The following is a 115343-nucleotide window of genomic DNA, read 5'->3' on the forward strand; positions in this document are numbered from 1 at the left end:
CGACTCTTCCTTGCCTGCCCGGTAAAAGGTAACTTTCAGCTCATCGCCAATCTTCTTGTTATCGTACAGGTAGCGACGCAAATCAAGCGTAGAGTTAATCGGTTCGCCATCAAACGCTGTAATGACATCGTTCAGCTTCAAGCCGCCCTCCTTGGCAGGACCATGGGCCTCCAGAACAACGGCCCCATCTTTCACGCTGTCAGGCAGCTTGAGTTCCTTGCGCTGAGTTTCATCCAGCGGTGCATATTCATTATTAAGATCCACCGTGTACACCCCCAGATAAGGGCGGGTGATCTTGCCGTCCTCAACCAGTTCATTCACCGTCTTCATTACTTCATTGGCGGGAATGGCAAAGCCCAATCCTTCCACACCTGTATCGGCGATTTTCATCGTATTGATGCCAATCACCCGTCCGTCCAGATCGACCAGCGCTCCGCCGCTGTTTCCTTCATTAATCGCTGCATCGGTCTGAATCACATGCTGTTCCCAGTCATATACACCATCCTGATTGATGGAAATCGGAATAATTCGATTCGTATAGCTCACAATGCCAGAGGTCAGCGTGTCTCCCAATCCGAGTGGATTTCCAATCGCAATGACCGTCTCGCCCAGACGAAGTTTGCTGGAGTCCCCGATATCCGCTACTGTGCTAATGCCTTTATCATCAACGGCCAGTACAGCGATATCACTAATGCGATCCTTTCCGACCAGCTTCGCTTCTTTTCTGACACCGTCTACGGTTACAATATCCAGATCATCCGATCCCTCAATGACATGGTTGTTCGTCATAATAAAGGCTTTGCCTGAGCTCACGCGGAAAATGACGCCCGATCCAAGCGCTGATTGTTCCGTACTGTTACCGTCTTCCCCTTTCAGGTTTACGATGCTGACGACAGCTGGGCGTATCTTAGCTGCCGCTTGCACAATCCGGTCATACGGATCGCCCGCTGCTTGCCGCAAGGGATAATGACTTGCTCCGGTTACTGCTGTAGTGGAGGGAAGACCTGTAATAAAGCTGAACAGCAGCACGGCAACCACTGCACTAACCGCACCGCTGATGACAGCAGCCTGCACCGGACTTACCCGGCGATTCCTGTGCGGCCAACGTCCCCGTCCTCCGCGACGTGCTTTAAATGCTGTTTTTTTAGCCGCACGTGTGGACACCTTCGTTGAATAAAAATCATCTTCAAACAAGCCCATGCTAATCCTCTCCCCTTCGTTGTCATGCACCGACACTCACTAAAAAATTAGGGCTATTCGGGCTTGCGCCAACCTATGCTACAGAGAACCTGCTCCGTTGAACATCACAAATGGATTGAATATCCCCCACCATCGGAATTCAGCAACTAATCGTTTTGGTCTACTTATTAATCACCACAAATAGCACTTTCCTAAGCAACCAAATCTCATAAATTAGCATACACGCCAAATTTGACCCCGAATAGAGGGAAAAAGAGGAATGATTTCCAAACCAATGGACTACAATAGTAACAAGTCTTCTATTCTATTACAAAATGATCGTCTCATAGAGACGTTCTGGCTTGTTCCCGTCCGCTTAAAGCAGCCTATACTTTCGATGAGAGCCTTCCTTCAGAAAGCTTTCTGCTGTTAGCTTTATTGTATCACAGCACCGGGCAAAACCACAGGCAGAACCAAGCTTATTGCACGCCATTTTAAAAATATTTTTACAGGAGGAATATAAGATGAATTCCCATCGTTCCGCTATGGATGAAGTTCGCATGGCTGCCAAGCTTGCGGATTTGAAAGACGAGCACTACCGGAATACACTGGCACTAAGTACATTGATTGAACTACTGATAGACAAAGGCATAGTGACCCGTGAAGAGGTCGAGCGCAAAGCCGCCGAGCTGGACAGCTTTATGGCTCACTTACCTTATCCCAAGGTGTAGGACGATCATAATACGTATCACACAATCGAAACTCACTATCCTTGTAAAAACAGCCGCGGTCTTCCATCGCATCGCGTACAGTCATCTTCGCAAGTTCCATCATATTGTGGTCGCGGCTCAAGTGTGCCAGATACGTTCGCTTTGTCCGTCCGGTCAACAGCTCGCTAAGAATCGCTCCTGCCATCTCATTGGATAAATGGCCGATATCACTGAGAATACGGCGCTTGATGTTCCAAGGATAACGGCCCATACGCAGCATTTCTACATCATGATTAGCCTCCAGCACCAATACATCTGCATCTGATATCGCTTGTTTTACCTTATCACTGACATAGCCGAGATCGGTTGCTACGCTAAGCTTCTCTGCCCCATCATAAAAGCTGTACCCTACAGGCTCAGCCGCATCATGGGAGATGCCAAAAGACTCTACACGCAATGACTCAAATTCCCGTGTCGCGCCTGTCTCCAATATTCTGCGGTTATCGTCCGCAATTTGCCCAACAGCGTTGCTGATGGCAAACCATGTCTTCTCGTTAGCATATATAGGTAAATTATATTTACGCGCCATGGCGCCTAGTCCTTTAACATGATCGGAATGCTCATGTGTGACCAAAATACCATCCAACTCTTCTCCGCTCAGATCGCGTTCTTTCAGCAATTCGTCAATACGCTTTGCGCTGAGACCTGCATCGATGAGCAATGTCGTGTCTTCGTTCCGCACAACGGTAGCGTTGCCGGTCGAACCGCTCGACAGCACGGTAAAAGAAATCCCCATATCTGTTCAAGACCCTTCTGTATGTTCTGTCTTTGGACTAATGACATCTCCGTTCATCTGTACATAATACACACCTTTTCCGTTGTCCAGCATAAACCGCCACACCGGGGCAGCCACCTGGCTATCGGAGTTAAAGGTCTGCCCATAATATCCGAGCCGGATATCCTTCACTACGGAGTCACGCGGCAAATAGCCGTCGATCAACCTCGCCAAGGCTTTGGACGCAGGCAGCATTTTCTTTGCCTCATCCGAGGGCTGGAGCTCCACCTGAATTTTGCGATACCCTGTAATCTTCTGATTGCTGTAAAACAGAGCCAGCTTCACATTAAAGAGCGGCCACTTGCCCTGTACCAATGGATGCAGCACAAAAGCATCTGCCTGTCCGGATACGAGCTCCTCCTGAACATCCAGCGGATCATACTGATAGCTATCGATATCCTTGATTTGCGGTTCCAGTGCCTCCACTAGCGCATCATGAGTAAATACCAGCTTGCTGTCCACCGGTCTCAGCAGCTGCACAAGTTCATCTTTCTCTCCACTATGGACATAGGTGTAAGACAGCTTGGGCAGCTGCGGGGTATCTCCGGGAATCGGAGCCAACACCTGAATGCTTTTCTCTTCCATTAAACGCTGCGTGTTTTCATCCAGTGAAGTAAAATCCAGATTCGGCCCGGCCGTTTCCTGCGCATCATGCCACAGTTGATAACCCAATACCACATTGAGCAGCAAAAATGTACAGATCAGTACGTTTTTAGCGCGGCTCCAATCCATTCCCGTTCCCCCTTCCTATCATCGCTTTGTCTCTTGGTCTGATTTCGTTGGTGTTGTATTGGATGCTGTCGTTACAGGAACAGCATGAATCTCTGCCGCAAAACCATCGCTGAACGTAACACGCCACTCAGGGACAAGCTTCAACCCGTCATTGATCAGCTCCGGCTGATATACAGGAGTCAGATCCCTAATCGACTTGCCATCGCCTACCACTTGCAGTTGCTTCTCCAAGGCTTCACCACCTGGCAGCAACACCTTTTTCGAGGATTGCTCCCCGCCCTTGAGATACAGCAACGAACGATCATAGACAGATGCAGTCTCCTGCTGGATTTGCAATGAAATCGTACCAAAGCGGAACGATGGCGTGTCCAGCACCGGGTAAGCACCATAATACTGCTGGAACATCACACTTGTGCGATTTTCATCGCTGCTCCTCAATTTCATCTGATATGAAGCATCCCAACCGCCATGCTGATTTACAAAATCAACTGCGGCCAATACGTCCCTAATCGGACTGCTTCCATCTGCCCCTGGTGCACTGGGATCGGTATAGCTCATCCAACGTTGATCCTGCTTGATCTGTAGACTACGCTTGCTATCTGTATAAATTTGGGAACCATCTTTTTCCTGAATATTGCGCGTAATGCCTGGATCGAAAAATAAATTTCGCTGCATCTGTTCCGTCGTAAACAACCCGGCATATACCACAGGCTGTACAGTCTCCAGGTCATTCACGGGAATGTAGTACTGATTATTCACCAGCTTGTACAACGGAGCATTTTTCCCAAAATTCACATGCTGCCGAATGTCTTCTACCGTCATATCGAACTGGTTCGCCTCATACACCACATCGCCTCTGGCACTAAAAAAAAGCGCGTGCGGCTTGGCATTCTTTTCGTCGATATAGATCCAGATGCGGTTAATCGTCTCTCCCTGAAACACCGAATCCGGCGTCAGACGCATAACCCGTTCCAGTAATGAAACCGGAACTCCGCCTGAAAATGATAGTTCGATCCCCTCATTCTCACTGCGGATCCGTGCCCAGTCCGCTGATTGGATACTCCGACGTTGGAAATTGTTAAAACTTCGACTTTCCAGCCGTGTATAAATTAAATCGTAAAAAGTAACCCCCGGATAAAAAACGGTATGTTTCTTCTCACCTTGATGAATTAGCATCCTATCAGGGAATACAAGATTTTCAATCTTTTTCTCCTGCCCCATGCTTTCGGTTTTGACATAGTTCGTTTCTGAGGTGATTACAGAATCACTACCCGGAAGACGGTAGATCAAAAAATAAGTCTGAACTAGGCTGGAAGCCACCAGCAAAACAAGCGTCCAGGACTTCAAACGTTCCTTCACTGTGCTTCCCTCCCTTCACCCGACATAGGCAGCGTAAAAGTCGTACAAGTTCCCTGACCATATTCGGACTCCAGGAAAATCTGGCCTCCATGGGCCTTTACAATTTCCCGGGCAATCGACAGCCCCAGTCCCGTGCCACCCATATTGCGCGATCTCGCCTTGTCCACACGATAAAACCGTTCAAAAATCCGGTCCAGATCTTTTTTTGGAATACCAATTCCAGTATCCTGCACCGAAATAGCCAGCATGCCCTCATTGTTGCGGCGAGCCTCGATCCGAATACTTCCACCTTCTGGCGTATATTTCAATGCATTGGACATCAGATTGTCCAGCACCTGATCAATCTGATCGCGGTCGATTACGACCTTGCCAATCCCCTGCTCTACGAACATGCCTGAGCGAATGTGATTTTCCTTCATCTGAAAAGAAAACCGATCCGCGACCTCGTCCAGCATCTCCATCACATCGGCAGGCTGCATCCGCAAAGGCGCTTCATTGGAATCGAGCCGCGATAGATGCAGCAAATCTGTAACCAACCGGATCATACGCTCCGTCTCATTGCGTATAACACCCACAAAACGCTCTGCGAGCTGCGGCTCAGCCATCGCGCCGTCATCCAGCGCTTCAGCGTAGCTGCGGATCGTCGTCAGCGGTGTGCGCAGCTCATGGGATACATTAGCGACAAATTCACGCCGCGTCGTCTCCATCTCCTCCTGCTCTGTCACGTCTTGGAGCACGGCAATCGTACCCGTAATGCCAAATTCACGCCGATGAATCGGCGTAAAGGTCACACGGATGACGATGGGTTCATCCTGACCGGCTGGCTCCAGCTGCAAGAGCGTAGAAGCGGACGAGCCGCTGTACAGAGCCTCAGTTTCCTCGGGGTCGATCCCCAGTAGTACCGCAATATGTCTGCCAGTCATTTCATTCTCGTTCACGCCCAGCATGGCGCTGGCCCGGCGATTGACCAGAATGACCCGGCCATGATCGTCAGTAGCGACCACACCGTCGCTCATATTGGTCAAGATGGAGGAGAGCTTTTCCTTCTCCTCCTCATTCTGCGACAATGCCTCACGCAGACGTCCTGTCATATAGTTAAAGGCCACGCTCAGCCTACCGATTTCATCTTCGCCAAACACCGGCATCTGCTGGTCAAATTTGCCCTCAGCGACCTCTGTTGCATGACGTGTCATCACTTTGATCGGATGCGTAATCGTGTGGGCCAATACCACGCCCAGCACAGCCGTTAATGCGAGCGCAATCAGCATACCTGAGAGAAACACATTGTTAATGCGTTTCATCGTATCGTACAGCTCAGCCATGGAAGCAGCGATGTACACTGCGCCGACGATTTTGCCTTGGCTGATGACAGGCTTGGCGACGACTTTCTTGCGGACGTTATCCTCGTCCACCATATATTCCTCGTTATCACGGATTCCTTGAAGTGCGCGGCTAACCACTGTCTGCGTATTTTTACGTCCGACATAGTCAGCGTGGGAGCCTTGAGAAGTAATCAGTACTTTGCCGCTGGCATCCAGCACCTGAATTTCCGCGCCGCTGAAATCAAACAAGTTATTTACGCGTGCACGCAGACTTTCGACGCTATCTTCTTCCATTTTGCCATCACTGCCGCTCAGATCCTGCTCCGCCAGCACGGACAGCATCTCCGCCCGTGCTTGCAAATCCTGCGTAAAATTACTCGTCAAAGAGTTCTTCATCGAGCTGACAAAATAGACTCCAATCAACTGCATGGCCACCAAAATAAGTAGTACATAGATAATAATCAACTTGGCATGAATGGTGCGAAAGAAAGACAGCCATCTCATGCCCGCAGGCCACCTTTGCCCCCGCTAACGATATATCCGAGGCCACGGCGTGTCAGGATGGTCTCCGGCTTGCTCGGGTTTTCCTCAATCTTCTCGCGTAGCCGCCGGATCGTCACGTCTACCGTCCGCACATCCCCGTAGTATTCAAATCCCCATACCGCTTGAAGCAAATGCTCGCGAGTCATGACCTTGCCTGCATTTTTCGCCATATAATATAGAAGTTCATACTCGCGATGCGTCAGGTCAAGTGGAGTTCCGTTTTTATAGGCTGTATACATATCCGCATCAAAAAAGAGATCGCCTACGCGCAGCCCCTGCTTATCCTCCTGTGGGCGGCTTTCCGGCGTGCCCGCCACGCCGCGTTGCTGTCTACGCATCTGTGCCTTCACCCGTGCCAGCAATTCCCGTGTGCTGAACGGCTTCGTCACATAATCGTCCGCGCCCAGCTCCAGCCCTAGCACTTTGTCGATTTCCCCATCCTTCGCAGTCAGCATAATAATTGGCGTCTGAAGCTGATGTCCACGCACCTCGCGGCATACGTCCATACCATCCATGCCCGGCAGCATCAGGTCCAGTAAAATCAGGTCTGGCTGTTGCTTAACCGCAATATCCACTGCACTGATTCCATCGAAGGCGCAAATGACCTCGTAGCCCTCTTTTTCCAAATTAAATTTCAAAATATCAGCGATAGGTTGTTCATCATCCACTACTAGAATCGTCCCCTGCATACAGCGTTCACCTCTTCTCACGGATCATCATCTATCATTAACTTTTCGTTTGTTAGCGCCCATAAGATGCTTATTCTATTCTATCATACCCGTACGCTATTCCATTACTTTTCCAGCCCCTTTTCTTTACGCAGAAAAAAACCATGCCTGCACCTGCTGTTAAGCATGCAGAAAAACATGGCCTTTCTCCTTGTTCTTCGTCAATCATGTAGCTAACGATATAAGCATCAAATCTATCTTAAATACGTCATGGGATTGCGTGCCGTATTATCCTTGCGAATTTCAAAATGCAGATGCGTTCCTGTTGAGCGTCCTGTGCTCCCCATAACTCCGATCGACTCGCCTTGTTGAACAACCTGTCCTACATGAACGCCAATGCTGCTCAAATGCCCGTACACCGTCTGGTAGCCGTTGCCATGATCGATCATAATGACATTGCCGTATCCATTCTGCTGACCTGCAAATGACACCACACCTTCATCAGATGCGTGAATGTCAGGACTGCCGACTAAGTCGACCCCCTCGTGCATACGTCCCCAACGTGCGCCAAAGCTGCTCGACATCGTAGCACCGGACACTGGCCAAGCGAACTGTCCAGAGCCCTCTCCCATAACCTTCGTTCCTCTAAGAACCACCTCAGTTACAGACGGTTGCAGTACCTTTTGGCCGAGCCATTCCTCTTGTATAACTTCACCGTTCTCTTTGGTCAAACGATAGTCCATCTCTTTAAGACCTGCTTGTCCCGGTCTAACGACTTTCGTAACCCCTGCCTTCAATTCATCGCTCTGGCGAATCTCCACCTCAGGCTCAATAGCAATCTGCTCAACGACCTTTTCTACCGTTCGTACCGTGACAGGTACCTTTGGAGCCGTGACCTTTAACTCGTCCCCAATTTGCAAATACAACTCACGCAGACCGGGATTGTTCTGCTTAATCTCCCAAGCCGTCGTATTGAACTTGGTGGCAATCGACGACAATGAATCGCCTTCCTGCACCGTATAGGTTGTAGGAGCTTCACGCCCTTCGGTCAACACTTTAACCGCTTCTTCCTCCGTCAGCACCTTGTTGGGATCTGCTTTTACTGGCTCATACGCAATTTTTTCTCGGATACTGGCAGACTCCAGCCATGCCTTAGGCGTTTTAGTGCTTGCGCTAGCATGACTACTACCCACAGATGCTTTGCGAACCAGCCCCTTGATGCCTGTCGCCGTACCTTCACCTGCAGGTATGTATTTCTTCTGCACTTGCTTTAAAGCCGCTTGTGCAGTCGCTTTATCCTTTACAATGCCAACCATCTGTCCATTGACCTTCACTTTTACTCCTTTGGCATAGGCAGTCAGCATGCCGTCCAGCTTCTTCAGCGTGGCTGCGCTATCGATATCCGCCTTATATGCCTTTTCCGTGCTCGTCGTTACCGCGCTCGTATTGAGCACCATTTCCACGTCAGGATATTTGTCTTTATACTGTTTGCTCTTCGTTGTGTACAGCTGCTTAAGCTGTTGTTCATTCAGGATACTGCCGACCTCAACGCCTTTAACATATACTTTATAATAAGGAACTGTATTGGCTCCAACGTACTGATTGCTAGCAAAAATCAGACCGCCAACAATCACAATGCCGCCTGCCGTCCAACTCAACCATCTTTTCCGTCCGCTCCACCATGTTGCTATTTTCCCTGCTTTATCAGCAGAATTGCCCTCAACACTTGAATTTCCACTCCTGTGGTCTGGTGATAACTTCCCCTTAGAAACCTCCATGGTTCTCTCCTTTTCAGCATATCCTATCTCTATTAAATGCGTTCATTATTGTTTTTTTACATGATAAAAGTAGCCCTTTTACAAGCTTATCTATGATAATAGTCGCTATCTAGCATTGCATAGTTACGTAAAAGGTTTCAAAAAATTAACCTTTTCACAACACAGTTTACTTTAACATAGCTTTTACAAAGAATTCAACTACACCCCAATTACTTCCTTGAACGCAAAAAAATCCGCGCCTGGCGCGGATTCTACAGTCCTGTTTTGAGCATTAACATTCCCCATACATTTATGCTTTTTATTTATGCATTATTTAAGCATACCCATCAACTTGTTATATTCCTCTTTGGTCAAATACTTCGCAAGCACCTGCTGAATATCTTGCAGCTCCTGCTCGGTGAGACCGCCTTCCATCGCGGCTGATATTTTCTGCATCTCCTCCGGCGGTAGTTTATTCATGAGAATCGTAAAAATCTCCTGCTTCTGAGCCGCCGGTAAATTGTTCTTTTTCTCTGTCAGATGGTCGGGCGTAATGACCAAATCATGACCTTCGATACTCGTTTCGGGTGTAGCTGTACCTTCTGCCTGCTGACGCGACTCGCTGCCTGGTGTTCCCACCGATGTGGCCCCTTCCTGAGATTCCTTTCCATTGGATGAGCCACCAGCTTCATGTCCTCTTTCTTCTAAGCCCTGTCCCATGACAGGCAAAGCATTATCAGGCGGTGTTACACCTCCAGAGTCGCTCCCTGTCGTCTTGCTCTTCCCTGTGCCTGTACTTTGGTCAGTACCAGCGCTGCCTTTTAGCCAACTCCATCCCCATATCGGCTGGTGATCAAGCTGAATGTTAAACTGCCGCAGCAGTGATTGAACATAGGCATTCACGACCACACCGGTCACTGCCAGTGTCAGCGCGCTGACCAGCACCACCGTCATTCCTTTTTTAAGCAGCCATCCAAGCCACCTCATATCCCTTTACCTCCTTATACGCATCTTGCCATGTGTACATCATGAAGTGCATATAGACCAGTATTGACGAGATATGACGATTTTTAACCCTTGGAATATGTAAAACTAGCACAAACACAACTACACAGAAAAAAGGAGAGAAAGGAATTAACCACCTCTCTCTCCTAATCGTGCAGGAATAGCTATATTTTAGAACAGGCATGACGCCTTCATAGAATCCTATAGATGTCTTACAAATAAATTGGAAGCACTTGGTTCGTTTGATCGCGGTTACGACCAACCGAGAAAATAGCGATTGGAATGCCTGTCAGCTCGGATACGCGTTGTACGTATTTGCGTGTATTTTCAGGCAGTTCCTCCAACGTTTTTACGCCAGTAATATCTTCGCTCCAACCTGGCAATTCCTCATATACCGCTTCGCATTCCGCCAGCATTTTCAAGCTAGCTGGATAATGCGTGATGATCTCACCGCGATATTTGTAGCCTGTACAGATTTTAACTGTTTTTAGGCCTGTCAAAACGTCCAGCGAGTTCAGGGAAAGACCCGTTAATCCACTGACACGACGGGCATGACGGACAACGACGCTGTCAAACCAGCCAACACGACGAGCACGTCCTGTAACCGTACCGTACTCATGACCTGTTTCACGAATGTAATCGCCGACTTCATCGTTCAACTCCGTTGGGAAAGGTCCATCACCTACACGAGTTGTGTATGATTTAGCTACACCGATCACTTGTTGAATTTTGGACGGGCCTACACCGGAACCGATACATACGCCGCCAGCCGACGGGTTAGAGGACGTAACATATGGATACGTACCTTGGTCGATATCGAGCATAACGCCTTGCGCACCTTCAAACAACACCTTACGATTAGCGTCGATTGCATCGTTCAGCACAACAGACGTGTCCGCTACATAAGGACGGATAAACTCAGCATATTCCAGGTACTGTTTCAATATTTCTTCAACATCCAGCGGCTCGCCGCCGTATACTTGCTCAATCACTTGATTCTTTTCCTTCGTTAGATGGCGCAGTTTCTTTTCGAATTCCTCTGCATCCAGCAAATCAGCAATACGAATACCGTTACGTGCAGCTTTATCCATATAAGCAGGACCGATCCCTTTACGGGTAGTACCAATTTTGTTAGGACCTTTGCGGTCTTCTTCCAGCACATCCAACGTCATATGGTAAGGCATAATGACATGTGCGCGGTCACTAATGACCAAATTTTTTGTGGAAAATCCATTATCATGAATATAAGTAATTTCTTCAATAAGAGCGGCTGGATTCACTACCATGCCGTTGCCAATAACACACTTTTTATCTTCATAAAAAACGCCGGATGGAATCAGGCTCAGCTTATACTTTTTACCGTCAATGAGAATCGTATGACCAGCATTGTTTCCGCCTTGGTAACGGGCCACCACTTCAGCGCTTTCCGCCAGATAGTCCGTGATTTTACCTTTGCCTTCGTCTCCCCATTGTGTTCCCACAACGACTACAGTTGACATGTTTCATTCCTCCGTGGAGTGCCCACAGACACTCTGATTTTGAGCTGACGCGCTAACACATATCTGGCTTCAGCCGCCTCAGCGGGCAGATATGAAGCGTTCTCGGACAGCAGGAAAAAACGTCCGTCGCAGACATTCCACAAGTTCGGAAAGCCCCGGGCGTAATGATCTCCCGCTACGTTGAAGCAGCACTATAAGTGTACCAGTACCATTTTTCAAAGTCAAATAAAAAGCGAACATTATATTACATGAAAATAGTATTGTTCGTAATTGAGAGTTTCAATCGTTCTATGAAAATATATGAATTCTATAAAAAAGACTCTCTCGAAATCGCGATACCCGCGTCGAAAGAGCCTTTTCTAAACATACTAATATATTAACCGGCGAACGCATCCGAATGGGCACGCTCGTAATTAGCGAATTTATTATAATTTTTAAGAAATACCAACTCTACCGTACCGACCGGGCCGTTACGCTGCTTGGCAATGATAATTTCAATAATATTTTTCTTTTCTGTTTCCTGATTATAGTAATCATCCCGGTACAGAAACGCAACGATGTCAGCATCCTGCTCGATGGAACCTGATTCCCGCAAGTCACTCATCATTGGCCGCTTATCTTGACGCTGCTCTACACCCCGACTCAGCTGGGAAAGGGCGATTACAGGCACTTCAAGTTCACGGGCGATTTGTTTCAATGTCCGTGAAATTTCGGATACCTCCTGCTGCCGGTTCTCGCCCGCTTTGCCGCGTCCGTGAATGAGCTGCAAGTAGTCAATAACGATCATACCCAGTCCCTTTTCCGCCTTGAGACGGCGGCATTTGGCTCGGATATCAGCCACAGTGATGCCGGGCGTATCATCGATATAAATTTCCGCCTCTGACAAGGCTGCAATGCCCATCGTCAGCTTCGCCCAATCGTCATCGCCCTTAAATTCACCTGTCCGCATGACGTTCGCGTCCAAGTTAGCCTCGGCACAGATCATCCGCTGCACGAGCTGAGCCGCCGACATTTCCAGACTGAAGATGGCAACCGTCTCTTTTGCCCGTACTGCAACGTTTTGTGCAATATTCAGGGCAAATGCCGTTTTACCTACAGATGGACGAGCAGCCACAATGATCAGGTCATTGCGCTGGAAACCCGCTGTCATCTTATCCAAATCAACAAAGCCGGACGGAATTCCGGTCGTGTTGCCCTTGTTCTGATGCAGCAATTCAACGCGGTCAAACACTTCCATCACGACATCGCGGATGGCAATAAAGCCACTGCCTGAGCGCCCGTTGGAGATTTCCATAATCTTGCGCTCAGCATCGCTCAGCATGCCGGCGACATCCTCGCCACTGCTATAGCCTTCGCTCACAATCTGTGTAGCTGCACGAATCAAGCGACGAAGCATCGCTTTTTCTTCAATGATCTGGGCATAGTAATCCACGTTAGCCGCTGTTGGCACCCCGTGAGCCAACTTCGCCAGATAACTGACACCACCGATATCCTCTAGCTGTCCCTTGTCTTGAATTTTCGAGGTCAGCGTAACCAAGTCAATCGGCTGTCCGGATTCACCCAGCTCAATCATTGCTTCGTAAATCATCTGATGAGCTTTATCGTAAAAGTCCTCGGTCTGCACCCGCTCCATTGCGGTAATCAGTGCTTCGGACTGAAGTAAAATAGACCCGATAACCGCCTGTTCAGCCTCCAGATTTTGCGGAGGAATCCGATCAAAAAATTCGCCGCCCATAATTATTCTTCAGTCACCTGTACTTTCAGCGTAGCTTTGACCTCAGGATGAAGCTTGACGGTCATTTGAGTCACGCCCAACGTACGAATCGGTTCTTCCAGCTCGATTTTGCGTTTGTCCAGCTTGATGCCTGTTTTAGCAACAGCCTCTGCGATTTGCTTGCTTGTAATTGCGCCGAACAGACGTCCACCTTCTCCAGCCTTTGCTTTGAGCTGAATTGTAGTCTCTTCCAGCTTTTTGCCGAGTACTTGTGCCTCTTCCTTTTCCTCTTGCTTGCGTTTTTCCTCAGCAGCGTTTTGGTTTTCCAGCGTCTTCATATTTCCTTCCGTTGCTGGGCGGGCAATCCCACGTGGCAACAGGAAATTCGCTGCATAACCGTCCGACACTTCCTTAATCTGCCCCTTCTTACCTTGGCCCTTCATATCTTTAATGAATATTACTTTCATTCAAATAACCCCTCTTCCCCATCAATTTCGGCCAGAACGTCGACCACTCTGCGCTTAGCTTCCTCCAGCGAGCAATCCAGCTGAACCGCTGCGTTTGTCAGATGTCCTCCGCCGCCTAGCCGTTCCATGACGACCTGTACGTTCATGCGTCCGAGTGAACGGGCGCTGATCCCCACCAGGCCGTCAGGACGTTCACTGACCACAAAGGAGGCCAGTACATCCGTCATATTGAGCAATGAATCCGCCACCTGAGCAATCAGGAGCTGCGGTATTTTTTGTCCGGGCTCGGTCACCGCAATTGCGATATGCCCATATATCATTTTAGCATGCTTAATAATTTCCGCCTTAGCAATATATTCATCCAGGTCCTCTTTTAACATGCGCTGGATCATGACTGTATCTGCTCCACTACGTCTTAAGAAGCCAGCAGCCTCAAACGTACGTGAGCCTGTATGCAGGGAAAAATGCTTGGTATCCACCGTAATCCCCGCCAGCAGTGATGTTGCCTCCAGCGGTGTCAGCTGGACCTTCTCATGGATATATTGCAGCAGCTCGGTCACCAGTTCACAGGCCGATGACGCGTATGGCTCCAAATAGATTAGAACAGAATCATTAATAAATTCCTCGCCCCGACGGTGATGATCCACAACCACCACCCGGCTGGCCGTCTGCACCAGACGAGGCTCAATCGTCATTGAAGCCTTGTGCGTATCCACCACAACCAGCAGGCTGTGCTCGGTCATCACCTGAAGCGACTGCTCCGGTGTCATGAGCGCTTGCGACAGCTTCTCATCCTTGTTTACCTGCTCCATCATTCGGTCAATAGACGGATTGGATTTGTCCAGTACGATATGGGCCTCTACATTGTAAAGTGCCGCGGCCTTCCATACACCGATAGCTGCTCCTATTGCATCCATGTCCGGTATTTTGTGTCCCATAATCAGCACGCGGTCGCTCTCCTGCATCAGATCACGCAGCGCATGTGCAATGACTCGGGCTCGCACCCTGGTACGCTTCTCGACAGCATTGGACTTGCCTCCATAAAAGGACAGGCGCTGTCCCGCTTTCACTGCTGCCTGATCCCCCCCGCGTCCAAGCGCCATATCTAGACTGGACTGGGCCAACTCGCCCAGCTCCTTGATACTCTCTGCGCCGAAAGACAAGCCAATGCTCAATGTCATCGGTACTTTCAAATCCGCCGTCATTTCCCTCACGGTATCCAAAATGACGAATCGGCTCTGCTCTAGCTCTTGGAGTGCTTTATGATTCAGCATAATCAGATAACGCTCAGATGACAACCGGCGCAAATAAATATTGTACTGATTGGCCCAGGACGTAATCTCGCTGGAAACCTTCGCAATAAGCGCGGTGCGCTGCTGATCGTCCATTCCCTGAGCAGCCTCGTCCATATTATCAAGCATGACGATACCAAGCGCCAACCGCTCGTTCTCATACTGCTTGCGCAGTACCGCGAGCTCCGTCACTTCATACAAATATATCAGACGCTCATCAGGCACGATTAGAAACTGATAATGACGCTCATCATGCTGTAATTCCACCTTTAGTTCACGAGCAGGTTCTTTCGTTTCTTTTTTAGTGCTTAGAGCATTTGCGAGTTGAGGAAACAAATCTTGAAGAGGCTCTCCAATCAATGATTGCTCCTCGAACATCTCACTGGCAAAGCGATTGTGCCATTCTACGGTTCGATTTTCACTGTATAAAATGATACCGAACGGCAGTGTACTGATCGCTTCTCCCTCCACCCGCTTAATCCGGAAGGAAAGACCACTGATATATTGATTCAGTTCCCGACGAAAATCCAGCTCCGTCTTCAGCATCAGTCCGCCGAGCAAGAATGATAGCAGCAGTCCTATCACACCCAGTTCCCAGTTGTACATGGAAATACATATGACAAGCACCAGCAGCAGTAAAAACGCCCAGACCGTCTGATAGCCGTGCCAGCGTTTTTGTAGAAATTTAGGCATGACTGTTCACCCTATTTCTTTGATCTTGTAATAGCTTCACGCAGCGGAAAGGCCAAATCAATAATACCTATAATGCGGAGCGGCTGGAACACCAGAACGACGAGCGACAGCAGCAACGCAATCACCGGGCTCTTTTTACGGCTATGCGTCCAGAAGTATACAAAACCAATTGTCTGGATAATAAAACATGCATGGATCAGCGGTAGCATACTAATGGAGACCGTTTGAATCCAGCTGCTATCGGAAGAATCCGCTATCCATCCAATTACAATTGCCAGCAGATAGTACCAGATCAGCGTACGCGGTAGCATCCACTGGCGGGCAGGCTTCATTTTACGTACCGGCACATCGAGACTACTCAACGCTGGACGTGCCAAAGCATGTGTGATCACTGCCAGTATGAACGAGCTGACAATCATCACATATGGAACTTTACCAATCAGCATTGTACCGAGTTTCTGCGTATCTTCAGCTGTCCAGCTCATATTCGCAAACATCGGATTCGCACTCAAAATCTGCTGTACAATACTGGCCGACATCTCAGCCTGATCACGAAGGGACTGTGAAAGATCAAACCCGAAGGAATACGTAGCGATAAACAGTACAAACAACAATTCGGCTAAAATAATGCCCGTTCCGGTCATCAACGCCTGAAAGGCAGATCCTCCCTTTTTATATACCCGTCCCATCAATATAGAAGGAATCAGAAAGTAAATCGCAGGAAGCAGCGAATACACATCGAGTAGCGCTATAATTAAAAGCACCGGTATGACGTGAACCAGAAAACCTTTGAAAGGCAGCGATGAAAACAATACAGCGCCAGGCACAATCAGAAAAAATACGGTAATAATTCTAAATGGTGTCAATAGAGTCAGCAGCAGAAGCAAATAAATAACGCTCCATGCTACAGTGGCCAAGCGGAATTTCAACGTTTTCACCTCTTACGCATATGTTCTTCCAGTGCGGAAATGTCCTGATACCAATCCTCCAACTGGTGTCCTTCTTTTCTGTGCTTTCTTAGCTTGTCGATGAGTAGATCATCCAATTCACGGTAAGACACCCCAAGACGCCTCCCCAGAATATAACTGCTCATCACCAGGCTGGCCAAACAATCACCAATACGGACTGTACTGCCTTCCCACATCGCCTTAAACAGACGGGAGACTTGGTCAAGCACCTCTGTTTTAAGCCATTCAATAACCTTGGCTCGTTTAACTACATCCATTTCTTTAGGCATATGATGAAGAGTCACACCCCTCTGAAAAAGCTTTATTCTCCATTATAGCATATCCTATTTTGAAAATAACTGTTACCCCATAGGGTAAATCGTTATTTCATAGCAGCTCTGCTGCTTATTTTAGCTTGAAGTATTAAGCGATTCCTTAGACACAAATTTCTCACAATACTCAATAATTTGGCTGCGGCGCACGATACCGATAAACCGCTCCATATCATCCACGACGGGCACAAAGTTTTGTACCTTCGCCAAATTAATCAGATCCTCCATATTGGCATCAATGGATACAGGTTTCATCGAAACCCGCAGCGGAACGTCCTTGAGCATAAACTTAGAAGCGTTTTCAAAGGTGATTTTCCCCTCAGACTCTTTCATATGCCACAATAGGTCGCCCTCTGTAACCGTACCCGTATATCTACCTTCCTTATCCAAAATAGGAACCGCTGTGAACCGGTGATATTCCATTCGTTCCAATGTTTGCCGTAGAGTAGCATCCGCCGTTACACAAGCGACCTCTTGTTTGGGAAGCAAGAAAAAAGCGATATTCATGAGAAACGAATCCCCCTCAAAATCAAATATAAATCAATTGATTACTCACTGAATGTCCTGCTTGTCGGGAAGCCTCAGCGTCTGCGGGGTTGTATCAGAGTCTAGCCAGTTCGCAATCATAAGTCTGGCATATTCAAGCTCCTGTTCATTAGCCCGGTCATAGTACAGACCCTTTTTCTTGAACCCTTCCCCCGTAATCGTAAAACTTGAAATTTGTGGATTCCCCTGTGAAATAGCTTGCTTGCCAAGCCCAGTAATAAAGGCAGGTTCCATATCCGTTGTGAAATTGGCCCCCATAATATCGAGCAACTCCGGGATCTTGGTGATTCCATCGATATTCAGCAGCCTATCGGCCATAGCGTTCAAAAAAATTTGCTGACGTTTTGTACGGTTGAAGTCGCTATCTTCCCGATACCTAACATAATACATGGCTTCTTCACCATTATAAAGCGGCTTGCCCGCCTCAATACGGAACTTGATATGCAGCGGGTTTTTATTCTCGATGGGCTGATCGATAGGAAGCACAACTCCACCCACTGCATTCACGGCATCCTGAATACCCTGGAAATTAATCGTAGCATAATAATCGACCTTATGCTCCATCAGCTTCTCTACGGTGGCCATGGACATATCCTCGCCTCCGAACGCATAAGCATGCCCTAACTTATCAAAATCATCCTCGCCATCTCGATTGGAATCATGTCCGGCAATCTGTACATACGTATCCCTTGGAATGGAGACCAAGAGCACACGCGATTCTGCGGGCCGAACAGCAGCATATATCACCGTATCTGAGCGACCACGTGCCTTTTCGTTTGGCCTTTGATCCGTTCCCAGTAGCAACACCGAAAAAGGCTCCTTTTGGTAAGCCACCTTCTCTTGCGGCTGCTGTTCCGCGGATTGACGAGGCTGGTAGGATTTCTCCAGTTTGCTTTCCAGCGTCGGTGACACAAACCAGTCGAAAGCCACGAGCGTCAACTGTTTGCGGAATAGATAGCCCCCTACTGCAACTAAAAGCAAGACAATACATGAAATATATAGAGCGGTAAACCTCTTTTTCTTTTTGGGCTTTCCACGGGTCCTTCTCTTATGTCTTCTCTCCATCATGGCTTCCTTCCTTCTTTCGTCCACAAATCCCATCTCTTCATTAAACCGGATGGGTCCCTCATGAAGCGGAAACTTCCCCTCAAAGCATAAAAGGTCAGCTACCTTGTTGTCAAAAGTGCCATGGCGTGGTCAGTTCCTCAAATTCATGACGAAAAAGGCTTCGCCCTTACGGTCAAAGCCCTCAGTAATGTATATATAAGTATTCTATGTAGCCTTCAAAGTTATCTTTTATTTTTAATGCGGAGCCAATTTCACCAAATTTTGCAAACGCACAGGAAAAGAGGTGGACAGAGAAAAACCATAATCGAACAACTTCCGTGTCTGCTCGAAACGCTCCTCCTTGCTCGGTGCACCCAGTACTACAGCAACTAACCGTTTGCCATGCTGCTCAGCTGTACCCGTGAAACAATATCCAGCATCGCTTGTGTATCCTGCTTTCAATCCGTCCGTGCCCGCATAAGAGTACGGTCCAGCCAAGGAAGGCAGCATCCAGTTCGTATTGCTGATGTAAATGCCCTTATCCTTCAATTCCATCTGTGTACGGCTGGACGTTCTGAGAATCTCAGGATGTGATGTAATCAAGTAAGAGGCCAACTTTGCAGTGTCGCTTGCCGTCATCTTCGTTTCTCCGCGAATGTCCTTAGGATGGTTCGGCCCTAATTCACTCTGACCTGCCCCAGAGGCATTACTAAAGCGACTATCGGGCGACAACCCAATTTGGGCAGCTTTTTCATTCATGCGCTTTACAAAAGCGTACTCATTCCCTGATGAACGTTCCGCCAGTGCCACAGCTGCGTCATTCGCTGAATACACTACCATACTTTGAAACAATTCAGATACGGTCATTCTTTCTCCATACCGGAGGGATAGATTCACACCACCCACCGTACTGGCATAACGACTAATGCGCACCTCATCATTCCAGCCTAACCGTCCGGTCCGAATATCCTCCAGTACCAGTAGCTCGGTCATGAGCTTGGACATATTTGCGGAGGGCATAGGCTTATCGCCATTCACATCCATTAGTAATTCCCCGGTATGCATGTCCATTAGCACTGCAGCGTCTGCATCCACATTCGGCTTTCCGATCAACAAGCGGGGTCCAAGTGTAATAAAAATCAATATAATAAGTACCGGGACGACAATAGCCCAACGTAACCAATGTTTTTTCATCATCGTAATAACCTCCATACCTTATTAGACGATGAAAAATCCATTTTGTCTGCAATTTTTCGAAAAAAAGATACAATTTTTTTACCTTTTTTTATTTCACAACAAAATACCCGCCAACCCCTGTTACAGGAAGGCGGATATTTTGCTTCTTCAGTATGACGTATTAAGCAAAATGACAGGCTACAAAATGCTGGTCGCCCGCATCTCGATATACCGGAGCCTCTGTTTTACAGCGTGCTTCTGCCATAGGACAGCGTGTATGAAACTTGCATCCTGACGGCGGATTAGCCGGAGATGGGATGTCCCCTTTTAACACAATCCGCTGTCTTTTGATCGTCGGATCTGGAATCGGTACTGCTGATAGCAAAGCCTTGGTGTACGGGTGAAGCGGATTGCTGAACAGCTCCTCCTTGGAGGCCAACTCTACCATTGAGCCCAGATACATCACACCAATCCGGCTACACAGATGCTCGACCACACTCAGATCATGCGAGATGAACAGGTACGTCAGTTGGCGTTCCTGCTGCAAATCGCTTAACAAGTTAATGATCTGGGCCTGAATCGATACATCCAGGGCAGATACCGGCTCGTCAGCCACAATAAAATCAGGATTCAAAATCAAGGCCCGTGCAATCCCGATCCGCTGCCGCTGACCGCCAGAGAACTCATGCGGATAACGATCATAGTGATACGAGGATAGACCGCAAATATTCAGCGTTTCGTTGACCTTTTGCCGCAGCTCATTACGATCAATCAACCCGTGATCCAGCAAAGCCTCTCCGATCGCCTCACCAACCTTAATTCTCGGGTTCAGTGAGCTAAAGGGGTCCTGAAAGACGATTTGCAGCTTTGGACGAAGCGCACGAATCTGCTCCTTGTTTAACGCGTGCAAGTCTTCGCCCTTGTACCGTACTGATCCCTCCGTCTTATCCATTAATCTGAGAATCGTGCGCCCAATCGTACTTTTACCGCAGCCAGATTCTCCTACCAGACCAAAGGACTCACCCTTATGTATGTGAAAGGATACATCATCGACCGCCTTTACATGTCCGACCGTACGCTGAAACACCCCGCCTGTGATCGGGAAATACTTTTTCAGCCCTTCCACTTGAATCAAAGGCTCGCTCATACCCGTTGCCCCCCTTCTTTCTCATATAGCCAGCAGGCAACCTTATGACCATTTTCCTTTTCATTCAAGGGAGGAGCCTGATCCTTGCATATTTGCATGCAATGTGCGCAGCGATCATGAAAATGGCAATTTTCACCCAGCTCAATGGGGTTTGGAACCTGTCCTGGGATGGAATACAGCCGATCCATTTTCTGATTAATGACAGGTTTAGCCTTTAATAGCCCTTGAGTATACGGATGCTGCGGATTTTTGAACAGCTCAATGACAGGAGCCTCTTCAATAACGTTCCCGGCATACATAACGACCACATAATCGGCCATTTCTGCCACGACACCCAAGTCGTGCGTAATCAGCATAATGGACGTTTTAAGCTTATCCTTCAAATCCCGCATTAAATCAAGAATCTGCGCCTGAATTGTTACATCCAGTGCCGTTGTCGGTTCATCCGCAATCAACAGCTTCGGATTGCAGCTTAAAGCAATAGCAATCATAATCCGCTGGCGCATACCGCCACTCAATTCATGAGGATAGGAATGGAATATTTCCTCCGATCGCGAAATGCCCACCAAATTAATCAGTTCAATTGCCCGGGCGCGTGCTTCTTTTTTACTCATTAATGTATGCATCAGCAACGGCTCCGTAATCTGTTCTCCAATCGTAAGCACTGGATTCAGCGAAGACATCGGTTCCTGAAAAATAATCGAAATGTCATTGCCGCGAATTTGCTGCATTTGACCTTTATTGAGTTTTAGGAGGTCTTTGCCCTCAAACCAGATTTGTCCGTCGGAGGTGTGGGGAGAATCAATCAACCGCATCATCGTCATCGCAGTTACACTCTTACCACAACCAGATTCTCCTACCACACAGAGCGTTTCACCCTCACGAATTTTAAAACTGACGTCATTGACCGCTTTGACAGTTCCGTTAGAGGTATGAAAGTGGGTTTTCAGGTTACGAAATTCAATCAAAGCATTTTCCATAAACGTTCGTCTCCTACTTCTTCATTTTAGGGTCCAGCGCGTCCCGCAAACCGTCGCCAATCAGATTAATCGCTACAACAGTAATTAGAATACACATTCCCGGTGGTACCCATATCCAGGGCCGTTTGCGGAAGTCAATCAGGTTATTCGCAGCCGATATCATGTTCCCCCACGAAGGTGTGGGCGGCACAACGCCAATCCCCAAGTAACTGAGCGCAGATTCTGTAATAATCGCACCAGCCACTCCAAGCGTAGCCGTAACAATAATAGTAGGAATCGTGTTCGGCAGCAGATGTCGGAATATTTTACGGCGGTCTCTCAACCCCAGTGCTTCCGTCGCCTGCATGAACTCCTGTTCACGCAGCGTAAGAATCTGCCCTCTGACCAGACGGGACAAGCTCGTCCAGCTCAGGATTCCGATAATAAGCATCAGAAAATAAATACGGTTCGACGGATCAACCTTCAAATCCGACAGAACAGCACCTAAAATAATAAGCAGCGGCAATGTAGGCAGCGCCATGAAAATATCGGCAATCCGCATAATAACCGTATCCACGCCTTTACGATAAAACCCTGCCAGCGCACCCAACGTCGCCCCGATCATGACCGAAATAAACGTGGCGACCAGCCCCACTGTCAAAGAAATACGGCCGGCCAGCATCGTACGCAGTAAAATATCTCTACCAAACTTATCCGTACCAAGCCAGTACTTCGCATTAGGGGATAAATTTTTGTCAGATAGCTTGTAATCATCTAAATGATAAGGTGAAATCATGGGGCCAAATACACAAATGATAACCATGAGAATTAATATAACGAGACCTGCCAAAGCCAGGCGGTTTTGGTTAAAACGACGAATGGCGATTCTCCATGGAGACGCTTCAGGACGGATCGCCGCCTTTTGATTCGTTTCAATCGTGACTGTTTCTGCGGACAATAGTATCCCTCCTACTTCAAGCGAATTCTTGGATCTGCCATGCCATACAATACATCAGACAGTAGATTGCCAATGAGCGTGAGAACAGCCAGAAAAATGGTGAAGCCCAGCATAAACGGATAATCCCGCATACTAATCGACTCCAGATAAACCTGCCCCACACCTGGCCATACAAATACCTTTTCCAGGATCATCGCCCCACCAAATAAGGCTGGAAGCTCGAACCCGAGCAGTGTGATTGCTGGAATCAGGGCATTGCGCAGTGCATGTTTGAAAATAACCGTCCGTTCCTTTAAACCCTTGGCGCGTGCGGTACGGATATAATCCTGACGGATGACCTCCAACATGCCTGTACGGAAATAACGAGTCAGGCTTCCTGTACTCAGCATCGTAAGTACGAGTGTCGGCAGGAACATATGCTTGAGGACATCCACCATATACGCCCACGAACCTGCTTCCATCCCTGCTGTAGTCATACCCCCAACCGGGAGAATTCCCCATTCAAGGGCAAATATTTTGATGACCAATAGACCAATAAAAAATGAAGGCAGCGACATACATAAGAAAATGAATAACGTAACGAACTTATCGAATAACGAATATTGAAACTTAGCTGAAAATACCCCTGCAACAACTGCAATTAGCCAGCTAAAAATAAGACTAAAAAAAGCGATAATAAAAGAGTTCCATACATAATTGCCAATGACCTTCGTTACTGGCTGCTTATGCTGCAATGAATCCCCCATATTTCCCTTTAACATATTACCGGCCCATATAAAATAACGTTGGTATTCCGGTTTATCCAGCCCGTAGATATGTCGTAGCTGCTGCGCCTTCTCGGCGGTCATATTCGGGTTCTGCTTGGCTGTAATATAATCACCCGGCACCATGGCTGAAATCGCAAAAACGATAATGGATATGCCAATAAGTGTGGGGATGAGTTGCAGCAGTCTTCGAATAATGTACTGCTTCATATTCATTCCTCCAGACGAATAAAGTGATATGCCCAGCTCGTGAGAGCTGAGCATACAATTGGCAACCCTTATTGAGCGATTTGAGCGTTATGCAGAGTGAACTCAAAATCTTTGTATGGTGTAATTTCTAAGCCGGATACACGTCCATTCACTGGCCACATATCTCTGCGTTGGTACAAAAAGATAGTTGGCAGATCTTTGTTCAGCTCTTGATAGAGCTGTTTGTAAATCTGTTTGCGTTTTTCTTGATCCAGTTCATGCTTACCAGCAAGTGTTAATTCATCAACCTTTTTATTGGAATAGCCGATATCATTTTGTGCACCATTCGTAATAAAAGTCGTTGTGTCCGGGTCTGGAGTTAAGCCCCAAGCCGCAAAGAACATATCAAACTTGCCCGTATCCTTTTTATCCATAATGGCGTTAAAATCTAAAGTTTCAGAAGTTAGCTTGATGCCGAGCTCCTTATAGTTATTGGACATGATCGGTAGCAAGGCCTCTACTACTGGATTATCAGCAGTTGCGGAGAAGTTAATGGTCAGCTTTTCTCCGTCCTTTTCGCGAATTCCGTCAGCCCCAACCTTCCAGCCTGCCTCATCCAGCAAAGCCTTCGCCTTCGCTGTATCAAACTCATATTTATTGATACCTTCATCCGTGTAAGACCAAGATTCTGTAGACTGTGGAATATTAATGACATTCGCATATGGCCCATACACGCCCTGCACAATCTCTTTACGGTTTAAACCAATAGTTAAAGCTTGACGTACTTTAGGGTCTTGAAATTTCTTTTCCTTGTGATTAAACGCAATATATCCATAGCCATTTGTCGGCATAATATTCACGTCCAAGAAGCCTAGAGCCTTTAATTCCTCTACATTGTCTTCCGTAACTGTGATATTGTCCATGTCCGTTTCGCCTGTTTGCAGCATAGACAGGTTTGTTTCTTCTGTTGTCGTTTTGAAAATAACTGATTTCACCTTTGGTGCACCTTTGAAGTAGTTTGGATTCGCTTCAAGTACGACTTGTTGACCTGGGGAAAAGCTCTTTAGCACATACTGCCCGGAGCCGATTGGTTTATTATTAAGCGCCTTGATGCTGTCCAGATTACCCTTCTTGAACCCTTTTCCGTAATAAGCTTCTGGCATAAAATAAACCTCTGCGCCTAGAAAATCCCTCGTATAAGCTGTTGCTTCTGTAACGGTTACCTCTACTGTGTTATCATCAATGACCTTGATCCCCGAGATATCATTCGCTTTGCCATCGTGATATTCCTTACCACCTTTAATCTTAAAAGATAATACATCGGTTTCTCCATCATAATTCGGATCATGCAGCACTTTGAGAACAAAAGCATAATCCTTTACGGTTACTGGAGTGCCGTCACTATACTTCACACCTGGTTTCAGATGGAATGTGTATTTTAGACCATCCGGCGATACATCAACCTTTTCAGCCAAACTATTTTCATATGTACCATCTGCCTTCACCTGTAAGAAGGAATCAAATACTGTTCTGACTACATATAAATCGTAAGTTGTTTGCCAGAATAGCGGGTTAAATACCCCTTTAGGTGACGTCATACCTACTACAATGTTATCTTTCCGATTCGTTGCTCCTGGAGGATTTTGCGACAAATCCGTCGCTTTAATAACACCCTCTGTAACTGGTGCGCTTGCTTCATTTCCCTCTGTTTTATTATCCGCATTGCCTTGCTGCGGCTGTGCCTCATTAGCACCTCCACTACATCCTGCAAACAGAACACCAACGATCGTAAGCACCATAAGCAAAGAAACCCATTTCTTCGTTTGCACCATCCTGTTAATCCCCCTTAGTCGGTTCTTTATTTAACAGCCTGTCTCATTCCTGCGGTGATTCGTTAAAGCTCGAGGTTCAAAAATGAAGTTTTGCACATCCTCCTTACTGTTCCTAATGATAGTGTAGAACACATGTTTTAGACCCTTGGTCAATTTTGTGCACTGACAACCATTACATTTTTATTAAGGTTTATCTTAAGTGTAAAATAATATCACGTCAATATCTTTTTTTATGTAATATGCAATTGCAAAACATCTATTTTTGTAAAGTTTATGAAATTTACTTGTGGAAAATGACAGAAAATTGAGTGTTATGTAATATAAAATAACATTTCGAATGACCGAAATGTGTACTCTGGCGAGTTGGGGAGCTTGTAATTTCTTAAGCCACTAAAAGGTGATTTATACTTAATGGGTAAACATGGATTGTATTATTAGTAAGTTACAATAGATGGCACTTGTTGTCAATAAAAAAAATCATAAAAAAGGATGTCCCCAGAATTGGGGACATCCTTTCTTTCCACCCACTACTATTCAGTAGTGTAAGGAAGCAATGCGATTTGACGGGAACGTTTAACAGCGATTGTCAACATACGTTGATATTTCGCGCTTGTTCCAGTCACACGACGAGGAAGAATTTTTCCACGTTCGCTGATGAATTTTTTAAGCAGGTCTGTATCTTTATAGTCAATGTGAGTAATTTTGTTCACAGTGAAGAAACATACTTTACGACGTTTGTTGCGACCACCACGACGAGCTGGTCTTTTGTTATCGTCTCCGCCTTCTCTTTGTCTGAAGCCCATTCTTTGTCAGTCCTTTCCCAATTAAAATGGTAGATCATCATCCGAAATATCGATCGGTTTTCCGTCATCGGAAAAAGGATCCTGATTGTTTCGCGAGTTATTATTCCCGCGCCCACTATTGCTGTTACCGCCTCCGAAAGGAGACTCCTCACGCATACCTCCACCGCTATTGCCGCCACCGTTGCCGCTATCGCGGTTAGATTCCAAGAAACGTACATTATCAGCAACAATTTCAGTCACGTATACACGTTTTCCTTCATTGTTCTCATAATTACGCACTTGTACACGGCCTTCAACAGCCGTCAAACGACCTTTACGAAGATAGTTAGCGCATGTTTCAGCAAGCTGACGCCAGGTTACGATCGGCAAGAAATCCGCTTCCCGTTCGCCGCCTTGACTTGTAAACGGACGGTCTACAGCCAGGGTGAACTGGGTTACTGCTACACCAGACGGTGTATAGCGCAGCTCTGGATCTTTGGTCAAACGACCGATCAGAATGACACGGTTCAACAATCCAATCCCCTCCTTTGAGCGTTGTTCATTACATAATCACGTACAATAATTAAGCTACGTCGTTCGTAATGAGATAACGAATTACTTCGTCAGAAATTTTCATGATACGCTCAAGCTCAGTAACAACAGCAGGTTCTGCTGTGAAGTTTACCAGAACGAAAGAACCATCACGGAATTTCTTGATCTCATACGCAAGACGGCGTTTAGTTACATCGTGATTCGTAATTTCGCCACCGCCGTTAGAGATGATACCTTGGAATTTGTCGACTGTCGCTTGAACAGCTTCTTGTTCAATGTCAGGACGAATAATGTACATCACTTCATATTTGCGCATTCTTTACACCTCCTTATGGACATAAGGCCCTCAATCTCAGTTGAGAGCAAGGAACGAGCCTAAACTCGCACTAAAACAGTTTACCAAATCGAGCACCTGAATGCAACCTGCAATTTCGAGCATAAGGCTAAAAACTGCTCACACACATCATATCACTGGTTTTATACAATTTTATATCACACCAAAAATTTTGCATATATAAAGGAAATAATTTTTGATTAACTACTATCTGTATGCCCTAACTTCGCATGTTTCTGTTTAAGACAGCGCACAATAACCGTTGCAGTCCAAATTCATTATCTAAGGAGGCACAACCGTATGGGTGAAAAGACTGAGTTCGTACCCGGGGATAAGGTCCCAAACGACGGCGTATATATGGAGGTTGGAGAAAAAAGCTTTCATACTGAAATCCAAAACCCGCAGCAAATAACGTTGGAAAGAGGCGATTCTTTTCCGAAGACCACCAATCATAATCGCAAGTGGAAGAAAAAAACGAAAGCTCGCGTCCACTAATGTATATTTCTTCGGAATCCTGGCCATATTATGATTAGGCGATACAACAGAGAGGTGTGGTTCCGTTGGACAACGTAGCCTTACAAACTGTTAGGAGATCCATTCCGGGCATTAGAAGCGTTAGGTTTGTGTAAAAGGACACTGTCTTTTCAACACGGTATTGCTAGTCAGTACACCGAGTTTCATGATGTGATTGGACAGATCGTATCCTGTTAAAAATGTATCGCCTACGATGGAGGACCTTTGTGGTCCTCCTTTGTTGCATTATCGGACTTTTTGCATATACTGGTAAAATGCAGATTAATTCAGCTCCTTCTGCTAGAATATATCCAAGTACAAAGACCTACTATTTACGGAGGTTTAAAGATGAGCTATTCTCGTATATTAAAGTGGATATCAGGTATATTCGAATTGGTGCTGGCTGTACCGATTGTGGGAGGAGCTATTGTCATGGGGACTGGCTACTCAGCTTTAGGGTTTATGCTTGTCCTGCATGCAGTAACACTTATCCTGTCGTTACGCAATCAGGAAGCGATCTACGGTTCTGTCTGGGGAGTAATCACTTCCTTGCTAGCCTGGATTCCTTTTGTAGGCTGGGCACTCCATTTGATTGCAGCCATCCTTCTGATGATCTCTGGCTCAAAGAGAACCAAACGCTATCATTACCCGCCTAATCAGCTATAACAAAAGAAAGCTCCTGACAGCAATTATTTCAAATGCTGTTAGGAGCTTTCTTTTGCTCTAACGCCTTATTCATTCACCAAAAGATTCTTAATCATTTTTTCGATATCGTTACATTCATTTTTAGTAATCTGATTTATTTATTGCCATAAAACAAAAAATCCCCTACGTCAGCAGACGTAAGAGATTGATTTAGTTCATAAAGTTAGTGGCGGAAAGAGTGGGATTCGAACCCACGCACGCCTTGCGACGCCTAACTGATTTCGAGTCAGCCCCCTTGGACCTCTTGGGTACCTTTCCGCAGCAAGGATAATTATATCATCATTGCTTTCATGACGCAAGCTGATTTCTTGTTCACCATGATCCACTTTCTCTGCTCAAATGGTTTCCGAATTCTGCTCGTCACCACTGGACTTTGAGCGCAGCACTTTTTTCATATTCTTTTCGAACTTGGCACGCGGAATCAGCACACTATGCTGGCATCCGACACATTTGATTCGAATATCCATCCCCATCCGGATGATTTCCATCTCGTTCGTTCCACACGGATGAGGCTTCTTCATCTGCACAATATCCCCTAGTTCAAACGACTTACGCTCCACCCTTCTCTCCCCCTTTTCTTCCTGGCTCATCTTCTTTTTCAAGGGTGATCGCCGTTTCCAGTGCGGCCTGACGATGTTCCTCGTCCTCCAGAGCCCTCTTGATATTATTCTGAATATCACGCTCTACCAAGGCCCCTGTGTTCGGCATACATTCCGCCACAACACGTACGATATACTCTGATGTAGTCATGGACTGAACGCCTAACACATCCGGCATATTAAGTATCTGCGCATTGGACTCTTCAATGCCTTGGATCGCCTGTTTTACCAAGCTGACGGCTTCCTCCAGACTACGCTCCGCCTTCATTGGCACATCTACCACCGCCAACGCGTTGGACATGGAGAAGTTCGTTACTGTCGTAATGGAGCCGTTCGGTAAAATGTACACCTCACCTTTCCAGCTCACCAGCCTGGTTGTACGCAGCCCAATCATTTCTACCGTCCCCTTGAAAGTTCCCGTCTGAATGACGTCTCCTACGGCAAATTGATCCTCAAATATAATAAAGAATCCGGTAATTACATCCTTAACCAAGCTCTGTGCCCCAAAACCTACAGCCAACCCAAGCACTCCAGCTCCAGCAATCAGAGGGCCTAGATTTATACCCATTTGCGATAGCACCAGCATAATTAAGATGAAATTGAATACAATATTTGTTACATTTTTTAGCAGTTCCCCAACAGTCGTTAACCGTCTGGTATTCAATCGGAATCTGCCGTTATCTCCCTTTTGCTCCATCGACTTATCTATAATTTTATTAATAACTCGAATAAAGATACGTGTAATGATGAAAATAATTACAATTTTCAAAATCACAAACAAAAAGGTCGACCACATCGCACTATCTGTAAGCCATTTCCATACAGCATCCTTCCAATGAATCGCACCTTGCACTACGTCATCCGTGTCTAAATTACCGGCCAACCAATGTATAAAGGTCATGCTGTACTCCTCCTCAAACCAGGGAACTACTCTTTCTATTTCCCACATTCTATTTCCTATCTATATAAGCATATCTCCCGACTTCAAACAAATGGCTATGAATAATCTACTTTTCCCAAGTATAAAAGCACAAGTTTATCCATATACTAGCTACTATCTTGAGAATAATTGTTACCCGCAGGCCAAGTATATTCTTAAAGGTAGGCGAGCATAACCTGCACACTCCATTACAGGACGAAAGGAAGATTCCATGACTTATCCATCTGACTTCATTCCGGGGCAAGAACCCCTAAGCTTAAAAATATCACACACCGATCCCGGGATCCAATCAGCCATCATCCATCGTTTGCTGTTCCATCTGCATCAGGCGCGGAGTCTACAAAATATCGTCATCATTTGCATCGGCACCGACCGTTCTACTGGAGATTGCCTTGGCCCGCTTGTGGGTACCCATTTGTCCCGCTACAAAAGCCCCCTATTTAATCTGTATGGAACATTAGATGAGCCTGTACATGCTATGAACCTGCAAACGACGCTGAACGGCATACATGACCGATACGAACAGCCTTATATCATTGGCATAGACGCATGTCTTGGACAAACCTCCAGTGTTGGATGCATTCAGGTTGCAGAGGGTCCTCTCAAGCCTGGAGCAGGTGTAAATAAAGAATTACCGCCGGTCGGCGATATCCATTTGACTGGTATCGTTAACGTCGGCGGCTTCATGGAATACTTCGTGTTACAAAATACGAGACTAAATTTGGTCATGAAATTATCAGATATCATAGCTAGTAGCTTATACTCCGCAATTAGGGAGTGGCATTACCGGTCTGTCCTACTTGCTGCGCAAGAGTAATAGCTTCTTTCTCTTCAGGTGATAAGGAATAAGCGGATTGTCCCGCTTCCAGAGGCTTGGCATACACATATGAGCCATCCCGGTTATAAATACCGGTCAATACTATTCCGTCCTGATTATCGTCTACAATAGCCAGAGAAAAGCTTAAATCGCTCCCTCTCTCACCAAAGGCATTATAGCGTTTGATGCCTATATGTCCCTTCAAGCCAGTCAGTTTGCTGCGTAGTGATTTCATACTTGCACGGTGGGCTTCCTGCTCGTCTTCAATCGTATCCATCTGTACCTTTAAATCAATCAGCAGCGTTTCCAAATTCTCAACCCCGCTGCCTGCCATCATGGTTTCATACTTTCGCCGCATCTTCTTCAGCTTTGATCCCTGTACAATAATAACAATCAACAGGATAAGCAAAATAAGCACGATCCCTGCAACAATTCCAGCAAGCTGCTCCATGATTAGTCCATTCAATTCAGCCATATGTTTGTTTCTACCCCTCTACCTCAAAAATCATGTTACTGCTTTGCTTACCTTTTATTTTAAACGTTTGAGAACAGCGAGACAAATAACACAAGGCTATTAGTTTATCCATCAAAACCATTCTGATTCCTGCAATTCCAGACAAAGCAAAGACATATCTCACTTTCCATTTCACTCAAGGAGACATGTCCATATTTTTACGGACTACTGTAATAGCTCCAGTAATCTTTCCAAATCCTGCTGGCTGTAATAATTCAATTCGATTTTGCCTTTATCTTTATTGTGCTTGATCTTCACAGTTGTTTTAAAACGCTCGCGTAGGGACTCTTCCATATGGTCAATATAGGGGTCCTTTTTTCGTACCTTTGCTTTAGCTTTTGTTTCTCCAGGCTTATGATCCAACTGCTGTACGGCTTCCTCGAGTTCACGAACACTCCACTGTTGCTCAATGCATTGCGAGGCTAGTTGTTTCACCATGTCTGGATCTTTGAGCCCAACAATTGCTCTAGCATGCCCCATAGACAATGTTCCACGTGAAACATGATCTTTAACCTCCTCAGGCAATGCGAGCAAGCGAAGGAAATTGGCAATGTGTGAACGTGATTTTCCCACTTTCATGGACAACTCTTCCTGAGTTAAGGAGAATTGATCCATTAACCCCTGATAAGCTACTGCTACTTCCATTGCATTTAAGTTTTCACGCTGCAAATTCTCAATCAAGGCAATCTCCATTACCTGCTGATCTGTAAAATTGCGAACAACCACAGGTATGGTCGGATTCCCACAAAATTGAGATGCCCGAAACCGCCTTTCCCCGGCTATAATCTCATATCCTCTCAAGACACTACGCGCAATAATGGGTTGGATAACACCGTGCTGACGAATGGATTCCGCTAATTCCTTAATAGACTCCTCATCAAACGTTTTCCGAGGCTGGTATGGGTTCGCCCGCAACTGGCTGAGCGGAATGTCAACAACCTTATCCTCTTCACTGACTGTAAGGGAGGGAATAAGTGCATCCAGTCCCTTTCCCAACCGTTTACTCATAAGATACCACTTCCTTTGCCAACTCAATATATACCTCTGCCCCACGAGAACGGGGATCATACGTAATAATGGACTGGCCATGTGATGGTGCTTCGCTGAGTCTCACGTTGCGTGGAATAATCGTCTGATAAACTTTGCTTTGAAAGTACTTTTTCACTTCTTCAATGACCTGAATGCCCAAGTTTGTGCGAGCGTCAAACATGGTTAGCAACACACCCTCAATTTGCAAAGAGGTATTTAAATGTTTTTGTACTAATCGCACGGTATTCAACAATTGGCTTAATCCTTCCAGAGCGTAATATTCACACTGGATCGGAATAATGACTGAATCGGAAGCCGTCAAGGAATTGAGCGTCAAAATACCCAGCGATGGAGGGCAATCTATTAATATATAATCATAATTATGCTTGACGAGCTGAAGTGATCTTTTTAATCTCAATTCGCGAGAAATAGTTGGTACCAGTTCGATTTCAGCACCTGCTAATTGAATGGTTGCCGGGATAATATCCAATCCCTCGACCTGTGTACTGATAATCGCCTCGCTAGGGTCAACCTCGTTAATGAGTACATCATAAATACAATTTGCCACATCCGCCTTATTGATACCCACACCGCTGGTTGTATTACCTTGCGGGTCGATATCCACGAGCAATACCCTTTTGCCGAGGGAAGCAAGTCCGGCGCCCAAATTCACGGAAGTAGTCGTTTTGCCTACTCCGCCCTTTTGATTGGCTACGGCTATTATTTTTGACACTTCATTCACCTCATAATTTAATCGGAATCCTGCTACGTTCCATGATTGCAAAAGCTCTATGAAGACGTTACTTAGTCCTTAACTTACGGATAACGGCAATTTTCAAAATAGAATACGAGTATGCTGCGGTTTTATGTTGGCGTTAGACAGAAAAAGCGGCAATTGCTGCCGCTGTACGCTTCATCCCTTACTTACGTTTGGGAATTTGAATGACAATCTCATAGTGATCCTCATGATCAGATTCCTTTGTTTTGATATCCAACCCTGAGCCAGACACCATATCAATGGATTGACGAATCGTATTCAGCGCAAGCCGGACATCCTTAGTAAAGGAAATCCGCTTTGATTTCTTAATCGTGGATACTTGTTTATAAAAGGCAACTCGTGCCTCTGTCTGCTTCACATTGAGTTCCTTAGCAATTACTTCATCTAAAACCTTGTACTGTAATTCTTCGGTCTCTAACGACAATAATGCACGGGCGTGACGCTCGGACACCTTCCGTTCCATTAGGGCCTCTTTCACTCTCTCCGGCAAATGAAGCAGCCGTATTTTATTAGCAATAGTGGATTGGCTTTTGCCAAGTCGCTGAGCGAGGCTTTCCTGGGTAAGTTGATGCAGGTCAATCAGCTTTTGATAAGCTACAGCCTCTTCAATCGCAGTTAGACCCTCACGCTGAAGATTCTCAATCAACGCGATGGATGCAGCTTGTGAATCATTAAACTCACGAACAATGGCTGGAATCGTCTCCATACCCAGCTTGGTGACAGCTCTCCAACGACGTTCCCCTGCTATAATTTCATATTGTCCATTACGGAAACGAACGACAATCGGTTGAATTACACCATGCGTCTTAATAGTCTGGCATAGCTCATCAATCTTCTCGTCGTCAAATATGGTGCGGGGCTGATAAGGACTGCTGACAATATCCCGAACTGGAATTTGTTTTATTTCGTCCCCATTGGATCGCTCCGTCAAACCAAATAGCTTGGAAAATTGTTCTTTCATTCCGTATAATACCACCTAATTTCATAATAGCACCATACAAACAGCGCTTCGTGAAAAACAGTTCCTTACGGGGATTGTAGACCCTTCTATATGAAACAGCGCCGTAAGCGGGTACACTCCACGTACTCCCCTGACATTTGTTGTCCCACTCCCCTATATGTATATCTGAAATCATGAGTACGGGAAGCAGCCAACTTACACTAAAACGATTATCTCTATTCTATCACTTTTCCAGTCATAATCCTATCGTCTCTACCAGCTTTTCGAAAGGATAAAAGAATAAAATTATGTAGAGGGTATTACGCAAGGAGTCTTCTTAAGCAAAGATCTATAAACCATAAAAAAAGTGAATGTTTCACGTGAAACATTCACTTTCTTTCAAACATTTACACTAACGGAGCCTTCAAAGGAGTACCTGGCTTACGCGGGTATTTCCGTGGTGTAGCTGCTCTTTTTTCAATAATAATCATATGTCTAGCTGCATCCTCAACAGGTAGCTGGAAGGCCTGAACATGCTTAATTCTCCCCTTCAGCTCTTTCAAACTGTAGGAAGCTTCCTTGATTTCTTCGGTTGGATCGCTACCCTTCATCGCTGCAAAGTGCCCTCCTTCACGGACAAAAGGCAGACAAAATTCATTTAGTACCGCGAGACGGGCAACGGCTCGGGCTGTGACCAGATCATAGCTATCACGATATCCTGCTTTGCGCCCCAATTCCTCTGCCCTGCTGTGAATCAGTTCGACATTTTCCAGTCCCAACTGCTCTACAACATGCGCTAAGAATTGTATGCGTTTGTTCAATGAGTCTACAATGGTCAATTGAATATGTGGAAAACATATTTTCAAAGGGATACCAGGAAAACCTGCGCCTGACCCAATGTCAGCCAGGCTCTCCACATCATTTAACGGAACATAAAAGGCAAGTGAAACAGAATCGTAAAAATGCTTGGTGTACACCGCTTCTCGCTCAGTAATACCCGTCAGGTTCATTTTTTCATTCCATTCAACCAGCACACGGTAATATGTTTCAAACTGCTCTAACTGACTGTCATTAATCACAATGCTATGCTCTGCCAGCCGCTGCTTGAACTGCTGTTGTATCGCGTCCATTAAGATCCCCTCGCTGCCGTTACACGGTTATAGTGCTCCAAATAAACCAGCAAAATGGAAATATCCGCAGGAGTTACACCGGAGATACGGGATGCCTGACCAATGGACATCGGACGAATCTTCTCAAGTTTCTGCTTGGCTTCAATGGCCAAGCCTTGAACTTCATTGTATGCGATATCCTCTGGAAGCTTCTTCTTCTCCATCTTTTGCAGGCGTTCTACATGCATCAACTGCTTTTCAATGTAGCCCGCATACTTAATTTGGATCTCCACCTGTTCTTGCTCTTCCTCAGTAAGGGCTACAGGTGAAGGTGAAATTTGTGCCACTTGTGCATAGCTAATCTCAGGTCGACGCAGTACCGTTAACAAATTACTGCCGTCCTGTATCGGTGCAGATCCACCTTGCTCCAGCATCTCATTTACATCAACTGGACGAACTTTAGCTAAACGCAAACGCTCAATTTCTTGCTCTACCTTTTGTTTTTTATCCAAAAAGCGCTCGTATCGTTCATCTGTAATCAGGCCAATATCATGCCCGATCGGAGTCAATCGCAGATCCGCGTTATCATGCCGCAGCAACAGACGGTATTCTGCACGGGAGGTCAGCAAGCGATATGGCTCATTTGTACCCTTCGTCACTAGATCGTCGATCAGAACCCCAATATAACCTTGAGAACGATCCAGGACGACGGGCTCTTTGCCCTGCACCTTGCGAGCTGCATTAATCCCAGCCATAATTCCTTGACCCGCAGCTTCTTCATAACCGGATGTCCCGTTAATCTGACCTGCTGTGAACAAGCCAGGTACTTTTTTCGTTTCCAAAGTAGGCCACAACTGAGTAGGTACCATCGCATCATATTCAATAGCGTAACCATTACGCATCATTTCTACCTTTTCCATCCCTGGAATGGTACGCAGTACTGCTAATTGCACATCTTCTGGCAAGCTTGTCGACAAGCCTTGAACATAGTATTCAGATGTGTTTTTACCCTCAGGCTCCAAAAAGATTTGGTGCTTCGGCTTATCACTGAAACGCACCACTTTATCTTCAATAGATGGGCAATAACGTGGTCCCGTTCCTTCAATCAGACCCGAGAACATCGGTGCACGATGCAAATTATCATTAATAATCTGATGTGTTTCCACTGAAGTATACGTCAGCCAGCAAGGAAGCTGCTCATTATCCGAGGACTTCGTTTCATAGGAGAAGAACTTCGGCTGATCATCGCCTGGCTGTATTTCTGTTTTACTAAAATCAATTGTATCCTTATGCACACGTGGTGGTGTTCCTGTCTTAAACCGAACTAGATCAAAACCAAGCTCTCTCAAATGTTCAGAAAGTCTCAACGAAGGCTGCTGATTGTTCGGACCACTCTCATACATCAGCTCACCCATAATGATTTTCCCGCGCAGATAGGTGCCAGTAGTCAGGACAACTGCTTTACTACGATACTCTGTGCCCGTCTTCGTAATTACACCTACGCATTTACCGTCTTCTATAATCAGTTCTTCAACCATACCTTGGCGTAAGGTCAGATTCGGTTCCTTCTCCATCGTTTCCTTCATCGCATGCTGATAAGAAAACTTGTCTGCTTGCGCACGCAAGGCATGCACGGCAGGACCCTTACCAGTATTTAACATTCTCATTTGGATAAATGTCTTGTCGATATTCCGACCCATTTCGCCGCCCAATGCATCAATTTCCCGTACTACATGACCCTTTGCGGGACCACCAATAGACGGGTTGCAGGGCATGAATGCGACCATATCCAGGTTAATTGTGATCATCAATGTACGACAGCCCATCCGTGCTGCTGCCAAGGCGGATTCTACGCCCGCATGGCCCGCACCGACGATAATCACATCATAGTCGCCTCCTTGATATCCCATACCTCTCTTACCTCCTTATACATTCGAGTCTTCACCCAATATGTTCTTGTGTATCTATAACGATAGCAGGCTTAAAACAGCCATGCTTGAATGTTCTACTTACCCAGACAGAATTGTGAAAATATTTGATCTATTAACGCATCATGCGCAGTATCGCCTACAATCTCACCCAACTGCTCCCATGCCAGCCTTACATCAATCTGGATCATATCAATCGGAACTAATTGATCAGCGGCTTCATAGGCATCTACCAATGATTGGCGCGCTTTCTTCAGCAAAGCAATATGCCGTACATTGCTGACATACGTCATATCCGCTGATTCCAGCTTGCCGCTAAAGAATAAATTCGATATAGCCTGCTCCAGCCGATCTGCTCCCTCATTTTCCTTCACAGACATCGGCACAATAAGCTCTTCAGGAACATAGCGCAGCAACAAATCCCGGTCTATTTGGGCCGGTAAGTCCATTTTATTCATAATAACAATCGCTTGTCTACCGCGGATTTGTTCCATTAATGCCATTTCATCCTCGTGCAGTGGTTCGTTGGCATTAATGACGATGAGCAACAGATCCGCTTCACTCACTGCCGTTCTCGAACGCTCTACCCCGATCCGTTCCACGACGTCCATCGTTTCGCGGATTCCAGCTGTATCCAGCAACTTGAGCGGAATATTATTAATCGTCACATACTCCTCAATAACGTCACGGGTCGTACCCGGAATATCGGTCACAATCGCTCGTTCGCCCTGAGCCAATGTGTTTAGCAGTGACGATTTGCCTACATTCGGCCTTCCGACAATCGCTGTAGTCAGCCCTTCACGCAAAATTTTCCCCTGCTCCGCTGTATGCAACAGCCGATCAATTTCCGCCATGACCTGGCTGCTTTTATCCTTGATTAACTCAGACGTAAAGGATTCTACATCATGCTCAGGGTAATCAATATTTACTTCGATATGAGCAAGTGTCTCGACCAAAACATGACGCAAACGACGAATATTCTGGGACAGTTGCCCATCCACCTGCTTCAAAGCCATCGAAAAGGCTTTATCCGATTTGGAGCGAATTAAGTCAATGACGCCCTCCGCTTGACTCAGATCAATACGACCATTCAAAAAAGCACGTTTCGTAAATTCACCTGGCTCAGCCAGTCGTATATTTTGCAGCAGTAACAAATCCATCACTCGTTTAACGGCTACCACCCCGCCATGAGTGCTGATCTCTACCACATCTTCTGTTGTAAAAGAGCGTGGTGCCCGCATCACTGTAACTAAAACTTCCTCCACCTTCTCTTGGCTTTGAGGATCTATAATATGTCCATAGTGTACCGTGTGCGTCGGAACCTTACTTAAGGGCGTTTTACTACGGAACAAAGCCTCCACTTCCGTGACCGCTTCTGGACCGCTGACCCGCACAACTGCAATGCCGCCCTCGCCGACAGCCGTTGCAATGGCAGCTATGGTATCGCTCAGCATATCGTTTCTACCTCCTATCAAGTATAAACGGCATTGCCGCCCTTCATTAAGGACGGCACCCGTTCAGTGTGAAATATAAGAAAAAAAGCAATGGCTTCTGCAGCTTGCAGAGAGCCATTGCGTCGGATTATTTCTTGGCAATGACAACGCGCCGATTAGGCTCGTCCCCCTTGCTGTATGTTCTAACCAGCGCATGCTGCTGGAGCTTGGCGTGAATCAGCTTCCGCTCCTGGGACGGCATTGGCTCCAGTACCACTTCCTTGCCATAGCGAACAGCTTGGTTCGCTAATCGTTCCGCCAAATCCTCCAGCGTTTTCCGCCGACGTGCACGAAATTGCTCGGCATCCAGCACAATTCGGATAAATTTATCAGAATGACGGTTAGCAACAATATTCGTCAGGTACTGCAAGGCATCTAATGTCTGTCCTCTGCGGCCAATTAGCATACCGAGCGATGGACCGGAGATATCCAGAGTACTTTCATCCTTGCGATGACGGACATCGACTTCGACGTCCAGTCCCATGCCTGCAGCAGTTTCACGGATGAAACGCACCGCCTCTTCATAAGGATCTATATGTCCCCTGGATGCTTCCATGTTCCTCTGCGCTTCCTGCGCAACAGACCCAGCTTGTGATACAGCCTGTCCCACGTCAGAAGGTGCTTCAGCCGATACATGAGGTTCAGCCGTGTGTGTGGTTTCAGGAGACGGCTCAGAAAGCAGCGTAAGCTCCACCTTCGCCTTTTTGACCCCTAGCCACCCCAGGAATCCTTTTGACGGCTGTTCCAACACGTTTACGGTTACCCGTTCACGGCTTACTCCCAGCTGGGAGAGTCCTTGTCTTACAGCATCTTCAACGGTTTTTCCTGATGTCACGACTTTGGTCATCTCGACTTTTTAGCCCCCTTCGTGTTTTTACCACTTTTTTTCTTACCATTAGAGGAACCTGTTTTCGTGAGACTGGCTGTTTTCACATTAGCCAATGCTGCGTCCTTATCATTATTCCGATAAAGGAAATAGTTTTGAACAATCGTGTAAATATTACTGAAGAACCAGTACAACGGCAAAGCAGACGGGAAGTTATACGACATGAATAGAATCAGCACCGGATAGACATACAGCAAAAATTGCATTGGTCCTTGCTGCGGTGTCGGATTCATTTTCATCATCATCCAAGTTTGGATAAAAGTCGTAATCGCTGCTAGAATCGGCAGGATAAAGAAGTGATCCGGTTTACCTAACTGGAGCCACAAAAAGTCATGATCCCGCAATGCCGAGTTATAATAAATGGCATTATAAAGCGCGATAAAAATGGGCATCTGTACTAACAAAGGCAGACAGCCCGCCATTGGGTTAACCTTGTTTTCTTGAAACAATTTCATCGTTTCTTGCTGGACTCGCTCAGGTGTATCCTTGTATTTCGCTTGAATTTCTTTTAATTGCGGCTGAATAGCCTGCATTGCTCTGGAACTGCGTACTTGCTTGAGTGTAAGCGGCAAAATAATAGTACGCACGATGATCACCAGAATCAGTACGGCCAGGCCATATTCTCCAGAGAACCATTGGGCAAATGTATCCAGCGCATACGAAAACCAGTAAACGACATATCTTTGCCACCAAGATCCATTGGCCAAGTCTGCCGTCGTGTAAGAATTGTGAGCCGCCTGGGTACATCCAGACAGCACAGCAACAAGTGCCAATAAGGCAATCAGGAGGAACCATTTTCCCCGTTGAGTCTTCAAACGCGACACTTCATAACCCCTTTCTTAACCAATCCATTCCAACGTAAATCATACCATATCCTGTAGGACAAAGATACTGATTATCGGCGCGTAGACTTGAGCAGCGAGGCTTTGCGCAAAACGTGCAGCACGCTTTTCTCCAGCTCTTGATACGACTTTGTAACCGCACCCTTACGAACGATAAAAATCAGGTCAATCTGCTCCACCAATTCCTGCTCATGATGGCGCACGATTTCCTTAACGATCCTGCGCATCCGGTTGCGGACAACTGCATTGCCGATCTTCTTGCTAGCCGAAATTCCGACGCGGAACTGCTCTACCTCTCTGCGGCGGAACCAGTACACCACAAACTGATGGTTGGCAAAAGATTTGCCATGGCGGTATACGCGCCCAAAGTCCGCCCGGTTTCGTAGACGCAATTTTTTTTGCACGGCGCTTCTCCTTGCTCATCTCTTTTACACATATCGGTAAGCAACCCTTACCTCTTATATAGTAAGAAGTATGGACAATATTCCAACATGGTAATCTCGCTTATTTTATATCCGTTTTCAAAAACTTCATCTAATATAGAGCAGGATGCAGGACTTATCCCTCTTTTTACACTACATTTCTACAATTAGAAGAAGCAATCCGATCCATAAATACTTCAATTATGAAAAAAAAGACCACCGTAGTGGTCTTTATGCACGCATTACGCACTCAATACTTTTCTACCTTTTTGGCGACGAGCTGCCAAAACTTTACGGCCATTCTTCGTGCTCATTCTTTTACGGAAGCCGTGAACTTTTTTACGTTTGCTGACATTCGGTCTGAAAGTCGGTCTCATTGTGCTGCACCTCCTTACAAGGAATACGTTTTATATGGAATATACCTAACATAGCAATCTCCACAAAAAACACCTTTGTACATTTAACCACAAATAGCGGCCAAAGTCAATGTACTTCTGAATTCTCTCCCTCTTTTTCACATTCAAAAACCCTCTCCGTCTTTCCCCATCATTCACTCTACTCTTTTCTTCCCCTTTATTCCTGATTTTTCGCTTCTTCTCCATGATCAAGATTCATCAACATTTTACTGTGAATTTCGTCCCTCACATATACTGCTCTTTTAACTGCTTTTTTTTCATTTATTTATTTCCGCATTTGAACCCACGTCGTTTCAGATCCCCACCATCTGATTTACCAAAAATAATGTCGGAAACGTTACCGGAAATTTTCAACACAAAAACAAGCCGCTGTAACCAAAAGGCAACAGGTGTTATACACAGATCCACAAAAAGAATGGAATTGTGATTTAAATGGTCATAACCTGTGCATAACATTTTAGAGTGAAAAAGAGTTATTGTCGAAAACTGAACAAATTATAAACAATATCTTGTGTTGTGAATAAAAATTGTACACAACAGATTGAATTTGTGGATAAATAACCACGAGTCATTGAAATACAAGGCTTCTTTTGCTATGATGATATTACTTTTGAATGTGAATATGTTGTTTTACCCTCCATATTATCAACACCCTGTGGATAAAGTTGTGAACAAGTTCAATTTATCCATCTTTTTATTTTTGTGCGGATTCGGGATTCTGGGGATATATTCTACATTTTTCATTTGATTTCGACATATTGCTGTCCCGTTTTGGCCTGCGGGATCAAGAGAACGGATCGTGCCGCACATTCCCTCCTGAGAAATATCGCCCTTCTTCTGCTGATCAGCAGTGGAATTTTCCATTACTATTTTTCAGGGCATTTTGTGCTGCGTTCTCTCACTACACTGCCGCATGATTTAGGCGGCGGTATGTCTTTTTATGGCCTTCAAACAATATTTTTGTGATTTTAGGCGTTTTGCCGAAGCGCCGAGAGCAGCTCTCTGCAGCTTAATTCGGTAAAATGTCAGGATTTAAAAGGAGTGACGTCTGTGGACAGCCATACCTCTGAACTATGGCAGCAAATTCTATCCATTATACAAACCAAGCTGAGTAAGCCGAGTTACGATACTTGGTTTAAGGCTACCAAGGCAGCGAAACTAAATGACCACTCCATTGTGATTTCTGCACCGACAACTTTTGCCGTGGAATGGCTTGAAAGCCGCTATACCAAGTTAGTCGGAGCAACGGTTTATGAGATTTTGGGCAAGCATTTAGAGGTCAAGTTCGTTATTGAAGAGAACAAGCCCGCCGAGGTCGACCTTCAGCAACAACCTCAGCAGCAGCCAGTCGTTCAAGAAGAAGCTGTGTCCCATATGCTGAATCCCAAATATACATTCGATACATTTGTCATCGGATCGGGGAACCGTTTTGCCCATGCGGCATCGCTGGCCGTCGCCGAGGCGCCGGCCAAAGCTTACAATCCGCTGTTTCTATACGGTGGTGTAGGTCTGGGGAAAACGCATCTGATGCATGCTATCGGACACTATATTTTGGAGCACAATCCGACCAGCAAGGTCGTTTATTTATCGTCGGAGAAGTTTACGAATGAATTCATTAATGCCATCCGTGACAACCGTGGAGAAAGTTTCCGGAATAAATATCGCAACATTGATATTTTGCTCATTGATGATATTCAATTCATTGCGGGCAAGGAATCGACGCAAGAGGAATTTTTCCATACCTTCAATGCGCTTCATGAGGAACGCAAGCAGATTATAATCTCAAGCGATCGGCCGCCTAAAGAAATTCCAACGCTGGAAGAACGGCTGCGCTCTCGCTTCGAGTGGGGACTGATTACGGATATTCAACCGCCGGATTTGGAGACGAGAATTGCTATTCTTCGGAAAAAGGCGCGGGCGGAAAACCTGGATATTCCTAATGAGGCCATGATGTATATCGCGAATCAAATTGATACAAACATCCGTGAGCTGGAAGGAGCGCTCATTCGCGTTGTCGCTTATTCTTCCTTAACCAATCAGGATGTATCAAGCCATCTCGCGGCTGAGGCGTTAAAGGATATTATCCCATCCAGCCGTCCAAAAATGATCACGATTCAGGATATACAGCATCAAGTCGGGGAATTTTATAATCTACGGCTGGAAGATTTCAAAGCGCGTAAACGGACGAAGGCTGTGGCTTTCCCACGGCAGATTGCCATGTATCTTTCCCGTGAGCTAACCGACTATTCTTTGCCGAAAATCGGTGAAGCTTTCGGCGGACGTGATCATACGACTGTCATTCATGCGCACGAAAAAATCTCCAAATCCATTCAAGTGGATCAGGATCTATTTAAAGTTATCAACAACCTAATAGAAAAAATCAAAAATCCAACCTGAACAAGTTCAGAGCCTATACACAATTTATACACATGTGGATAGGCTTGATTTTATTAGGGTCACAGATAGTTATCCACATATTCAGTGCGCCTATTACTATTACTAATATATTTTAAAGATATACATCACCTATATAAGGCCCGCGTCAACGCGTGCTTGAAGGATTAAAACCCGTAGGAGGAACTTATGAAGATTAGCATTCTGAAAAACGTTTTGAACGAGGCCATACAACATGTATCCAAAGCGATATCCAGTCGAACGACAATTCCAATTTTGAGTGGTATTAAGCTGGATGTGAATCACCAGGGAGTCACACTGACCGCCAGCGATACAGACATCTCTATTCAATCCTTTATTCCGATGGAGGATGGTGACCAAACGGTCGTTCAGATCGAACAACCCGGCAGTGTAGTGCTACCCGCTAAATTCTTTGTCGAAATTATCAAAAAGTTGCCGTCTCAGGAGATCCGTATGGAGGTAAAAGACCAATTCCAAACCTTTATCTCATCCGGTGCTACTGAAATTCAGATCGTTGGTTTGGACCCTGAAGAATTTCCGGTGCTTCCCAACATTGAAGAAAATCAAGTGATCTCTGTGCCAGGTGATTTGCTTAAAAATATGATTAAACAGACGGTATTCTCCATCTCTACCCATGAAACGACACCTATTTTGACTGGTGTATTGTGGAATCTGGCTGAGGGCGAATTGAAATTTGTCGCAACGGACCGCCACCGCCTTGCCACCCGCAGCGCTCATTTGGAGACGTCTGAAGGCTTGCGTTTTAGCAATGTTGTCATTGCAGGCAAAACGCTCAATGAGCTGAGCAGAATTATTCCGGATCAAAATATGCTTGTGGATATCGTCGTAGCGGACAATCAGGTATTATTTAAGGTGGATCGCGTGTTATTTTACTCTCGCATCTTGGACGGCACCTATCCTGATACTTCTAGAATTATTCCGACTTCCTACAAAACAGAACTGATTGTGGACACAAAAAGTTTGAGCGAGTCTATTGACCGTGCTTATTTGCTGTCCCGTGAGGAAAAAACGAATATTGTAAAAATGCAATCGTTGGAAAACGGTGATCTAGAGATTTCCTCCAGCTCATCTGAACTTGGTAAAGTGCGTGAGGAAGTAAATGTATCCAAATTTGAGGGAGAGCCACTCAAAATCTCGTTCAACTCCAAATATATGCTCGACGTGCTGAAGGTAATTGACAGCGAGCAGCTGACGATTGCTTTTACCGGCATTATGAGCCCCATTATTTTAAAACCGGCAGATTCCAGCAATGCGCTGTATATCATCCTGCCATATCGCACAACCAACTAGCGTCACCCACCCGAACAAGCGAAAGGATGAACAGGCCTTGAAACCAATATCTATACAGACCGAATACATCAAGCTCGACCAATTTTTGAAATTAGCCGATTGTGTGTCCACAGGAGGCATGGCTAAAGCCCTACTGCAGGAGGGGCAAGTCCGCGTTAATGGTGAGCCAGAAGAACGTCGCGGAAGAAAATTGTACCCAGGCGATACCGTAGAAGTAGAGGACATTGGACGTTTCGAGGTTACGGCAGGAGCATGATCGCCTGAACGGCAAGGACTCCTTTTAGGTGCGGAATAACAAGGGGGACCCTATGTGTTTGTGAACAACATTGTTTTGCAGCAGTACCGGAACTATAAACAGCTGGAGCTGAATGAATTCGGGCCCGTTAATTTGCTGATCGGACAAAATGCGCAAGGCAAAACGAATCTGGTTGAGGCGATTTTTGTATTAGCCTTAACTAAAAGTCACCGAACGTCCCGTGACAAGGAATTAATTTCTTTCGGGGCTACTTCCACACATCTAGCTGCTGATGTGGATAAGAAATACGGGAAAATCAGATTGGATCTCTCGTTATCCACACAAGGCAAAAAAGCAAAGATCAACGGGCTAGAGCAGCGAAAGCTGAGCGATTTTATCGGTTCGTTAAACGTGGTCATGTTTGCGCCCGAGGATCTGGAAATTGTCAAAGGAACACCGGGGGTTCGCCGCCGGTTTCTTGACATGGAAATTGGACAAGTTGCGCCAGGATATTTGTATCATTTGCAGCAATATCAGAAAGTGCTGGTTCAGCGGAATAACCTGCTCAAGCAAGCTTGGGGGAAAGATATGGCGTCCGTGCAGCTGATGCTGGAGGTATGGAATGAGCAACTTGTTGAGCATGGTGTTAAAATTGTAAAAAAGCGGAAACAATTTATAACAAAGCTACAAAAGTGGGCCCAAGCCATTCATGAAGGGATTGCAGGTGGGACAGAAGAGTTAAAATTAGCCTATGTTCCCTCTTTCGGTGAGCCAGAGGAAGAAGATGAAGCTGTCTTATTGGAGCGATTTATGATAAAGTTATCCCAAATGAGGGAACAGGAAATCCGCCGTGGCATGACTTTGGCGGGACCCCATCGTGATGATTTGGCCTTTGCCATTAACGGCAGAGAAGTGCATACGTATGGCTCTCAGGGGCAGCAGCGGACGACGGCCCTGTCTTTGAAGCTGGCCGAAATAGAATTAATTCATGAGGAAATTGGGGAGTATCCTATCCTGCTGCTGGATGATGTATTGTCCGAGCTGGACCCCTATCGTCAGACTCAGCTGATCGAGACTTTCCAAAGCAAGGTACAGACCTTTATCACGGCAACCGGGATTGAGACGTTGAACGCAGAACGACTTAAGGGTGCCCATATTTATCACGTCCACGACGGGCATGTGGAACACTAAGGAGTGAGTGACCGGTATGTATATTCATCTGGGTGGAGAAAAGATCATCCGCTCGTCAGAGCTTGTGGCTATTTTCGATATCTCGATTGAAAAATCCTCTAAAATCTCCAAACAATACGTGAACCACGCTCAGCAGCAAAAGCATGTCGAGATGATTGGCGAAGAGGAAGCCAAGTCCATCGTAGTGACTCAGAATACGGTGTATTATTCCCCCATCTCCTCAACAACACTCAAAAAGCGGGCAAACCAGTTTGTTGCCAATGCTTAACCATAGAAATCTATAGAAGTAGGTGAAAGGCATGTCTATGAATCAACCGTCTTATGATGCGGGCGAGATTCAGGTCCTCGAAGGCCTGGAAGCGGTTCGGAAACGTCCCGGGATGTATATTGGCTCCACGAGCGTCAAGGGGCTCCATCATCTGGTCTGGGAAGTTGTGGACAACAGTATTGACGAAGCGCTGGCGGGTTATTGTAACAGCATTCAAGTTGTCGTTCACAAAGATAATAGCATTACCGTTACAGATAACGGCCGCGGTATTCCGGTAAGTGAACACGCCAAAATGAAAAAATCAGCGCTGGAAGTCGTAATGACCGTACTTCACGCAGGTGGTAAATTCGGAGGCGGAGGGTACAAGGTGTCTGGTGGTCTGCACGGGGTTGGTGTATCCGTGGTGAACGCTCTCTCCAGCAAAATGATCGTTCATGTCAAACGGGATGGACATGTATATGAGCAGGAATACCATCGTGGTGCTCCACAGTATGATGTCAGAGTCATCGGTGATACAGAAGAGACAGGTACCCAAACGACCTTCTATCCGGACGAACAAATCTTTACCGAAACGACCGTATATGACTATGATACGCTGCAGACGCGGATTCGTGAGCTGGCTTTCCTGAACAAGGGCATTGCAATTAGCTTGACCGATGAACGGACAGGCGCCAGCGATACATTTCACTATGAGGGTGGAATCAGTGAATATGTGCAGTTTCTGAATCAAAAAAGAGAAGCACTGCATGAACAGCCGATTTATGTCGAAGGCTCTCGTGACATGATTCAGGTCGAAGTTGCATTGCAATATAACGACAGCTATACCGAGAATATTTATTCTTTTGCCAACAATATCAACACCCATGAGGGCGGAACTCATGAATCAGGTTTCAAGAGTGCATTAACCCGGATTATTAACGATTATGCACGCAAAAATGGCTTGATTAAGGATAACAACGCCAATTTGACTGGTGACGATGTACGCGAAGGTTTGACAGCGATCATCTCCGTCAAAATCCCAGAACCACAGTTTGAGGGTCAGACTAAAACAAAGCTCGGCAACAGTGAAGTGCGAGGAATTGTCGAGTCTCTGTTCGCAGAGAAACTCCAGGAATTCCTGGAGGAGAACCCGTCCGTCTCCCGCCGTGTGGTTGATAAATCATTACAAGCAGCTCGAGCCCGGGAAGCAGCGCGCAAAGCGCGTGAACTTACACGTCGCAAAAGTGCGTTGGAAATTAGTTCGCTCCCAGGTAAGCTGGCGGATTGCTCCTCTAAGGACGCTTCGATCAGTGAATTGTACATCGTCGAAGGTGACTCAGCAGGGGGATCGGCCAAGCAGGGGCGTGATCGTCACTTTCAAGCGATTTTGCCAATTCGCGGTAAAATCCTGAATGTTGAAAAGGCACGCTTGGACCGTATTTTGTCCAGTGATGAAATACGTTCGATGGTAACAGCAATGGGTACAGGGATCGGAGATGATTTTGACATCACCAAAGCCCGTTACCACAAGGTCATTATCATGACAGATGCCGATGTCGATGGTGCTCATATTCGCACATTGTTGCTGACGTTCTTCTATCGCTACATGCGCAAAATCATTGATGCGGGCTATATATACATTGCTCAGCCACCACTATTCAAAGTTGAGCGTAACAAAGTTGTTCGTTATGCGAACTCTGAGGCGGAACGTGACGAGATCATTAAGGAATTTGGAGAAAATGCGAAGTACAATGTACAGCGATATAAAGGTTTGGGTGAGATGAATGCCACCCAACTTTGGGAAACCACGATGGACCCAGAGAGCCGTACAATGCTGCAGGTAACTGTCAGTGACGCGATGCTGGCTGATACGCTGTTCAATACCTTAATGGGTGACAATGTAGAACCTCGCCGCGACTTTATCCAAGAACATGCGAAGTACGTGAAAAACCTAGATTTCTAATGTGTGTTATTCCATCCTGATGGCTATGTTATCTGTTCACTAGGATTGTATAGGAAAGAGTGCACAAGGGGCGCCCAAATGGGGCGTCCCTTTTCTTGTCATTAACCAGCCCGGATGGATTTGAATATTTAATTTCAATGTTTTAGGCCTTTTTCTTAGAGCGTACAGGTTTACCTGTGGATGCCGTATACCGGCCGTAGCCTACTGCATATCTGAATATTTTATGATAGAGGCTTTTGTTTGGGAGAGAAGCGAACACTTTGATGGCTGGTCTTGTATTGACCTCCAAAATCCACGGATAGTTTTGCTGGTCCAATCCTACATCTAACCCGATTTCCCTTAAACGAGGGTATCTTTTTTGTAGCTGCCAAGCTACTCGCTCGCCCATTTTCGATAATTTTTGCTCCAGTCGAACGGCTTCCTTTACATCCATGTATGGAGCCACCAATTCATTGAAAAAGCGCGTTGTCCCACCGCTGTGATGATTGGTGACGACTTTGTCAGGAGCAGCTACACGTCCTACAATAAGCGTTGTTTCCCATTGACGCCTCAAGTTCATCTGGGTTAATACCCTCAGATCGAAGGGACGGGCTTCATGCTGAAGAAGAGGAATTCCGCGCTGTATTAGATATGGACGTTTCTTTATACGAGAAGAAACCACCCTATGCAACTCATCCAGACTTTCAAAGGTGAGGATATCTACTTCATAGCGAAGCACATACCAAGTTCTCTCCTCGATGATTCCTTCTTCTGTCGGCGGAAGCTGCTCTGTCTGCCTTTCTGCGCGCATAACCCCTTTACCATAAGTACCATTATCCGGCTTAATATAGACAGTTCCATACACCGCCAACATTTCATTCAGGTGCTCAAACGTGTACAAACGTGTTTCCGGTATATAAGCGGCCAATGTTGGATGGGGAAGAATGGCATTTGTTTTGGCCCACTTACTGGATACTCGCTGAATAGACAAGTATTCTCATCCCTTTCTTTTCGAAATATGAGTCATGTACCTGGAATTCACACCCTTTAACAAAACAAGGGAAACTAAAGGACAAGCGCGTAAAACAATGATATAATAGAGAAATACGGCGTTTTTCGGAATTTTGCTAAGTAGAACCCTGACCGTATACGTATTGTATGTGGAAAAGGCCCTTAGGGTGGGGGCTAATCCCCAGTTCAGGGGAATTTGTTATAATCAGGGCTTGTAAGTTGTACAAGAAAATAGCAATCTGCTACAGGCAGAAGGGGAATGACGAGGGTTTTACGCTGTAAAGAGGACAAATGCGTTTAATTGTGCTCTTTTTGTGAAAGTAATATAATTATACAGATGAGGATTTCAGCCAAAATCCTGCGCAAGGAGCGGAGTATATAGGCAGTGTCTTGTTAGGCTTTTCACATAGAGAGCGCTGTATTGAAGGATGAGAAGGAGGACCAGCATGGCGGATCAAAATAACTCGCAAATCATCAATAGGGATATCGGAGTGGAAATGCGCGAATCCTTTATGGATTATGCCATGAGTATTATTGTTAGCCGTGCCTTGCCTGATGTGCGGGACGGACTGAAGCCGGTACACCGTCGTATTCTGTACGCGATGTCCGAGCTAGGCATGTCGCCAGATAAGCCTTATAAAAAATCGGCAAGAATCGTCGGTGAAGTTATCGGTAAGTACCACCCTCATGGTGATACGGCTGTGTATGATACGATGGTGCGGATGGCGCAGGATTTTTCCTTGCGTTATATGTTGGTGGATGGACACGGTAACTTTGGCTCCGTGGATGGAGATATGGCAGCAGCAATGCGTTACACTGAAGCACGGCTGTCCAAGATAGCCATGGAAATGCTCCGTGATTTGAACAAAGAGACCGTTGATTTTATGCCTAACTACGATGGTGAAGAGAACGAGCCTGTCGTATTGCCTGCACGTTATCCTAACTTGCTGGTTAACGGTGTCGGCGGGATTGCAGTTGGTATGGCAACCAATATTCCTCCGCATAACTTGGGAGAGGTTATCGATGGTGTACAAGCGCTGATCGAAAACCCTGACATTACGCCGATGGAACTTATGGATTACATTCAAGGGCCGGATTTCCCGACAGCAGGTTATATCTTAGGTCGCTCAGGCATTCGCCAGGCGTATCAGACTGGCCGCGGATCTGTGACCATGCGTGCGAAGACCACCATAGAAGAGATTGGCAATAAAGCACGGATTATCGTGCATGAACTGCCTTACCAAGTGAACAAGGCTCGCCTGGTCGAGAAAATTGCTGAATTAGTACGTGACAAGCGTATTGAAGGCATTACGGATCTTCGAGATGAATCCGACCGTACGGGTATGCGTATCGTTATCGAGTTGCGTAGAGATGTGAACCCGAACGTCGTTCTGAATAATTTGTTTAAACATACAGCCATGCAGTCCAATTTTGGTATCAATATGCTTGCGATTGTAAACAATGAGCCGAAGATTTTGAACCTGAAAGATGTCTTGTATTATTATCTCAAGCATCAGGTTGAGGTTATTCGTCGTCGGACAGAATTCGATCTGAAAAAAGCCGAAGCTAGAGCACACATTCTGGAAGGCTTGCGTATTGCTCTTGACCATCTGGACGAAGTTATTTCCTTGATTCGTTCTTCCCAAACTGCAGAAGCAGCCCGTGAAGGACTGATTGAGCGTTTCTCGCTGACTCTTGAGCAGGCTCAGGCTATTCTCGATATGCGTCTGCAACGCTTAACCGGTTTGGAACGTGAGAAGATCGAGAACGAATATAACGAGCTAATTCAAAAGATAATGGAATACCGTGAAATTTTGGCGAATGAGCATCTGGTACTCAACATCATTAGCGAAGAGCTGAATGAGCTGAAAGGACGCTTCGCCGATGATCGTCGCACTGAGATTACAGTGGGTGAAGAAAGTATTCTTGATGAGGATCTCATTCCGCGTGAAGACGTTATTATTACTGTAACCCATACAGGATATATCAAACGCCTTCCTGTTACTACGTATCGCAGTCAAAAACGTGGTGGTCGTGGTGTAGTAGGTATGGATACCAAGGATGAGGACTTCGTAGAGCATTTGTTCATTACGAATTCACATCATCATTTGTTATTCTTTACGGACAAGGGCAAGGTATACCGGATTAAGGCCTATGAGATTCCAGACTTAAGCCGGACAGCTCGGGGGACACCGATTATTAACCTGATTCAGATTGAACAGGGTGAGTCGATCAATGCGGTAATTCCAATTGAGGAATTTGTGGAGGACAGTTATCTATTCTTTGCGACCCAACATGGGATTATTAAGAAAACACCTCTTGATGACTATGCGAATATCCGCAAAGGCGGCCTGATTGCCATTAACTTGCGCGAAGATGACGCCCTGATCGAAGTGAAGCTGACTGATGGACAGCAGGAAATGATTATCGGCACAGCACAAGGTATGTCTATCCGTTTCCCTGAAAGTGATGTACGATCTATGGGACGTAGTGCTACAGGAGTTAAAGGGATTAGTCTTGATGAAAGTGATGCTGTAATCGGCATGGATATCGTCAATACCGACCTGGATATTCTGATCGTAACAGCCAAGGGTTATGGCAAACGTACCCCTGCTGTGGATTATCGTATCCAGAGCCGTGGGGGCAAGGGGATCAAGACGATTAACGTTACCGATAAAAATGGTCCAGTTGTCGGCCTCAAGGTTGTAAAAGCCGAAGAGGACTTGATGATTATTACAGCTAGTGGCACCTTGATCCGGACTAGCATGGGGGAAATCTCCACGATGGGTCGGAATACGCAAGGGGTAAGACTGATTAATATTCGCGATGATGATTCGGTTGCAACGGTTTGTCGTGCGAACAAGAATGAGGAGCAAGATGAACTGCTTGAGGATTTATTAGAGGATGGAGGAACTGGTGAGGAGCCAACTCTATCATCTGCTGAACCAACTCTTGAAGTGAATACAGAAGATACGGAAGGTAACGATTCAGAATCTTCTGAGAACGAATAAGCCCTGAATATAGAAACAACAAATGTAGATTGAAGAGACTCTCTGGCTATTTGGTCAAGAGAGTCTTTTTTTCTTGTTCAGGCTGACCAATTCAGACCAGTACGTTTTTAAATGGCATAAAATGAATGTACAGGATCATTTCCAAGTAATATAATGACATCATAACTGGCAGCTGGAGCAGCTGTTGTGAGAACAGAGAGGTTGACCATGACAACTGTACCCGTATCCGAATTAAAAGCAGGACTTAAATTGCAAAGCGACGTTTTTACTGAAATGGGCAGCTTGCTACTACCGAAAGGGCGAATTCTGCTACCACGTGACTTAGAGATTTTAGAGGCGTTCCTGATTCAACAAGTAGAGGTAGGGACGGATGATATTGCAAAATCCGGTAGCGAGCCTACCACTGTTCGATCTGGGACAGCTGAATCGCAGGGAGCTTCGTTAGATGGGCGAGATGAATCTGAACAATTCCAGGATGAGTATGACAAAATGGTGATGCTTGTTAAGAATGCGTTTCAATCAGTGCTCGTCTCTAATTTATCTATATATGAGTTGCGGGGACAACTAGAGTCCTTGCTGGCGCATATCCAACGCTATAATGTAATGACCTATACTCCGCCTGCTATGATCGAAGTGGACTATATTTTTCACAATGCCGTGCTAACCTCCCTTACCTCTTACTCCATTGCACAATGGATTGGGTTGCCTCAAAAGGATTGGATGCAGGTGGCTTTTGCCGGATTGCTTCATGATATAGGGAATGCTAAGATGGACCCGTCCATTCTGTACAAGCCCTCCCAACTAACGCGGGAAGAGCAAGAAGAAGTACGCCGCCATACATCACTAGGATACCAATTGCTTAAAAATGTGAAGGCTATTAACGAAGGTGTGCGTTTGGCAGCTCTTCAGCATCACGAGAAAGTGGACGGTACTGGATATCCATTGCGTCTTAAAGGGGAGCAAATCCACATATACGCTAAAATCGTAGGGGTGGCTGATGTATTCCATGCCATGACTCTGGAGAAAACATACCGACCTGCCCAATCACCGTATCTGGTTCTAGAGCAAATCAAATCGGAATCATTTGGAAAGCTGGACGCAAGTGTCGTGCAAGTCTTCATTCAAAAGCTAACCCAATTTAATAATGGGACCAAGGTGCGTCTCAATGATAACCGTACAGGGGAAATTATATTTGCTGATCGAGACCACCCGACTCGTCCGTTGATTCAAGTAGATGGCGAGATCATTAACCTGATGCTTCAAAGAGAGCTTTATATCGAGTGTATTGTTACTTAACTGAGTTTTTTTAAAAAAACAGTTGCACAATATAGTGGATTTATGATATATTCTTTCTTGTCGCTTCAAGTGTTGAAATAAAAGAAGCAGAAAACACTCTTAAAAAAAGTGTTGACACAAACCTGAATGACATGATATACTATAAAAGTTGCTGAGGGGAATGGAAGAAATCCTGAAGCGGACAAAGAATGTTTGATCTTTGAAAACTGAACAACGAGTGAGTGAACTGATTTTGTTCGCAAAATCAACATTGAGATATTTTATCTCGTCAGTTTCAAATGAGCTAATCGCTCTTTCTATAACCAACTTCGGTTGGTCTTTAATGGAGAGTTTGATCCTGGCTCAGGACGAACGCTGGCGGCGTGCCTAATACATGCAAGTCGAGCGGGATTATTTAGAAGCTTGCTTCTAAATAATCTAGCGGCGGACGGGTGAGTAACACGTAGGCAACCTGCCCACAAGACAGGGATAACTACCGGAAACGGTAGCTAATACCCGATACATCCTTTTTCTGCATGGGAGAAGGAGGAAAGACGGAGCAATCTGTCACTTGTGGATGGGCCTGCGGCGCATTAGCTAGTTGGTGGGGTAATGGCCTACCAAGGCGACGATGCGTAGCCGACCTGAGAGGGTGATCGGCCACACTGGGACTGAGACACGGCCCAGACTCCTACGGGAGGCAGCAGTAGGGAATCTTCCGCAATGGGCGAAAGCCTGACGGAGCAACGCCGCGTGAGTGATGAAGGTTTTCGGATCGTAAAGCTCTGTTGCCAGGGAAGAACGTCTTGTAGAGTAACTGCTACAAGAGTGACGGTACCTGAGAAGAAAGCCCCGGCTAACTACGTGCCAGCAGCCGCGGTAATACGTAGGGGGCAAGCGTTGTCCGGAATTATTGGGCGTAAAGCGCGCGCAGGCGGCTCTTTAAGTCTGGTGTTTAATCCCGAGGCTCAACTTCGGGTCGCACTGGAAACTGGGGAGCTTGAGTGCAGAAGAGGAGAGTGGAATTCCACGTGTAGCGGTGAAATGCGTAGAGATGTGGAGGAACACCAGTGGCGAAGGCGACTCTCTGGGCTGTAACTGACGCTGAGGCGCGAAAGCGTGGGGAGCAAACAGGATTAGATACCCTGGTAGTCCACGCCGTAAACGATGAATGCTAGGTGTTAGGGGTTTCGATACCCTTGGTGCCGAAGTTAACACATTAAGCATTCCGCCTGGGGAGTACGGTCGCAAGACTGAAACTCAAAGGAATTGACGGGGACCCGCACAAGCAGTGGAGTATGTGGTTTAATTCGAAGCAACGCGAAGAACCTTACCAGGTCTTGACATCCCTCTGACCGGTCTAGAGATAGGCCTTTCCTTCGGGACAGAGGAGACAGGTGGTGCATGGTTGTCGTCAGCTCGTGTCGTGAGATGTTGGGTTAAGTCCCGCAACGAGCGCAACCCTTATGCTTAGTTGCCAGCAGGTCAAGCTGGGCACTCTAAGCAGACTGCCGGTGACAAACCGGAGGAAGGTGGGGATGACGTCAAATCATCATGCCCCTTATGACCTGGGCTACACACGTACTACAATGGCCGGTACAACGGGAAGCGAAGCCGCGAGGTGGAGCCAATCCTAGAAAAGCCGGTCTCAGTTCGGATTGTAGGCTGCAACTCGCCTACATGAAGTCGGAATTGCTAGTAATCGCGGATCAGCATGCCGCGGTGAATACGTTCCCGGGTCTTGTACACACCGCCCGTCACACCACGAGAGTTTACAACACCCGAAGTCGGTGAGGTAACCGCAAGGAGCCAGCCGCCGAAGGTGGGGTAGATGATTGGGGTGAAGTCGTAACAAGGTAGCCGTATCGGAAGGTGCGGCTGGATCACCTCCTTTCTATGGAGAATCGTTTCCTGCAATGGAAACATTCAAATATGAAGCGTAAGCTTCAAAAACTACTCACTCGTTGCTCAGTTTTGAGAGTTCAAACTCTCGAATTGCACCTTGAAAACTGGATACCGAAACGAAATTGCGTTTTAGAATATTCCTTTAAGCTGATCTTGTGTAAACAAGTGAAATAAAGGTAGCAGATAAGGAAAGATATTTTGCTTGTAGCAAAAATCATTTTCTTATTAAACATCGACATTTTCTTTCTGCGAAAGAAAAGTCTAGGTTAAGCTACAAAGAGCACACGGAGGATGCCTAGGCGCCAGGAGCCGACGAAGGACGTGGCGAACAACGATAAAGCCTCGGGGAGCTGTAAGCAAGCTTTGATCCGGGGATGTCCGAATGGGGAAACCCGGCTGTCTTCATCGACAGTCACTACTCACTGAATTCATAGGTGAGTGAGAGGCAGACCAGGGGAACTGAAACATCTAAGTACCCTGAGGAAGAGAAAACAATAGTGATTCCGTCAGTAGCGGCGAGCGAACGCGGATTAGCCCAAACCAAGGAGCTTGCTCCTTGGGGTTGTGGGACGTCTCACATGGAGTTACAAAGGAACCGGTTAGATGAAGAGGTCTGGAAAGGCCCGCCAGAGAAGGTAAAAGCCCTGTAATTCAAAACTTGTTCCCTCCGAGACGTATCCCGAGTAGTGCGGGGCACGTGAAACCCCGTATGAATCCGGCAGGACCATCTGCCAAGGCTAAATACTCCCTGGCGACCGATAGTGAAGCAGTACCGTGAGGGAAAGGTGAAAAGCACCCCGGAAGGGGAGTGAAATAGATCCTGAAACCGTGTGCTTACAAGAAGTCAGAGCCCGATCTATGGGTGATGGCGTGCCTTTTGTAGAATGAACCGGCGAGTTACGTTCCCGTGCAAGGTTAAGGTGAAGAGCTGAAGCCGCAGCGAAAGCGAGTCTGAATAGGGCGAATGAGTACGTGGACGTAGACCCGAAACCGGGTGATCTACCCCTGTCCAGGGTGAAGGTGCGGTAACACGCACTGGAGGCCCGAACCCACGCATGTTGAAAAATGCGGGGATGAGGTGGGGGTAGCGGAGAAATTCCAATCGAACCCGGAGATAGCTGGTTCTCCCCGAAATAGCTTTAGGGCTAGCCTCGGAAAAAAGAATCGTGGAGGTAGAGCACTGATTGGGTGCGGGGCCCGCAAGGGTTACCAAGCTCAGTCAAACTCCGAATGCCATAGATTTAGTTCCGGGAGTCAGACAGTGAGTGCTAAGATCCATTGTCGAAAGGGAAACAGCCCAGACCATCAGCTAAGGTCCCCAAGTGTGTGTTAAGTGGGAAAGGATGTGGAGTTGCACAGACAACCAGGATGTTGGCTTAGAAGCAGCCACCATTGAAAGAGTGCGTAATAGCTCACTGGTCGAGTGACTCTGCGCCGAAAATGTAACGGGGCTAAACACACCACCGAAGCTATGGCTTGATGCTTTGCATCAGGGGTAGGGGAGCGTTGAATGCGGGTTGAAGGTGTACCGGAAGGAGCGCTGGACTGCATTCAAGTGAGAATGCCGGTATGAGTAACGAAAAGATCTGTGAGAATCAGATCCGCCGAAAGCCTAAGGGTTCCTGAGGAAGGTTCGTCCGCTCAGGGTAAGTCGGGACCTAAGGCGAGGCCGATAGGCGTAGTCGAAGGACAACAGGTAGAAATTCCTGTACCACCGTAATCCGTTATGAGCAATGGGGTGACGCAGTAGGGTAGTGACGCGGACTGATGGATGTCCGTCTAAGCAGTGAGGCTGATGTGTAGGCAAATCCGCACATCGTGAAGGCTGGGCTGTGATGGGGAGCGAAAATTATAGTAGCGAAGGTCATGATCTCAGACTGCCAAGAAAAGCCTCTAGCCAGGAGAAGGTGCCCGTACCGCAAACCGACACAGGTAGGCGAGAAGAGAATTCTAAGGCGCGCGGAAGAACTCTCGTTAAGGAACTCGGCAAAATGACCCCGTAACTTCGGGAGAAGGGGTGCCTCGGTAGGGTGAATAGCCCGAGGGGGCCGCAGTGAAAAGGCCCAAGCGACTGTTTAGCAAAAACACAGGTCTGTGCGAAGCCGCAAGGCGAAGTATACGGGCTGACGCCTGCCCGGTGCTGGAAGGTTAAGGGGAGTGGTAAGCCTTCGGGCGAAGCTATGAACCGAAGCCCCAGTAAACGGCGGCCGTAACTATAACGGTCCTAAGGTAGCGAAATTCCTTGTCAGGTAAATTCTGACCCGCACGAATGGCGTAACGACTTGGGCGCTGTCTCAACGAGAGATCCGGTGAAATTTTAATACCTGTGAAGATGCAGGTTACCCGCGACAAGACGGAAAGACCCCATGGAGCTTTACTGCAGCTTGATATTGAATTTGGGTACGATCTGTACAGGATAGGTGGGAGCCGTAGAACTTTGAGCGCCAGCTTGAAGGGAGGCATCCTTGGGATACCACCCTGATCGTATCTAGGTTCTAACTTGGTACCGTGATCCGGTGCGAGGACAGTGTCAGGTGGGCAGTTTGACTGGGGCGGTCGCCTCCTAAAGAGTAACGGAGGCGCCCCAAGGTTCCCTCAGAATGGTTGGAAATCATTCGAAGAGTGCAAAGGCAGAAGGGAGCTTGACTGCGAGACCTACAAGTCGAGCAGGGACGAAAGTCGGGCTTAGTGATCCGGTGGTACCGCATGGAAGGGCCATCGCTCAACGGATAAAAGCTACCCTGGGGATAACAGGCTTATCTCCCCCAAGAGTCCACATCGACGGGGAGGTTTGGCACCTCGATGTCGGCTCATCGCATCCTGGGGCTGAAGTAGGTCCCAAGGGTTGGGCTGTTCGCCCATTAAAGCGGTACGCGAGCTGGGTTCAGAACGTCGTGAGACAGTTCGGTCCCTATCTGTCGTGGGCGTAGGAAATTTGAGAGGAGCTGTCCTTAGTACGAGAGGACCGGGATGGACGTACCGCTGGTGTACCAGTTGTTCCGCCAGGAGCACCGCTGGGTAGCTATGTACGGAAGGGATAAGCGCTGAAAGCATCTAAGCGTGAAGCCCCCCTCAAGATGAGATTTCCCAGTATGTAAGACCCCTTGAAGACGACGAGGTAGATAGGTTGGGGGTGGAAGTGCAGTAATGCATGGAGCTGACCAATACTAATCGGTCGAGGGCTTATCCTAAAGATAAGGCGCAAGGAAGTTTCGGATCCAGTTTTCAGGGTGTAACCTTGAAGTTAGAATTTGCGAGGCAAATTCATGTTTGGTGGCGATAGCGGAGGGGTTCCACACGTACCCATCCCGAACACGACCGTTAAGCCCTCCAGCGCCGATGGTACTTGGACCGCAGGGTCCTGGGAGAGTAGGACGTTGCCAAGCAACAAGTAGAGAACCATGATCTTATTAAGATTATGGTTCTTTTTTTGCATATAGATGTAATTTGGAAATATCCTTACAAAAGGAAGGTAACATTTTTGTTACGGAATGTAAGAGCAAACCCTGTATAATATAGGTATTGAATCCCATACACATACGCTGCTATATTGCAGAATTATGCAAACTCCATTATAGGATTTTGTATAGTCAATCAGGCTGGTAAGGAGGGAAGATCATGCGGCGAAATAAATGGCTTGCTCTATTGGTGCTATTCAGTGTCGCTGTCGCGATTCTTACCGGGTGCGTGGAAGAGGAGCCTTCTTGGACATCGTTTGAGGGTGCTGCTAACGAGAAGACGTTTCCGGTTCCCAAAGAAGCTAGTAAAACCGATCGGGCCAGCAGCAATTCGGACATGGACTATGTACGCTATGCACTGCCAGCGTTGAAGGAAAGCGATAGTCTACCTGCTCCTTATCTGGAGGAGATTGCAGCCTGGGGCTGGACTGAGGAACCGAATTTATCTACCTCGAATCAGAAGGTGTTCCAGAAAAATAAACACATGGTGCATTTGTCTGTGCATGATGGTTCTTTTACCGTATTGGTTCCAAAAGACAGAAAAGCTACCGTGAAGAGTAAAAGTGTAGACCTTAATTAGGAGTGCGATTTTCACTCAAGTATGCAACACAAGATGTATTGTGGGGTCATAGTTAACTCATAGTGTATTGGTTGCTGTACGGATAATGATGAATGATAAGATGGGGAAGCACTTGAAACTGCCGTTGTGTAGAGAGTGGCTTCCTTTTATATATTTGTGTATAGATTGATTTACTAATTTAACGACATATATAATGTGGATAAAGTCTATTTAGTGAGAGAATAAAGGGATTATAATTGTTAAATTACAAAAAAGGAGCAACCCGGGTCGGGTTGCTCCTTTTTATTATTCTTAGGCTGAAGCGTTGGAGATACATTAGTTGAAGTTTCGATCTGTACAGATAGGAGGTGAATTGATTTACTGTTGATAGTAGGAGGCTTCTTCATCGGTGAACTTCAACATGCCGTCTTTTCTCTCCCCTGTAAGCCGACTCAAGACGTATAAACGCGGTGCAATGAGCCATAAGTGCCAGAAGAGTAAGGATACGGTAAAGGCTGGTGGAGACCAGAGAATGAATACGGCAGATAAGCAGATACCAATCCAGAGTGTATGTATGTGCACACGACGAAAAATCCTATAGCCTATGTACTGGTCTGTCATATAGCCTAGCCAAGGCAACCTGCGCTGGAATGCCCAGCGTTTGCGGAAGGCTGTCCCACCACCTATGTATAGGACAGATCGCGAGATTACGAAGTGTACCCATAAGGTTAGGAAAAAGGCAAGAGCAAACAAAAATACACTGGTCCAGGAAAAGGCAAGAAGCAGAAAGAGAAGCATAATAACAGGCAGTGTGAGGTGACTCCATATCAGCTGACGCGGTATATTGATTTTTTTGATGAGCTTGTAGTGATAGTAGGTAGCTTTGGTTCCGGTTTCCTCTGTCATGCGAACAGTCCTTTCATTAATCTACTGCATCACAAGTGGCTTCCCGTCCACAGCCGGAAAAAGGGACGGTACTTCGCTCATGCCGCTTTAATAAGCATCAATTTTTTTTTGTAAGAGTATAGAACGACGACATCTAGCGTTAGCTAACCTATTCTATAATTACAGGAAAAGCTCACTGATGAAGTGTACAAAGGCTTCGATGAAAGGGCATCCATACTATAGAAGCTTTTCTTATTATATCGGCATATGCGGCTGTTTTTTTAAACATACGGGGTACAAACACCATAATAGCCCAAGTGGAATATATATAGAGTATATCGTCGAACTGGGCTATGAAAAGGTTTAAAATAGTAGAAAGTGACCCATACTAATAGTAAAAGAAACAAGGTGGGATGGATATGCATGATCAAGGTGACCACCGCTGCATCATATGCGGACAACACAAACATGAAGGCATTTTTATCGTTTCCGAGTTTATCTGTGATACGTGTGAAGCGGAAATGGTGCACACGGATGCAACTGACGCCAAATATCATTTTTTTATTGATCAACTAAAGCAAATTTGGGTACAGAAAAATGCATAATATCCTTCGCTAGCTAGTGTTTGAAGGATAGGCATTCCAAGGTCTGTCGATACGGGCCTTTTTTTCTGTGAGTAAAAGTAGGATTCCGCTTGATTTTACGATAAAATAGGGTAGATATAAAGCTTTGTTTGGAAGGATTGCAGAATGATGGGGAAAAAGACGGTTCATGCACCATTAGTGGAAGCTCTAATACGTTACAGTTCTCAGGGAAATGCTTCTTTCCATGTACCCGGTCATAAAAATGGACAAGTCTATAGGCATGAAGAAATGGCGTCTCTGTTGCAAGAGGTGATGTCTATTGATGCGACGGAAATTACCGGACTGGACGATTTGCATCACCCAGAAGACGTAATCCGTGAAGGTCAGGAGCTGGCTGCGAAGTGCTTTGGTGCAGAAGAGAGCTTTTGGCTTATTGGAGGCAGCACAGTCGGTAATTTGGCTATGATTTTGACCGTATGCACGAAGCCAGGAGATGTACTATTGGTACAGCGAAATGTACACAAATCTGTACTGAACGGTCTCATGCTATCAGGGGCCAAGGCGGTATTCCTAGATCCAGAAATAGATACACTAAGCGGGCTAGCGGTTGCTCCATCGACAGACACGATAAAGGCTGCACTCAAGGACTATCCTTCGGCTAAAGGAGTGTTACTTACGCTGCCTAACTATTATGGGATGGGGCATGATCTGACTGCTACAGCTAAAGCTTGTCATGCGGCCGATGTGCCGTTGATGGTAGATGAAGCACATGGTGCTCATTATGGGCTGCATCCTTGTTTGCCAGTCTCTGCTCTTTCCTGTGGGGCTGATGTAGTCGTCCAATCGACACATAAAATGCTTCCAGCTATGACTATGGGCGCCATGCTACATGTGCAAGGACGGAGAATTCACCGGGAACTGCTCCGTCAGCGGCTGGCTATGGTGCAAAGCTCCAGCCCTTCATATCCATTAATGGCCTCGCTGGATTTGGCAAGATGGTATATTGATGCTTATGGCACGGATGCCTTTACAGAGGGCTTAGCGGCAGCAGACGCTTTTAGAAAGGGCCTGGCGCAGCTCCCACGCTTTCGCTTGGTAGAGCCTACACAGCAGGCAAGTGAAAAGTGTGACGCTCAGAAGGGGATCTCTGAGGCCCTGGAAAGGGCTGAGGAGAGGACAAATGGTTACTCAACTCAGGACCCTTTTAAAATAGTGCTGTATGATACATGGGGTGTACTAGATGGGTTTGGATTAAAACGTGAGTTGGAGACTTACGGATGTATTCCAGAGATGAGTGACGAGAAACATGTGGTTTTATTGTTTACGTTAGGCTCTATAGCTAGGGATGTGAGTCACCTGTTGCAGGCTCTTGTGCATATAAATAATGATATAAGATTTAAGGGGACGGCGGAGGAGCCGGAGTTAGCGGGGAAAGAGCAGCAGAGGCTAGAATTAGATTTTTCCACGTGGAACAATGATGGAATGAAGGCTTACTCTAGTCCGGTGCAGTTTGGGCTTCAACCGATTGATCCGGATCAGATGGAGATCGTGCCTGTAGAGGAATCAGCTGGTAGGACAGCTGCTGAAATGATTATTCCGTATCCTCCAGGCATTCCACTGCTATATGCAGGGGAAATGATCACAGAAGCGATTGCTCTGCGGATGGTTCGTCTACGTGAGCTGGGAGCTAAATGGCAAGGGGTAGCAGATGAAAGTATGCTTACGATTCGGGTATTCCGTTTACAATAAAGATTAATACTAGAGAATTAACAAATACAGAAGACTGGATAAAAGAAGCATACGCAGCCTGTGGGTGACTTTTATTTTTCAGGCAGGAAAGCAGGGAATAACATGAATCGCAAAGGCATTTTTATTACGCTGGAGGGGGGAGACGGCTCCGGTAAAACAACCATGATCCAACGACTGGCAAAGTATATGGAGGAAGAAGGCCATCCAGTCGTCACGACGAGGGAACCGGGCGGCATCGAAATTTCTGAAAAGATTCGTTCTATCATTCTGGATCCTGCTCATACCAGTATGGATGCCCGAACAGAGGCACTTTTATATGCGGCGGCGCGGCGCCAACATTTGGTGGAGAAGGTAAAGCCGGCTATTGAACAAGGAGCTATCGTATTGTGTGACCGTTTTGTGGACAGTAGCCTGGTCTATCAAGGGTTTGCAAGAGGAATCGGTATTGAAGAGGTAGCTTCGATTAATCGCTTTGCGGTAGATGATTGGGAGCCAGATGCCACGTTCTATCTGGATATTGAGCCCGAATTGGGGTTGGCAAGAATTAATGCGTCACGGGGAGAGGAAATGGATCGCCTCGATATGGAGAGCATATCGTTTCATCATAAGGTACGAGAGGCTTATCTGGAGCTTGCTCGCAAATTTCCGGAACGAATTACGATTGTGGACGCATCTCCCGCACCAGAGCAGGTAGAGCAAGTATTGAAGGATTTGCTAAAAAAGCGGTTTATTCAGAATTTTAGCGTATAATTGTCGAAGGATATACGGTAAAATTGAGCTAGGGACAAGGTGTCCCTAGTATGACTTGAAGGAGGAATACAGGATGAAGCTGATTATTGCGATTGTACAGGATAAGGACAGTAATAGATTATCCAGCGGACTGGTGAAGGCTAACTTCCGTGCTACCAAATTGGCCAGTACAGGAGGATTTCTGCGTGCAGGCAATACGACATTTATGATTGGTGTTGATGACAATCAGGTAGACTCGTTGATGAATGTCATTCGCAGCAGTTGCAAGGTACGTGAACAGCTGGTCACACCCGTTACCCCTATGAGTGGGACGACGGACTCCTATCTACCGTTGCCTGTTGAAGTGCAGGTGGGTGGAGCGACAGTTTTCGTGATGCCTGTAGACCGTTTCGAGCATTTCTGAATCTACACAATAGAACCTATTTTGCCGATATGATAGTGGAAATGCCTGTTTCTCGCTCATGATGGGAATGAGGAGCAGATCCACTAAAACGGCAGCGCTACAGCGCAGCCCCCGGAAAGCCGAAGAGACTCCCGAGTTCTCTATTGAACTGTTCGTTGAAGGGAAAAGGGAAGCATCCGGGGAGAAAGCAGGTTTATATGAAAATAAATCCGGGCTACCGCCCTTTACACAGTACATTGTCTACAAATGAAACGAGTGCTAAGCCAATTCAACCGAAAAGCTTCTCCGATGTTATGCAGCAAAATGGGGAGCAGGCTTCGAAGGAGGAATTGAACCGGCGCTTTAAGGAAATTCAAATGCAGGGAGATCGTCTTGCTCGCTCAATGACGATTCGTGAGTTGAAGGCCTATAAGATGCTGGTCAAACGGTTTTTGGAAGATACAGTTCGGCGTGGCGTGTCTATGAAAGACACAAAGGGATGGGATCGTCGGGGACGCAGCAAGCGTTATAAACTCATTGATGAAGTGGATGAGCTATTGCTCAAAATGGCAGATGAGCTGCTTGATACCGAGCAAGGGAAGATTGAGCTTTTGCAAGGAGTCGGTGAGATTAGAGGTTTGTTGATTAATCTTTCATTTTAAAATGCAGTCTTATGTTATAAATGAATACAGACGGGCTGTTGCCACGATGAAATAATCTGCTTGCTGATCATGCTGGCAGATTATTTTTGACTATGTACATGTGGGCAAACGTAGTATGCAAACAGCAGTACAGTTATACTGAAGAACCATGATTTGAGGGTGAGATCATCGGACCAGCAACAAACTCGCCCGGGGAAACAACGATTAGCTGATGGTTCATCGTTGTTTTCAGTGGAGAAAGTGAGGAAATATGTCTTTCCAACATATATTGGGGCAGGATGTAGCCAAAAAAATGCTGCAGAGTGCATTGCGGAATCACACAGTCAGCCATGCTTATGTTTTTAGCGGACCGCAGGGAAGCGGACAGATGAACATGGCACAGACCTTTGCCAAGGCTTTATTCTGTGAGAAACAGACGGATGATGCATGTGGGGAGTGCTTGTCATGCCGCAAGGTAGAGCACGGGAATCACCCGGACTTGCACATTGTAGAGCCTGATGGGGCAACGATTAAAATTGATCAGATTCGTGGGCTTCAACGAATATTTTCATACAAATCTGAAAGCTCCAACCCTAAGGTATATATCATTCGGCAGGCGGATACCATGACAGTGCAAGCTGCTAACAGCCTGCTTAAATTTTTGGAGGAGCCTCAGATTCCTGTGGTCGGTATACTCATTTCTGAAAATGGACAGGCGTTGCTGCCTACGATTCAATCGCGGACACAGCAGGTACCTTTCCACGCTTTACAGCCGGAAATGATGATGCAGGCGTTAATTGGGGAAGGCTATACGGCAGGACTTGTCCGGTCAGTGGTTCATATGGCTTCCGGACTGGAATCATGTAGAGAAATTCTCCAGCAGAATTGGTTTGCAGAAATTAGAAACGTAGTGTTACAATTAGTGAAGGAGTCCATGAGCCGGGGGAGTTCGTCAATTATTCTGGCTCAACAGAAGATTTTTAAAACTGGACTTTCTGATCACCTGGATATTCTGTTTCATCTGTTTCATTTGTGGTTCAAAGATATGCTTCATTTCCGTTACGGAAGGCACGAAAGCATTGTTTTCATAGATCATTTGGAGTCCGTCTCCAAATTGGCAATCACCCGCAGCACGGAACAATGGGTCTCTTATATGGATTTGGCCGCGAATTGCAGGAAGAAGCTCCGTTTTCACGTCAACGGACAATTATGCGTGGAGCAGCTTCTGATTGGGTTGTCCGATACAAGCGGTTCTATCACCGGCTAACAGGAAGGCGCGCTTGTTCCACTCTGCACAATCCGCGACGCCAGGTTCCCGGTTTGTGCGACAGTGAGACTTCAATTGCGGCCATTCGTACAATGTCGGCTACAAATGAGGTTTAGTGGCATACAAGGGGGTTAATTTTTGTATAGTGTAGTGGGTGTCCGTTTCAAGAAGGCGGGCAAGACTTATTATTTTGATCCGCTGGACCTTCCAGTGGAGAAAGAAAACTGCGTCATAGTAGAGACCGCACGCGGGATTGAATATGGCAAGGTTGTGGTGGGCAAAAAAGAAGTAAATGATTCGGATGTTGTCCTACCCTTAAAAAAAGTCATTCGTATTGCCGGAGATGATGACGCTCTTGTTGTAGAAGAGAATAAATTGGCGGCCAAGGATGCATTCGGTACGTGTTTAAATAAAATTAAAGACCATAACCTTAAAATGAAGCTGGTAGATGTGGAATTTACATTTGACCGCAATAAGATCATTTTTTATTTTACGGCAGAGGGTCGAGTTGATTTTCGAGAGCTTGTAAAGGATTTGGCCAGCATTTTTCGTACACGAATTGAGCTGCGGCAGATCGGAGTACGGGATGAGGCTAAAATGCTTGGTGGAATTGGACCTTGCGGACGTATTCTGTGTTGTTCCTCATGGCTGGGGGATTTTGACCCGGTATCTATTAAGATGGCGAAGGATCAGAGCTTGTCGCTGAATCCGACGAAAATTTCCGGGTTGTGCGGAAGATTGATGTGCTGTCTCAAATTTGAACATGATAACTACGAGAGCATGCGAGAAGAGCTACCTCAGGTAGGTAAGATGGTTATCACTTCTCTGGGAGAAGGAAAAGTGGTAGGTGTCAATGCAGGCCATCGTACGGTACATGTTCAACTGTTTGAGATCAGTAAGGTCAAGGAACTTCCAATGGACGATGTAGTCGTCAAGTAAACCATTAGGTTGCTTCGGGGTGGAAACTTGGATAAATTAAATGTTTTTGCGCGTATTCACGAAATGGAAACCCAAATGGGACAGTTGCATAGCGATCTGGGTGAATTGAAACTGGCAGTAAAAGAGCTGCTGGAGGAAAATCAACGACTAACGATTGAAAACGAACAGGTGCGCAAGATGCTCAAACGTGAGACCTCTGGAGAAGAAAAGACGGCAAGCAAGCCGAAACTTCCTCCTCCGATCGTCGTTAAGGATGAAGAGGAAACGGGTGAGGTCGTGGGCGAAGGCTACGACAATCTGGCAAGGCTGTATCATGAAGGATTTCATATATGCAACGTGTATTACGGACATTTGCGAACAGAAGGCGATTGCCTCTTCTGTCTGTCATTTTTGAATAAATAAAAACAAGCCGTAGGAGCAAGATGCCTACGGCTTTTTTGTAAGGAAGTATGAGTAAAAAGCGATTTAGGTTATAGGATGGGAGAGCATTATGTACGAAAATGGAAAGAAGTCTGAACGAATTGATGATCTGCTTTCACATAATCTGCGTATTATCCAAAGTGATGAAGTGTTTAGCTTTTCGATGGATGCGGTCTTGCTGGCACGGTTTGCAGGTATTCCGCTTCAGCGTGGGAAGATTCTCGATTTGTGTACGGGCAATGGGGTTGTTCCCATACTGTTGACGACACGCACCAAAGCATCTATTGAAGGAATTGAGATTCAACCACGCCTGGCGGATATGGCTAGACGGAGCGTGAGTTTGAATGGATTAGAAGATGCGATTGAGATTCGGGAAGGAGACTTGCGTGAACTGGTTCAAATCACGGGACATGGCGCGTATGATGCAATTACTGTGAATCCTCCCTATATGCCGCTAAATGGTAGCGATATCAAGCTGAACCCTCACCAGGCCATTGCGCGTCATGAAGTGAACTGTACACTGGAAGAAGTCATTCAGGCATGTTCTCGGCTTGTCCGAAATGGGGGGAAAGTATCAATGGTTCACCGCCCACAGCGGCTGGCTGAGATTATATCCTTGATGCGCAGTTATAGCCTGGAACCCAAGCGGATACGTTTTGTTCACCCACGGATTCATATGGAAGCGAATATGGTACTTGTTGAAGCGATGCGTGACGGCAAACCGGAGGTTCGCCTATTACCCCCACTCATTGTATATCAGGAAGATGGGAACTATACTCAGGAAATAAGAGAAATCTATGGAGAAGTAAGTAAGGGGGATTCAGTGTGACAGCAGCTGTACAAAAAAGCTTTAGTAACCGTGAAGAGGAACGGGGAAAGTTATATCTCGTTGCCACACCGATTGGCAATCTGGATGATATGACCTTTAGGGCAATTAACACCCTAAAGTCATGTAATATTATCGCTGCCGAGGATACGCGACAGACACGCAAACTGCTCACACATTTCGACATCACGCCGGAAATGCTCTTCAGTTATCATGAACATAATAAGGCTGCCAGTGGGCCTGAACTGATACGTTATATAATAGAAGGAAAAAATTTGGCACTGGTTAGCGATGCAGGTCTACCGGCCATTTCTGATCCTGGTTCGGATCTGGTCAAGCTGGCACTTGAAGCAGAAATCAGTGTTATTCCTATCCCAGGGGCAAATGCGGCACTATCAGCTTTAATTGCCTCAGGACTGGATACAGAGAGGTTTACCTTCGCTGGTTTTCCACCAAGGGAAAAAAAGGATCTAGAGAAGTTATTGTTATCATTTCAGGTATCCCACGGCACGATTCTTTTTTATGAATCGCCTCACCGTATTGTAAGGACATTGACAGTATTAAAGGAAACATTAGGATCACGCAAAGTGGTGCTTGCCCGTGAGCTGACCAAGTTGCATGAAGAATGGGTGCGTGGAACGGTGGAGCAGTGTCTTGCAAAATTAGAGGAAAATCCGCCGCTTGGTGAATACTGTCTGGTTGTTGAGGGGAAAAACGAAGAGGAAGAAGAACAGGAGCGGCAGGCATGGTGGCAGGACTTATCTTTGGAGTCTCATGTCGCGCATTACGAGTCAGAGGGGCTTACTCGCAAGGATGCCATGAAACGTACAGCCACAGACCGTTCAATTTCCAAGAGGGACGTGTACAACGCACTCTTATGAATACGTGTCTAAACAAAAAAGGGCCTTCCAACGGTTGGGTTCAAACCGTGGAAGGCAACAAGGAGTATATATGAAAAAGGTTAGAATTAACAATCTCTGATAAGTCTATTATATACTAAAATTCTCAGTTTGTCACAGGTGTTGGGATTTCAGAAATGCAATCTTGGCAAACAATTTTCCCTTTGAAGTAAATTACGTTCTCAGCATTGCCACAGAAGATACAAGCAGGCTCGTATTTTTTAAGCATGATGCGCTCGCCATCAACGTAAATTTCCAAAGCGTCTTTCTCTCCGATTCCCAGGGTACGGCGCAATTCGATTGGAATAACAACACGTCCGAGCTCGTCAACTTTTCTTACAATACCAGTGGATTTCATCATAATAAATCAGGCTCCTCTCGCCGTTTAAAATAATATAAGTGTCATGATTCGACAAAATTTTCTCTTTTCTGATATTTACTATACCAACGATTCCCAAAACAGTCAACCTAAAAAAAGTAGTAACAGCCTAATTATGCAAAAGTATTTAGAACAAAGAGCTTTATCCATGTACCTTACCTTATTTTACGGATGATTTGCCTTATTGTAGATTTGGAAATGTCGAAAAGTGATAATTCGACAAAAAACGACAAACGATGTCGAATAAGGGAGGGCGTTTAGGATTTTATTGTATTTTAATCCATTATTCCGAATATTAAAGGAGCTGATATCTTGCACCAGCCACTCAGTGAAGAAAAAGTTTTTAAGGACCCGGTACATAATTACATCCATGTTCAGGATACTGTGATATGGCGATTGATCAATACGCCGGAGTTCCAACGGTTACGACGCGTTCGGCAGTTAGGCACATCTTATCTTACGTTTCATGGAGCGGAGCACAGCCGGTTTTCACATTCACTGGGCGTATATGAGATTACGAGACGTATTATTTCTCAATTTGAACGTGGAGATTTTCCCGACTGGCCCAAGGAAGAAAGACTGATTGCTCTGTGTGCCGCTTTGTTGCACGATGTGGGGCACGGTCCATTTTCTCATTCAATTGAAGAAGCCTTTCATATGAACCATGAGGATTGGACATGCCGCATTGTACTGGGGGACACGAAGATCAACGCTGTGCTACGGCAAGTTGATGAGATGTTGCCCCACAAGGTCGCGGCGGTTATAGCCAAAACGTATGATAAGCCGATTGTTGTCAACTTGGTAACAAGCCCGCTGGATGCTGACCGTATGGATTATTTGTTGCGGGATGCTCATTCAACAGGTGTTAACTACGGAACAATTGATTTGGATCGTATTTTACGTTTGCTGCGCCCTCACAATGGGAGAATTGTCGTAAAAGAGTCGGGTATGCATGCAGTAGAGGATTATCTAATGTCACGCTACCAGATGTACTGGCAAATTTATTTCCATCCTGTAACACGCAGCTCAGAAATCCTGTTACGTAAAATTTTCAAGAGAGCTAAGGAATTGTTCAAAAACGGATATGAGTTTGGTTTTCTGCTGGATCCGCTGCCAGATCTATTAAAAGGAGAGCTAACAGTAGAGCAGTATTTGATGCTGGATGAGTCTTTGATTCAGACGGTATTTAGCCAATGGAAACGAGAAAAGGACGAAATTTTAAGTGATTTGAGCAGCCGTTTTATGGATCGTAGATTGTATAAATATGTAGAGATTGAAAATATGGATACAGATACCGTTGACCATATTCGAGAGGCTTTGGAAAAGGCTGGCTTGCATCCTGAATATGATCTTGAAATTGATTTTCCGACAGATCTTCCTTATGATGTGTTTCGGCAGGGCGGTTCAACGGACAACCAGATTTTACTGCTTGGACGTCAGGGCGAGGTACGGGAAATATCCGAAGTTTCAGAAATTGTACGCTCAATAAGTGGCATTCACCGAGGAAAATATCACATGTATTTTCCCCAGAATAAATTGAACGGGGTAAAAGAAAGGCTTCCTGCCGAAATAAGGAATTATTTTGTCAAACAATAGACAAATATATTGAAATGTAAGTAAGAAAAGGAGATGAAAACCTTGGATTTATTCGACACTCATACTCACCTAGATGCGCCACAATTTGACGAAGACCGTGAAGAAGTTATAGCACGTGCTGTCGAATCAGGAGTAACACGGATGATCAATATCGGATTTAATCGTGAGACCATTCCATCCACCATGAAGCTGGCTGAGACGTATGATTTTATTTATGCAGCCGTTGGATGGCATCCGCAGGATGCCATTACAATGCAGGAGGGTGATTTAGAATGGATTGCATCGTTATGCAGTCATAAAAAGGTTGTAGCGATCGGAGAGATCGGTCTGGATTATTATTGGGATACATCACCAAAGGATGTGCAGCAGCGGGTACTTCGAAATCAAATTGGCCTGGCACGTGAGCTCAACATGCCAATTGTTATCCATAACCGGGATGCACATGAAGATATTGTGAGGATTTTACGTGAGGAAAAGGCGGGCGAGATTGGCGGAGTCATGCACTCCTTTTCTGGGAGTTGGGAGACAGCTAAAATGGTGCTGGATATGGGTTTCCACCTTTCCTTCGGCGGGCCCATAACGTTCAAAAATGCCAAGCAGCCAAAAGAGGTGCTGGCCCAGGTACCGTTGGACCGTCTGCTTATTGAAACGGACGCGCCTTACTTGACGCCTCATCCGTTTCGTGGGAAGCGAAATGAGTCGGCACATGTGAGATTGGTGGCAGAGGCAGCTGCCCAAATTAAGGGAATTACGGTGGAGGAATTGGTATCCATTACGACCCAAAATGCCTTGGAACGATTTGACATTCAGTGAAAAAGCGAAGAAATCAATCAAAATAAAGAGATAGACGGAGCTAATTATGATTTTGTTGCAGGAAACTCAAGAATATTACAATTTTTTAACCGAATATTTTGAAAAATGTACTTGAAACCTGCTTTACAACATGCATGGAAACAGGATATCATCTTTTCAGTGAATTGTTGTTGAGTGTAAACATCAACAAATCATTTCATGAACCAGTCTCGCTGAGTCCCTTTTACAGGGAACGGGGGAACCGATATGGCTTACAGTACGTCCGGCGTATGTGCAAGAGATATTATCTCTTCAGTAGCCGGCTCGACCGAAATTCATTTCCTGGATGGGATTGAACAGGTAGAGAAGCCGTATTTCGATTTCTTTCTGGGTCTTCGGGGTGAATGTGAAGGCGACCGCCATGAGCGGTTGACCTAAGCTAGGGCGACTCTCTACGTCCGAACCCGACAGCTAACCCCGTAAGCGTAACAAGAGAGAAGCCATCTCGTGCATGAGTTTTCCCGCATATTCACACATGTCGGAAGCCACGAAAGAGCTCTCTAGTCTCTTTCTTTGGCTTTTTTTGTTGTGAATAAAAGAAAATCTGTCATCATACTGTGGTTAAACAGGGGAGGACAGCATGCCGCGAAGACGGGTACATGGTGCAGGACAGTCGCAGTACGGGCTTGTCTTGTAGAAAATCTGTTATAGTCACGTCAACGATCAACTATGTCTTACTCCAGACGGCGGGCTATGTAAGGAGGACGGAGGAAATGGGCATTTTCCGAAAAGAGGAGACCCATGAGTCACGCTCATCCAGCATGTCTTACGTATTACGTTGGAAGCAAGAGAATGTGCGCCAGGCTGCTTTGGTTGCTATTTTTCTAATCGCACTAACGATTATGATTTCAATTCTGATGTACACGCAATCTAAAAAACAAGTCTTTTTTGTCATCGATGGTAAGGCATCTGCGGTAGAAACCCGGGAATCCAAGCTCCAAGATTTGCTCAATGAGCATTCTATTTCACTTCAGCCGCATGATACAATTTCCATGCCGCTAAACGGGGCAGTACAGGATGGGGATCGCGTAGTCATTAAACGTGCCAATCAGGTTAAAGTATCCTCAGGCAATGAGACGAAAAAGCTGTACACAACAGAAAATACAGTAGAGGGTGCCATTCGCACTTCGGGCTATAAATTATCATCAACGGATAAAGTTTACCCTGCGTTGGATGCCTCTGTTTCAGCTAACATGGACATAAAAATCGTCCGTGTGAAGAAACAGCAGGTCGAACAGAAAAAACAAGTGCCTTATCAGGTCATCAAAACGGCAGATCCAAGTCTCTATAAAGGCGATAATCGAGTCATTCAAAGTGGCAAATCGGGTGTGGTAGTCCAGCATGTTCAAAAGGTATACCATGATGGAAAATTGGTGTCCAAACAGCTGGTCAACAAGGAAGTCGCACAAAATCGTGTGGATAAGGTAATTGCGGTAGGGACGAAGAAAAAACCGGTCGTTCTAGCTGCTTCCATCGGCCCTAAAGATGCGGTTAAGGCTACAAAGGTTAGTTCGGGCAGTGCTGTCCGTAAAGCAGGTATTAATTTTAATTATAAAAAAGTTTTACAAAATGTCTCCATGACGGCGTACTCTGCCCAGGAGCCAGGTATTGGTACACGTACCGCCTCCGGCACGCGTGTCACGGAAGGACGCACCATCGCTGTCGATCCGAATGTAATTCCCATCGGCTGGTGGGTGTATATTGAAGGGGTAGGCTTCCGCCGTGCGGAGGATACCGGTGGCGCGATTAAAGGCCACAAAATCGATGTGTATTATGAGAGTTTAAGCCGGGCTAACCAATTTGGTCGTAAGCACGGTAAAACCGTATATGTTATCGGACCTGTAAAGCCGGAAATCAACTAAAACAGGTTGTGTATGTTGAGGACAATGCGATAGTATTAACAACATAGTTATGCCATGCTAAGAAGAGGATATCCTCTTCTTATTTTGTTTTCAAAAGCAGGGAAAGATAATATATGTTGCTGTATAGCAGTGGAGGGAAACGAAGATGATCAAGGAAGTGATCGTGGTGGAAGGCCGGGATGATACGGTAGCCATTCGCCGTGCTGTCGAAGCAGATACGATAGAAACTGGCGGTTCAGCCATTAATAAAATGACGCTGCGGAAAATTGCATTGGCACAGGAACGGCGGGGGGTCATTATTTTAACTGATCCCGATCATGCAGGGGAGCGTATCCGTAAAATTATCGCCTCCAAGGTCCCCGGCTGCAAGCAGGCTTTTATACCTGAGGCAGAGGCGACACGCAAAGGGGATATTGGCGTGGAGAATGCCTCCCCGGAAGCCATCAGACACGCTCTCGCGCGGGTACATACGACAGTGGAAGGCGCCGAACCGCTGATTGAAATGGCGGACCTGATTGACGCTGGACTTATTACCCACCCCAATGCTGCTGCACGCCGTATGGCCTTGGGGAATGTACTGGGTATTGGCTATTGTAACGGAAAGCAGCTACATAAGCGGCTCTCTGTCTTTCAGATCAGTCGTGAGGAATTTGCCAGTGCGCTGGCACAAATCGAAAGTGAAGGATTGTGATATCCGTATGACAGGGATTCAAGATATAGCAACACCGCGGCGTACGAAGGAAATTATTCAAAGGCACGGTTTTTCGTTCAAAAAGAGTCTGGGACAAAACTTTCTGATTGATCAAAATATTCTGAGCAAGATCGTAAATGCTGCCGGATTGGATGATACAAAGGGCGCGCTTGAGATCGGTCCGGGCATTGGAGCTTTGACCGAGAAGTTGGCACAATCCGCTAAGGCAGTTACCGCTGTTGAGATTGACCAGCGGCTGTTGCCCATTCTTGAAGAAGTGCTGGCCCCTTACGAGCATGTAAAGGTTCGCCATGGAGACGTGTTAAAGCTGGATTTGCGTGAAGTGTTTGCAGTCGATTTTGCAGACGTGGGCAAAGTGAGTGTCGTCGCTAATCTGCCGTATTACGTCACTACACCGATTCTGATGCGTCTACTGGAGGACAAGCTTCCTTTGGAGAATATCGTCGTTATGATTCAAAAGGAGGTGGCTGAGCGCATGGCTGCGTCTCCTGGTACGAAGGATTACGGCAGCTTAAGCATAGCCGTGCAATATTACAGTGAGCCTGAGTTAGTCTGTACGGTGCCGAATACAGTATTTATTCCGCAGCCGAATGTTGATTCGGCAGTTATTCGGCTGCGTGTACGAGAAGTCCCTCCGGTGGAAGTGGTGGACGAGAAGCACTTTTTTGAAGTGGTTCATGCCGCTTTTGCCCAACGCCGTAAAACCATTTCAAATAACCTAAAAAGCCGCTTCTTCACCAAAGAGAACAGGGACACGCTGGAGCCGCTGTTGCAACAAGCTGATATTGAGCCCTCCCGTCGAGGGGAAACGCTGAGTATCGAGGAATTTGCGCGTCTGAGCGCCGTGCTATTGGAGGCTGGTATATCCTAAGTTGGAACCAAACTGTGCATTCACCCATACGATATAGGAGGGGTGATACAGTGTGATGAGTTTAGGAGACTTGGTCGTTCGGAAATCGTACGGCGGTGATGTCACGTTTCGCGTTGAAGACATCCAGCGGGATAAAGCGATCATTAAGGGGACGGAATTTCGGCTACTGGCCGATTCCCCGGTGAACGATCTGGTCAGAGTGCCTGCAGACCAGATTAGCGGTAAGACTCAACAGGCCCACATTAAGGCCGGGGAGTCTCTTAATCTTTTGCAACGGGCACGCCAGCAGCAAGCTGCCCGTAGCCAGGCGGCTCTGATTGGAGAGTGGAGTGATCCGGTAGAGTCGACGTATTTTGAAATGCCAGGAAAGGTTCTTCATCTGGATGGAGATCCCGGCTATTTAAGAAAATGTCTCAGTTTATATGAACAGCTCCGTGTTCCCGCTGAGGGACATCACGTTCACGAATCGGCAATGGCGGATACGTTATATCGACTGCTTCCCCGCATTCGTCCTGATATTGTAGTCATCACCGGACATGATGGTGTGCTGAAGCAGCCGCAACCTTACGATTTGTACAGCTTGAAAAGCTACAAGAATTCACAAAATTTTGTGGCAGCGATTCAGGTAGCCAGACAATATGAGCGTCATCTGGATTCACTGACAATTGTAGCGGGGGCATGCCAGTCCCATTTTGAGGCGCTGCTACGTGCGGGAGCCAATTTTGCCAGCTCCCCAGGGCGTATCCTGATTCACGCTCTGGACCCCGTTTACGTGGCTGCCAAGGCCGCATTTACTTCAATCCGTGATACAGTCAATATGGGAGACTTATTTCATCAGACCATCAGTGGCAGCCGCGGAGTGGGTGGAATTGAAACAAGGGGAAGCTACCGCATCGGTTTGCCGAAGCTTGAAAATTTGTCAACGCTTAAAGTAACGCCTTCAGCGATCTGAAATTCAAATGTGCCCGATAGGATATATCTGAACAAAAGCCTCTTTTTAGAGGCTTTTTGTCATTTTTTATGCATATTATTCCTGTTCGCAAAAAATTAAATTGACAACTTATTTTTCGTGTTGTTATAATATTTAGCTTGATTTGACAATCCCTCTAAAATTCGTTATAATGGACAAGGAAAGAGGTGGTCGTTAGGCAATGGCTAAAAATACGCTGTTGGAAATCAAACGCAGTCTCGACGCACATGTAGGGCAAAAAATTTTGCTGCGGGCTAACGGCGGACGCCGTAAGACCGTCGAACGAACTGGTGTCTTGGAAGAAACGTACCCTTCTGTTTTTATTGTCAAGCTGGATCAGGAGCAACAGACGTTTAAACGTGTCTCCTACAGCTATGCTGACATTCTTACCGAGTCGGTGGAGGTCAGTGTATATGATCCCGACTCCCACACAAGTGTAGTCGAATATTTCGAAACACCTTAATTCTTTTTTACGTGATTTATACCAGCTTTGCAGGTTTAACGGCGACCTCGTCATTTTTAATGGCGGGGTCGTTTTGTATTTACAGAGCAGGATGAAGCATGATATCTCTGCACATACTAAGGCGGGAATGATCTTCCTTATTCCATTGCCGAAGGAGGCGTATGCATGAGCCGAAGAAGACGGAGTGTTATGTCGGAAGAGCTGAAGTATGAACTGGCCAAAGATCTTGGGTTTTACGACACGGTTAAGGAAGAAGGCTGGGGAGGCATTAAAGCCAAGGATGCGGGCAATATGGTCAAGCGGGCCATTCAGCTTGCAGAGCAGGCGGCTTCTCGCAAATCGTAGCCATCGGTGGTGCTGATAAAAAGCGGGGATATCCGGGGTCATACCGGGGCATCTCCGCTTTTTTGAACCTCATGACTTGACAGGCTGAGTCTGATATAATATGTTAAGCTGTCTTGAGGGAAAAGTTGAAGGTGGGTGAACGCCTTGAAAATATATGAAAAAGCACCGGCGAAAATTAATTTAATGCTTGATGTTCTACGTAAGCGGGACGATGGTTATCACGAGGTCGAAATGATTATGACTATGGTCGATCTATCCGACCGATTGACGATGTCCGAGTTACCGCGTGATACCATTATTATTTCAAGCCAAGCCGGGTACATACCGTTAGATGAAAAGAACTTGGCTTTTCAGGCTGCGCGTCTGATCAAAGAACGTTATAACGTGTCTACAGGCGTCCATATCCATCTGGATAAGCATATCCCGGTGGCTGCAGGATTAGCAGGCGGAAGCAGCGATGCTGCCGCAGCATTGCGTGGGCTGAACAAGCTGTGGAAACTTGGTATCTCGGATGCGGAATTAAGGGTACTGGGTGCTGAATTGGGTTCAGACGTACCTTTCTGTATTACAGGGGGCACAGCTTTAGCGAGCGGACGTGGAGAACTGCTTAAACCACTGCCGAATCCGCCACAATGCTGGGTGATCCTCGCCAAGCCGCCGATTAATGTATCGACAGCTGAAGTGTATGGTCGTGTCAAAGCGGATCAGATTACGCACCATCCGTCTGCCCGGCAGATGGAGCAGGCGATTCGTAATGCTTCTTTTACCGATGTATGCAATGCCCTGGGGAATGTATTGGAGGATGTGACATTAAAGCTGTATCCAGAAGTGGAGCATCTTAAAAACTCCATGATTCGTTTGGGAGCTGATGGGGTGCTGATGTCAGGTAGCGGACCTACAGTGTTCGGACTGGTATCGAAGGAAGCCAAAGTGCCACGGATCTATAACGGACTAAGAGGCTTTTGCAAAGATGTTTACGCAGTACGACTTTTGACCTGATTTTAGATATTTTTTTCATATTATAGTGGCAATTGTTGTACAAATACGTACGAAGATGATATATTTACTATTAAATATTCGGATTTTACTATATCACTTACATTCCGCCAGCAACCGGCCAGTCCGCCGGTGCTTTATTGTACGAAGCGGGCGGCAGGAGAATAGATCGCGAGGAATTGTTGTGAAAAAACTTAAAAGAAGCTCACGATTGGTGGAAATGACGCAATTTTTATTGTCACGGCCGCATACATTGGTGCCTCTTACTCATTTTGCAGATCGATACGGGGCAGCTAAGTCGTCGATAAGCGAGGATCTGGCTATTATCAAAGAAGTATTTGAGGACGAGGGTACTGGCGAGCTTCTGACACTGGCGGGAGCGGCAGGGGGCGTCAAGCTGATCCCTAGGCTCTCCAAGCAACATGCGCTTGCGTTTGCGAACGACTTGTGCGCGCAGCTGGAGCAGCCTGATCGCATATTACCGGGAGGGTACTTGTATCTGTCCGATTTGCTGGGCCAACCAGCGATGATGAACGAAGCGGGTAAAATATTTGCGACCGCTTTTGCCGATCGTCAGATTGATGTGGTTATGACCGTGGAGACGAAGGGCATTCCGCTCGCATATGCAACCGGAGCACAGCTTAATTTACCAGTCGTGCTTGTACGGCGGGACCATCAGGTGACAGAAGGCTCAGCTGTAAGTATTAATTATGTTTCTGGATCACAAAAGAGCCTTCATACGATGTCTTTATCCAGACGTGCAATGCGTGAGAAATCGCGTGTGCTCATCGTAGATGACTTTATGAAGGCTGGCGGCACGATACAAGGAATGGTCGACTTGTTAGCAGAGTTTGATGCTGAGGTAGCTGGTGTCGGTGTGCTGGTAGAGTCGGGCGAGGTGGAGAATGAAGAGCGCCTGTTGCACGATTATATTTCACTGGCAAATCTGACTGCAGTCGATTCTCGAAGCAAGCAAATAACAGTCAAGCTAGGGAATTATTTTGATGAGTTAACGGGGCAGTAAATTGTCACAATTCATCATAAAATACCTAAATATGTCGAAAAGAAATCTTTTCAAAAAAATTACCTGAATTTAGGATACGAATTGTCCAAAAAAAGAAGGAATTCGAAATGCTGTGTGGAATGTATACACCAAGTCCTATTTGGAAAAAGGTGGTGAAACACACATGCAGATTACGGATGTTAGACTCCGCCGAGTGAACTCAGAAGGAAGAATGAAGGCGATTGCATCCATTACAATTGATAACGAGTTTGTTGTCCATGACATCCGAGTTATCGACGGTAATAACGGGATGTTCGTAGCTATGCCAAGCAAACGAACCCCTGACGGAGAGTTTCGCGATATCGCTCACCCGATATCTTCAGGAACCCGTGAAAAGATTCAAGCTGCTGTATTGACTGAGTACGAACGTGCAGCTGTTGATGAAGAAGTTGCTATTGAAGAAGGCGCTTAATTCGCCTAAAGCAGGATTGGGGTACAAAAGAAAAAGAGAGCCACTAACTGTGGCTCTCTTTTCTTTTTGTCTGGAATGAGATATATTCTTTAGTGAGTTAACAGTCAGTTTTAAGGCAACTTGGAGCCATCCGGGCTGCCGAAGCGGCTTTTTCATAAGACAGGGACTAGGCAGCGATGCGTCCCGGGGATGAACGTCCAGCACAAGCTGGCCTGAAAAAATAGCCATTAACCAAAGGTTCGCCGTTATTTTTCAGGAGGATTGTGAAAAGTTAAGCAAAATCTGATCTGGGAATTAACGTTTTAGCCAAGGGGTAACTGTTATTTTCAGGATAGGAGGTTGGACTTGTTGGAAAGGTTGGCAGTCATTCTTGCCGCAGGGCAGGGAAAACGTATGAAATCCAAATTATATAAAGTTCTGCATCCGGTGTGCGGAAAACCGATGGTCGGACATGTGCTCGACACGGTTCGTGAAATCGGTGTGTCCCGAAGTGTAGTCGTCGTGGGTCACGGAGCAGAGGCGGTACAGTCTTATTTGGGACCGTCGGCAGAATATGCGCTTCAGGCAGAGCAGCTGGGAACGGGTCATGCTGTCAAGCAAGCCAAGGACCTGCTCGGCCAGGAACAGGGCACCACAATTGTCATTTGTGGAGATACTCCGTTGATCACAGCGGAAACGCTGGAAGGTTTGGTGCAACTGCACGAAAGCCGCGGAGCGGCAGCAACAATTCTGACCGCTGAGTTGGACAACCCGAAAGGATATGGACGAGTTATCCGTGATACTTCCGGGGCCGTGCTTAAGATCGTGGAACAGAAGGATTGTTCACCTGAGGAAGATGCTGTCCGTGAGATTAACACAGGCACGTATTGCTTTGACAATGCCAAGTTATTTGCAGCGCTGGACAAGGTAACGAACACCAATGCACAGCAGGAATACTACCTGACCGATGTCATTGGTATTTTGCATGGCGAAGGTGAGCAGGTTGAGGCGTATTTGACCAATGACGTGTCGGAATCTATCGGTGTAAACGACAGAGTTGCTTTGTCGGTTGCTGAAGGTTATATGCGCGAGCGTATCGTTCGCAAACATATGCTGAATGGTGTCACCGTCATTGATCCGTCTTCTACCTACATCGGGAGCGATGTTGTCATTGGTTCCGATACAGTATTGCACCCAAATACATGGCTGCATGGTCAAACACAAATCGGAGAAGATTGTGTGATTGGCCCGCAGGCAGAGATCCAGAATACGGTTATCCACTCAGGGGCAACAGTGAAACATTCGGTGTTGAACGAAGCGGAAGTGGGAAGCAGTACATCTGTAGGGCCGTTTGCTTATCTGCGTCCAGGCGCGAAGCTTGGCGAACATGTGAAAATTGGTGATTTTGTAGAGGTGAAGAATGCGACTATTGGAGATCATTCCAAGGTGTCTCATTTGAGCTATGTCGGTGATGCCAAGGTGGGTACAAACGTAAATATTGGCTGCGGGGCAATAACGGTCAATTATGATGGATATAATAAATCCATTACAGAAATTGAAGATGATGCCTTTGTTGGCAGCAATGTGAATCTGATTGCCCCAATTAAGATTGGAAAAGGTGCCTATGTTGTCGCAGGCTCCACTGTAACACATGCTGTCCCTGATAACGATCTGGCCATTGCCAGACCACGTCAAGAGAACAAAGCCGGATATGCGGACAAAATCCGCGCGCGTGCCAAAGCAAAGAAAAAAAGATCGGAATGACCTTAATCAGCAAGCTGTTGAATCTGTAATGAATGAACCAGCACGGAGGGTTTCTATTAATGACTTATTGCGATTCCAAACTCAAAATATTTACTTGTAACTCCAATCCGAAGTTAGCCCACCAGATTGCGGACTACATCGGAATCCCAATGGGGGAATCCCATACCACATCGTTTAGTGACGGTGAAATTCAGGTTAAGCTGTCGGAAAGTGTTCGCGGCTGCCATGTGTATATTGTACAGTCCACTTGTCTGCCAGTTAACGACAACTTGATGGAGTTATTGGTTATGATTGATGCACTTAAACGTGCTTCTGCCAAAAGTATCAATGTTGTTATGCCATATTACGGTTATGCTCGTCAGGATCGTAAGGCTCGTTCACGTGATCCGATTACAGCGAAACTTGTCGCTAACTTGATTGAAAAAGCGGGAGCTCACCGCGTAATCAGTATGGATTTGCATGCGATGCAGATTCAGGGATTCTTTGATATTCCAGTGGATCATATGCTGGGAGCGCCAATTCTGGCCCAATATTTCCGTTCCAAACAAATTGAGAACCCGATTGTTGTTTCACCCGATCATGGTGGGGTTGTTCGCGCGCGCAAGCTGGCGGACTTCCTGAGTGCGCCGCTCGCTATTATTGATAAGCGTCGTCCAGAGCCAAATGTCAGTGAAGTGATGAATATCATCGGGAACATTGAGGGTAAGACGGCTATTTTAATTGATGATATCATTGATACAGCCGGAACGATTGTATTGGGTGCAAATGCGCTTAAAGAAGGCGGCGTAAAAGATGTGTATGCATGTTGCACACATGCCGTGCTGTCTGGTCCTGCGATGGAAAGACTGGAGAATTCGCCATTAAAAGAGGTGGTTGTGACGGATACAATCCCGATCGTTCACCCAAATCCGACAAGCAAGCTGAAGGTACTGTCTGTGGCTCCATTAATGGGAGAAGCCATCATCCGTGTGCATGAGGAATTGTCGATCAGCAAATTGTTTGAAATCGAATAAGCACTGGCTCATTAAAAAAGGGGTTGCTTTTTCCATATGGAAAAGGTAACCCCTATCAGCATGTCAGGCTAAAAGCCTGGCCGAGATATGAATGTGAAGCGTTGACGATTGTATAGTGTGTCCTCGATTTCGACGAAATGCTCATTAAAACGCGCAACGATGCCAATTTGAACATGTACATTCCCGTCATAAATTTGGACAGGAACGGAATGTTTTAAATGATATAGAAAATGGCTGTCATATAAGAGGATATCACCTTGATTGAGCATATCGGCACGCACCTTCCTGTTCACTACAACTATTTTACCAAAAAATCAAGACTTCGAAAGAGGGTGTCAAGGTTAATGAAGTGGATTGTAGGATTGGGCAACCCCGGTCCCCAATACGAGAAAACGAGACATAATGTCGGATTTATGGCCTTAGATGCACTTGCCTCACGCCATAATATCCAGATTACCCAAAGCAAATGTAAGGCGTTGATTGGTGAGGGGCACATTGGTGGCGTGAAAACGGTACTGATTAAGCCTATGACATATATGAATCTCTCAGGCGAGTCTCTACGTGCATATATGGACTACTATAAGGCCGATATGGAAGATCTGATTGTCGTGTACGATGATCTGGATACAGAGGTCGGTAAAATAAGACTGCGTTATCAAGGTAGCGCAGGCGGTCATAATGGCATTAAATCGATCATTCAGCATACAGGGACGCAGTCCTTCAACCGGATTCGTATGGGCATTTCCCGTCCAGAGCCTGGACATGCTATTGTTGATTATGTTCTGGGCACCTTTCCAAAGAAGGAAAAGGAACTATTGACCGGAATGATAGAAGATACGTGCAACGCTTTAGAATACAGCTTGAATCATCCGTTTGAGCGGACGATGGCTGAATTTAACAAGTAGGTTCTGACGTTAGGTAGACGGGCTTAAATGGAAGATTGTTGGACATACTGAAAGGTATAGAAAACTTTCAGGAGGCATATACATTACATGGTTGTTAATTATGTATGCAGACATTGTCGAACTTTCTTAGGGCGAATTGACTCCGCTGTAATAACCGAAGAAAGGTTGGGCTTCCATTCCTTGACCCCTGCTGAACGTAGAGATATAATAGCGTATAATTCGGGTGGTGAAGTGACTGTTAAAGTCATTTGCGAGCATTGCAGTCAGGCACTGGAGAATAATCCGGAGCTGAGTCTGCTCGTAAACCCGCTCCAATAACAGGTATTCAACTGGTCTGATGTACCAGCTTGAGAGGTGAAGCGGTAGTTCCGCTTATGGAGCCTTGGCAGCATTGCTGAGGCTTCTTTTTCGGTTTACATGTAACTATTTATAAGCATAAAGGGGTGCCTTTTTTGTTACAAGCACTTATTCAGGCTTTTACGAAGGATGCTGATTATGCATCCATTGCGGCAGGTATATCCTCAGGCATGAAGGAACAGCTTATATCAGGCTTGTCAGGCTCTTCAAGACAGGTACTGATGGCCGCACTTGCTGAAGATACTGGACGACCATTGATGGTCATGACGCACAATATGTTTGCCGCTCAAAAAATAGCAGATGATTTGCAGGAAGCGCTTTCTCCTGATCAGGTTTTATTGTATCCAGCCAACGAGTTAGTAGCTGCTGAAGCTGCCATATCCAGTCCAGAGACATTATCCCAACGAATTGATGTATTGATACGATGCGCCCAGGGTTTTCGTGGGGTTGTTGTCGTGCCGTTTTCTGGGGTCCGGCGTCTACTACCAATCCCGGAAACATGGCGTGAGGCTCGTGTTGAGCTGAAAGAGGGAGAAACGATTCAGCTGGAAGCATTTTTGCTGCATATGGTTGAGATGGGATACCAGCGTGTAGAACGTGTTGAATCCCGTGGGGAGATGAGTGTACGCGGGGGAATTATTGATTTTTATCCAATGACCACCCGTTGGGGCTATCGTGTGGAGTTGTTTGACGATGAAATTGACTCCATCCGTATGTTTGATCCGCAAGATCAGCGTTCGGTGGAAAAGGTACAGGAAGTTACTGTAACGCCATGTAAGGAAGTTATTGCAAGCCACCAGCGTATGGACCAAGCTGCCGATGCCGCTGCTATGTTGTTGGAGGAACAGCTGGACAAAATGACAGATCGTCAGGCTAAGCAGCATCTGAAAGAGGAAATTCATCGTGAAATTGAGCTGTTGCGGGAGCATGTGTATTTTGACGAAATCTATAAATATATCTCCCTGCTATATCCTGAACGTAAAACCTTGGCTGATTATATGCCGGCAGATACGATTCTGATCATTGATGAACCAGCACGGATGCTAGAAACAGCTAGGCAGCTAGAGCGGGATGAGTCTGAGTGGAATCTGCATTTGCTTCAAAACGGTAAAACTCTACCGCAACTGGAGCTATCGGATAACTCGGATAATCTGCTGTATAATCGGAGATTTCAAACGCTGTTCCTGTCGATCTTCCTTCGCCAGGTTCCGCATACGCAGCCGCAAAATATTTTGAACTTCATTTGCCGGGGCATGCAGGATTTCCACGGTCAAATGAATGTACTCAAGGCAGAGATGGATCGTTGGCGCAAGGCAGGCACACAGGTTATGATGCTGGCGAGTGGAGATGAACGTCTGGATCGGATGCGGCGAGTGCTTCAAGACTACGGTATTGATGAGCCGACTATGGCGATTGGTAATCTGCAAAGCGGTTTTGAGATGCCGTCTATTCATCTGGCGGTGATTACCGAGGGTGAGATGTTCTCCCAGAAGCAGCGGAAAGCACGTAAGCAGGGCCGACATGTAGACAATGCAGAGCGGATTAAGAGCTATAGCGAGCTGAAGGTGGGCGACTATGTCGTACACCAAAATCACGGGATCGGGAAGTATATGGGAATCGGTACGCTGGAGGTTGGCGGTATCCATAAGGATTACATGCATATCCTCTATGCAGGCGGAGATAAGCTGTCTGTACCGATTGAACAAATTGATCTGATTCAGAAGTATGTGGGCTCAGAGGACAAGGAACCCAAGATTTACAAACTGGGCGGCAATGAGTGGACACGTGTTAAAAGTAAGGTGCGCAGCTCGGTTCAGGACATCGCAGATGACCTGATCAAGCTATATGCGGAAAGACAGTCAGCACCAGGCTTTGCTTTTGAAAAGGATTCGCCGGAGCAACAGGAATTTGAGGATATGTTCCCGTATGATGAGACACGTGACCAGGTTCGGGCTATTGAAGAAATTAAGAAGGACATGGAGCAGAGTCGTCCAATGGATCGTTTGCTGTGCGGTGACGTAGGCTACGGCAAGACTGAGGTGGCTATTCGTGCTGCTTTTAAGTCTGCTATTGAGGGCAAACAAGTGGCTGTGCTGGTACCGACGACGATTTTGGCGCAACAGCACTATGAGACATTCCGTGAGCGCTTTTCTGGGTATCCGTTCAATATTCAGGTATTGAGCCGTTTCCGCTCGCGCAAAGAGCAGAATGAGACGACCAAGGGAGTTCGACAAGGTACGGTTGATATTGTCATTGGTACTCACCGTCTACTTTCACAGGATCTGGTGTTTAAAGATCTGGGGCTGCTTATTGTCGATGAGGAGCAACGTTTTGGTGTCACGCACAAAGAAAAGCTGAAAAAACTGAAAACGAATGTAGACGTGTTGACGCTAACGGCTACACCTATTCCGCGTACGCTGCATATGTCCATGCTGGGTGTACGTGATTTGTCAGTCATTGAGACGCCACCGGAAAATCGTTTTCCAGTGCAAACTTATGTCGTTGAGCATAGCCAGACTCTAGTTCGTGAGGCCATTGAACGCGAGATGGCACGCGGAGGGCAGGTTTATTACCTGTATAATCGCGTGCAGGGCATTCAGGAGATGGCTGCCGAGATCAATGCACTTGTCCCAGACGCCAAGGTGGGCGTAGGCCACGGACAGATGTCTGAAACGGAACTGGAGAAAACCATTTTGGATTTCCTGGATGGTGAATATGATGTACTGGTTAGCACGAGCATTATCGAAACCGGTGTGGATATTCCCAATGTGAATACACTCATTGTGCATGATGCCGATAAAATGGGGCTCTCCCAGCTTTATCAGCTGCGTGGGCGTGTAGGTCGTTCCAACCGGATTGCCTATGCTTATTTCACGTACCAGCGAGATAAGGTGCTTACAGAGGTGGCGGAGAAGCGACTTCAGTCTATCAAAGAATTTACAGAGTTGGGCTCCGGGTTCAAGATAGCAATGCGTGATTTATCCATCCGCGGAGCGGGTAACTTACTTGGCGCCGAGCAGCACGGATTCATCGCATCCGTCGGTTTTGATCTTTACTCACAAATGCTGGCTGAGGAAATCAATAAACGTAAAGTCAGTGTGCTTGGAGAAGAGGATCAATCCAACCGGAATTGGAGTACATCGATTGATTTGAGCGTCGATGCTTACCTGCCGGGAGACTATATTTATGACAGCATTCAGAAGATTGAGATTTATAAAAAGGTTGCGGCAGTCAGTACCTTTGACGAGGCTTCCGAGCTGGAGGACGAACTGGTCGACCGGTTTGGCGATCTGCCAGAGGCAGTGCGTCATTTGCTGGCCGTGGCCCGTCTCAAGGTGTATGGACGGATGTATGGCATCGAGTCCATTGTTCAACGGGATGACAATATGATGTTGAAATTTCACGAGGGGCGTCAGCAGGCGCTGCAGACTGCCAAACTTGCCGAGATTGGCAATCGCTTTGAAAGACGTGTACAATTTGAACAGGGTACTTCTATGAGCGTACGCATAAAGGGTAAAGGTCTAAATGATGCACAACTGCTAGAACTGCTGGAGCAATTTTTGAGTGCATTGAAAGAAGCATTCACATTGAAGGAGGAACTGCAAAATGTCACAACTAAATAAAAGAAAACCTTGGAGAATGCTCTCCTTGGGCATGGCAGCGTTGCTAGCTATATCGGTGCTTGCAGCATGTACGAAGCAAGCGGATGAGAATAAGGTCAAGGATGAGCCGAAAGACAACAGCAAGGTTGTCGTGACCTATAAGGGTGGAACGATTACCGAAAATGAGTTCAACCAAGAAATCAGCATGATGAAATTTCTGTACCCAGAGTATGAGGCTGCTTTAGCTTCTGATCAGGTACGTGAGCAAATTGTAAAGCAGGAAGTAGTGTACAAGCTTTTGGCAGCCAAAGCGGACGACAAAGCCAAGGAAGAGGGCGCCAAACAAGGAAACGAGCAGTTGGAGCAGTATAAAAAGTCGGTCGGAGAAGATAAGTTTAAGACATTTCTAAGTGATCAGAAGTTGACCGAACAAGGTGTGAAGGATTACTTCACGCGTGTAATGACGGTAATCAACAGCGAAACCAATAAAGTAACGGATGATCAGCTGAAACAGGAATTTGAAAAAAATAAAGATCAGTTCACGACGGCAACTGTACGTCATGTATTGATTAATTTTGAAGATCCAAAAACAAAGAAACAGCGTACAAAAGAGGCTACTCTCAAGCTGGCCAAAGAGGTAAAGGCAAAATTGGATGGTGGAGCGGATTTTGCAACGATTGCTAAGAAGTATTCGGAAGACCCAGGTTCCGCATCTAATGGCGGGCTGTATGAGAATGCATCTGTAGCGCAATGGGTACCTGCTTTTAAAGAGGCTGCCGAGACTCAACCAATTAACAAAATTGGTGAACCCGTGGAAACAGAATACGGATATCACGTGATCAAAGTGGAGTCCCGCAATGAGCCTACATTTGATAAATTGAAGGACAACGAAAAGGCTGCCCTGAAAAATAAACTAGCTGGGGAAAGTATCCAAAACTTTACCGAAAATGATTTGACGAAGCTTGATTTGAAAATCAATCTGCCGAAGGCACCTGCTACGCAAGAGAAAAGTGGTGCAACGTCCGGTGCGGGCAGCACAACTACGCCGAGCGGAACAACAAGCGGTACGGGCGATAGCAAAGCTGGAACAGCTAAAGATGGAGCTGCAAACGAAGGTAAATAACTGAACATGCATAAGGAATTGGGAACAGATGAATACTATGGTCAGATATCACCATAAACACCATGACCGCGACGTTCTTCGTGACCGCTTCTGGGGGAGTGGAAGCGTCTTTCGATACCGTCAGTAGTTTACTAAATTCTTCTTGAGAAAGTGGGGCAACATGTGAAATGAAAGCTACTGGTATAGTTCGCCGTATTGATGATCTTGGGCGGGTAGTTATTCCAAAGGAGATTCGCCGCACCTTGAGAATTCGTGAAGGAGATCCGCTTGAAATTTTTGTGGATCGTGACGGAGAAGTCATTTTGAAAAAGTATTCACCTATTGGTGAACTTGGTGATTTCGCCAAAGAGTATGCTGAGTCCCTGTTTGAAAGCACTGGCCATATTACGATGATTACCGATCGTGACACCATTATTACGGTGGCTGGAGGCTCAAAAAAAGAGTTTCTGGACAAGCAAATCGGTAGCATTATTGAAGGTAGCATGGATAATCGCAAGACTGTGCTGGAGACAGCCAGCGGCTCTTACGAGCTGACGCGAGACCACGAAGAAACACTCTCGTCCTTTGTGACGGCTCCCATTGTTTCGGGTGGTGATCCCATTGGTTCTGTTATATTGTTGAACAAGGATGAAAATGTAAAAATGTCCGAAATGGAGGTCAAGATGGCTGAAACAGCCGCTGGCTTCCTGGGCAAACAAATGGAACAGTAACACCCCGTTTCACCCCTGTATGACGTACAGAACGGACAAAGCCGTTCAACGTTGTACAGGGATTTTTTTCTTTCCGGGAGAAGAGACGGTATAATAGGACTCGTAAAAACGCTTATTCCAGGTGGGAGTGAAGACGGAGAATGCAGGAAAATCGCGCCGCTTCGCGGCTGCTACGAGGCGCTGTCATTTTGACACTGGCAGCTGTAGCAAGCAAGCTGATCGGCACATTGCAAAAAATCCCGCTGCAAAATATTGGCGGCGATGGCGTATTTGGCATTTATAATACGGTTTATCCTTTTTATACGCTGTTCATTACCATTGCAGCTGCTGGATTCCCGGCGGCTGTATCCAAATTTGTAGCTGAGTATGAGGCTGTGGGAAATCAGGCAGCGGGGCAACGTGTTGCCCGGCTATCTTCGCTTGTATTGGGCATATTCGGATTGTTTCTGGGGCTGCTGATGTATACGTGTGCGCCACTAATCGGCCAGTGGATCGACAATGCTCACGTCATTCCATCGGTGAGGGCGGCGGCGATTGCCTTCTTGTTCGTGCCGATTATGGCGGGACTGAGGGGCTATTTTCAAGGCTTGCAAAATATGATTCCGACGGCTGTCTCCCAAGTGACGGAGCAGGCGATAAGGGTAAGCGTGATGATCATATTGTTGCTGTTCATGCTGTCACAAGGAGCAGGGGCGGATATGATTGCCGCCGGAGCAGTGTTTGGTTCAGCAGCAGGCGGAGCAGCGGGCCTGGTGATCATGCTGCTGTATTGGCGAGGCCACAGAAAGAGACTTAGGCGGCAAGAGACGGTCATGACAACAGTGCAGGCACAGACTGGTGAGCTTCACCCAGCGGAAAGCAGTGGTGCTTTGCTAAAGGCACTGCTACGTTATGCTCTGCCTGTTTGCCTTGGAGCGCTAGCCGTTCCGTTAATAAACCTGGTAGATACATTTACCGTCCCTCGCCTGTTAAAGCAGGAGGGCTTGGATGATACGGCGGTTATGGTGGCCTTCGGCGTGTATAACCGGGGGCTTCCGCTAGTACAGCTGGTCATGATGTTTGCCACCACATTGTCGGCATTGTTCATACCCTCGCTGGCTGAGGCACGGGTGACCGGAGGTACGGAGCTGGCACGTCGTCAGTGCGAGCAATCGCTGCGCTGGTTTTGGCTGCTGGGACTAGCCGCTGCGACAGGTCTGATCGTGCTGGCCGTGCCCGTCAATGTGATGCTGTATGCAGACGACACGGGCAGCACGGTTATGCGCTGGATGGCGCTGACCGCCGTAGGCGGCACGCTCAGCATCATCTCGGCTGCGCTGTTGCAAGGTCTTGGCGCGGTTCGTGCGCCAGCCCTGGCTATGCTCGCGGCCGCTGCGGCCAAGGCGCTGCTAAACTGGCTGCTCGTGCCGCAGCTCGGCACGGCGGGCGCCGCCATTGCGGGGGCTGTCGCCTATCTGCTGGCGGCTGTGATCAACATCGCGCTGCTGGCCCGCTTGGTGGGGCTGCGCGGGAGCTGGTCCGCCAGTGTGCTCAAACCGGCGGCATTGCTTGTCGCCTTGGCTGGTGCAGCCGGGGCGGCGATGTGGGGCACCAGTGCTGTGCTGGGTGCCCTGGGCTGGGCTGCCGGAGGTCGTGCCACGGCAGCGGCGGAGAGCCTGCTGGGTGTAGCGGCAGGCGCCGTGGTGTTCGTGATCGGCCTCGCACGCCTGAGGTTGATCACGGAAGCCGAGCTTGTGGCAGTGCCCAAGCTCGGACGCCCGCTGGCAGCTGTGCTGCGCAGACTGCGTGTACTGGCTTAGCCCGGGGTTATACGGCTTGCCGCGTGAAAGCTGCACAAGCCATTTTATGAGCCTATACCACTTTGTGGTATAGTAAATGCCAAAGCAAAGGAAGCGGAAGCTGGGCTATGCCGGGTGTTTTTTCGGAGCATGCATCCTGCTTTTGCGGAACGGAGGATTGGATATGAGCGTAACATTAACGATCGTAGGTCTGGGCTCGGGAGATCCTGATCAGCTTACGATAGGGATATTGAACAAAATGCGGGGCGCTTCAGCTCTCTATCTGCGAACCAAGGAACATCCGGCGGTTCGAGTGCTGGATGAGTTTGAGGTGGCTTTTGAGTCGTTTGATGCGGTATATGAGACAAAGGATTCTTTTCCAGAGGTATATGAGGAAATTACCAGTCAACTGATGGAAAAGGCTGCTAAGGCGGCAGACGGGAGCGAAATCGTCTATGCAGTTCCCGGTCACCCGATGGTGGCGGAAGCAGCGGTGCAGTTGCTCAAGGAGCGTTGTCCTGCGCAAGGGATTGAACTAAACATCTTGGGTGGAGAAAGTTTTCTGGATGAGGCTTTTGTGCGTCTTGGTTTTGATCCGATTGAGGGTTTTCAGCTGTTAGATGCAGGCACACTGGATGCCAGCTGGCTTCAGCCCCAGTTGCATACGCTGATTGGACAGGTATATGACACCTTTACGGCTTCCGATGTGAAGCTATGCTTGATGGAACGGTATCCTGACGATTATGAGGTGTATGTCGGCCACGCGCTTGGGGTAGAAGGTGAGGAGGCGGTCCACAAGGTGCCGCTATACGAGCTGGATCGAGTAGAGGGCTACGGCAACCTATCCTTGGTATACATACCTCGCAGTGAAGATGAGGCCCTGAAACGGCGTTCTTTTGACCGTCTACATGAGATTGTCGATATTTTGCGCAGTCCGGAAGGCTGTCCATGGGATCGTGAACAGACACATCAATCGATCCGCAAAAATCTGATCGAGGAAACGTATGAGGTCATTGAAACCATAGATGAGGATGATCCTGAGCATATGAAGGAAGAGCTTGGCGATCTGTTGTTGCAAATTTTGCTGCATGCCCAAATGGAGGAGGAAGTCGGAACCTTCAATGTGTATGATGTGATCCAGGGACTGAACGATAAGCTTATTTTCCGTCATCCGCATGTATTCGGTGACAATCAAGCCAATGATGCGGAAGAGGCGCTGCAAAACTGGGAACAGATGAAGGCAGAGGAAAAACGGCTAAAAGGTACGGCGGCAGCCAATCCTTCCGTACTGGATGGGGTTCCCCGTGATCTGCCAGCTCTTATGAAATCGTATAAGCTCCAGAAGAAGGCAGCTAAAGTAGGCTTTAACTGGGATAGCATTGAAGGCGTATTTGATAAATTGGACGAAGAAGTGGCTGAGTTGAAGGAAGCGGTTCGTGAAGGGCATTCCATGGAAGCTCAGTTGCTGGAGTTGGGGGATGTTCTATTTGTTGCCGTGAATGCGGCCCGGTTCATGGACGTAGATCCGGAGGAGGCGCTGTCAGCCACTAATCGCAAATTTGTAAGCCGCTTCCAGTATATTGAGCAGAAACTACGCGAGCAGGGGCGTCGTCCTGAGGACAGCAGTGTAGATGAAATGGAGACCTACTGGCAGGAAGCGAAAAAGCTTCTTGACAGAGATTGATTCCATAGATTTGATCTTTGGCTGTATTGGACAGTAAAATGAGTCATATGCAGGGTTGAAAATACGCCCGGCTTGAGCAGACTTGCCAATGGGCAGGATTTTGTAGTAGGATGTTGGCTTAACTGGGGTCGAATAAAAAAACGCCTGTCATTGCAGGATTTTTAAGGACAAGCCAGAATAACTTGTAGTAATTCTGAAAATAACTGTAGCTAATAGTTGAACATGTTACAGTGGTATTCAGGAAGGGCTTCGGCCACAGTTGGACCTCACGTATGCTCCATTTAAGGACATGTAGCGTGATGATTATTTTTTGACATTTAGGAGGCTTTTATCTTATGAACAAGACAGATCTGATCAACAATATTTCCAGCAAAAGCGGTTTGAGCAAACGTGACGTTGAAGCTGTATTGAATGGCGTTCTTGGTGAAATTACAGATGCACTTGCTAGTGGTGACAAAGTACAACTGATCGGCTTTGGTACTTTCGAAACGCGCAAACGTTCCAGCCGTACAGGTCGCAATCCACAAACCGGCAACACGATTGAAATTCCAGAATCGACCGTTCCTGCTTTTAAGGCTGGTAATAAGCTTAAAGAAGCCGTTAACTAATGCGTCTTGATAAATTCTTGAAAGTCTCGCGGCTGATTAAGCGTCGTACAGTAGCTAAGGACGTCTCTGAACAAGGGAGAGTCGTGGTGAATGGACGCGAAGCCAAGCCGAGCAGTGCGGTCAAAGTAGGCGATGAAATTACCGTCCAATTTGGCCAGAAGCTGGTGACCGTGCGAGTGGAACGGCTCGCCGACACTACACGCAAGGACGAGGCTGCAAGTATGTACACTTTGGTAAAGGAAGAGCCTATTGCCAGGGACAACGGTTTGAACTGGTAAGCAGACATCTGATTTTCTCATAACGTTGTACATAGAAGCATTCCTTCATATTGTATGAAGGAATGCTTTTTTTTATATGAGGAGCTTTTGTCTAATTGTCTAATATATGCTCGTGAATAGCCAAAGCGGTTCTAAATCATGCCCACCCCTTCATAAGCTAAGAACAGAAGGAGGGGTACATGCCATGATTGAACAAGGGAAGTCCAAGCACCATGATCTGCGCATGCAAAGCCGCAAGCAGCTCGACATTTCAGGCGTCAGCAATGTGGAGAGCTTTGACAGTGAAGAGTTTTTGCTTCAGACCGAGCTGGGCCATCTCACCATTCGCGGACAACATTTACATATCAAAAACCTCAGTCTGGAAGAGGGGCTACTGTCCATTGAAGGTCTGATTACTTCCCTCGTCTACCTGGAGCCTGGGGCCCCGGCCAAAAACGGAAAAAGCCTATTCGGCAAGCTCTTCAAATGAACCCTTACACACAATGGCTGACATTGACGTGGATGCTATTGTCGGGCATAACCATGGGAGTGGTATTTGACAGCTACCGGGTGCTGTCAATCCGCTTTCATTTTGCCCGTTGGAGTGTTCATTTGTTGGACGTGCTGTATTGGGTGGCCTCGGCTTTGTTTATTTTCCGTGTGCTGTACGCGAGTAATCGCGGTGAGCTGCGGTTTTATGTCTTTTTAGGACTACTTTTGGGGGTTTGGCTCTATTTTTGGGCCTTTAGTGTTACAACCCAACGTTTTGTGGTAATGTTAATAGAGATCGTTCGCAGACTGACGTTGATCGTGAACAGCATACTGCGCATCCTGATTGTTCTTCCGGTGTTAGCGCTGTATCGGCTGTTACGCAAGCTGGTCGGATGGACATGGGCACTTATTGTGTTCCTAGGAAGGATGCTGATATACATCCTGATGCCGGTTTGGAAGCCGATTCTTTGGTCGATCCGTCCGCTTATAGCGCGTTGGAAGACGCCAGATCCGCTCGTAAAGCTGGGTATCAGACTGAAAAATACAGCAAAAAGATGGTTTGGAAGGGGGTAGTATCATGCGTAATTCGTCTGTAGATCGCCATTCATCTCCTACGTCCAAGTCCAATGCGGGCGGGCGCAGGCGAATCATGATTTGGTTGCTATCGCTTGCCGCCTTTGGTAGTTGGGCCATATTCACCTTTTTTTCTCAAGGCATGATCATGGCCGATCGAAGTGAACAGCTCACCCAGAAGGAAAAACAGAAGCAAGCTGCTACACAAACGGAACAACAGCTTCAAACCGAAGTGAATCGTCTCAAGGACCCTGAGTACATTGGAGAAATTGCTAGAAGCAAGTACGGTCTTTACAAACCGGAAGAGACGCCAATTATCGGAGATCAAAAATAGAATCATTATCGGGCCAATGCTTAGTTGACCTTGGTTCCGCCATTTTGTATAATCAAATCACCACAGCGGGATTTTTTTGCAAAAAAATCGGTTGTATATTTTAAGGGAGGATCATTTTATTCTATGGCAATTGAAGTGGGCACCAAGTTAGAGGGCAAAGTGACAGGCATCACGCATTTTGGAGCATTTGTGGATTTGTCTGGAGGTGTCACGGGTCTCGTTCACATCTCGGAAATCGCCGATAATTATGTTAAGGATGTTAACGACCACCTGAAGATTAATGATGTTGTGACGGTGAAAGTCATTAATGTTGACAAAGATGGCAAAATCGGACTTTCCATTAAGCAAACGATTGATAAGCCGGCAAGTGAAGCCCGTCCCCCAAGAGCTCCAAGACCGGAGCGTACAGGAGGACCAGGCGGAGGAGACCGTTTTGGCGGCGGAGGTTCAGGTCCAAGTCAGGGACGCGGTGGTGGTTTCAACCGCGATCGTGGAGGCCGTTCTTTCAAGCCTGCACCGGGTAAACCTTCATTTGAGGATAAAATGTCACGCTTCCTGAAAGATAGTGAGGAACGCATTTCGTCGCTGAAAAAGAACACCGAAGGTAAACGCGGAGGACGCGGCGCGAAGCGTGTTTAATTCACTTTGACAACCGTATCAACCATACACGGAAAACCGTACAGTCGAAAGACTGCTACGGTTTTTTTTGCGTTCTACCGACAAGAGATGCGACAAGCCGTAGCTACAGGCAATACATTTGGGTGGAGTTGTACGGGCACATTTTTAAGATTAGTAGTTTTATGAAGAAGAGAAGAAGCATCTACTGAAATGTTGGATGTTTTTTTTGTCGTGTGGACATAATCGTCCGACAAACTCCAACGGTTTTCCGTCTATCTTCTGTGCAAATCGCTAGATTTGGTATCAGGATGACTGACATAGAGAGGTCGCCCAAAGCGTAGAGAGAGACAACTTCCATCTGCTTCCATACGGGCGTAGCTTGAAGTACAGGGGAATGCTCTGTCCTTTCGCGCGGCACGTTTTTTTGTCGGAAATTTCTTGGAATAAGACGTGAGGTTCTGACAAACTTTCTCAATCGTTCCGGTTTAAGATGGGAACATCAAATTGATGAATGGGGTGCCTGACGCATGATGGAGAAATGGAACGTGGTACATTTTCCGGGGTTAAAATCTAGAAAGTCCAAATCCAAAGAGCGTACGGAAGGTTGGCCTTCCAGACTCAAGAAACGGCTCAATTCACATAAAGTAGTGCAATGGGTAACCGCGCAAAGATGGATGCTGCTATTGTCAGCTATGGGAGTTTTATTGGGACGCGCCACTATTTTGGACGAGCTTTCTCCTTTTGCCCTCGCTTATTTTGCGGTCATTACGTTCCTTCGGCGTGATCTGATGCTGCCTGTAGCTGTATCCGTTGTGCTAGGCAGCCTGTTAGCTCCTTACCCATCGTTATTCATGATTGGTGGTGAGTTAATCGTATTTTATCTCCTGTATCGCGGGCTACGCACCTTCGATCGTCTGGAATTATCCTATGCCCCGCTTATGGTCTTCTTGTCTGTGTTTATGGTCAATTTATTTAACGCCGTGATGACTCCAGCTTTTACATGGTATGAGCTTGTCATTGTGGGAACGGATGCGGTACTCAGTTTTATGCTTACATTGGTGTTCACCCAGGCCATACCGCTGTTTACGTACCGCAAGAAGGCAAGCCAGCTCAAAAATGAAGAAATTTTGTGTCTTATTATTCTATTAGCCTCTGTGATGACGGGAGCAGTAGGATGGACCGTTCATTCACTGTCTGTCGATCATGTACTTTCACGATACTTGGTCTTGGTGTTTGCTTTGGTGGGAGGTGCTTCCCTGGGTGCTTCGGTCGGTGTGATTACCGGTTTAATTTTGAGCCTAGCCAATATGTCTGCAATTGTGCAGATGAGTCTACTTGCTTTTGCAGGTTTGCTGGCAGGAATGCTGCGTGAAGGGAGAAAAGGTGCAGTGGCACTTGGCATGCTGCTGGGCTCTTCCATTCTGACGATCTATTTGGATGGGACTGGGGACGTGCTGACATCAACCTGGGAGAGCTGCGCGGCAATCCTATTATTTTTAATGACTCCAAAAAGTTTCTTTAAAGCGGTTTCTACCTATGTCCCGGGTACGCAGGATCACGCCAAGTCACAGCATGAATATGCCAAAAGGGTTCGTGATCTCACCGCCGAGCGGGTGACGAAATTTTCCCGTGTATTCAGCCAGCTATCCCGCAGCTTTCATCAAATATCTGCGAGTGAGGGGGCAAAACCGGACGGAGAAATCGAACACTTTATGAATGCGGTGGCGGAAGGAACATGTGCCTCTTGCTTTAAGTGCGAGCAGTGTTGGGACGGCAAGTTTATGCAAACCCATCAGTATATGACGGAAATGATGAGTGCCATTGAGGACAATCCTGATTTGGAGCCAGAGCAAATGCCGCCGCAATGGAGCAAGGCATGTGCCAAAACGGGCGCTGTCTTGCAGGTAATGAAACAGCAGTATAGTCTCTACCAACATAATATGCAGTGGAAGCGCCAAGTATACGATAGTCGCCAGCTTGTTGCTGACCAGCTATCAGGTGTATCGCAAATTATGGAGGATTTAGCGCGGGAAATTCAGCGGGAAGGGCAGACCATGCATCGGCAGGAAGAGCAAATCCGAGAGGCTCTTGATAGACTGGGCTTGTCCATCCAATCCATCGAAATTATTAGCCTGGATGCAGGCCAGGTTGAAATTGAGATTGTCCACGCCTATACAAGGGGATTTGATGAATGTCGGAAAATCATTGCTCCACTGCTGTCGGACATACTAGACGAGCATATAGCTGTCATGCGCGAAACGGCGGCAGATCGCCGCCAAGGCTTGGCTACAGTCATGTTCGGCTCTGCCAAAACATATGAGATTGCTACAGGAGTAGCTAGTGCCGCCAAAGGAGGCGATTTCTTCTCAGGAGACAGCTACAGCATGATGGAGCTAGGGAATGGGACTTTCGCAGTCTCTTTAAGCGATGGTATGGGAAACGGAGAGCGTGCGCAGCAAGAGAGCAGTGCAGCACTTAACATTTTGGAAGAACTACTGCAATCGGGTATGGACGAAAAATTGGCGATCAAGTCGGTTAACTCTGTCCTGATGCTCCGATCACCTGAGGAAATGTATGCTACGGTGGATATGGCGCTGATTGATCAGTATACGGCCCGGACAACCTTTATGAAGATTGGATCTACACCGAGCTTTATTAAAAGAGGGGAGGAGGTTATTCCCGTATCTGCCAGCAATTTACCGATTGGCATTATACAGGATATCGAGGTTGATTTGGTGTCACTGCAACTCCAGCCGGGGGATATTCTCATCATGATTACAGACGGTATATACGATTCACCGGGTTATGCAGTCAATAAAGAGATATGGATGAAACGCATGATTCAGGAAATTGAAAGTGAAGATCCACAGCAACTGGCTGACTGTTTGCTAGAACGGGTTATACGATACCAACAAAATCAAATCTATGATGATATGACTGTAGTTGTTAGTAAAATAGATCATTTTCACCCAGAGTGGGCAACTCTCCATGTACCCGGCATGAGGTGGTTAGAACGTCCACGGACGGTGAGCTAGACTGACATTGCCCGGGAAATTCCTTATACATTTTTAAAAATCCGCCTCCTTCGTTTGAATCGTTCCGGATTAGGCAAAGATAGAATCTATCGGAATAGATTAAGAGGAAGCGGAGGTCAAAAAGCGATGAAGCAAATTTTGATCATTACAGATGGATGCTCTAACGTAGGTGTTAGCCCGGTTATGGCGGCTGCCCAAGCTTTACGGGAGGGAATTACAGTGAACGTCGCTGGAGTCATAGACTACGGAACCATCGGCGAGCTTGGGAGCGCAGAGATTCAGGAAATTGCTAAAGCAGGGCGAGGGTTTAGCCAAATCGTCGGTACGAAGCAGTTGGCGCAAACCATGCAAATGATGACGCGCAAAACAGTGGTTCAAACGATTCAGCAGGCGGTTAATAGAGAGTTAACGCACATTTTGGGTGAGGGCGGTGCCCGGCATATCGGTGAACTGCCTCCGGCCAAACGAGCCCAGGTAGTTGAGGTAATGGATGAATTGACAGAAACAAGCCCTCTGGAAATTGCTTTACTCATTGATGCAAGTGCAAGCATGAAGCCCAAGCTACCTGCTGTAGAGGACAGTATCCGCGATTTGCTGCTCAGCTTACAGTCCAGAAGCGGACTCAGCCGTATATCTGTATTTCATTTCCCGGGCGGACGAATGGGAGAAGACGCAGTCATGGATATCGGGTGGACCTCTGAGCTTGACCAGATCAAATCGATATTCGGACGCTTACGGATGAAAGGAGCGACACCGACAGGACCGGCCATTTTACAAGTGATTGATTATTACCGATATGTTACACTAGGGGAACAGAAAGATCTGGAAGAATCCTATAGCAAAGGAGAAGGGATGCTCGGTGACTACGTCGTCTGATCCCGTTCTTGCACCCGGAACGGTCATCAAGGGCAAGTGGAAGCGGAGTAGCTATGTCATCCAGCGCTTGCTGGGCCGGGGAGCGAACGGAACTGTATATTTGGTAAAAGAAGCACAGGCCGATCGGCAATTTGCTCTCAAAATGGGAAAAAACACGCTTGATCTGCAATCGGAGATTAATGTGCTGACCACATTACAGTCTCAAGGGACTCAGGCTGCTCTCCAGCGTAATGGAAATCCTTCCTTCTTGTTTGAGGTGGATGATGTAGTGTTACGTAGTGGGGAGATCCCCTTTTATGTTATGCGATACGTCAAAGGAGATCCGCTTCATAAATTTGTGGCAGCCAAAGGGTCTGAGTGGTATGGTGTGGCTGGAACCGGCATACTGAATCGTTTGGCCGATCTCCATCAGGCAGGATGGGTGTTTGGCGACCTGAAGCCTCAAAATATATTGGTCAATGCCTATGGAGAGGCTGAGTTGATTGATTATGGCGGGGTGTCCCTTGCAGGTCGGAGTGTTAAACAATTTACAGAATGGTACGACAGGGGATTCTGGAATGCTGGTAGCCGAAATGCTGATCCCCAGTATGACCTGTTTGCCTTTGCTCTTCTAACGATTCATATATTAGAGAGCGAATCGTTAAAGGTAGCTGCGAGCAGGCTACCACAGCTACGTAATACGGCAGAATTGACAGTCATCATTCGTCGCAGCCGTATATTGCGCCCCTACGCCGAATGGCTGCTGGGTGCAGTGCGTGGAGAATATTCCGATACTCGTGCAGCGGCCCGAGCTTGGTCGCGTCTGGCTTCCGCACATGTCAGGCAATCACCTGTCAAAAGGGGAAATCCACGCTGGCTGGGATATGCTTTTACGGTATCGCTTTTGCTGCTTGCCGGAGCGCTCTGGATTGCGTTAAGGTAGCAGCATGACTTACATAAGATAACAAAGGATCATCATTTTTACGGTCGGGAGAAAAGAGGGTCGTGAATGGGAACAAAAAAACCGACCGGTGTTGTACAGGAAGTACTCGCTTTGGCGCGAGAACATTCACTGTGGAGCCCCGGAGACCGCATTGTGGTTGCTGTATCCGGTGGACCGGATTCGGTGGCCCTTTTGCACATTTTACATGAAATATCCGTTATACATATGCCATTACAACTCGTCTGCGCTCATGTTCATCATGGCTTCAGGCCAGAGGAATCGGATGCGGAGGCTGAAGAGGTACACAATATTGCCCGAAAGCTCAAGCTTCCATTTGAAATGATTCGGGTGGATGCACCCGCTTATATGAAGGAGAGCGGTAAGGGTCCACAGGAAGCCGCCCGTGAGCTACGGTACAGCTTTCTACATGATACGGCTACGAAGTGGGAGGCACAGCATATTGCTATGGCTCACCATGGCGATGATCAAGCGGAAACAGTTCTCTTGCACTTGCTGCGCGGTAGCGGACCGGCGGGTTTGGCGGGTATGCGTTTGGCACGCAATGAAAAAAATGTGCAACTCATTCGCCCGCTACTTCGTATGTACAAGGCTGACTTGATTGCGTATTGCAACTTTCATGGTCTTTCCTATGTGACAGACAGCACTAATTTATCGTCTAAATACCGTCGTAATGCTATCCGCATGGATGTGCTCCCTTTTTTGGGGCAATATAATGAGCAACTGACACCGTCCCTGAATCGGCTGGCCGAAACGATGGCTGACGAAAATGATTTTATGGAGGCAGCTACACTGTCAGCATATGAGAAAATGGTGCACTTCAATAATGGCAGGTATATGTTTTCCATCGCTTCATATCGTAAGCTATCCGTTGCTTTACAACGGAGGTTGATTAAACTAATATTAAATTATCTGCCTTCGGGCAGTGAAAATTTTGATTTTCGTAAAATTGAGACCGTTCGACTAAGACTTCTCCAAGAGACATCCTCTACATGGAGCTTGGACTTGGGCGGCGGTGCGGTTGGAGTCCGCGAATATGACCAGGCGGTTTTGTTTGACCGTACGCAAGTCGTTATGGGTGAATGGAGCTATGGACTGAGCGTATTGCCTATTTCCGGTGAGCTTGAGTTGCCTGAAGCGGGTGGTATACTCCGGTGGCGAAGAGCTTCCTATTGGGATGGACACCATCCGGCGAATGAGGAAGAAGCATGGTTCGACGCAGACGAATTGACTTTGCCGTTGACTGTACGTTCGCGATTACCTGGAGATACCATGTATGTAATGGGATTAAACGGAAGAAAAAAGGTTAAAGATATTTTTATTGATGAAAAAATACCTCCTTTAATGCGTTCCGTTATTCCTATCGTCTGCGACCACTCTGGAGTTGTTCTCTGGATTCCGGGCGTACGACGTTCTGTACATGCTGCGGTGCAAAAGCACACGTCTTCGGTTATATATATGTCATGGCAAAGACGAGAGAGTCCGGGGCACCAGTAATTGCGCAGGAACGGCTTTCATAGTATAAACTTAGGAGGTTTACACCGTTGCAAAATGATATTCAGGAAGTATTGATCAGTGAAGAAGAGATTCAGAGTAAAATCAAGGAATTGGGCGCACAGCTCAGCGTGAAATATGAAGGAAAAAATCCATTGGTGATTTGCGTGCTGAAAGGTGCGTTTATCTTTATGGCAGATTTGGTTAAATCCATTACAGTGCCGTTGGAACTTGATTTCATGGCTGTATCTAGTTATGGAGTATCCACCAAATCATCGGGCGTTGTTAAAATCATCAAAGATTTGGACGCTTCAGTGGAAGGACGCGATGTTCTGATTGTCGAAGATATTATCGACAGTGGTCTGACGCTGACACATTTGATTGAATTGCTTAAGAATCGTAATGCCAATTCGGTATGTGTCGTAACTTTGTTCGACAAGCCTGCACGCCGGACCGTTAATCTTGAAGCTGATTACACCGGATTTACACTTCCGGATGCGTTTGTTGTCGGCTATGGTCTGGACTATGCCGAGCATTACCGGAACCTCCCATACATAGGGATTTTGAAGCCGGAAATCTACACCAGCTAATCTCAGCCTCCAGTCCTAGGACTAAATAGGGTCCTTTGTTGAGAAGGGCTTACAGGCTATGGTAAAATAACTTAAGTGTCTCGAGAGGAGGTAGGGGATGAATCGGTTCATCCGGAATTCTGGTTTTTATTTGATTCTTTTTTTAGTTGTGGTGGGTATCGTTCAGTTTGTTAGCAACAGTAACGAAGCCTCCGATCTCCCTAGATATGACCAATTACGGCAAGAGGTTAAAGCTAATAACATCTCTAAAGTAACGGTCCAATTTGACGGTTACGCCTATCTTGTAACCGGTGCATATAAGAAGCAGCCGGCTAATGCTAAATCAACCAATTTTTCCGTATACGTTCCGCCAACGGATCAAGCACTAAGTGAACTGGTGAATGCCAGCGAAACGAACGGGTTTGAATACGTGCAGAAGAAAATGGAAGGCGAAAGTATTTGGCTGACATTTTTGACTTCTATCATTCCTTTGGTGATCATGTTCCTGTTGTTCTTCTTCCTGTTTAATCAGGCACAGGGCGGTGGCGGCAAAGTAATGAACTTCGGCAAGAGCAAAGCCCGTCTGTATAACGAAGAGAAGAAGAAAGTTACCTTCGAAGACGTAGCAGGGGCTGACGAAGAGAAACAGGAGCTTGTCGAAGTCGTAGAATTCTTGAAGGACCCACGCAAGTTCGCAGCTGTGGGTGCTCGTATTCCAAAAGGGGTTTTGTTAGTAGGCCCTCCAGGTACGGGTAAAACACTCTTGGCGAGAGCTGTTGCAGGTGAGGCCGGAGTGCCGTTTTTCAGTATCTCGGGTTCTGATTTTGTAGAAATGTTCGTCGGGGTCGGTGCTTCCCGTGTTCGTGACTTGTTCGAGAATGCGAAGAAGAACGCACCTTGTATCATTTTCATTGATGAAATTGATGCCGTTGGACGTCAACGTGGCGCCGGATTGGGTGGCGGACATGATGAACGTGAGCAAACGCTCAACCAATTGCTCGTAGAGATGGATGGATTCGGCGCAAACGAAGGCATCATTATCGTTGCTGCTACTAACCGTCCGGATATTCTAGATCCGGCCTTGCTTCGTCCAGGTCGTTTTGACCGTCAAATTACGGTTGACCGTCCAGATGTTAAAGGTCGCGAAGCAGTATTGCATGTACATGCACGCAACAAACCATTAACGAAGGATGTTAAATTGGACGTCATTGCGAAACGTACAACAGGCTTTACGGGCGCTGATCTGGAAAACCTGTTGAACGAAGCTGCCTTGCTGGCGGCTCGTCGCAACCGCAGAGATATTTCGATGCGAGAAGTAGATGAAGCGATCGACCGCGTTATCGTAGGTACTGAAAAACGCAGCCGCGTAATCAGTGACCGCGAGAAACGAATTGTAGCTTATCATGAAGCAGGGCATACGATTATCGGTTACTTCCTAGAGAATGCCGATATGGTTCACAAGGTAACTATTATTCCACGTGGACGTGCAGGCGGATATGTCATCATGCTTCCGAAGGAAGACCGCATGCTGACAACCAAGCAGGAATTGCTGGACAAAATCACTGGATTGCTGGGTGGACGTGTTTCCGAGGAGCTGTTTATTGGTGAGATCGGAACAGGGGCTTATAGTGACTTCCAGCAAGCGACAAGCATTGCGCGTAGTATGATCGTAGAATATGGTATGAGTGAGAAGCTCGGCCCGATGCAGTTTGGAACTTCCCAAGGTCAAGTATTCCTTGGACGCGATATCGGTCATGAGCAGAACTACAGTGATCAGATCGCTTATCAGATTGACCAGGAGATGAATCGCTTCATCACTGACTCTTATGAGCGTGCTAGAGAACTCTTGACGAAGTATTCCAAAGAGGTTCATTTGATCGCTCAAACATTGCTGGAAGAAGAAACCCTGGAACTTGAACAAATCAAACGTTTGATCGAGACAGGTTCTTTGGACGGCAATACGAATGAGGGAGAAGGAACACCAGAAAACGGTGAACCTGTGATCGATAATATCGGAGATGTTCGTGTACGTATTCAAGGTAAGGATGACGAACCTAAGAATACAACGGATCAACCAAACGATATCCCTAATCTGAAAAAGCCAGAGGATGATAACAATTCAGGCAATTCCGGTGGTACTCCACCGACAACAACCTGATCATCTGATGGATAGTTGAATAAGCATATATGTAAGCTTCGGGGAACCAGATCCTATTGGTTTTCCGGAGCTTTTTTAAATATGGAAGATTATTGCTAACGTGATTTGACAGACAAAGGAACGTTGTGTACATTTATTGTTAAATAAACGGCTGTCGCCTTTTTAGCTTAAAAGGCCAACAGTCGTTGCAATCGACTTACTATCATTTTGAACATATTCCGTGAGCGCATACTGTACAATCTATGGTGTGCGCTATTCTTCTGTGAAATCAGGTGAAGGCATGATTCCAAGATATCTAGTTGATTTTGATGTAGCGGAATTGACCCAATACGAAGCCGACGTCTTGATTATCGGCTCCGGCATTGCGGGCTTATATACGGCGATTAAGGCTGCGGAGAATCGGAAAGTGTTGCTGATTACCAAGAAAACTTTAATGGAAAGCAACACACGTTATGCTCAAGGCGGCATTGCTGCTGTCACATCGGACGAGGATACACCGGCTTATCACATGCAAGATACTCTGATTGCTGGTGCAGGTCTGTGTGAACCCGAGGCGGTCAGAAAGCTTGTTCATGAAGGCCCAGATGGCATTAAAGAGTTAATACGATTGGGGACAGCCTTTGACCGTGTGGATGGTGAACTAGCGCTGACCCGAGAAGGGGCGCATAGTCATCGTCGCATTTTGCATGCAAATGGAGATGCCACCGGTTATGAAATCGTGCGTGCCTTATCACAGCAGGTTGCTGCCCATCCCGGTATCGAGGTGTGGGAAGAGTGTATGGTCATTGACCTGCTGACTGAGCATGGTGAGTGTATTGGGGCCCTCGTCCAAATGCCAGATGGAGAAAGGTCGTATATCACTGCCAATGCAACCATTTTGTGTTCAGGAGGTAGCGGGCAATTATACCGTTATACAACTAACCCGGATATCGCAACTGGGGACGGTATTGCTATGGCATATCGTGCTGGGGCGGTTGTACGGGATATGGAGTTCGTACAGTTTCATCCTACGGCATTGTGCCATCCGGGCGCTCCAAGGTTTCTAATTTCTGAAGCCGTGCGGGGAGAAGGTGCCGTGTTACGCAACATTCATGGAGAACGCTTCATGGACAAGTATGATTCCCGGCAGGAGCTTGCACCCAGAGATATCGTAGCTCGTGCGATCATCCATGAGATGGAACGCACCCAGGCTACGTTTGTATACCTGGATATTACACACGAGCCGCCTGAGCGGGTAAAGCAACGCTTTCCAACGATTTATCGGACGTGTCTGTCATATGGTTTGGATATGACGACAGGCAGGATTCCCATTGCTCCTGCTGCCCATTATATGATGGGTGGTATCCAGACTAATCTATACGGGGAAAGCTCCATTAGGCGTTTGTTCGCCTGTGGTGAGACCTCTTCCACAGGTGTTCACGGCGCTAATCGTCTGGCGAGCAATTCGTTATCTGAAGCTATTGTGTTCGCCAGCAGGATTATCGAGCGGCTGCATTCATTGCCACCGCTGGTTGGCCATACTTTGATATCTTACAATGATAACCGTGCAGAGTTTCAGGCTTCATCCGTCGCGGAACAGCGGTATAAGCTGCAAGAAACGATGGTTCATTATGCTGGAGTTCGTCGGCATAGTGAAGGGCTACAAGCAGCTTTAGAAGAGCTGCGCGGGCTAGTGACTGCCTTTCAGGCTGTGATCACCAGTCGGGAAGAGATCGAATTCGCCAATTTGCTCACCTGTGCTTTATTAGTAGCAGATGGTGCGTTGCTGCGTGAGGAGAGTCGGGGGGCACACTATCGTGAGGACTTCCCTGAGACAGATGATTGCAAGTGGCGAAAGCATGTTCAGCAGCGACGTGAGCAAGGCATAACGGAGGAGAGCGTTCATGACATCTAACAGCGAGCTTTATGGAGAGTTTAGCGGATATCAGGAGGAACTGACGGCACAAATTCGCAGCTGGCTGCGAGAAGATACAGGTTCTGGCGATGTGACCACACGTTGGACGATTGAGCCGGGCCACCAATCCAAGGCTGTCATTCATGCCAAGGAGAGCGGCGTGATTGCGGGTTTACCTGTGGCGGAAATTGTATTTCGGGTAGTGGACCCTTCCTTGTCGTTCACTCCGTTGGTGACCGATGGTCAGTGGATTGAAAAGGGGAGCGTTTTGGCAGAAGTGAGTGGAAGTACTCATGCGATTTTGACCGGGGAGCGATTGGCGTTAAATTTACTCCAGCGGATGTCCGGTATTGCAACGCGGACGCGAACTTTTATAGATCAATTGCACGGACTTTCCACGCGCTTGGTGGACACACGTAAAACAACACCAGGGCATCGACTGTTGGAGAAGTATGCTGTGCGTGTAGGTGGCGGCTCGAATCATCGCTTTGGTCTATACGATGCTGTTATGATTAAGGATAATCATATTAAGGGCGCGGGTGGGATTGCACAGGCGGTGAGCCGAGCGCGCGCGCACATACCGCATACAATGACGATTGAAGTAGAGACGGAAAACATGACGCAAGTCCGGGAAGCCCTGGAGGCTGGGGCGGATATTATTATGCTGGATAACATGTCCGTCCCAGATATGAAGGAAGCCGTTCGCTTCATTCGTGAACAGGCCCCACACGTCAAGACAGAAGCCTCAGGCAATGTATCGCTGGATACAGTGCGTGAGATGGCTGAGAGCGGCGTAGATGTGATTTCTGTAGGCAGGCTGACATACTCTTTTCATAATCTGGATATCAGCCTTGACCTTAACGCTAAGAAAGATAGGTGACACCCATTGATTCTTGTAGTGGATGTAGGTAATACCAATATTGTTCTGGGGATCTATGAAGGGCGCGAGCTGTTGCATCACTACCGGATCAGCACCTCCAGACAGGCAACCGCAGATGAATACGGCGTACTCATACATAATCTTTTTAGTATGGGCGGCGTATTAAAGGATGACATTCAGGGAGTTATTATTTCCTCTGTCGTTCCGCCATTGGTCCGTGTATTAGAGGAAATGTGCGATAAATATATAGGCAAAACGCCGTTAATCGTCGGACCGGGAATCAAGACCGGTCTTAATCTGCGTTACGAGAATCCGCGTGAAGTAGGCGCGGATCGGATCGTGAACGCTGTTGCGGCTGTAGAACGATTCGGTGGACCTCTCGTTGTGGTGGATTTTGGAACAGCGACCACGTTTGATTGTATTGATGATAAGGGAAACTACCTGGGTGGAGTCATTGTGCCCGGTATCGGCATTTCGACGGAGGCACTGTATCAACGGGCTTCCAAGCTCCCTCGTATTGAGTTGGAAAAACCCAAAAAGGTTATTGGTCGGAATACAGTCCACGCCATGCAAGCCGGGATTATTTTCGGTTATGCTGGACAAGTCGATGGCATTGTGAGGCGCATTAAGGAAGAAATGCAGGTGGAACCCACGGTTATTGCCACCGGAGGTCTTGCAGAGCTAATCGCATCAGAGACAGAGAGCATTCAGAAAGTGTTGCCGATGTTGACGCTCGAAGGATTACGCATCATTTACCAACGTAACGCCGACTAAAAAGTGGATATAAGCTGCCGCTGAGTCAATCCGATGATCTTATCGGTTTGGATTAGCGGCGTTTTTCGTCTATACTGAAATATGTTACGTTTTTGAACAATTCGCGTGATCTGTAGATGCAGGTTGTTTATATAGTAGGAAATGATGCTTCAAGGATGAGGGAATACTAACGAAAATAAGCAGCATGGCTGCTTTGGATAATAGGGGAGGATATCAATATGGAAAATAAACAGGATCGACTTATTCGCGGCACAGCCATGGATGGAAGGGTCAGAGCTTTTGCAGTTCGGACAACTCAATTAGTAGAGGAGTTGCGGAGAAGACATGATACTTATCCTACGGCAACCGCTGCTTTGGGACGAACCCTCACAGCGGGTGCAATTATGGGTTCTATGCTAAAAGGCAAAGAACGATTGACCATTCAAGTCAAAGGCGATGGACCGATTGGGCAAATTGTCGTTGATGCCAATGCTGTAGGAGAAGTGCGGGGTTATGTTACTGAACCACACGTGCATTTGCCGAGCAATAGTATGGGCAAACTGGATGTAGCGGGTGCCGTAGGTACAGAGGGATTCATTCATATTATCAAGGATTTGGGGTTAAAAGAACCGTACCGCGGTAGTATCCCGATTATTTCCGGTGAGCTCGGTGAGGACTTTACCTATTATTTTGCCAAATCTGAACAGACTCCGTCAGCGGTGGGTTTGGGTGTGCTGGTAGATACGGATAACTCCGTTATTGTGGCCGGTGGATTTATTATTCAGTTGCTTCCAGGTCTGAATGATGATGAGATTACTGCTATCGAAAATGCAGTTGGCTCAATTCCACCCGTTACCGCTCTGCTGGATCAAGGGCTGGAGCTTGATGAAATGCTGCGTTGGATGCTGCCGGACGTTCGAGTTCTGGATGAAATGGATATCCATTTTCAATGTGAGTGCTCACGCGAGCGCGTGGAAAAAACATTGATCAGTCTGGGAGAAAGTGAATTAAAGCAATTAATTGAGGAAGAAGGACAGGCTGAGGTCGTGTGTCACTTTTGTAATGAGGCTTATCAGTTTAATAAGGATGAATTGCAAAATCTGTTAGATCAAGCCAAGGCCTAACCGGATAGGCGGTGCATGCGATGACTACACGGGAAAAGGGATTATGGACAGCTGTCATTATTCTGACCGTTAGCGTCGCCGCCTTAGGTGGTCTTATCATGCTTCGGGGGCTGTTAAAGCCGGGTGATGTAAGCAAGGATGACGGCGATCATACTGTGGCGGAGATGGGTCAGGAAGGCATATCGGAAGAACAGTGGGTAGCGGAACTGAAAAAGCGATATGGAACTAATACGCTGTTGCAAATGTTGAATCGTAAAGCCGTGCAGGCTGAAGCCAAGCGTCTCGGTATTAAGATCACCCAAGAGGATTTACAGCAAGTGCTGGAGCAGGATAGTAAAGGGTACGACTCAGAACATGCCTACTTTGAGGAAATGCAGCGACAGTTTGGCTTAAATCCGGTTGACTTGCGGAATGAAGCGGAGTACCGGATTGGCTTGGAGAAAATAGCCACCCAAGGTATTCAGGTTGAGGAAACGGAGATTGACGAGTATTGGGAACAGCACCCCGAAGAGTTTGCCGTTGGTAAGCAGATCAAACTGGCAGCTATTTATGTGGCTAAAGCAGAGGAAGCAGAGACGTTGCTCGATCGGGTCAAGCAAGGAGAAAGCTTCGACATGCTGCTTCGGGAGCATTCAGTCTCAGGTAACCCTCTTGGCGAGGATCACAGCGGACAGTTGGGATGGTTGGATGAATATGATCCATTTCAACCAGAGGCAGTCATGAAGGCGGCGAGAGAACTAAGCTCCGGGGATGTTGCAGGTCCCATCTCTGTTAATGATGGCTATGCGGTCATTTATGTACAGGATGTCAGACTAAAGAATTCTCCCGATAAGCAGCAAATTCGTCAGCAAATCCGCCGCTCTCTTGCGCTTGCACAAGCCGCTCCTTTGGACGAGGTCGAAAAGAGTCTGCGTGATAAATATGGAGCTCGTATTTTATCTGGGAGAGAGGCACCCTCTGCTTCTCTTTAGCATAGTGAAAGGATCTTGCTTTTGATGAAGATACGGTGCCGATAACGCGGGAGAACAGCCTATTGGCTTATTTACTTGTATTGACATTGGAATTGAAGATTGTTATGATTAGCGTATAAAACCAACTATTTTTATCGGAAATTAAATGAACGGCATAAAACTAAGATAGATTTACCTAGAATCATCTACAATATGTTTTCGCAATTTTTAATATATCATCTACAGTCAGGGAGGAATTATCATGGCTAAAGTTGTTAATAACATCACCGACCTTATCGGGGAGACTCCCCTCGTTCGCCTCAACCGGATCGTACCGGAAGATAGCGCCGAAATTTATTTGAAACTCGAATATCAGAACCCGGGCTCCAGTGTAAAAGACCGTATTGCGATTAGTATGGTGGAAGAAGCTGAGCGTGAAGGTCTGCTTAAGCCGGGCGGTACCATTATTGAAGCAACTAGCGGTAACACAGGAATCGGCCTGGCTATGGTTGCTGCTGCGAAGGGATATAAAGCAGTAATTGTTATGCCAGAAACGATGAGTATAGAGCGTCGTAATTTGTTGCGTGCTTATGGAGCCGAACTTGTGTTAACACCTGGCTCAGAGGGTATGAACGGATCTGTTAAAAAAATGGAAGAGCTATTGAGCGAAAACCCGGATTATTTCGCTGCCGAGCAGTTCAAGAACAAAGCCAATATCAAAATTCACCGTGAAACGACGGGTCCTGAGATTGTAGAAGCGATTCGCTCCATTGGCGGCACGCTGGATGCTTTTATAGCAGGTATAGGGACTGGTGGAACCATTTCCGGTGCTGGAGAAGTGCTTAAAAAAGAATTCCCTGATATTAAAATCGTCGCTGTAGAGCCCGCTTCTTCTCCATTGCTAGCAGGCGGCAAGCCAGGACCTCACAAAATTCAAGGGCTGGGTGCAAACTTTATTCCTGAAATTCTAAATCGCGATATCTATGATGAAATTTTTCATGTAGAAAACGATGAAGCTTTCGAGGTAGCGCGTAGAGTGGCCAAGGAAGAGGGCATTTTGTCCGGTATTTCTTCTGGCGCGGCTGTTCATGCGGCCTTGAAGCTTGCTAAGCAATTGGGCAAGGGTAAGCGGATTGTTGTCATTATTCCAAGTAATGGCGAACGTTACCTGAGTACACCACTATACAATTTCGAGCTGTAATTATGTCGTAATTGTGTATACTATACGTAAGGAAACCCTCATTTCCCTGTAACCGGGGGGATGAGGGTTTCTTTGTAGGAGAAAATGCAGACTTTTGGCATAGTAAGGGAAGGGGTAGCACACACAGATGAAATGGACAGCTAGAGTGACGGAGGGGCAGTGGCAAACCTGGCAGAAGGAAGGCTGGAATGTACTTCCCTATATTGCTGAATACCCTTTGCCCGTAGGCGGTTTACCTTCATCGTGGCGGAGGGCTTGGGAGGATTCGTCGCCATATGCCTTCTTGCTGGAGAGCGCTAAAGGTGGAAGGTATACCTATCTGGCCTTGAATCCGGTTGCTATATTGGAAGGCAAGGGAGAACAAGCAGTTTGGACTGATTTGCAAAGCGGGGAGCATGGTGATATACATGGACAACCTTTGACAGTCATGAACGATTGGATCGCTTCTTACCGTGCGCCGCGTGTGCCTGGCATGCCTTTTTTCTCTGGGGGATTTGCGGGTTATCTAGGCTACGATGTAGCTCGCTCGTTGGAGCGTTTGCCAACTCAAGCTGCAGACGACACGGATATACCTGATTATGTGTGGATGCGGGTGAATGAGCTATGGATTTATGATCACGAAACATCATACCTATATTGTGCTGTTCATATCCCCAATCCTGCCCGCTCCGGTGAATTCAGTGGCCAGACTGATTTGGCGAATGAGCTTATGGTGGATGAGACCACATCGATACTTGGCAAGCTTTATGCGGAAGCGGTCCAACGTGCAGAACGCATGCTGACTCAGTGGAAGGACATCATACATGCGGGAGAGACTGATCCAGCTCATCCTCGTCGTTATGCTCGGCTGTCCGAAAAAGGATTAGAGGCTGCTCATCAAGAATCTGAAGGCTGGAAAATGGCATTCAGTCAACAAGATTTTGAACATGCCGTGAAACGTGTGCAGGAATATATTGCCCAAGGAGATGTATTTCAGGTTAACTTGTCGATTCGCCAGCAACGTACGCTTGCAGCCCTTCCTGAGAATATATATGAATGGCTTCGTCTGCTGAATCCATCCCCTTATATGGGGATGCTGCGTATGCCAGATTTACGGATCGTCAGTGGCTCACCGGAATTGCTGGTGAAGCTGGAGGATGGACGTGTGAGCGCTCGACCTATTGCAGGTACGAGAAGAAGGGGGCTAACACCTGATGAAGACGCCGCTATGGCTGCAGAGCTTCTATCAAGTGAAAAAGAACGCGCCGAGCATATTATGCTCGTTGATCTGGAGCGTAACGATATCGGACGAATTGCTGAATACGGATCAGTGCATGTTCCTGAATTGCTGACTGTCGAATACTATTCGCACGTTATGCATTTGGTTTCTCAGGTTGAGGGGAAGTTAGCCTCGGGTCGGACAGCTATAGACGTAATTGCTGCTACCTTCCCGGGCGGGACTATTACCGGAGCGCCCAAGGTGCGCACGATGGAAATTATTGAAGAATTGGAGCCCGTCCGTCGGGGGCCTTATACGGGGTCCCTTGGATGGATTGACTATAATGGTAATATGGAATTAAATATTATAATAAGAACACTAGCTGTTCAGGGCAATACCGCCTATTTACAGACAGGTGCGGGTATCGTCATTGATTCAGACCCGTACAGGGAATATCGAGAGTGTCGGAACAAGGCCAGAGCTGTCATGAAGGCGGTACAATGTGGGGAAGAAGAAGCCGCTTTGAACAGGAGCGGTATCACAGGAGGGTGAGTCAAATGATTTTGGTGATTGATAATTATGATTCATTTACGTACAATCTTGTTCAATATCTGGGTGAACTTGGCGAAGAAGTAGCCGTAAAACGGAATGATGAGATTGATGTGAAAGGCATAGAAGAGCTGGCACCAGAGCATATTTTGATCTCGCCAGGTCCATGCACACCAAATGAGGCGGGAATATCGCTGGATGTAATCAACCATTTTAAAGGCCGGATTCCGATTTTTGGCGTGTGTCTCGGTCACCAGGCCATCGGACAGGCTTTTGGCGGTAAGGTGATCCGCGCTGATCGGCTCATGCATGGCAAAACATCACCGATTCTCCATCACAATACCTCAGTATTCGAAGGCCTGCCTTCTCCATTTACAGCCACCCGGTATCATTCATTGTTGGTAGAGCGTGAGAGCCTGCCTGAATGTCTAGAGATTACAGCTGAAACCGCAGAGGGTGAAATTATGGGTTTGCGGCATAAAGAGTTTGCCGTAGAAGGAGTTCAGTTCCATCCCGAATCCATTATTACGGACTACGGGCATCAACTGCTGCGCAATTTCCTAAAACGCAAGGTAGGCGTCTGATTTATGAGATATATTGGAGTCAATGGCGTCCTCACGGAAGCCGCAAAAGCCGTGATTCACGTAAGTGATCACGGCTTTTTATACGGTATGGGCTTGTTTGAAACATTCCGAACTTATAAGGGTGTTCCATTTTTGCTGGATCGGCATCTGCATCGACTGAAGGAAGGCTGTCGAATGCTTGGCATTCCTTTTCAACCGGATGAAGAGCAGCTTACAAAACACATCCAGCATCTGATGGCGGCAAATGGATTGAATGAAGCCTATATCCGCTACACTGTATCCGCAGGTGAAGAGGCTCTGGGCTTGCCATCTGGTGACTACACGCGGCCCAACCATATTTTGTTCGCCAAGCCGTTGCCCTCTATAAATACACAACCCGGGCAATCATCGGCGCTTCAGTTGCTGCGAACCCCCAGAAACACTCCGGAGGGTGAGGTTCGATTAAAATCGCTCCATTATATGAATAATGTTCTTGCGAAGCGGGAACTTCAGCAATATGCTGAGGCTGTTCGTTATAAGGCTGAAGGAATAATGCTTACAGCCAACGGTTTTCTAGCAGAGGGAATAGTTAGCAATCTGTTTTTTGTGCGGAATAATACGCTGTATACCCCTGACTTGTCTACAGGAATTCTGCCAGGCATTACACGTGAGTTCATTTTGGAGTTGGCGGACTTGCGGGGCATTCCATGGGAGCAAGGGCTATACCACTGGGACGAGCTGAAACAGGCTGATGAAATTTTTATGACCAACTCTATACAAGAAATACGACCTGTGGATTTATTGTTGGAGCCGGGAGAAGTGGCAAGCCATTTATCGGTTCCTTTGGCGCAGACCGAGTCCATAACAGCTTTGCTGTTGCACGATTATAGGCAGAAAGCAGGGATGAAGTGAATATACCAACTCTTTATCAACGTAGCTATCAAATGGGGGATGCCAAGCTTACACTCGGACACTCCACCCAGATTATGGGCATCCTCAATGTGACCCCGGATTCTTTTTCTGATGGAGGATTACATTATAATCCAGAGATAGCTGTTTTACATGCATTGAAACTAGTGGAGGATGGAGCGAATATCATTGACATTGGCGGGGAGTCTACTCGTCCGGGCCATGAACCAGTAGGTGTGGAAGAGGAACTGGCTCGGGTCATTCCGGTCGTCCAGGCGATCCATCGTATTGCACCGCACATCCCATTATCTGTGGATACTTACAAAGCAGAAGTAGCCAGGCAGGCGCTTGAAGCAGGCGCACACATCATTAATGATGTGTGGGGCTTTAAGGCAGATCCCGATATGGCACGTGTAGCTGCGGAATTCGATTGTCCGGTCATTTTGATGCATAATCGTCACGACCGTAACTATAGCGATTTGGTTTCTGATATGCTGTCCGATTTAAAAGAAAGTATCCAATTGGCGCTGGATGCAGGGGTCCGTAAGGAGCAGATCATTTTAGACCCAGGCATCGGTTTTGCCAAGGATTACGATGAAAATATCCATGCTATGACTTCTCTCGATACATTGAGTCAGCTGGGGTTTCCGCTGTTATTGGCTACATCGCGCAAAAGATTTATCCGTACAGCACTGGATTTGCCTGTGGATGATGTGGTGGAGGGAACTGCGGCTACCGTGGCCTTTGGCATTGCTCAAG

Annotated in this window: 106 protein-coding genes, 1 tRNA gene, 3 rRNA genes, 1 pseudogene and 1 riboswitch (2 of these 112 cut by a window edge); of the genes and pseudogenes, 68 read left to right on the forward strand and 43 right to left on the reverse strand. The window is 46.8% G+C overall.

All coding sequences use genetic code 11. From position 1 onward, the window contains the following. Positions 1-1200, reverse strand: partial view of a S1C family serine protease gene (locus EGM68_RS00265; RefSeq protein ID WP_013373882.1) — the 5' portion only. Its footprint begins 36 nt before the window's first position; only the first 1200 of its 1236 coding nucleotides appear in the window; the start codon lies at positions 1198-1200; its stop codon lies beyond the left edge, outside the window. A 503-nt stretch (positions 1201-1703) separates the two neighbouring features. Between EGM68_RS00265 and EGM68_RS00270 the strand changes: the two genes are divergently transcribed. Beyond that, positions 1704-1910, forward strand: coding sequence for a hypothetical protein (locus EGM68_RS00270; RefSeq protein WP_129548484.1), 207 nt, complete (start codon positions 1704-1706; stop codon positions 1908-1910). On the opposite strand, the gene EGM68_RS00275 is transcribed toward EGM68_RS00270, so the two are convergent. The 24 genes and pseudogenes from EGM68_RS00275 to rpsF all read right to left on the reverse strand — a co-directional run bounded on the left by EGM68_RS00275 (position 1879) and on the right by rpsF (position 27322). Beyond that, a complete protein-coding gene (locus EGM68_RS00275; RefSeq protein WP_058712154.1) occupies positions 1879-2685 on the reverse strand; it encodes an MBL fold metallo-hydrolase in 807 nt (268 codons plus the stop codon). The two genes, EGM68_RS00270 and EGM68_RS00275, sit on opposite strands and share 32 nt — an antisense overlap. A 6-nt stretch (positions 2686-2691) precedes the next feature. Continuing rightward, entirely contained in the window at positions 2692-3456 is a 765-nt protein-coding gene (yycI, locus tag EGM68_RS00280) for a two-component system regulatory protein YycI (RefSeq protein WP_013373885.1), read from the reverse strand. Between the two features lie 18 nt (positions 3457-3474). Beyond that, a complete protein-coding gene (locus EGM68_RS00285; protein ID WP_129548485.1) occupies positions 3475-4815 on the reverse strand; it encodes a YycH family regulatory protein in 1341 nt (446 codons plus the stop codon). Between the two features lie 65 nt (positions 4816-4880). Then, positions 4881-6641, reverse strand: a pseudogene (gene walK, locus EGM68_RS00290) (cell wall metabolism sensor histidine kinase WalK); the annotation flags it as partial. Further along, positions 6638-7369, reverse strand: coding sequence for a response regulator YycF (gene yycF / locus EGM68_RS00295; RefSeq protein ID WP_013373888.1), 732 nt, complete (start codon positions 7367-7369; stop codon positions 6638-6640). The pseudogene walK and the gene yycF, both read right to left, overlap by 4 nt. 233 nt (positions 7370-7602) lie before the next feature. Further along, the gene (locus tag EGM68_RS00300) at positions 7603-9126 is read right to left on the reverse strand and encodes a M23 family metallopeptidase (protein ID WP_129548486.1); all 1524 of its coding nucleotides are present in this window, start codon (positions 9124-9126) and stop codon (positions 7603-7605) included. 309 nt (positions 9127-9435) lie between these two features. Next, a complete protein-coding gene (locus tag EGM68_RS00305; RefSeq protein WP_129548487.1) occupies positions 9436-10092 on the reverse strand; it encodes a hypothetical protein in 657 nt (218 codons plus the stop codon). A 230-nt stretch (positions 10093-10322) separates the two neighbouring features. Next, a complete protein-coding gene (locus EGM68_RS00310) occupies positions 10323-11609 on the reverse strand; it encodes an adenylosuccinate synthase (protein ID WP_013373891.1) in 1287 nt (428 codons plus the stop codon). A gap of 376 nt (positions 11610-11985) precedes the next feature. Next, complete coding sequence (gene dnaB / locus EGM68_RS00315) at positions 11986-13344, reverse strand: replicative DNA helicase (protein ID WP_013373892.1); 1359 nt, start codon at positions 13342-13344, stop codon at positions 11986-11988. 2 nt (positions 13345-13346) lie between these two features. Beyond that, positions 13347-13790 (reverse strand): 50S ribosomal protein L9, encoded by a 444-nt coding sequence (gene rplI, locus EGM68_RS00320; RefSeq protein ID WP_013373893.1) that lies wholly within the window; start codon positions 13788-13790, stop codon positions 13347-13349. Beyond that, the gene (locus EGM68_RS00325) at positions 13787-15775 is read right to left on the reverse strand and encodes a DHH family phosphoesterase (protein WP_013373894.1); all 1989 of its coding nucleotides are present in this window, start codon (positions 15773-15775) and stop codon (positions 13787-13789) included. Before EGM68_RS00325 ends, rplI begins: the two co-directional genes overlap by 4 nt. An 11-nt stretch (positions 15776-15786) precedes the next feature. After that, positions 15787-16704, reverse strand: coding sequence for a DUF2232 domain-containing protein (locus EGM68_RS00330; RefSeq protein WP_129548488.1), 918 nt, complete (start codon positions 16702-16704; stop codon positions 15787-15789). Positions 16705-16709: 5 nt separating this feature from the next. Continuing rightward, positions 16710-17012, reverse strand: a complete 303-nt coding sequence (locus EGM68_RS00335) for a MazG-like family protein (protein ID WP_013373896.1) — start codon at positions 17010-17012, stop codon at positions 16710-16712. 120 nt (positions 17013-17132) lie between these two features. Further along, a complete protein-coding gene (locus EGM68_RS00340; protein WP_013373897.1) occupies positions 17133-17561 on the reverse strand; it encodes a CBS domain-containing protein in 429 nt (142 codons plus the stop codon). Between the two features lie 45 nt (positions 17562-17606). After that, a complete protein-coding gene (locus EGM68_RS00345; RefSeq protein WP_025679378.1) occupies positions 17607-18668 on the reverse strand; it encodes an LCP family protein in 1062 nt (353 codons plus the stop codon). Between the two features lie 234 nt (positions 18669-18902). Further along, entirely contained in the window at positions 18903-19844 is a 942-nt protein-coding gene (locus tag EGM68_RS00350; protein WP_013373899.1) for a D-alanyl-D-alanine carboxypeptidase family protein, read from the reverse strand. Positions 19845-20004: 160 nt separating this feature from the next. Next, on the reverse strand, positions 20005-20970 hold the full coding sequence (locus tag EGM68_RS00355) for an ABC transporter ATP-binding protein (protein WP_025679381.1): 966 nt from the start codon (positions 20968-20970) through the stop codon (positions 20005-20007). Further along, positions 20967-21950 carry an ABC transporter ATP-binding protein gene (locus EGM68_RS00360; RefSeq protein ID WP_013373902.1) on the reverse strand — a complete coding sequence of 328 codons (984 nt, stop codon included), beginning with the start codon at positions 21948-21950 and terminating at the stop codon, positions 20967-20969. Before EGM68_RS00360 ends, EGM68_RS00355 begins: the two co-directional genes overlap by 4 nt. A gap of 13 nt (positions 21951-21963) precedes the next feature. After that, positions 21964-22887 (reverse strand): oligopeptide ABC transporter permease, encoded by a 924-nt coding sequence (opp4C, locus tag EGM68_RS00365; protein WP_013373903.1) that lies wholly within the window; start codon positions 22885-22887, stop codon positions 21964-21966. 11 nt (positions 22888-22898) lie between these two features. After that, the gene (locus tag EGM68_RS00370) at positions 22899-23861 is read right to left on the reverse strand and encodes an ABC transporter permease (RefSeq protein ID WP_016822455.1); all 963 of its coding nucleotides are present in this window, start codon (positions 23859-23861) and stop codon (positions 22899-22901) included. A gap of 68 nt (positions 23862-23929) precedes the next feature. Continuing rightward, a complete protein-coding gene (locus EGM68_RS00375) occupies positions 23930-25672 on the reverse strand; it encodes an ABC transporter substrate-binding protein (RefSeq protein ID WP_129548489.1) in 1743 nt (580 codons plus the stop codon). A 530-nt stretch (positions 25673-26202) separates the two neighbouring features. Then, complete coding sequence (gene rpsR / locus EGM68_RS00380) at positions 26203-26475, reverse strand: 30S ribosomal protein S18 (protein ID WP_013312800.1); 273 nt, start codon at positions 26473-26475, stop codon at positions 26203-26205. A 21-nt stretch (positions 26476-26496) separates the two neighbouring features. Beyond that, positions 26497-26988, reverse strand: coding sequence for a single-stranded DNA-binding protein (ssb, locus tag EGM68_RS00385; RefSeq protein WP_010346813.1), 492 nt, complete (start codon positions 26986-26988; stop codon positions 26497-26499). 49 nt (positions 26989-27037) lie between these two features. Further along, entirely contained in the window at positions 27038-27322 is a 285-nt protein-coding gene (gene rpsF / locus EGM68_RS00390) for a 30S ribosomal protein S6 (RefSeq protein ID WP_007433230.1), read from the reverse strand. 318 nt (positions 27323-27640) lie between these two features. Here rpsF and EGM68_RS00395 point away from each other — a divergent pair, with 318 nt between their 5' ends. Then, on the forward strand, positions 27641-27835 hold the full coding sequence (locus EGM68_RS00395) for a YjzC family protein (protein ID WP_013373906.1): 195 nt from the start codon (positions 27641-27643) through the stop codon (positions 27833-27835). Positions 27836-28201: 366 nt separating this feature from the next. Next, positions 28202-28519: a hypothetical protein gene (locus tag EGM68_RS00400; RefSeq protein ID WP_013373907.1), complete on the forward strand. Its 318-nt coding sequence runs from the start codon at positions 28202-28204 to the stop codon at positions 28517-28519. 206 nt (positions 28520-28725) lie between these two features. Here EGM68_RS00400 and EGM68_RS00405 read toward each other — a convergent pair. The 3 genes from EGM68_RS00405 to EGM68_RS00415 form a co-directional block, all read right to left on the reverse strand. After that, positions 28726-28816: transfer RNA gene (locus EGM68_RS00405), tRNA-Ser, on the reverse strand. 77 nt (positions 28817-28893) lie between these two features. After that, a complete protein-coding gene (locus EGM68_RS00410) occupies positions 28894-29118 on the reverse strand; it encodes a DUF951 domain-containing protein (protein WP_013373909.1) in 225 nt (74 codons plus the stop codon). Beyond that, entirely contained in the window at positions 29108-30058 is a 951-nt protein-coding gene (locus tag EGM68_RS00415) for a mechanosensitive ion channel family protein (RefSeq protein WP_013373910.1), read from the reverse strand. The genes EGM68_RS00410 and EGM68_RS00415 overlap by 11 nt, the downstream gene beginning before the upstream one ends. 250 nt (positions 30059-30308) lie before the next feature. On the opposite strand from EGM68_RS00415, the gene yyaC reads away from it, so the two are divergent. Beyond that, a complete protein-coding gene (yyaC, locus tag EGM68_RS00420; RefSeq protein WP_080771881.1) occupies positions 30309-30914 on the forward strand; it encodes a spore protease YyaC in 606 nt (201 codons plus the stop codon). Here yyaC and EGM68_RS00425 read toward each other — a convergent pair. The 11 genes from EGM68_RS00425 to rpmH all read right to left on the reverse strand — a co-directional run bounded on the left by EGM68_RS00425 (position 30868) and on the right by rpmH (position 41232). Beyond that, positions 30868-31389 (reverse strand): DUF4446 family protein, encoded by a 522-nt coding sequence (locus EGM68_RS00425; RefSeq protein WP_040102457.1) that lies wholly within the window; start codon positions 31387-31389, stop codon positions 30868-30870. The genes yyaC and EGM68_RS00425 overlap by 47 nt on opposite strands. Before the next feature lie 204 nt (positions 31390-31593). After that, positions 31594-32436, reverse strand: coding sequence for a ParB/RepB/Spo0J family partition protein (locus tag EGM68_RS00430; RefSeq protein WP_040102456.1), 843 nt, complete (start codon positions 32434-32436; stop codon positions 31594-31596). After that, complete coding sequence (locus EGM68_RS00435) at positions 32429-33190, reverse strand: ParA family protein (protein ID WP_013373915.1); 762 nt, start codon at positions 33188-33190, stop codon at positions 32429-32431. Before EGM68_RS00435 ends, EGM68_RS00430 begins: the two co-directional genes overlap by 8 nt. A 187-nt stretch (positions 33191-33377) precedes the next feature. Next, positions 33378-34196, reverse strand: coding sequence for a nucleoid occlusion protein (gene noc / locus EGM68_RS00440; RefSeq protein ID WP_013373916.1), 819 nt, complete (start codon positions 34194-34196; stop codon positions 33378-33380). Between the two features lie 386 nt (positions 34197-34582). Continuing rightward, positions 34583-35305, reverse strand: coding sequence for a 16S rRNA (guanine(527)-N(7))-methyltransferase RsmG (gene rsmG / locus EGM68_RS00445; RefSeq protein WP_040102455.1), 723 nt, complete (start codon positions 35303-35305; stop codon positions 34583-34585). Next, positions 35305-37194 (reverse strand): tRNA uridine-5-carboxymethylaminomethyl(34) synthesis enzyme MnmG, encoded by a 1890-nt coding sequence (gene mnmG, locus EGM68_RS00450; RefSeq protein WP_013373918.1) that lies wholly within the window; start codon positions 37192-37194, stop codon positions 35305-35307. The genes rsmG and mnmG overlap by 1 nt, the downstream gene beginning before the upstream one ends. A gap of 95 nt (positions 37195-37289) precedes the next feature. Then, positions 37290-38666, reverse strand: a complete 1377-nt coding sequence (gene mnmE / locus EGM68_RS00455; protein WP_013373919.1) for a tRNA uridine-5-carboxymethylaminomethyl(34) synthesis GTPase MnmE — start codon at positions 38664-38666, stop codon at positions 37290-37292. Between the two features lie 127 nt (positions 38667-38793). Then, on the reverse strand, positions 38794-39552 hold the full coding sequence (jag, locus tag EGM68_RS00460; protein ID WP_129548490.1) for an RNA-binding cell elongation regulator Jag/EloR: 759 nt from the start codon (positions 39550-39552) through the stop codon (positions 38794-38796). Continuing rightward, a complete protein-coding gene (locus tag EGM68_RS00465; RefSeq protein ID WP_129548491.1) occupies positions 39549-40415 on the reverse strand; it encodes a YidC/Oxa1 family membrane protein insertase in 867 nt (288 codons plus the stop codon). The genes jag and EGM68_RS00465 overlap by 4 nt, the downstream gene beginning before the upstream one ends. Before the next feature lie 71 nt (positions 40416-40486). After that, positions 40487-40837 (reverse strand): ribonuclease P protein component, encoded by a 351-nt coding sequence (gene rnpA, locus EGM68_RS00470; protein ID WP_013373922.1) that lies wholly within the window; start codon positions 40835-40837, stop codon positions 40487-40489. 260 nt (positions 40838-41097) lie between these two features. Next, positions 41098-41232 (reverse strand): 50S ribosomal protein L34, encoded by a 135-nt coding sequence (rpmH, locus tag EGM68_RS00475; protein ID WP_007433250.1) that lies wholly within the window; start codon positions 41230-41232, stop codon positions 41098-41100. A gap of 1089 nt (positions 41233-42321) precedes the next feature. Between rpmH and dnaA the strand changes: the two genes are divergently transcribed. From dnaA to gyrB, 6 genes are all read left to right on the forward strand, one after another. After that, positions 42322-43668 carry a chromosomal replication initiator protein DnaA gene (gene dnaA, locus EGM68_RS00480; protein WP_013368644.1) on the forward strand — a complete coding sequence of 449 codons (1347 nt, stop codon included), beginning with the start codon at positions 42322-42324 and terminating at the stop codon, positions 43666-43668. Between the two features lie 186 nt (positions 43669-43854). Next, entirely contained in the window at positions 43855-44997 is a 1143-nt protein-coding gene (gene dnaN, locus EGM68_RS00485) for a DNA polymerase III subunit beta (protein WP_013368645.1), read from the forward strand. A 37-nt stretch (positions 44998-45034) separates the two neighbouring features. After that, positions 45035-45253 carry a S4 domain-containing protein YaaA gene (gene yaaA / locus EGM68_RS00490; protein WP_016822440.1) on the forward strand — a complete coding sequence of 73 codons (219 nt, stop codon included), beginning with the start codon at positions 45035-45037 and terminating at the stop codon, positions 45251-45253. Positions 45254-45307: 54 nt separating this feature from the next. Next, on the forward strand, positions 45308-46423 hold the full coding sequence (gene recF, locus EGM68_RS00495; protein WP_129548492.1) for a DNA replication/repair protein RecF: 1116 nt from the start codon (positions 45308-45310) through the stop codon (positions 46421-46423). 16 nt (positions 46424-46439) lie between these two features. After that, positions 46440-46691: an extracellular matrix regulator RemB gene (gene remB / locus EGM68_RS00500; protein WP_007433255.1), complete on the forward strand. Its 252-nt coding sequence runs from the start codon at positions 46440-46442 to the stop codon at positions 46689-46691. 31 nt (positions 46692-46722) lie between these two features. Next, positions 46723-48633, forward strand: coding sequence for a DNA topoisomerase (ATP-hydrolyzing) subunit B (gene gyrB, locus EGM68_RS00505; RefSeq protein WP_013368648.1), 1911 nt, complete (start codon positions 46723-46725; stop codon positions 48631-48633). 142 nt (positions 48634-48775) lie between these two features. Here gyrB and EGM68_RS00510 read toward each other — a convergent pair whose 3' ends face one another. Further along, positions 48776-49603, reverse strand: a complete 828-nt coding sequence (locus EGM68_RS00510) for a YheC/YheD family protein (protein ID WP_129548493.1) — start codon at positions 49601-49603, stop codon at positions 48776-48778. 466 nt (positions 49604-50069) lie between these two features. On the opposite strand from EGM68_RS00510, the gene gyrA reads away from it, so the two are divergent. The 6 genes from gyrA to EGM68_RS00540 all read left to right on the forward strand — a co-directional run bounded on the left by gyrA (position 50070) and on the right by EGM68_RS00540 (position 59852). After that, positions 50070-52634, forward strand: a complete 2565-nt coding sequence (gyrA, locus tag EGM68_RS00515) for a DNA gyrase subunit A (RefSeq protein WP_025679406.1) — start codon at positions 50070-50072, stop codon at positions 52632-52634. A 207-nt stretch (positions 52635-52841) separates the two neighbouring features. Next, positions 52842-53930 (forward strand): HD-GYP domain-containing protein, encoded by a 1089-nt coding sequence (locus tag EGM68_RS00520; protein ID WP_058830897.1) that lies wholly within the window; start codon positions 52842-52844, stop codon positions 53928-53930. Between the two features lie 319 nt (positions 53931-54249). Then, positions 54250-55803: ribosomal RNA gene (locus tag EGM68_RS00525) — 16S ribosomal RNA — on the forward strand. A gap of 275 nt (positions 55804-56078) precedes the next feature. Further along, positions 56079-59005 (forward strand): 23S ribosomal RNA (locus EGM68_RS00530). A gap of 78 nt (positions 59006-59083) precedes the next feature. Next, positions 59084-59200: ribosomal RNA gene (gene rrf, locus EGM68_RS00535) — 5S ribosomal RNA — on the forward strand. Together the 16S, 23S and 5S rRNA genes form the textbook arrangement of a ribosomal RNA operon. Positions 59201-59432: 232 nt before the next feature. Further along, on the forward strand, positions 59433-59852 hold the full coding sequence (locus tag EGM68_RS00540) for a hypothetical protein (protein ID WP_013368653.1): 420 nt from the start codon (positions 59433-59435) through the stop codon (positions 59850-59852). 357 nt (positions 59853-60209) lie between these two features. On the opposite strand, the gene EGM68_RS00545 is transcribed toward EGM68_RS00540, so the two are convergent. Then, positions 60210-60737, reverse strand: coding sequence for a hypothetical protein (locus EGM68_RS00545; RefSeq protein WP_013368654.1), 528 nt, complete (start codon positions 60735-60737; stop codon positions 60210-60212). A 398-nt stretch (positions 60738-61135) separates the two neighbouring features. Between EGM68_RS00545 and EGM68_RS00550 the strand changes: the two genes are divergently transcribed. From EGM68_RS00550 to rsmI, 10 genes are all read left to right on the forward strand, one after another. After that, positions 61136-61321 carry a sigma factor G inhibitor Gin gene (locus tag EGM68_RS00550; protein WP_013368656.1) on the forward strand — a complete coding sequence of 62 codons (186 nt, stop codon included), beginning with the start codon at positions 61136-61138 and terminating at the stop codon, positions 61319-61321. 144 nt (positions 61322-61465) lie between these two features. Continuing rightward, positions 61466-63049 (forward strand): aminotransferase class I/II-fold pyridoxal phosphate-dependent enzyme, encoded by a 1584-nt coding sequence (locus tag EGM68_RS00555; RefSeq protein ID WP_129548494.1) that lies wholly within the window; start codon positions 61466-61468, stop codon positions 63047-63049. A gap of 102 nt (positions 63050-63151) precedes the next feature. Then, positions 63152-63799, forward strand: a complete 648-nt coding sequence (tmk, locus tag EGM68_RS00560; protein ID WP_013368658.1) for a dTMP kinase — start codon at positions 63152-63154, stop codon at positions 63797-63799. 73 nt (positions 63800-63872) lie between these two features. Next, positions 63873-64202, forward strand: coding sequence for a cyclic di-AMP receptor DarA (locus EGM68_RS00565; RefSeq protein WP_007427998.1), 330 nt, complete (start codon positions 63873-63875; stop codon positions 64200-64202). A gap of 197 nt (positions 64203-64399) precedes the next feature. Continuing rightward, on the forward strand, positions 64400-64843 hold the full coding sequence (locus EGM68_RS00570; RefSeq protein WP_013368659.1) for a YaaR family protein: 444 nt from the start codon (positions 64400-64402) through the stop codon (positions 64841-64843). Positions 64844-65093: 250 nt separating this feature from the next. After that, positions 65094-66089 carry a DNA polymerase III subunit delta' gene (gene holB / locus EGM68_RS00575; RefSeq protein WP_013368661.1) on the forward strand — a complete coding sequence of 332 codons (996 nt, stop codon included), beginning with the start codon at positions 65094-65096 and terminating at the stop codon, positions 66087-66089. 138 nt (positions 66090-66227) lie between these two features. Next, a complete protein-coding gene (locus EGM68_RS00580) occupies positions 66228-67028 on the forward strand; it encodes a PSP1 domain-containing protein (protein WP_013368662.1) in 801 nt (266 codons plus the stop codon). A gap of 27 nt (positions 67029-67055) precedes the next feature. Further along, positions 67056-67430: a DNA replication initiation control protein YabA gene (gene yabA / locus EGM68_RS00585; RefSeq protein WP_013368663.1), complete on the forward strand. Its 375-nt coding sequence runs from the start codon at positions 67056-67058 to the stop codon at positions 67428-67430. Positions 67431-67518: 88 nt separating this feature from the next. Continuing rightward, positions 67519-68277: a tRNA1(Val) (adenine(37)-N6)-methyltransferase gene (locus EGM68_RS00590; protein WP_129548495.1), complete on the forward strand. Its 759-nt coding sequence runs from the start codon at positions 67519-67521 to the stop codon at positions 68275-68277. Then, positions 68274-69155 (forward strand): 16S rRNA (cytidine(1402)-2'-O)-methyltransferase, encoded by an 882-nt coding sequence (gene rsmI / locus EGM68_RS00595; protein ID WP_040102451.1) that lies wholly within the window; start codon positions 68274-68276, stop codon positions 69153-69155. The genes EGM68_RS00590 and rsmI overlap by 4 nt, the downstream gene beginning before the upstream one ends. Positions 69156-69279: 124 nt before the next feature. Here the strand turns inward: rsmI and EGM68_RS00600 are convergent, their stop codons facing one another. Beyond that, positions 69280-69534 carry an AbrB/MazE/SpoVT family DNA-binding domain-containing protein gene (locus EGM68_RS00600; RefSeq protein WP_007428005.1) on the reverse strand — a complete coding sequence of 85 codons (255 nt, stop codon included), beginning with the start codon at positions 69532-69534 and terminating at the stop codon, positions 69280-69282. A 330-nt stretch (positions 69535-69864) separates the two neighbouring features. On the opposite strand from EGM68_RS00600, the gene EGM68_RS00605 reads away from it, so the two are divergent. From EGM68_RS00605 to EGM68_RS00665, 13 genes are all read left to right on the forward strand, one after another. Then, positions 69865-71148, forward strand: coding sequence for an HD domain-containing protein (locus EGM68_RS00605; RefSeq protein ID WP_129548496.1), 1284 nt, complete (start codon positions 69865-69867; stop codon positions 71146-71148). 42 nt (positions 71149-71190) lie between these two features. After that, positions 71191-71961 (forward strand): TatD family hydrolase, encoded by a 771-nt coding sequence (locus tag EGM68_RS00610; RefSeq protein WP_090737502.1) that lies wholly within the window; start codon positions 71191-71193, stop codon positions 71959-71961. Between the two features lie 200 nt (positions 71962-72161). Further along, positions 72162-72442, forward strand: a riboswitch (cyclic di-AMP (ydaO/yuaA leader). A gap of 271 nt (positions 72443-72713) precedes the next feature. Beyond that, a complete protein-coding gene (locus EGM68_RS00615) occupies positions 72714-73862 on the forward strand; it encodes a resuscitation-promoting factor (RefSeq protein ID WP_013368668.1) in 1149 nt (382 codons plus the stop codon). Positions 73863-74007: 145 nt separating this feature from the next. Beyond that, on the forward strand, positions 74008-74553 hold the full coding sequence (rnmV, locus tag EGM68_RS00620) for a ribonuclease M5 (protein WP_013368669.1): 546 nt from the start codon (positions 74008-74010) through the stop codon (positions 74551-74553). A 7-nt stretch (positions 74554-74560) separates the two neighbouring features. Beyond that, positions 74561-75445 carry a 16S rRNA (adenine(1518)-N(6)/adenine(1519)-N(6))-dimethyltransferase RsmA gene (gene rsmA, locus EGM68_RS00625; protein ID WP_129550277.1) on the forward strand — a complete coding sequence of 295 codons (885 nt, stop codon included), beginning with the start codon at positions 74561-74563 and terminating at the stop codon, positions 75443-75445. 55 nt (positions 75446-75500) lie between these two features. Continuing rightward, positions 75501-76397, forward strand: coding sequence for a sporulation peptidase YabG (yabG, locus tag EGM68_RS00630; protein ID WP_014599339.1), 897 nt, complete (start codon positions 75501-75503; stop codon positions 76395-76397). Positions 76398-76596: 199 nt separating this feature from the next. Then, positions 76597-76878, forward strand: coding sequence for a biofilm formation stimulator Veg (gene veg, locus EGM68_RS00635; protein WP_013308120.1), 282 nt, complete (start codon positions 76597-76599; stop codon positions 76876-76878). A 165-nt stretch (positions 76879-77043) separates the two neighbouring features. Further along, positions 77044-77223 carry a small, acid-soluble spore protein, alpha/beta type gene (locus EGM68_RS00640; RefSeq protein ID WP_007428013.1) on the forward strand — a complete coding sequence of 60 codons (180 nt, stop codon included), beginning with the start codon at positions 77044-77046 and terminating at the stop codon, positions 77221-77223. Between the two features lie 144 nt (positions 77224-77367). Then, positions 77368-78222, forward strand: coding sequence for a 4-(cytidine 5'-diphospho)-2-C-methyl-D-erythritol kinase (gene ispE, locus EGM68_RS00645; protein ID WP_025676573.1), 855 nt, complete (start codon positions 77368-77370; stop codon positions 78220-78222). A gap of 181 nt (positions 78223-78403) precedes the next feature. Continuing rightward, complete coding sequence (gene purR / locus EGM68_RS00650) at positions 78404-79243, forward strand: pur operon repressor (RefSeq protein WP_013368673.1); 840 nt, start codon at positions 78404-78406, stop codon at positions 79241-79243. 163 nt (positions 79244-79406) lie between these two features. After that, positions 79407-79694 carry a septation regulator SpoVG gene (gene spoVG, locus EGM68_RS00655; RefSeq protein ID WP_007428016.1) on the forward strand — a complete coding sequence of 96 codons (288 nt, stop codon included), beginning with the start codon at positions 79407-79409 and terminating at the stop codon, positions 79692-79694. Positions 79695-80039: 345 nt separating this feature from the next. Beyond that, entirely contained in the window at positions 80040-81437 is a 1398-nt protein-coding gene (glmU, locus tag EGM68_RS00660; RefSeq protein ID WP_013368675.1) for a bifunctional UDP-N-acetylglucosamine diphosphorylase/glucosamine-1-phosphate N-acetyltransferase GlmU, read from the forward strand. A gap of 59 nt (positions 81438-81496) precedes the next feature. Next, on the forward strand, positions 81497-82450 hold the full coding sequence (locus EGM68_RS00665; RefSeq protein ID WP_013308125.1) for a ribose-phosphate diphosphokinase: 954 nt from the start codon (positions 81497-81499) through the stop codon (positions 82448-82450). Positions 82451-82518: 68 nt separating this feature from the next. On the opposite strand, the gene EGM68_RS26435 is transcribed toward EGM68_RS00665, so the two are convergent. Next, a complete protein-coding gene (locus EGM68_RS26435) occupies positions 82519-82719 on the reverse strand; it encodes a hypothetical protein (RefSeq protein WP_013368676.1) in 201 nt (66 codons plus the stop codon). Positions 82720-82794: 75 nt separating this feature from the next. Here EGM68_RS26435 and pth point away from each other — a divergent pair, with 75 nt between their 5' ends. From pth to folP, 29 genes are all read left to right on the forward strand, one after another. Beyond that, positions 82795-83355, forward strand: a complete 561-nt coding sequence (gene pth / locus EGM68_RS00675; RefSeq protein ID WP_016818918.1) for an aminoacyl-tRNA hydrolase — start codon at positions 82795-82797, stop codon at positions 83353-83355. Positions 83356-83442: 87 nt separating this feature from the next. Then, positions 83443-83673, forward strand: coding sequence for an anti-sigma-F factor Fin (gene fin / locus EGM68_RS00680; protein WP_014599341.1), 231 nt, complete (start codon positions 83443-83445; stop codon positions 83671-83673). Between the two features lie 134 nt (positions 83674-83807). Further along, positions 83808-87335, forward strand: a complete 3528-nt coding sequence (mfd, locus tag EGM68_RS00685) for a transcription-repair coupling factor (protein ID WP_090737498.1) — start codon at positions 83808-83810, stop codon at positions 87333-87335. Next, positions 87319-88437 (forward strand): peptidylprolyl isomerase, encoded by a 1119-nt coding sequence (locus EGM68_RS00690; RefSeq protein ID WP_017427061.1) that lies wholly within the window; start codon positions 87319-87321, stop codon positions 88435-88437. Before mfd ends, EGM68_RS00690 begins: the two co-directional genes overlap by 17 nt. A 167-nt stretch (positions 88438-88604) precedes the next feature. Then, positions 88605-89147 (forward strand): stage V sporulation protein T, encoded by a 543-nt coding sequence (gene spoVT / locus EGM68_RS00695; protein ID WP_013368681.1) that lies wholly within the window; start codon positions 88605-88607, stop codon positions 89145-89147. 140 nt (positions 89148-89287) lie between these two features. Next, entirely contained in the window at positions 89288-90946 is a 1659-nt protein-coding gene (locus EGM68_RS00700; RefSeq protein ID WP_129548497.1) for a putative polysaccharide biosynthesis protein, read from the forward strand. 163 nt (positions 90947-91109) lie between these two features. Further along, positions 91110-92609 carry a bifunctional methyltransferase/pyrophosphohydrolase YabN gene (gene yabN / locus EGM68_RS00705; protein WP_102163412.1) on the forward strand — a complete coding sequence of 500 codons (1500 nt, stop codon included), beginning with the start codon at positions 91110-91112 and terminating at the stop codon, positions 92607-92609. Between the two features lie 335 nt (positions 92610-92944). Then, positions 92945-93217 carry an HU family DNA-binding protein gene (locus EGM68_RS00710; RefSeq protein ID WP_007428028.1) on the forward strand — a complete coding sequence of 91 codons (273 nt, stop codon included), beginning with the start codon at positions 92945-92947 and terminating at the stop codon, positions 93215-93217. Beyond that, positions 93217-93495: an RNA-binding S4 domain-containing protein gene (locus tag EGM68_RS00715; RefSeq protein ID WP_014599342.1), complete on the forward strand. Its 279-nt coding sequence runs from the start codon at positions 93217-93219 to the stop codon at positions 93493-93495. The genes EGM68_RS00710 and EGM68_RS00715 overlap by 1 nt, the downstream gene beginning before the upstream one ends. Before the next feature lie 184 nt (positions 93496-93679). Next, entirely contained in the window at positions 93680-93964 is a 285-nt protein-coding gene (yabP, locus tag EGM68_RS00720; protein WP_013368685.1) for a sporulation protein YabP, read from the forward strand. Then, positions 93961-94539 (forward strand): spore cortex biosynthesis protein YabQ, encoded by a 579-nt coding sequence (gene yabQ, locus EGM68_RS00725; RefSeq protein ID WP_058831394.1) that lies wholly within the window; start codon positions 93961-93963, stop codon positions 94537-94539. Before yabP ends, yabQ begins: the two co-directional genes overlap by 4 nt. A gap of 4 nt (positions 94540-94543) precedes the next feature. Continuing rightward, positions 94544-94873, forward strand: coding sequence for an FtsB family cell division protein (locus tag EGM68_RS00730; RefSeq protein WP_013368687.1), 330 nt, complete (start codon positions 94544-94546; stop codon positions 94871-94873). A 123-nt stretch (positions 94874-94996) separates the two neighbouring features. Beyond that, the gene (locus EGM68_RS00735) at positions 94997-95512 is read left to right on the forward strand and encodes a S1 domain-containing RNA-binding protein (protein WP_013368688.1); all 516 of its coding nucleotides are present in this window, start codon (positions 94997-94999) and stop codon (positions 95510-95512) included. A gap of 506 nt (positions 95513-96018) precedes the next feature. Further along, positions 96019-98526 carry a stage II sporulation protein E gene (gene spoIIE, locus EGM68_RS00740; protein ID WP_129548498.1) on the forward strand — a complete coding sequence of 836 codons (2508 nt, stop codon included), beginning with the start codon at positions 96019-96021 and terminating at the stop codon, positions 98524-98526. Between the two features lie 126 nt (positions 98527-98652). Next, complete coding sequence (locus EGM68_RS00745) at positions 98653-99402, forward strand: vWA domain-containing protein (protein ID WP_129548499.1); 750 nt, start codon at positions 98653-98655, stop codon at positions 99400-99402. Further along, on the forward strand, positions 99386-100324 hold the full coding sequence (locus EGM68_RS00750) for a protein kinase domain-containing protein (RefSeq protein ID WP_129548500.1): 939 nt from the start codon (positions 99386-99388) through the stop codon (positions 100322-100324). Before EGM68_RS00745 ends, EGM68_RS00750 begins: the two co-directional genes overlap by 17 nt. 66 nt (positions 100325-100390) lie before the next feature. Then, positions 100391-101839, forward strand: coding sequence for a tRNA lysidine(34) synthetase TilS (gene tilS, locus EGM68_RS00755; protein WP_129548501.1), 1449 nt, complete (start codon positions 100391-100393; stop codon positions 101837-101839). 47 nt (positions 101840-101886) lie between these two features. Beyond that, positions 101887-102426, forward strand: coding sequence for a hypoxanthine phosphoribosyltransferase (gene hpt, locus EGM68_RS00760; protein ID WP_013368693.1), 540 nt, complete (start codon positions 101887-101889; stop codon positions 102424-102426). 97 nt (positions 102427-102523) lie between these two features. Further along, on the forward strand, positions 102524-104563 hold the full coding sequence (gene ftsH, locus EGM68_RS00765) for an ATP-dependent zinc metalloprotease FtsH (RefSeq protein WP_013368694.1): 2040 nt from the start codon (positions 102524-102526) through the stop codon (positions 104561-104563). 280 nt (positions 104564-104843) lie between these two features. Then, positions 104844-106457, forward strand: coding sequence for an L-aspartate oxidase (nadB, locus tag EGM68_RS00770; protein WP_129548502.1), 1614 nt, complete (start codon positions 104844-104846; stop codon positions 106455-106457). Continuing rightward, positions 106447-107337 (forward strand): carboxylating nicotinate-nucleotide diphosphorylase, encoded by an 891-nt coding sequence (gene nadC, locus EGM68_RS00775; RefSeq protein WP_013368696.1) that lies wholly within the window; start codon positions 106447-106449, stop codon positions 107335-107337. The genes nadB and nadC overlap by 11 nt, the downstream gene beginning before the upstream one ends. A gap of 6 nt (positions 107338-107343) precedes the next feature. Beyond that, the gene (locus tag EGM68_RS00780) at positions 107344-108111 is read left to right on the forward strand and encodes a type III pantothenate kinase (RefSeq protein WP_058710669.1); all 768 of its coding nucleotides are present in this window, start codon (positions 107344-107346) and stop codon (positions 108109-108111) included. Between the two features lie 218 nt (positions 108112-108329). After that, on the forward strand, positions 108330-109214 hold the full coding sequence (gene hslO / locus EGM68_RS00785) for an Hsp33 family molecular chaperone HslO (RefSeq protein ID WP_025674491.1): 885 nt from the start codon (positions 108330-108332) through the stop codon (positions 109212-109214). Between the two features lie 20 nt (positions 109215-109234). Further along, entirely contained in the window at positions 109235-110185 is a 951-nt protein-coding gene (locus EGM68_RS00790; RefSeq protein WP_129548503.1) for a peptidyl-prolyl cis-trans isomerase, read from the forward strand. Positions 110186-110426: 241 nt separating this feature from the next. Further along, positions 110427-111365 (forward strand): cysteine synthase A, encoded by a 939-nt coding sequence (gene cysK, locus EGM68_RS00795; protein ID WP_016818901.1) that lies wholly within the window; start codon positions 110427-110429, stop codon positions 111363-111365. A gap of 127 nt (positions 111366-111492) precedes the next feature. After that, entirely contained in the window at positions 111493-113115 is a 1623-nt protein-coding gene (locus EGM68_RS00800; RefSeq protein ID WP_129548504.1) for an anthranilate synthase component I family protein, read from the forward strand. Positions 113116-113120: 5 nt separating this feature from the next. Further along, positions 113121-113696 carry an aminodeoxychorismate/anthranilate synthase component II gene (gene pabA / locus EGM68_RS00805; protein ID WP_129548505.1) on the forward strand — a complete coding sequence of 192 codons (576 nt, stop codon included), beginning with the start codon at positions 113121-113123 and terminating at the stop codon, positions 113694-113696. Between the two features lie 3 nt (positions 113697-113699). Beyond that, a complete protein-coding gene (locus tag EGM68_RS00810) occupies positions 113700-114587 on the forward strand; it encodes an aminotransferase class IV (RefSeq protein ID WP_129548506.1) in 888 nt (295 codons plus the stop codon). After that, on the forward strand, positions 114584-115343 hold the 5' portion of the coding sequence (gene folP, locus EGM68_RS00815) for a dihydropteroate synthase (protein WP_129548507.1). 107 nt of this gene lie beyond the right edge of the window; only the first 760 of its 867 coding nucleotides appear in the window; it begins with the start codon at positions 114584-114586; the stop codon falls past the right edge of the window. The genes EGM68_RS00810 and folP overlap by 4 nt, the downstream gene beginning before the upstream one ends.

The sequence above is a fragment of the Paenibacillus sp. M-152 genome, from assembly GCF_003856555.1.
GTDB lineage: Bacteria > Bacillota > Bacilli > Paenibacillales > Paenibacillaceae > Paenibacillus > Paenibacillus polymyxa_C.

Excerpts from the sequence above, each read along its gene's own strand:
- yycF (WP_013373888.1), bottom strand. The coding sequence starts at position 7,369 with ATGCAGGGGACGATTCTAGTAGTGGATGATGAACAACCTATCGCTGAT.
- EGM68_RS26435 (WP_013368676.1), bottom strand. The coding sequence starts at position 82,719 with ATGCTCAATCAAGGTGATATCCTCTTATATGACAGCCATTTTCTATAT.
- EGM68_RS00615 (WP_013368668.1), top strand. The coding sequence starts at position 72,714 with ATGGGCATTTTCCGAAAAGAGGAGACCCATGAGTCACGCTCATCCAGC.
- EGM68_RS00540 (WP_013368653.1), top strand. The coding sequence starts at position 59,433 with ATGCGGCGAAATAAATGGCTTGCTCTATTGGTGCTATTCAGTGTCGCT.
- EGM68_RS00310 (WP_013373891.1), bottom strand. The coding sequence starts at position 11,609 with ATGTCAACTGTAGTCGTTGTGGGAACACAATGGGGAGACGAAGGCAAA.
- EGM68_RS00270 (WP_129548484.1), top strand. The coding sequence starts at position 1,704 with ATGAATTCCCATCGTTCCGCTATGGATGAAGTTCGCATGGCTGCCAAG.
- EGM68_RS00370 (WP_016822455.1), bottom strand. The coding sequence starts at position 23,861 with ATGAAGCAGTACATTATTCGAAGACTGCTGCAACTCATCCCCACACTT.
- jag (WP_129548490.1), bottom strand. The coding sequence starts at position 39,552 with ATGACCAAAGTCGTGACATCAGGAAAAACCGTTGAAGATGCTGTAAGA.
- yabG (WP_014599339.1), top strand. The coding sequence starts at position 75,501 with ATGAGTTTAGGAGACTTGGTCGTTCGGAAATCGTACGGCGGTGATGTC.
- EGM68_RS00555 (WP_129548494.1), top strand. The coding sequence starts at position 61,466 with ATGATGGGGAAAAAGACGGTTCATGCACCATTAGTGGAAGCTCTAATA.
- veg (WP_013308120.1), top strand. The coding sequence starts at position 76,597 with ATGGCTAAAAATACGCTGTTGGAAATCAAACGCAGTCTCGACGCACAT.
- fin (WP_014599341.1), top strand. The coding sequence starts at position 83,443 with ATGGTTGTTAATTATGTATGCAGACATTGTCGAACTTTCTTAGGGCGA.
- EGM68_RS00300 (WP_129548486.1), bottom strand. The coding sequence starts at position 9,126 with ATGGAGGTTTCTAAGGGGAAGTTATCACCAGACCACAGGAGTGGAAAT.
- ftsH (WP_013368694.1), top strand. The coding sequence starts at position 102,524 with ATGAATCGGTTCATCCGGAATTCTGGTTTTTATTTGATTCTTTTTTTA.
- EGM68_RS00570 (WP_013368659.1), top strand. The coding sequence starts at position 64,400 with ATGAAAATAAATCCGGGCTACCGCCCTTTACACAGTACATTGTCTACA.
- spoIIE (WP_129548498.1), top strand. The coding sequence starts at position 96,019 with ATGATGGAGAAATGGAACGTGGTACATTTTCCGGGGTTAAAATCTAGA.
- EGM68_RS00810 (WP_129548506.1), top strand. The coding sequence starts at position 113,700 with ATGAGATATATTGGAGTCAATGGCGTCCTCACGGAAGCCGCAAAAGCC.
- yycI (WP_013373885.1), bottom strand. The coding sequence starts at position 3,456 with ATGGATTGGAGCCGCGCTAAAAACGTACTGATCTGTACATTTTTGCTG.
- EGM68_RS00425 (WP_040102457.1), bottom strand. The coding sequence starts at position 31,389 with ATGGCTGAATTGAATGGACTAATCATGGAGCAGCTTGCTGGAATTGTT.
- mnmG (WP_013373918.1), bottom strand. The coding sequence starts at position 37,194 with ATGGGATATCAAGGAGGCGACTATGATGTGATTATCGTCGGTGCGGGC.
- EGM68_RS00735 (WP_013368688.1), top strand. The coding sequence starts at position 94,997 with ATGGCAATTGAAGTGGGCACCAAGTTAGAGGGCAAAGTGACAGGCATC.
- nadC (WP_013368696.1), top strand. The coding sequence starts at position 106,447 with ATGACATCTAACAGCGAGCTTTATGGAGAGTTTAGCGGATATCAGGAG.
- cysK (WP_016818901.1), top strand. The coding sequence starts at position 110,427 with ATGGCTAAAGTTGTTAATAACATCACCGACCTTATCGGGGAGACTCCC.
- EGM68_RS00730 (WP_013368687.1), top strand. The coding sequence starts at position 94,544 with ATGCGTAATTCGTCTGTAGATCGCCATTCATCTCCTACGTCCAAGTCC.
- rnmV (WP_013368669.1), top strand. The coding sequence starts at position 74,008 with ATGATCAAGGAAGTGATCGTGGTGGAAGGCCGGGATGATACGGTAGCC.
- EGM68_RS00545 (WP_013368654.1), bottom strand. The coding sequence starts at position 60,737 with ATGACAGAGGAAACCGGAACCAAAGCTACCTACTATCACTACAAGCTC.
- EGM68_RS00550 (WP_013368656.1), top strand. The coding sequence starts at position 61,136 with ATGCATGATCAAGGTGACCACCGCTGCATCATATGCGGACAACACAAA.
- EGM68_RS00275 (WP_058712154.1), bottom strand. The coding sequence starts at position 2,685 with ATGGGGATTTCTTTTACCGTGCTGTCGAGCGGTTCGACCGGCAACGCT.
- gyrA (WP_025679406.1), top strand. The coding sequence starts at position 50,070 with ATGGCGGATCAAAATAACTCGCAAATCATCAATAGGGATATCGGAGTG.
- EGM68_RS00690 (WP_017427061.1), top strand. The coding sequence starts at position 87,319 with ATGTCACAACTAAATAAAAGAAAACCTTGGAGAATGCTCTCCTTGGGC.
- EGM68_RS00800 (WP_129548504.1), top strand. The coding sequence starts at position 111,493 with ATGAAATGGACAGCTAGAGTGACGGAGGGGCAGTGGCAAACCTGGCAG.
- spoVT (WP_013368681.1), top strand. The coding sequence starts at position 88,605 with ATGAAAGCTACTGGTATAGTTCGCCGTATTGATGATCTTGGGCGGGTA.
- noc (WP_013373916.1), bottom strand. The coding sequence starts at position 34,196 with ATGAAAGAACAATTTTCCAAGCTATTTGGTTTGACGGAGCGATCCAAT.
- EGM68_RS00355 (WP_025679381.1), bottom strand. The coding sequence starts at position 20,970 with ATGAGCGAGCCTTTGATTCAAGTGGAAGGGCTGAAAAAGTATTTCCCG.
- rpsF (WP_007433230.1), bottom strand. The coding sequence starts at position 27,322 with ATGCGCAAATATGAAGTGATGTACATTATTCGTCCTGACATTGAACAA.
- EGM68_RS00640 (WP_007428013.1), top strand. The coding sequence starts at position 77,044 with ATGAGCCGAAGAAGACGGAGTGTTATGTCGGAAGAGCTGAAGTATGAA.
- EGM68_RS00415 (WP_013373910.1), bottom strand. The coding sequence starts at position 30,058 with ATGACCTTTATACATTGGTTGGCCGGTAATTTAGACACGGATGACGTA.
- rplI (WP_013373893.1), bottom strand. The coding sequence starts at position 13,790 with ATGAAAGTAATATTCATTAAAGATATGAAGGGCCAAGGTAAGAAGGGG.
- yabQ (WP_058831394.1), top strand. The coding sequence starts at position 93,961 with ATGAACCCTTACACACAATGGCTGACATTGACGTGGATGCTATTGTCG.
- EGM68_RS00305 (WP_129548487.1), bottom strand. The coding sequence starts at position 10,092 with ATGAGGTGGCTTGGATGGCTGCTTAAAAAAGGAATGACGGTGGTGCTG.
- tilS (WP_129548501.1), top strand. The coding sequence starts at position 100,391 with ATGGGAACAAAAAAACCGACCGGTGTTGTACAGGAAGTACTCGCTTTG.
- EGM68_RS00395 (WP_013373906.1), top strand. The coding sequence starts at position 27,641 with ATGGGTGAAAAGACTGAGTTCGTACCCGGGGATAAGGTCCCAAACGAC.
- rpsR (WP_013312800.1), bottom strand. The coding sequence starts at position 26,475 with ATGGGCTTCAGACAAAGAGAAGGCGGAGACGATAACAAAAGACCAGCT.
- EGM68_RS00340 (WP_013373897.1), bottom strand. The coding sequence starts at position 17,561 with ATGAATATCGCTTTTTTCTTGCTTCCCAAACAAGAGGTCGCTTGTGTA.
- EGM68_RS00360 (WP_013373902.1), bottom strand. The coding sequence starts at position 21,950 with ATGGAAAATGCTTTGATTGAATTTCGTAACCTGAAAACCCACTTTCAT.
- yabP (WP_013368685.1), top strand. The coding sequence starts at position 93,680 with ATGATTGAACAAGGGAAGTCCAAGCACCATGATCTGCGCATGCAAAGC.
- rpmH (WP_007433250.1), bottom strand. The coding sequence starts at position 41,232 with ATGAGACCGACTTTCAGACCGAATGTCAGCAAACGTAAAAAAGTTCAC.
- hslO (WP_025674491.1), top strand. The coding sequence starts at position 108,330 with ATGGAAAATAAACAGGATCGACTTATTCGCGGCACAGCCATGGATGGA.
- pth (WP_016818918.1), top strand. The coding sequence starts at position 82,795 with ATGAAGTGGATTGTAGGATTGGGCAACCCCGGTCCCCAATACGAGAAA.
- EGM68_RS00430 (WP_040102456.1), bottom strand. The coding sequence starts at position 32,436 with ATGAGTAAACGGTTGGGAAAGGGACTGGATGCACTTATTCCCTCCCTT.
- EGM68_RS00400 (WP_013373907.1), top strand. The coding sequence starts at position 28,202 with ATGAGCTATTCTCGTATATTAAAGTGGATATCAGGTATATTCGAATTG.
- yyaC (WP_080771881.1), top strand. The coding sequence starts at position 30,309 with ATGACTTATCCATCTGACTTCATTCCGGGGCAAGAACCCCTAAGCTTA.
- remB (WP_007433255.1), top strand. The coding sequence starts at position 46,440 with ATGTATATTCATCTGGGTGGAGAAAAGATCATCCGCTCGTCAGAGCTT.
- EGM68_RS00700 (WP_129548497.1), top strand. The coding sequence starts at position 89,288 with ATGCAGGAAAATCGCGCCGCTTCGCGGCTGCTACGAGGCGCTGTCATT.
- pabA (WP_129548505.1), top strand. The coding sequence starts at position 113,121 with ATGATTTTGGTGATTGATAATTATGATTCATTTACGTACAATCTTGTT.
- EGM68_RS00710 (WP_007428028.1), top strand. The coding sequence starts at position 92,945 with ATGAACAAGACAGATCTGATCAACAATATTTCCAGCAAAAGCGGTTTG.
- EGM68_RS00565 (WP_007427998.1), top strand. The coding sequence starts at position 63,873 with ATGAAGCTGATTATTGCGATTGTACAGGATAAGGACAGTAATAGATTA.
- EGM68_RS00335 (WP_013373896.1), bottom strand. The coding sequence starts at position 17,012 with ATGCCTAAAGAAATGGATGTAGTTAAACGAGCCAAGGTTATTGAATGG.
- gyrB (WP_013368648.1), top strand. The coding sequence starts at position 46,723 with ATGTCTATGAATCAACCGTCTTATGATGCGGGCGAGATTCAGGTCCTC.
- EGM68_RS00590 (WP_129548495.1), top strand. The coding sequence starts at position 67,519 with ATGTACGAAAATGGAAAGAAGTCTGAACGAATTGATGATCTGCTTTCA.
- EGM68_RS00350 (WP_013373899.1), bottom strand. The coding sequence starts at position 19,844 with ATGATGAAAAAACATTGGTTACGTTGGGCTATTGTCGTCCCGGTACTT.
- EGM68_RS00375 (WP_129548489.1), bottom strand. The coding sequence starts at position 25,672 with ATGGTGCAAACGAAGAAATGGGTTTCTTTGCTTATGGTGCTTACGATC.
- yabN (WP_102163412.1), top strand. The coding sequence starts at position 91,110 with ATGAGCGTAACATTAACGATCGTAGGTCTGGGCTCGGGAGATCCTGAT.
- EGM68_RS00520 (WP_058830897.1), top strand. The coding sequence starts at position 52,842 with ATGACAACTGTACCCGTATCCGAATTAAAAGCAGGACTTAAATTGCAA.
- EGM68_RS00790 (WP_129548503.1), top strand. The coding sequence starts at position 109,235 with ATGACTACACGGGAAAAGGGATTATGGACAGCTGTCATTATTCTGACC.
- rsmG (WP_040102455.1), bottom strand. The coding sequence starts at position 35,305 with ATGGACGCGATACAACAGCAGTTCAAGCAGCGGCTGGCAGAGCATAGC.
- tmk (WP_013368658.1), top strand. The coding sequence starts at position 63,152 with ATGAATCGCAAAGGCATTTTTATTACGCTGGAGGGGGGAGACGGCTCC.
- spoVG (WP_007428016.1), top strand. The coding sequence starts at position 79,407 with ATGCAGATTACGGATGTTAGACTCCGCCGAGTGAACTCAGAAGGAAGA.
- mnmE (WP_013373919.1), bottom strand. The coding sequence starts at position 38,666 with ATGCTGAGCGATACCATAGCTGCCATTGCAACGGCTGTCGGCGAGGGC.
- EGM68_RS00600 (WP_007428005.1), bottom strand. The coding sequence starts at position 69,534 with ATGATGAAATCCACTGGTATTGTAAGAAAAGTTGACGAGCTCGGACGT.
- dnaN (WP_013368645.1), top strand. The coding sequence starts at position 43,855 with ATGAAGATTAGCATTCTGAAAAACGTTTTGAACGAGGCCATACAACAT.
- EGM68_RS00715 (WP_014599342.1), top strand. The coding sequence starts at position 93,217 with ATGCGTCTTGATAAATTCTTGAAAGTCTCGCGGCTGATTAAGCGTCGT.
- holB (WP_013368661.1), top strand. The coding sequence starts at position 65,094 with ATGTCTTTCCAACATATATTGGGGCAGGATGTAGCCAAAAAAATGCTG.
- rsmA (WP_129550277.1), top strand. The coding sequence starts at position 74,561 with ATGACAGGGATTCAAGATATAGCAACACCGCGGCGTACGAAGGAAATT.
- nadB (WP_129548502.1), top strand. The coding sequence starts at position 104,844 with ATGATTCCAAGATATCTAGTTGATTTTGATGTAGCGGAATTGACCCAA.
- EGM68_RS00665 (WP_013308125.1), top strand. The coding sequence starts at position 81,497 with ATGACTTATTGCGATTCCAAACTCAAAATATTTACTTGTAACTCCAAT.
- EGM68_RS00745 (WP_129548499.1), top strand. The coding sequence starts at position 98,653 with ATGAAGCAAATTTTGATCATTACAGATGGATGCTCTAACGTAGGTGTT.
- EGM68_RS00325 (WP_013373894.1), bottom strand. The coding sequence starts at position 15,775 with ATGCCTAAATTTCTACAAAAACGCTGGCACGGCTATCAGACGGTCTGG.
- EGM68_RS00345 (WP_025679378.1), bottom strand. The coding sequence starts at position 18,668 with ATGATGGAGAGAAGACATAAGAGAAGGACCCGTGGAAAGCCCAAAAAG.
- dnaB (WP_013373892.1), bottom strand. The coding sequence starts at position 13,344 with ATGGGCGGCGAATTTTTTGATCGGATTCCTCCGCAAAATCTGGAGGCT.